The following is a 115,343-nucleotide window of genomic DNA, read 5'->3' as shown; positions in this document are numbered from 1 at the left end:
TATTCAAGAGTCATCATTTTATCTACAATAAGGATACTTAAAAGTTAGATACCATCGGTAAAAACGATATGTTCAACATCGATCAACTGCGTGCTTTTGTGAAAACCGTAGAAACAGGCTCGTTTTCCTCAGCAGCAAGAGAACTTGGCAAAGCACAATCAGTGATCAGTCAGCACATCATCAATATGGAATTAGATTGCGGGGTCGATCTCTTTGATCGTAGTGGACGCTATCCAAAACTAACCGCTAAAGGGGAAGAGTTAATGCCTTATGCACAAGCGACATTGATTCAGCTTGCTCGCATGAGTAGTAAAGCATCACAACTCTATACTCCTGATGCCAACCAATTAATTTTAGCGATGGATGAAGGGATTCCGCTGGCTAAACTGCCGATTGCTTTACGTCAATTAGAACAAACCTTTCCTCATCTTCAGGTCGAGTGCTTAATGGCCTCGAGCCGTGATATTATTGAGTTAGTCGAATCAGGGCGCGCGACAACTGGACTGATTTTAAGTGAACCAGATTTACCCACTTGCTTAGATTTTTTCAGTTTAGGTCATATCGCCTTTGATGTCTTTGTGGCTAAACATCATCCACTGGCTAACATACCGATCACACACATTGATGAGTTAAGACAATATCGACAGCTCACCGTGCGCTCTAAAAACAGTCAATTTAGTAGTTTAAATCAAGCATTTAGTCCAGACATTTGGTACACCGATAACTATTACACTGTTCTAGAATTGGCGGTGAATGGCTTTGGCTGGTCCTTTTTACCTAACCATCTCGCACAAAGCGTCCCTGACGCACTGACTCGAATTAATGGTACATTCACTAATTTCGCATGGGAGGTTAATATTGACCTGATTCAACACCAAAAATGGAATACCGATCCTTTGCACCAGCAAGCACGCAAAGCCTTATTAGCACTATTAAATGATATTATTGATAAAGATTAAATATAGTTAATAAAATCATCCACTATTAATTAAAAAACTGTCAATAATAAACATAATAAAAACCATTGGAATAAAATACCAATTTGTATCTAATAAAAATCACCGATAGAAACTTAAAAAGTATAATTATACCATGTAAAAACTAAGCTTACTTATACAGTAAGCTTAGTTCATGAGATTAATTTGGTATTATCTTTCTTCTAAACAGAGAGCTTTTACTGTACTTCCTTGTTTAACTGGCGTTGTCATATCATTAATCCAGTCATCAACAGTCACTTTATATTGTCTTGAGAAAGCCTCTCTAACCGAAGCCCAACTTGTTGGGGAGAGTGAATACATCGCTTGTGATAATTCATACTCTGAATGGAAAGTAATAATGCCTTTTTTCTCTGTTGCGGATATTTGGAAAGTACTACTATAAAGACTAAACTGAACATTACCTGCTGAATCTACTTGTAATAAGTTTTGAGCAAAATTAGACATTTTTTCCGTTTGGTTAGCATAGGATAACGCTGCTGAAACCAACCCTTGAACAGATTTTACTATTTGATTTTTATCACCTTTTTCTATACCCCAAAATCCATCCACAAATGAGTTAATCAACACATCCGCATTTTTGCTCTGCTGTTTTATTTGTGTCGTTGTCGCCCAATCTAAAGTTACAAAAGGCATCGAGCTAATATATTGAGTAAACTGAATAAAATGGGTTTTATCGCCCTTACCATCTGGGTCTAATGGGTTATATTCCGCTTTGGTTCGACACATATTAACAGCTGTCTGCATACCATCAAAAATACTTTGAGGTGCAGTACCTGGGGTTGATGCATTATTTGCTTGCTGTCTATAGTCACCGACAGCTTCTGCACGTGCAGGGTTCTCTATTTGAACACCTTCCATCCTTAGTAAGGATGGCCTTTCAAATATCGACTGAGGTAAAATAATTTTATCTGTACTAGTGATATGTTTAACCCATTCATTAGTTTTTACTAATAAATTACTCATTTTCATATTTCCTTTATATTGATTAATACCAGCACTACTTAGTCCATTTGTTAGAGAACTAATACGGCTAACAGCGTCCCTACCAAATCATACTAAACTAGTTTTACATCAGATTTGTGATAATTCAATGAACACATTTAGTTTAATTAAATATTTTGGTTTTAATGCCAGTTAAAGCTCAGTTTAATATGTAATGACTATGTAACCACCTCTCCATTTAGTGATCTTGTATATAGATTGGAGTTTTAATATTCCTAATATTAAAAAATGTTCTACGTCACTTGGAATTTGCTCATTAAAACGTTTTATTTAACGAGATAAAACTATCATTACAATTTCACTACTATTACCTACCCATAACAAATAAGTATTTATTTTTACTCACTAAGATAGATAAATGATGCTAATTTCATAAAATATTTTTCTTACTCTCTATAAATTTAGCGCTATACTTCTCGCCCAAATTTTAAGAGGAGCACTTTGTGAGTAAGCAAATATCGGTGATCATCGGTTTATGTAACCCCAAAAGCCCAACCAATGTCGGTGGTGTATTACGTGCTGCTGGATGCTATCAAGCGGATGCGATTCGTTATACGGGGACTCGTTACGACAGAGCCGCGAAACTACAAACCGACACTAAAAACCGCCAAAGTAGCATCCCCTTGATGGCAGTCACTGAGATCACCGACGATTTGCCATCCGCTACCAAGATTGTTTGTGTTGAACTGGCGGAAGGGGCAACGCCACTGCCTGAATTTGTTCATCCGCCACAGGCGCTGTATGTCTTCGGCCCCGAAGATGGATCTATCCCTCAAAGCATCATTAATCAAGCTGATGAGGTAGTGTATGTCCCGACCGTAGGCTGTATGAATTTAGCCGCCAGCGTTAATGTTTTGCTTTACGATCGCCTGGCTAAAGCTAACCCTGATATCGACCATCAACAGCAAATCATTACTAACCGCGATGTCAAAAACCGCTTGAAGTTTCAGCGCAACAAACTGAATAAAGAGAATGCTTAGCCGAAAACTCTTTATCTCTCATAACATTACTGTGTTTTGATTCAAACTGAAAAGCCAGTACGATTTAACCTCATACTGGCTTTGATATAGTCATAATGAAAAATCACGGATTAGACGATTTTCGGTTGCCCATCTGAAGCCGTCGCGCCACCATCAACAGGCAAATTCACACCATTGATAAATGAAGCATCATCACTGGCTAAAAATGCCACTACCGCTGCTATCTCTTTGGGTTCAGCGGCTCGCCCTAGTGGGATACGTTCATTAAATTTATCTTGCACTGAATCAGGCCAACCATTGGTCATATTGGTTTTCACTAAGCTTGGGCATACTGCATTAACACGAACACCGTATAAACCATGATCTAGTGCCATCGCACGCGTTAAATTGACGACTGCGCCTTTCGTCGCACAATAGAATGCAGCGCCCCAATCACCACCTAGACCAGAAACTGACGCGGTATTCACAATACAACCGCGGGTTTTCAGTAATTCTGGTAAGGCAAATTTGGCGCAGTAAACCACCCCATCAATATTGACTGCCGAAATTTTCTGCCAGTCTTCTACACTGCATTCCAGTACCGTTCCGGGAATATGAATCCCCGCATTGTTGACTAAAATATCCAGTTGACCAAAGTGCTCTACGCAAGTTTGTACCAAGGCCGCTACTTGCTGGGCATCGGAGACATCCACTTTTTGCGCGGCAACACGAGCCTTATCAAAATGCTCTAAAGCATTCAGCAATTGCTCTTGATCCCAGTCAGCTAGCATCAACTGAGCACCTTCATCATACAAACGCTGTGCAATCGCTAAACCAATACCATTAGCGGCACCAGTGATGATCGCAACTTTATTGATTAACCCTTTCATAGTAAAACTCCTTCATTATTGATTTGAAAAACAGGATCTTGATGCTGCTCACTACGAGCCTGCATTAATTTGTAGTTATCTGAATAGTCCACTGGAATCGCGACAACTGCTGGCCCTTCTACTGCCATGGCTTGGCGAAGGATAGGCATTAATTGATCGGCTTGGGTCACGGCAAATCCATGCGCACCAAACGATTGCGCATAAGCTTGAAAATCAATAGGGCCAAATTTTACCCCTGAGCTGCGTTGATATTTTTGTTGCTCCTGCATTTCTACCATGTTGTAAGCATGATCAACCCAGATAATATGGACAATGTTGCATTTTAAGCGCACCGCAGTTTCTAACTCCATGCTCGACTGCATAAAGCCACCATCACCAGAAACCGAGACGACCTTATGCCCCGGTTTTAATAGGCTCGCAGCAATCGCCCAAGGTAGCGCCACTCCCATGGTTTGCTGACCATTTGAAACCAACATCTGCCGAGCTCGAAAGCAGCTTAAATAGCGCGCAATCCAAATATGAAAGCTCCCCATATCAAGGCACAAGGTTGTGTCGGGTGTGATGATCGCCTGCATGGTTTTAATCAAGCTTAAAGGGTGAAAACCTGCGGCTTTCTGCTTAATCGGATAGCTTTTGATGATATGTCTTTGCTGCGTCACTTCTTCTAAAATCGATAGTGCTGTTGGTGATAAGCGGGCAAACTCCGTTATCTGTGCGCAAAGAGCCTGTAAGGCTCCACCGATATGACCAACGACCTCAATACAGGGTTGGTAATGTTGTTGATACTGTGCAGGTTCCATATCAATATGAATGATCGGACAACGACGTGCATTCCAGAGCTCTGGGTCGTATTCAATAGGATTAAAACCGATGGTGATGATTAAATCCGCATCTTGCAGTAACACATCACCCGGTTGATTATTGAATAATCCGACTCGGCCAGCAAAATGGTGATAATAGTTAATATCTACGGCACCTGCCGCTTGATAAGTACCAACCACAGGTAATTGCGTTTTTTGTAAAAACTGACTGATCATCGATGCGTTAACTTGATCACTGGCATGTAAACCAAGCAATACCACGCAACGCTTCGCTTTACCGATCCGCTTGGCCGCCTCTTCAACAGCCGCTAAATCGGCATAACCGCTTGGGCGATAACTCGGTGGGATAACTAAATCCGCATCCGTTTGATCACTTAATACATCTTGTGGGACACTGATAAAACATGCCCCTTGACGCCCAGATTCAGCAATTCGAAATGCATTAGCCATAACTTCACTAGCCGCATCAACATGTTGGATCTCTGCGCTGTATTTGGTTACCGAGCGAAAAATACTCACGGTATCCATACTCTGGTGAGTCTGTTTTTGTTGGTAAGTTCGTTTTACTGCACCACCAATAGCTAGCATCGGATCCCCTTCTGTATTAGCTGTGGCGACGCCAGTCACTAAGTTCCCACATCCCGGACCAGAAGTCGCTAACGTTACACCCGCTTTACCGGTTAAACGTCCCATGATACCGGCCATAAACGCCCCATTGGCTTCATGTCTGACTGGGATCATCTGGATATTCGTATCTTCAAGCGCGTCGAATAATCGATCAATTTTGGCACCAGGTATACCAAATACGTACCGAATGCCTAAGGTCTCTAGCTGCTGTGCAATTAACTGCGCGCCACTGCGCAAAGCGTGATGAGATGACATAACATTTCCTTTTGACTGACGATGTGTTGGGTTATTTTTCAGCCGCTTCGATAGCGGAATGAAGATTTTTGGGCATAAGATCGGCATCAAGAAAATCACTTGATATCGGGGTATCAATCACTAGACGCGAGACACAACCGATTTGTAAAAACCCCGATGAAACGAGGTAGTCCTGAACATGGCCTCCCCCTGTTCTCGCATGATCAATAAAATGCTCATGATAACCAGGAACATTAATTCCCGTGGTATATCGCGGACTACGAAACCCCGCCATCACGCCCGATTGGTGTTCAAAATGAAACGTAGGCTGCTGTTTGATCGCTTCGAGCATCAGTCGATAAGGACGCTGCTGTTTAGGAACAGTACGGGTTTGGACTAATGGAAAGTCCCCTTCAAGCCGAATCGCACAAAAAACATTGTCACTAGGTACCAAACGATCGATAAGCTGATGCACTTCCTGACGGGTTAATGTGTCATTAATGGGCAGTTCAATGTCTGGTTTAAAGAAAGTAAACACCGCAAAAGGCGTTTTTTGATCCAGTTGAGCAGGATGTGCGGAACCATTGGCGTGCAGTTGGAAAACCTGACTATCAAAAGCAATCAACTCGCCATCCAATTGATTAAAAGTCCCCAAACCAAAATCACCGTGTTTAAGCAGTTCAGCAATGGTTGTTGAACCTTCATAAACACCAGCAATTAAGGCGCTCATCAGCGAAGTTTGATAAATCTCCCCTTCTCCCGAGCCTTGCTGATAATGAGCAAACTGCTCTGCAATTTGCTGAGGACAAGAACAGACCGAAGAGATAAAACGTTGCATAACTCAACCCTAATATGAACTAAAGTGTATATTTAGATTGACTTGAGAAGCACAACAAATCCAATATAAAAAAGATTTATTTTGATATAAAAAAAATATGGATGAATGATGGAATTTCGCTACATGAAGTATTTCGTTGCCGTTGCTAACGCTAAGCATTTTACGCGCGCTGCTGAGCAGTTAGGTATCGCCCAACCACCATTAAGTCAACAAATCAAAAAGTTAGAAGATGAGTTAGGCGTTGCCTTATTTAAACGTTTATCTCGCGGAGTTGAACTTACTGCCGCTGGGGAAGAGTTTTATCATGATGCGCAACACATTTTACAAGAGGTTGAGTGCTGTCAGCGAAAGTTGGAGCAAATTGCGCGCGGTGAAAAACAGGAATTACGCATCGGATTTGCTTCCTCAACAGCGAGTAGCCGTGAAGTTTTAGACAATATCCGCCGTTTGCATGAGCAATATCCAAAGCTCAATTTAGTAGCCGTTGAGCATCCAATGCCCGATCTGGTCACATTGCTCAAACAGCGGCGTTTAGAATTTGCTTTTATGCGCCTGCCTTGTTATGCCAGTGAGTCACTTAACCAACAGATTTTATTTGATGATCCTTTCGTGGCCGTTACCCCCATTAGCTATCGTTTAGCCACTCATCCAACCCTCAATTTGGCCCAGTTACATAATGAAAATGTCTTAATGTTTCCTCGTGAGACTGGCCCAGCCTTGTACGATCGTATTGAGGCGGCTTTACATAATGCAGGGGTGCATATTGCTCGGCCTTACGCCGCGCCACAACTTCGCACTGCTATTACCATGGCGCAAGCCGGTTTTGGTATTGCCATTGTACCGCTATCGTTAACTGAGCATCTCGATCGATCGGTTGTTGTACAACAGATCAATGACATGCCTTTTGTCAGTCAGGTCGCATTGGTATGGGATAGTCGTCATCATCACCCGTTAATTAATACCAGTATCCAATGTATGCGCAGCCCTAAACAGTGATCGACACAGTCACGAAGACGTATAATCAGCATGATAATTTTAACCGGACCCAGCCATGACTCAATTAACTTTATTTTATGATGCCACTTGCCCATTGTGCGTTAAAGAAATGGACGCACTGAGGCGGTTAGATAAAAACCAGTCACTTAAGATGGTTGATATTTATAGTGAAGAGATTAGCGCTTACCCGCAAATTGATATCAAGCAAGCGGGCACTATTTTGCATGCGCTCGATGAGTCCCAACAGTTAATCCTTGGCTTAGACGCCGTACATCGCGCTTGGCAATTCGTCGGCAAAGGCTGGATCTATGCCCTACTACGTTGGCGATTAATTAAACCTTTGGCCGATAAAGCTTACCTGTACTTTGCCAAACATCGTTATCGTTTTTCATTTTGGTTAACTGGCACAGCGAAGTGCAGCAATAAGCAATGTTCCCGCTAACGGATTTTTTAAGCGCTTAGATTGGCATCAATTGCAAGCCTATTGATAGTGCAAAGCGCCATTGCTCTTGCATTGTCAGTGGATATGATCAGATACTTAGCCTATCAAGACTGCTCAATCATTTTCTAGTTACCGAATATTAATACTCCGCCGATCTCGCTCACTGATCGTGCTCTCTGTGACTGGTTATGGTTGTATTGTTATGTCCAAACCGACGTCATGAATGAGAGCCTAGCTCTCTCTTTTAATCACTCGACGGAAAGATAAGGCTTACTTTGAAAAACTCCACTCACTCCAGCGCTGATGCACAACCAACATTCTTCTTCCTAGATTATGAAACTTGGGGAACAAGCCCAGCCAAAGATCGTCCTAGCCAGTTTGCTGGTGTGCGTACCGATATGGATTTTAATATTATCGGTGAGCCTTTGGTGATTTACTGCCAACCACAGAGTGATTATTTACCCTCACCAGAAGCCGCCTTAATAACCGGTATTACGCCACAAAAAGCGCAGGTAGAGGGGCTGCCCGAGCCAGAATTTATTGCCCGCATTCATGCTGAACTCGCCACACCGAATACCATCAGTTTGGGCTATAACAGCATTCGATTTGATGATGAAGTAACCCGCTATACCTGCTACCGCAACTTTATTGATCCTTATGCTTGGAGCTGGCAAAAAGGTAACTCACGTTGGGATTTACTTGATGTGATGCGCGCTTGCCATGCATTACGTCCAGAAGGCATTGAGTGGCCAGAAAATCAAGACGGCTTTACCAGTTTTAAACTTGAGCATCTCTCCGAGGCAAATGGTATAGAACACACTAACGCTCACGATGCGATGGCTGATGTGATTGCCACCATTGAACTTGCGAAAAAAGTTAAAGCCGCTCAACCTAAGTTGTTCGATTACTTCTTATCCATGCGCCACAAACGTAAGTTAATTGAATTGGTTGATATTGTTAATATGACCCCATTGATGCATGTTTCAGGCATGCTTGGGCGTGAACGCAGTTATACCAGTTGGGTCGTGCCCATTGCGTGGCATCCCACCAACCAAAACGCCGTAATCGTGGTCGATTTAGCCAAAAACCCCGAGCCGCTATTTGAGTTAACCAGCGAGCAACTCTTACAGCGCCTGTATACTAAACATGATGATTTAGCAGAAGATGAATTGCCAGTACCGGTTAAGCTGATTCACTTAAATAAATGCCCCATTTTAGCTCCTGCGAAAACCCTCACGGCTGAAAATGCAGCCACCATTGGTATTGATCGCGAGCAATGCTTGGCCAACCTGGCTCAAATCCGCCAGCAGCCGACACTCCGTGAAAAATTAGTGAATGTCTTCAGTAGTGAGCGAGACTTTGCACCGAGCAATGATGTCGATTGCCAATTGTATGATGGCTTCTTTTCTCCCGCCGATCGCGCGGCAATGGACATTATTCGCTCTGCCGCGCCAGAGTCACTGGCTGATTTAGATATTCAATTCAGTGATCAACGCATTGCACCTTTACTGTTCCGTTATCGAGCGCGCCATTATCCTTGGACACTCAATGAAACGGAACAACGCCGTTGGGCAAGTCATTGCCAAGATTATTTTGCTACTCAGTTACCAAGTTATATGCTCAATTTAGAAAATTTGGTCGAGCAACATCAACACGATGCTAAAAAGATCGCCTTACTAAAAGCGGTGTATCGCTATGTTGAAGCGCTTACTTCTTAAATGGCTTATTACAAAAAGGGTTTATTCACACCATGATACCTAAGCTCGCCAAATTATTGAAAACGACTGCGCAGTATCTAGTCTCAATGGGGCTTATTTTTTTATGTCTATGGGCTGGCGTTAGCCTACAACATTGGCTCGGGATTGCTATCCCAGGTAGTATTTTTGGCTTGCTAATTTTATTTGCTTTACTGGCCAGTGGTATTGTTCCCGTCGATTGGGTACGACCTAGCGCTCATCTTTTTATCCGTTATATGATTTTGCTGTTCGTACCAATCAGCGTTGGCTTAATGGTCCATTTTGACATGTTAGCAACTAACCTTTGGCCGATTATCGCCAGCGCGATTGGCGGAACAACCCTTGTTTTGATTTCAGTAGGTTACGTGCTTGATCGCTTTTTAAAAAGAGGCAAAAAATAATGTGGTTACTCATAACACTGATGGTGTTTTTTTTCGCTCGTTGGGTAGCTCAAAAATACCGCTCACCTTTAGTTAATCCATTGTTGATCTGCATCGCCATCTTAATTCCGTTACTGATCTGGTTAGAAGTGCCTTACCAAGAATATTACGCGGATAATCATTGGATCAGTGATTTACTCCAGCCTGCTGTTGTTGCGCTCGCTTATCCCCTTTATGAGCAATTACCACAAATTCGCGCAAATTGGCGAATTATTCTCTTAGCTTGTGGCGTTGGCAGCATCATGTCTATGCTCACGGCCAGCATTATTGCCTTATCAATGCACGCAGACATTACCTTAGTCGCCGCCTTGATGGGCAAATCCGTCACTACACCTATTGCAATGGAAGTCAGTAGTAATTTGGGCGGAGAGCCTGCCATCGCCGCTATTCTTGTTCTACTTGTCGGGTTGTTTGGCGCTATTATGGCCTATCCCATTTATAACCTGCTGAATATTACCCACCCAATAGCTAGAGGCTTAACCACAGGGACTATTGCTCACGCTCTGGGTACTGCAACCTGTGCTGAAAAAGATCCACGAGATGCGGCATTTAGCTCGTTAGCACTGGTACTCTGTGGTGTGATCACCTCTATTTTAGCCCCTAGCCTGTTTGCTTTTAGTCTATGGCTTTTTTATTAAACGGGTCTTGTTGAGATTTTGGGAGATTCGCTGGGTATTATGTGTGACCTCACTCTAATTATGAAAAATGAAATCAATTTACATAAAGAATTGAGACTTTAATCACAGAATGACTATGGTAATTATCTAAAATGAAGTTCAATTGACCAATTAAGGATGAATTATGCATAGCCGAATCGAACAAGCGTTATCACAAATGCCAGCCATGCTTAGCGAGTTTCTAACGCCTATCGTCACGGCCGAGCGCTTTGATGCGACACTTTCTGCTGAACAATTCCATCAATTATTGACTTTATCAGGATTAAACGACGCCGATCTCAGAGTCGCTCTACTGCCACTCGCTGCGGCTTATGCGTACGTGCCAATTTCCAACTTTCATGTCGGAGCGATTGCTCGAGGAGTGAGTGGTCGGCTCTATTTTGGCGCTAATATGGAGTTTTCCGGAGCGCAGCTAGGACAAACCATCCATGCTGAGCAAGCCGCGATTAGTCACGCGTGGATGAAGGGTGAACAAGGCATAGCCAGTATGACGGTCAATTATAGTCCTTGTGGTCACTGCCGACAGTTTATGAATGAGCTTAGTACAGCGACCACCTTAATGATTCAATTACCACAAAGGGAAGAAAAATCGCTGCAAGATTATTTACCTGAATCTTTTGGGCCAAGGGATTTGGGTATTGAATCGGCGTTAATGACCCCGATTGATCATGGTTATAACAGTGACGATCAAGACTCACTGGTTCAAACGGCAATTCAAGCTCTCAATCGTAGCCACGCTCCTTATACTAATAACCTCAGTGGAGTTGCGCTGCGTACTCAATCAGGTCAAGAATACTTCGGATCATACGCAGAAAATGCCGCTTTTAATCCAAGCTTGCCTCCCCTACAAGTCGCACTGATCCAACTGCGTATGGCAGGGGAAGAATTCACCGACTTAGCGGGCGCTGCGTTAGTCGAGATGGCACAAGGTCAAATCAGCCATTTAGCTGATACTCAAGCGACCCTCGAAGTGATTAATCCAGACCTTCCTTTGTCTTATTTAGCACTCTAGTCTTAATCAATATTGATTACTCGTCGCGTTAGTATATTGATGAGTAATCAATAACAACCCGATTTTATTTGTCGCACTCATGCCCCTACTTGATTTCATCCAACCCAAATAGCAAACGTTTTCTTTTTCACACGATTCCAGTATCATTGCCGCTGTTTTTATCTCTCAAGAAGAAGTCAATGCCACTTAGGTATTGAGTATGAATAAGGATTTTTTATGTTGGGAACGGCTACTCTCAATAGTGCAACACGGGTGCTATTACTTGGTTCAGGCGAGCTTGGTAAGGAAGTCGCCATTGAATGTCAACGCCTTGGTTTAGAAGTGATTGCGTGTGATCGCTATGCGAACGCCCCTGCGATGCAAGTCGCTCATCGTTATCATGTTTTCGATATGCTTGATCCACAAGCACTACAACAAATCATCGAGCAAGAACAACCACACTATATCGTGCCCGAAGTCGAAGCTATCGCCACGGATAAACTGGTCGAATTAGAAACACAAGGTTTCACGGTTATCCCAACCGCCAAAGCCACTCAATTGACGATGAATCGAGAGGGCATTCGCCGCCTCGCTGCTGAACAGCTGTCACTACCAACCTCCAATTATCAATTTGCAGATAGTTATGAGCAATTCGTGCTCGCTGTCGAGCAAATCGGCTTACCTTGTGTCTGTAAACCGATCATGAGCTCTTCCGGTAAAGGTCAGAGTGTTTTAAGAAGCCCTGAGGATATTGAACAAGCCTGGCACTATGCTCAACAAGGTGGACGTTCAGGAGCAGGCCGAGTCATCGTCGAAGGTTTTGTTGATTTTGATTATGAAATCACCTTATTAACGGTTCGCGCTATCGATGGTGTCCATTTTTGCGCTCCTATTGGTCACCGACAAGAAGACGGTGATTATCGTGAGTCTTGGCAGCCACAAGCTATGTCCGAAAATGCCTTAAAAGCCGCTGAATATGTAGCAGAGGAAATTGTTAATGCGCTTGGTGGCTATGGATTATTTGGTGTTGAACTGTTTGTCAAAGGCGACCAAGTCATTTTCAATGAGGTATCCCCTCGCCCACACGATACTGGCATGGTGACGATGATTTCCCAGGATTTATCAGAATTTGCACTGCATGTTCGCGCATTTATCGGTTTACCTGTCGGAACGATAACTCAATATGGGCCTTCTGCTTCAGCCGCGATTCTTGGTCAAGGTTTTTCAAACAACATCCAATTTTCAGGATTGGATGACGCTCTAAGCATTCCAACCGCTCAGGTTCGTTTATTTGCGAAACCGGATATTGATGGGCGTCGTCGTTTAGGTGTTGCTTTAACGCGTAGTAAGACGACAACGGAAGCAACGGATAGAGCGATAGAATGTGCTAAAGCGATAAAGATTGAGTACTGAACCATCCTTGAAGCTGCAGGGGGCCAGACGGTCCCCCAATGATTATAAATAATTATGTAATTAGAGATAAAAATCGAGCCAATATCGCTAAAGCGTCAAGCGCTTCAAGCTGGAAAGACATACACGTTAAACAAAAAGAGCAACACCACTCTACTTGATTTTTTCTATCGTCTCCGCTACGTACACCGCACCCTTACGTATTTCTTCAATTAATGTTTTAGTAATATTTAACTGATTATTACATTCCGTCACCTTGGCACGTACGCTATCTAGACTCGCTTCTGAGGTTGTCGTTAATTCGGTATTTCTTTTGACAATAGCGCTAATTTCATCGGTCGCTTTAGAGGTATTGGCTGCAAGTGATCGAACCTCATCGGCAACGACTGCAAATCCACGGCCATACTCGCCAGCTCTTGCTGCTTCAATCGCCGCATTCAATGCCAATAGGTTAGTCTGATCAGCGATACTAGAAATGGTGGTAACGATTTGCACAATCTGTTTAGATTGTCCGGCCAGTTGCCCCATTAACTCATTAGCTTTATTGACCGTAGCTTCAATATCTTGTGCACTAGCGGCTGCATCTGCCACCATTTTGGAGCCATCGTGAGTTAAAGAAACGGTTTCTTGAGAACGCTGCTCGGCAATCAGAGTCGCCTCTTCTATCCGTTTTGACCTTTGTATTCTATCGGTTATATCACTAGCAAATTTAGTGACTCGAACCACCTTACCTTGATCATCAAAAATAGGATTGTAGGTCGCTTCGATCCAAATTTCTTCACCATACTTAGTCAAACGTTTAAACAATCCTGATTGAAACTTGCCTTTCGCTAATTCGCTCCAGAATTTAGGATGTTCTTGATGAAACGCATCATCGCAAAAAATACGGTGGTGTTTGCCAACAATTTCATTCAATTGATAACCAAGCGCCGCTAAAAAATTTTTATTGGCTTCAACAATTGTCCCATCCGGCGTAAAAGAGATCACCGCCATCGATTTATCTACCGCATTAAAAATGGCCGCCTGTGAATCTAATTTTTGTTTCGCTTTAGTCACATCACTGGCAATTTTAATCACCTTATAGACTTTACCTTGCTGATTTTTAATCGGTATATAGGTCGCTTCGATCCAAATTTCTTGCCCACCTTTGGTTAAACGACTAAACGTTCCCGATTGAGACTGACCTTGAGCGAGCTGCTGCCAAAAAGTTGCATAAGCCGGAGAATCACTCACTTTTTTAGCACAGAACATTCGATGATGATGCCCTTTAACCTCTTCTAAACCATACCCTGTCACTTGCAAGAAAAGCTTATTTGCAGATAACACTTCACCTTGGGGAGTAAACTCGATGTAGGCGGTATGATTACCGATTGCCGTAAGAATATCGCCTGCGGCGATTAACTGATCACGCTCTTGAGTAACTTGTTTTAATTGTTTGGACTGCTGATTAAAAAACATAAAACGATCCTTATTATCTACGGCTGGGGCTTTAAAAGGGCTTGATTAGCAAATCCTTGATTACAGTTTATATCATTCTATCCAAAACCTCAGGTTCTTTATCTTTTTATCAACCAAACCTCTTCAGCAAAATAACTGACTCCTTTTTTAACGCTTTCCGGATGATGTGCATCTGCTTCATCACGAGCTAAACGCTGGATATCAAAGCCATTAAATAACTGACGAATTTCTTGTTCATTGACGCTAAATGGTGGGCCACTACGCTCTTCTTGAGGGTAATCTAAACTGATCAGTAATAGTCTACCTCCGGGATTCAATAAGCTTTTTAAGCGCTCAGCATAATGTACTCGCATCTCTTCTGGGAGGGCAATTAAGGCCGCGCGATCATAAATAATATCAACCGGAACCAATGGCGCGGTGAAAATATCCCCAGTATAAAGAGTCAGTTCATCAAATTGATAACTCTCATGCTGTGCAGAAAGTTGAGTCACTAATGGCGTATAAAAATGCTCAGCAAAAAATGCCCTTACCGCTATCGGACTCAGTTCGACACCTTGTACATTATCATGCCTAGCAGCTAGCCAGACTAAGTCTTCACTTTTTCCACACAAAGGAACAAAAACGTTATCACTGCGTTGTGGTAACGTCGCTGACCAATATTCCATGAGTAATGGATTAACGTCATCAAGATGAAAACCAAGCTGATTTGCCGCCCATTTGTTATGCCAAAATTCTGGATCTCTCATTTTTCTCTACCATTGTATTATTCAAAGACGACTAGCTGACTGATACGCTAAGTACGCAAAAGGCTGCATTATGCTGTTGTCATCAATAAGGCTCAACATCAAATGTGAAGGATATACATTTCTTTACATTCGAATGTGGAACTGTGGATCTAATCAAGTGTCTCAACACTGTGACCAAAACCATATTATTGAAATAGAGAAGATCGTTTAGGTTGAATTCGTTTCAGTCACCCCAACTTAAACCTTAGTGGCTTCTGTTTGTTGTTGGATTAGCGTTCTTTTAAGTCCTTCTTTTGACCTAAACAACGCAAGCTAAGGAGAATGAATGAGTCTATTGCTAAGAACAACGGCCCTCATGCTATTCATGTTAAGCCGAGCCCCTGCCTTCGCCGCAACCATTCCGGTCAATGTATCGTCTCAAACGCCTCAAGGAGAATATCAAAATGAAATCAATGCCCAACGTTTTAAGCATAGTTTAAGTGGTTTATACGGTATTCAAACCACACATCACTCGGTTATCCAACCGTATAGCAACTTTGATGAACTCTATCAAAAAGCAAGTGATGCTCAACTAGAGCTCGAAACGTTATGCACTAGCGCCGCAATGTTGACATCTGCTAAAGCGTTATTTTCTGGAACCAAATCTCGTTCAAGAGCGCTCGAAAAAATTGCATTAGAACTCAATGGCCAACCAGAACGAATTACCGATTTAGCACGCGCAACCATCATTGCTGACGATGTACCAAGTTTGGTGGAAGCTTATGAAGTGTTAGGACGCGAAGCAACGATCGTAAAAGTAAAAAATCGCTTTAAAACACCAGCGGCCTCTGGTTATCGTGACCTGAATGTCTTAGTCGAACTACCGAAAAGTAAAATCATTGCCGAGGTTCAATTGCACTTAAAAGCCATTGCTGAGGTAAAAAGCGGCCCTGAGCATCGTTTGTATGAACAAATACAACGTATTGAACGTCAAGCCAGCCGGGAGCAAAGACCTCTTAACGATTGGGAATTAGCCAAAATTCATCAAATTCGCCATCAATCTCTCAACCTATATCAACAAGCTTGGCAACCTTACATTACGACAAATATCCAAGCAGCTTAATTTAAATTTATTACCTCAATAATAAAGAACGCAGAGTCTCGCTGGCTCTGCGTTCTTTTGTTGATGTTTTGTCTATCAACGCGTTAGTTTTTGAGCAAACTAAACTGAGTTCAATAATTCTTATTATGATTAATCAAAATAAACCACTAACTCAACATTCTCACCTCGTGCTTGCGCATCCAAAGTGAAATAGACATGACCTGTTTTTTCTACTGGTATCGATAGATATTCATAACTATCTACGCTCGTAGAAGCCCATTGATGAGAGGCTCGACTTGCCCATTGGCCAAAGCTGGCAAAAAGATCAACATTACTGTTTGTGGATTGTGTTGGCGTCATCCACACCTGAACCGTACTCACTCCCTCTGGAACATAAATGGCGGCATAACGACGCTGATTAACCAGCAAAGTTTGACTCTGGTTTTCTTCTAGTCGAATTGGACGTAAGTCATCCTGCTCTTTGGGGGGCAAGCTGACCTGCTCGGTTTGAATTTTTGCTGAAAGTATTACATCAGAAAACGCTGCTCTTCCAGTAACACTAATGTAATAGCGACCAGCTTGTACATAACCATCAGCTTGTGGTTCTAAGTTAATGGTTTCATTACTACTGCCACTAATAAAGTCACTGAATTGATAGTCATAATAATGAGCAACTTGGTTATAACTCATGTATAAATCGGCGTCGCCTTGCCCTGTTATCGACACCTGAAAACTCAAACTGCGTTCAGGAACATCGATATAAAAAAGATGCTCTGTTAGGTAATCCCCTTGTAATGTAATAGGCTGGCCTGAAAATAATGCTACCGGTTGTGCTTGTTGCGGCTCCTCTGGAGTTGGCTCAATACTCGGTTGCTCGTCAACCGTTAACGTTTCTAACCAACGCGAAAACTCATGATCATATTGATTGCCGAGGTGTTTAACCGTTTCAGCCCACTGTTTATATTGCCCTTGCCGAGCTAAAACCAGTAAACGGTCAATTTCTTGTGGATGTTCTTCCAACATAAAGCGAACCGCAAGGTAACCCCAGCGATAAATACGGTTAGTATCATGAGAGTACGTCGTTGCCATTACATCGGATAAGCTCATTTTCCCTTGTTGAATAACACGAATAGCAGCATCATAACCCTGCTTATAATGCATGTACTCGGCAAAACCTTCTAACCACCAGACAATGTAGCCATGGGCCAGATTATCCCCAAACCCACCATATAAATTGAATCGACCATCCAAATAATGCACATACTCATGCTCAAGGTTAAGAATCGATAGCGCATCTTCACCGTTAGCATAACGGTAAGCGATAAATCGTGCCCGATTGTTCGGATCGGCTGGATTGCCCTCTAGGTACTGACCACCATTATCCGTGGTGTTATTAAATAAAAATGCGGAATAATCGACGTAACTTTGGTTATTCGCAAACACCACAACTTCTACTTTATCATTCAAATCGTCGGCAACAGGTAGACCACCGCTGTTTACCACTTGATGAAAATCTTGCTCTTTTGCATTAAGAACCGCACAGACTTCACGCTCTTGCTTTATAGTCAAATCTTGTGAGCGAATAATCGCAGGGCCATCACATTGGTGCCAATTAGGTAATATACGCGCTGCCAGATTGTCTTTTTGAGCTTCTATATTTATGTCAGCAATCGCATCTGGAGCAAAATGCTGGAGCATTTCTACCGCAGCTAACCATAACGTTTCATGTTCACTACCCAACGGGTAACGTTGTAACGTATCTAGCATCACTTGTTTCGCTTGTTGGCGAGTGGCTAACTGAGGAGAAGCTAATAACCGTCCTGTTTCTCGAACGGCATTAAATACTAAAAATTTCGCATCCGTGGTTAATGCCCATTGGTTATTTTGCGCAAATCGTTCTAGATTATCGATATGCTGTGGATTACGAGCTAAGTATTGATAAAACTCATCTCGTCCAATATGACCAGCCATAGCTCTAAATAAATTATTCAGTCCATCAACCCATTGAGTATTTTGGGCCGTGTCAGGGGTAAAATGGGCCAATAGCGCCATCATACTGTCCATCGTCAATGGCAATTGTTTAATGCTATCTGCCATCAGGCTCATGTTTTTAAAAGCATCGACTTGTTCTCGGCCTTGATTAACCACATGAGGAGAGCGTAGGAACTGATTGATCGCTTGTGCAATACGCTCGCTTAGTGCTTGAGAAAACGGCTGATGTTCGCCTTGGGCATAAAAGCGTACATAATAAGCCGCACGAATAAATTCGCTTAAATTTTTAATGACCTTCGCTTGCTCCGCCAGACCTTGATACTCATGGACTTTATCCATGAGTTCATCCTGAACCCTCGCGATACTCGGCTCACTGTATAAATCGTTGAGGCTATCTACTCCAGCGCTATACCATGAACTGTAACATGCGTGATCGGCATCGATTATACTAACTAATCTATCCTCTGCTTGAACTAATTCAGAAAAATAACAGCGATGATCAGCCAAACTCGCTGAAGAAAAAGCCAACAAACAGGCCAATACTAATGGGCGTTGACGATGTAGAGGAAAAGTAACCATATAACTCACTCCAAAGCGCCAGTGAGCTTTCCTAACAATTTGAATAACAATTAATGAGATACGCCATTCATATAGGGAAAGACTGTCGTCCATTAAGATGGCGGGCACATTATTAGCATCCAGTTGCTTAGGCAAACTTAAACTTAGGCGCTTTATTATTGATTGAACAGAGGCGTGGTTATACGTATAGCGGCAGAGATATGAAACTAGGTTAATTTAAAAATAAGAGACTGCTTCCAAAACAAAAGTTAAGAAAGGCTTTTCTATCAACAGGTTAAGTAAAAACAACGAGGCCATACGGAGAGTATGGCCTGATACGATGTGTTGTTATTTTTCTACTGGGATATTTTCGACCCGAGCTTTTAACTTTTGTCCGGGACGAAATGTAACGACACGTCGAGCTGAAATAGGAATATCTTCCCCCGTTTTAGGGTTTCGACCTGGTCTCTCACTTTTATCTCGCAGATCGAAATTGCCGAAACCAGAGAGTTTTACTTGTTCGCCATTCTCAAGTGCTTTACGAATTTCTTCAAAAAATACTTCTACCGTGTCCTTGGCATCCCGTTTACTAAAGCCTAGTTTTTCGAACAGGTTTTCAGCCAAATCGGCTTTTGTGAGCGCCATAAACTTTCCTCAAAGCTAGGTTAAACTTTGCTGTATTAAGCAGCATCAAAATCATTTTTGTTCAGCCAATCAAAGACATATCGGCTCTGTTGAAAAGTGTATGCCAAGCTTATGATTTTCGCCAACTTTTTTATTATGAAGGATATCGACTGGGAAGCCTTTAGAATGGTACGTTTTGCATACAGCAACAAGATTAAACTCTAATATTTTTTTAAATAAAAAATTTAAAGCTAAAAAAGTAATTATATATAACTAAAATCAGAATGTATGACTAAAAAAACAAACGTCATCTTTATTGATCTTGATCTTGAATTTTTGTAAATAATCTTAAAAATCATACTGTTGTTTTTATAATTCTAAAATTAAACCTAAAAAAAGCAGATCACGTTGATCTGCTTTTTGGTATTACTGCATGTATTGAACCAGGTTAATCTCGCAGCGTTGCAGAGTATTGGTTTGCCACTGCTTGAACAATATTGTTCACTGCAGCAGAAATATCCGCATCTTCTAGCGTTCGCTCAGACGATTGTAAGATAAGCGCAATAGCTAAGCTCTTCTTACCATCTTCAACGCCTTTACCAATATAAACATCAAACAGCTTAGCATCACGTAATAGCGAACCTCCAGCCGCTTGACAGGTTGCAACGACATCCCCGGAAGCAACACTTTGATCGACAACCAGAGCAATATCACGACGATTTGCAGGGAACTTGGACAGAGCCACCGCTTCTGGGATCACTTTGGTATTAATCGCTGACCATTCGATTTCAAATACGATAGTACGACCATTTAAACCAAATTTACGCTCAAGTTCTGGATGAACGGTACCAATCACGCCTATCTCTTTACCATCTAGTACAATGGCAGCAGCCTGACCAGGATGCAATGCCGGATGCTGCGTTGCAGTAAACTGATAAGCTCGGCCATTCGCAGTTAAATCGAGGATTGCTTCTACATCGCCTTTTAGATCAAAGAAATCAACGCTAGTCGTTTCCATGTTCCAATGTTCATCACTACGAGTACCAGCGATCACACCAGCCAGCATAGGTTCTTGACGCATACCATTTTCAGCAGCTTGATCGGGAATAAAACGCAAACCTTGCTCAAACAAGCGTACGCGGGGCTGTTGACGTTTCTGGTTGTGCACCACTGTATTCAGCAAGCCTTGGATTAAGCTAAGGCGCATTGCTGACATATCGGCAGAAATTGGGTTTGGTAAAATGAGGGGTTCTATATTCGGAACCACTAGTTTTTGCTGTTCTGGTTCAACAAAGCTATAAGTGATAGCTTCGTGATAACCACGATCCACTAACAAATCACGCACACGCTTGAGCGGTAAACGCGCTTCTTTGTGGACATTCATATTTAATGCTGCTTGAGGTGCTTGATTAGGGATATTGTTATAGCCATAAATACGCCCGACTTCTTCGACTAAATCTTGCTCGATCGCGATATCAAAACGCCAAGTTGGTGCAGTCGCCAGCCAACCTTGTGACGTAGTTTCTACTTGCATACCAAGACGTTGTAGAATTTCTACCACATCAGCATCGGCGATAGTATGGCCAAGTAAATTATCCAATGTCGTACGACGTAAAGCGACTTTATTAGCACTTGGAAGATGCTGATCAGATTGAGCCGTGATGACTGGTGCCGCTTGACCTCCACAAATATCAATCAGGAGTTGGGTCGCTCGCTCAAGAGCCGCTTGCTGTAACTCGTAATCCACACCACGCTCAAAACGCATTGACGAATCCGTATGTAAACCATACCGACGTGCACGTCCGCGAATATGATCTGGCGCGAAGAAAGCCGACTCTAATAACACATCTTGCGTGCTTGAACTTACCCCAGAATGCTCACCACCAAATACACCGGCAATCGCCAATGGTTTATTATGGTCAGCAATCAATAAAGTATCTGGATTAAGCGTTGCTTCAATGCCATCAAGGAGAATTAACTTTTCATCTTGCTCAGCAAGACGTACCACAATACCACCCTCAATCTTTGCCAGATCAAACGCGTGCATTGGCTGACCTTGCTCTAGCATGACATAGTTAGTGATATCGACAATCGGATCGATCGAACGAATACCGCAACGACGTAACTTTTCCTGCATCCATAATGGTGTCGCAGCGTTCACATTGACATTTTTGACAATTCGCCCGAGATAACGCGGACAAGCGGCAGGTGCTTGGATATCAATTGTTAGGGTATCGTTAATTGACGCCAAAACTGTCTCAACCGATGGCTCAGTAATATCCATACGGTTAAGTACACCCACTTCACGCGCCAATCCACGTAGGCTGAAACAATCAGCACGGTTAGCCGTAAGGTCTACATCGATGGTGACATCATTAAGGCCTAAAAACTCACGAAAATCACAACCAATAGGCGCATCTGGCGCTAATTCCATGATTCCGTCAGATTGAATGTCAATCCCTAATTCCGAGAATGAGCACAACATGCCGTGAGAAGGCTGGCCACGTAATTTGGCTTTCTTAATTTTGAAGTCACCTGGCAGTACAGCGCCAACGGTAGCAACCGCAACTTTCAAGCCTTGACGACAGTTAGCAGCGCCACAAACGATATCAAGTAATTCATCTTCGCCGACATCAACTTTAGTGATACGCAGTTTATCAGCGTCAGGATGTTGACCACATTCAACCACTTGACCAACTTTAACACCGTTAAACACGCCAGCAACAGGGAGAACGTCATCGACTTCTAACCCTGCCATAGTAATTTGATGGGTCAATTCGTCAGTGCTAACCGCAGGGTTTACCCACTCACGAAGCCAAGATTCGCTAAATTTCATAGTGATAAGCCTCTGGATTACTTGAATTGTTTAAGGAAACGCAGGTCGTTTTCGAAAAACGAACGTAGATCGTTCACGCCATAACGCAACATCGTTAAACGCTCTACTCCCATACCAAAGGCAAAACCTGAGTACTGCTCAGGGTCAATACCGACACTGCGCAATACATTTGGATGAACCATACCGCAACCCAGTACTTCTAACCATTTACCGTTCTTACCTTTCACATCCACTTCAGCGGAAGGCTCGGTAAAAGGAAAATAAGAAGGACGGAAACGCACTTCAACTTCTTCTTCAAAGAAGTTGCATAGAAAATCGTGCAAAATGCCTTTAAGCTGAGCAAAGTTAACCTTTTCATCGACCAACATGCCTTCGACTTGATGGAACATTGGCGTATGAGTTTGATCATAATCATTACGATACACACGACCCGGAGCAATAAAACGAAATGGTGGTTTACCATTCTCCATAGTACGTATCTGTACGCCAGAGGTGTGAGTACGCAACATCAAATCAGGATTAAAAAAGAAGGTATCGTGATCGGTACGCGCCGGATGATCAGCAGCAATATTTAACGCATCAAAGTTATGGAAGGCATCTTCAACTTCAGGGCCAGACTCAACGCTAAAGCCTAATTCACCAAAAAAGTTTTCGATGCGTTCAATCGTGCGGGTGACTGGGTGTAAACCACCATTATCGATACGACGACCCGGTAAAGTCACGTCAATCGTTTCAGCCGCTAACTTCGCTTCTAATTCAGCGCGTTGTAAAGCATCTTTACGCAGTGAAATCGCTTTTTGCACGGTTTCTTTGGCAACGTTGATCTCTTGACCTGCGGTACGACGCTCTTCTGGTGGTAATTTACCTAGGCTTTGCAGTTGAGCAGTTAGCTCACCCTTTTTGCCCAGATAATGAACACGCACTTCATCCAGTGCAACTAACGACTCCGCAGCATCAATAGCTGCTGTCGCGTTAGCAATAATCTGTTGTAGATGTTGCATTGTTTCCTCGTCTGCTGATGCGCAGTTTCCTTAAGGCACCCGTGAGGGAATTAAGGGATTCTTGGGTTTTTTAGTAAGCTGTACATAGTAACGAAAGCCGCTGTCAAAGCCAAATTGAAATCACATTTCCTTCATTCTTTGCCTGTTTATTCATCGCTAACTCATCAAGTTAGGAACTTGCAAAATAACTTTTAGTTATAGTGATTTTGTCATAAATTGATTTTGTTCAAATGACGCTGCCCGTTATGGTTAGAACCACAAAGATTATGACCAGAGGTTGATGATGCCATTAACAGTTTTACCCATTGAAGCAGAACACGACGCTGCAATTTGCCAAATTATTAAACAAGTCGGTGCTGAATTTGGTGCAGTCGGCGAAGGTTTTGGACCTGCTGATGAAGAAGTTTTAACTATGAGTAAGTACTACACTCAGGATAGGCATAGCCTATATCTTGTTGCTCTATTAGATAATGATATTGTTGGAGGGGGTGGAATAGCACCTTTTCAAGATAGTGGGAGTGTTTGCGAATTAAAAAAGTTGTTCTTACTAGCCAAAAGCCGGGGTTACGGCGGCGGAAGAATCATCGCCGAACGCTGTCTCGAATTTGCTAAATCTCAAGGGTTTCAGTACTGTTATCTTGATACCCTTTCTAGTATGTCTTCAGCCATTGCATTGTATGAACGATTGGGGTTTGAGCATCTATCAAAACCTCTTGAAGGTACTGAACATGGTGGTTGTGATGTTTGGATGATGAAAAAGCTATAATCAGGATACTATGCCTAACTATAAATTGCTGCCGACCCTGTATGCCCTATTAGAGACCAAAAATCTCACGGATGCGGCTAAAAAACTGAACGTTACTCAACCCGCTATCAGCAAAACGCTTAAACAACTGCGCGAAGAGTTTCAGGATCCGTTACTTATCAGGCAAGGACAGCAATTTATATTAACCAAACGGGGAGAATCATTACTGGCACTTCTCCCCTCCGTATTTACACAACTGGAACAACTTTATCAACCTGCCGATTGTGAAGTGCATAAAATTCAGCGGCCATTTAATCTCGCGCTCAATCATTTTATTTCACCAGATATTCTGCCCCAACTTTGCCGAGAGTTTCATCAACAAGCCCCCAGTGCTCGACTCAATACAACACTATGGCAAGATCGTGCACTCAGCGAGTTAGCGGAAAGCCAAGTAGATTTACTCGCCACATTATCTGTTATTGTTCCTGAAAATTTACATGGTAAAAAATTAGCCAGTGATCAGTATGTCGTCTGTCGTTGGTCACAGCGTATCGAGCAGAATACAACACTCACACTTGATGACTACTTTCGAGCAAAGCATATTTTAGTCAGTGGACTTCATACGGAAAGCTTACAAGTTGATACGTTATTTCAGCGCTATCGAAAAAAACGTCAGATCTTTGCCACGTTACCTTCAATTCGTCTTGCCATTGAAACCATGATTGGTACCGACTGCTTGGTTACGTTACCATTACATATCGCCGCTCAATATGCCCAAGTGTACCCAGTGACCCTTTTTCCTACGCCTTATGAGCTGCCTCAGCACGATTATTACTTACTTTGGCATGCAAAACACCATCACTCACTTGAACATCGCTGGTTTCGTGAATTCTGCTATCAGTTTTTTCAACAAGATATCAAAGACAAACAAGATATTGGCTACTCACTACTGGTCTCTTAGTCACTGCTTGTTTACCCCAGTATTGAATAAATTTTCTAGGCTATAGTTCAATCAATCGGACGTCCGCAAATCTGAATATGATACTGTTTATTAAAACGTAAGTTTTTCAACAGAAAATAGTTAAAATAAAAAAGCCCAGCCATTTCTGGCTGGGCTTTTTTATTTTGGAGCGACACACGAGGTTCGAACTCGTGACCTCAACCTTGGCAAGGTTGCGCTCTACCAACTGAGCTAGTGTCGCATTAAGTAAGTGATCTCATCACTATTTAAAAATGGTGCCCCGGGCCGGACTTGAACCGGCACGACTCGAAAGTCGAGGGATTTTAAATCCCTTGTGTCTACCAATTTCACCACCAGGGCACACTAATCTTTTAATTTAGCACCGCTTTTGCCATGCTAATATAATCTGGAGCGACACACGAGGTTCGAACTCGTGACCTCAACCTTGGCAAGGTTGCGCTCTACCAACTGAGCTAGTGTCGCAATGGAGGCGCGTCCCGGAGTCGAACCGAGGTTCACGGATTTGCAATCCGCTGCATGGCCACTCTGCCAACACGCCTTCGAAACTCAAACCGCTTGCTTCTTTATCGCGTTGCTCTTGAGTACGGGATGCATTCTACGGATTCGATGCGATCAGTCAATAGAATTTTTTTGCTTTTTGAATCGTTTGATTACTTTGCATTCAAAAATGGTTTTTTTGTTTATTTTTTTAGCAAAAAGTCTCTATTTATCCAGAACATAACAAGCAAAAATCTACTTTTACTAGATTTTTGATTAGCTGCTATCAATCCGTAATCGACGATAATTAATCAACAAGAAACACGTGATAAAAAATAATCGCAACCAAGCTCAGTAGACATCCAACTCGTCGGTGTTCAAAAATAGAAAAACGGGCCAATGCCCGCTTTTCTAGTGATGTTCTTCATTTAGCAAATCATTTTTCGCCGCTGCTAAGTATTGTGCCATAGACCAATACGTTAAAATAGTCGCGACATACAGAGCTATAAATCCTAACCAAACCATCCATTGGTCGTAGCGCCAGATCAAAATCCACAATGCAAACATTTGGCTGACGGTCTTTACTTTACCAATCCAAGAAACAGCCACACTAGCGCGCTTACCGATTTCAGCCATCCATTCTCTTAAGGCAGAAATAATAATTTCTCGGCCAATCATGGTCACCGCGGGGATGGTTATCCATATTGAATGATAATACTCGGTGATCAAAATCAGCGCAGTAGCGACAAGAACCTTATCAGCAACCGGATCAATAAACGCACCGAAACGCGACGTTTGGCCAAGTTTTCTCGCCAGCATGCCATCTAGCCAATCGGTAAAACCTGCAACAAAAAAGATCATGGCAGCCGCAAAGGGAGACCAACTATAAGGCAAATAAAAAACAACGATGAAGACAGGGATGAGAAAAAGTCGCAACAACGACAAGATGTTAGGAATATTTAAACGCATAATAGTAGGCTCTGATCAATGGCGCGTTAATGGTGCTGCATTTTGACTATGGTTTCAATGCTTGATAAATAATTTCTGCTAAAGAGTGACTAATACCCGGCACCTTGGCGATTTCTTCAACAGTCGCACGCTTAATTTCTTGCAAGCCTCCCATGTATTTCAATAAAGCTTGCCGACGTTTAGGCCCCACGCCTTCAATTCCTTCTAACGTACTGGTACGTCGAGTTTTACCTCGTTTAGCACGATGTCCGGTAATAGCGTGATTATGGCTTTCGTCGCGAATGTGTTGGATAAGGTGTAATGCAGGCGCATCACTAGGTAAATGAAACTCATCGCCCTCAGTGGTGATTAATGTTTCAAGGCCAGGTTTACGAGTAATCCCTTTTGCTATACCAATCAATTGTGGCCGCTTCGGCCAATCTTGCCAACATTGAGTAATGATCTGTAACGCGCGATTGAGCTGACCTTTACCACCATCAATAAATATCACATCCGGAATTTTATCCACATCCAATTGCTTTGCGTAACGACGCTCTAAAGCTTGGGCCATGGCTGCGTAATCATCACCGCCAGTAATTCCAGTGATATTAAAACGGCGATATTCTGCTTTGATTGGCCCCTCTTGATTAAATACCACACAAGAAGCAACCGTACTTTCTCCCATAGTATGAGAGATATCAAAACATTCCATACGAGCTATATTCTCTATACCTAATACACGCTGCAGCTCATTAATACGCTGCTGAATGGTCATCTTATGATTCAGCTTACTGGTCATCGCGCTCAAGGCATTGGTGTTTGATAACTTCAAGTATCGGCCACGAGTACCGGTCGGATTCACATGAAAATAAACGTTATGCCCAGCTAATTCACTCAATGCCTGCTGTAATGATTTAGTCTCTTTTAGTAATCCCTGATTAAGGATGATCCGACTGGGAACGACTCTGCTATCAGTATGATTGAGATAATATTGGCTTAAAAAGCTCTCGAATACTTCTTGCGATTCAGTATTGGCTGGAATTTTTGGAAAAAAACTACGACTCCCCAACACCTTACCTTGACGGATCATTAAAATATGGATACAAGCCAGCCCTTTTTCTTGCGAAAAACCAAGCACATCCAGATCATCTTGTGAATCTTCAGCCACAAACTGCTGTTCTTGGACACGGCGAATCGCTTGAATTTGGTCACGAAACTTTGCCGCATCTTCAAAACGTAATGCTTGACTAGCCGTCTCCATTTTTCGAACCAACACTTCCAAAACTTGCTTATCTTTTCCTTGCAAGAACAGCCGTACACAGTTCACTAACTCGGCATAATCTGCATCAGAAATAAGGCTACTCACACAAGGAGCCGCACAGCGGCCTATTTGATACATTAAGCAAGGGCGAACACGATTGCTGTACACGGTATCTTCACATTGCCGCACTGGAAATATTTTTTGAATCAGGTGTAACGTTTCTCGCACCGCACCAGAATCTGGATAAGGGCCAAAATACTCACCTTTGCGTTTTTTTGCACCGCGATGAGAAGAGAGACGAGGATGCTTGTGCGCACTAATAAAGATATAAGGATAAGATTTATCATCCCGCAGCAACACATTATATTTGGGCAAATACTGCTTGATGTAGTTATGTTCGAGGATCAACGCTTCGGTTTCAGTATGCGTTACCGTGACGTCAATTTTATTGATATGGCTGACTAAAGCGCGAGTCTTTTCACTATCAACTTTACTACGAAAATAGCTAGACAGTCGCTTTTTAAGATCTTTGGCTTTACCAACATAAATCACCTCAGCCTCAGTGTTATACATACGGTACACACCGGGCTGATGGGTGACATTTTTTAAAAAGGAAGCAGAATCGAAATCAGCCACTACAACTTCTCTGTATCGAGCATCCCATGTCGAATGGCTAAATGAGTTAACTCAACATCGCCATTGATATCTAGTTTAGCAAATAAACGATAACGATAACTATTGACTGTCTTAGGGCTAAGACTAAGTTGCTCAGAAATATCGGTTACTTTTTGGCCTTTAGTGATCATCATCATGATTTGTAACTCACGTTCTGATAGACCAGCAAACGGATTTTCAGAGGCAGGTGAAAATTGGCTTAGTGCCATTTGCTGAGCGATTTCAGGAGAAATATATCGCTGGCCACTATTCACAATACGAATAGCGTTCACCATTTCATCGGGCGCGGCACCTTTGGTCAAATAACCAGCAGCACCAGCTTGCATCACTTTGGTTGGGAACGGATTCTCAGTATGAATAGTGAGCACAATGATTTTTACGTCTGGATTAAAACGCAAAATCTTCTTAGTGGCTTCCAATCCACCAATACCGGGCATATTCATATCCATTAATACAATATCAGTGTGATTACTACGACACCACTTTACTGCATCTTCACCGCTATCCGCTTCCCCTACTACGTTCATTCCACGGACGTCTTCAATAATACGTCGTATCCCTGTGCGAACCAGCTCGTGATCATCTACAAGGAAAACACTTATCAAACTTGTATCTCCACACTTATCTATTCGCTCTGCATCTTATCGTGTTTAAAGATGCAGCATGGCCGCTTAGTCTAACCTAAATGGCTAGCTCGCTGCCAATGAATATGTGCCGAAAGCACACGTTTGGCAAGTATTTCTTTTACAAACTGTGCAGTTTAATAGGCAATTAGGCTCTCATTAAAACGTTTCTACTCAACACCATAAATCGCTAACATTAAATTTAGCAAACAATCAGTAGCAAGCATAACCAAATCCAATTAAGCAGAGCAATCATGGTGATGATTGAAGAATATATTCCCTTATTCCCACACGATATGAAGATGATGAAAAAACACTCCTTTATTTTACAAATAAGGTTAATACTGAACAAAGATCATACCAAATAACCGTTTTTTGAGAGTGCGTCGTAACTTTAGATTGAAAATGCAGTCAATTTCATATATTTATAAGTCCCGTCAATTAATTTCGAATATACACCGTTTATTATTTGCTCACTGAGTCATTACTCTTTGTCCCGATTGAAACGGATACCGCTATTTGGAATAGGTTGATATTAAAACGATAATCTTAAGGATATAAAACATGAAAAAACTATTCGCAGTGGCCGCTCTTGTAGCACTCCCTTTTTCTAACGCAGTCATGGCAGACTCTGATATTGGTTGTGGTGTCGGCACCATGATCTTTGATGGTAAGGAAGGTAAAGTGTTTAAAGTACTGGGGGCAACCACTAACGGTACTTCTGGTAACCAAACCTTCGGTATCACTTTTGGTACATTAGGTTGTGATGGTACTGGCACAATCAATTCTGCCCAAAAGCTTGCGCTATTTATCGATGGTAACCTTGATAACCTTGCACGTGATATCGCACGTGGTGAAGGCGAAACACTGGCAACGCTTTCTGAAGTTTGGGGAATTCAAGCTTCTGATAAAGCAGCATTTAATCAACTAGCAAAAGAAAATTTTGCCAACGTTTTCCAATCTGAAAACGTGACTTCACAAGAAGTCTTTACTAATCTAAATGCTTTAGTTGCTCAAGATCAAACCCTTGCTGCTTATACTATCTAATCGCTTATTCCTGACCAAAGCGAAAACCTAATCTAATGGTAGAGTTTTCGGTTGATGAATAAGCTACCTCTAGAGTGCCCGATAAGGGCACTCTTTATTTATTTTCGCCCCCAACGAACACGATAAGTATGAGACTTTCTGCTAGACATTGTTGCCATTGGCGCTCCTTAGGGTTTTTCTTACTCAGTATGGCATTAACTCGCCCCGTACTAGCCAGTTCCGAACTGAATACGATGGAGCTCGCGATACACCCCTATTGGCTAAAATTAGGTCACTATCTGCCGCGATGGGGAGGATATCGCAGTACCATCGATTCAACACCGTTTTTCCTTGCACCTAATGGTAAAACCAATCCACAGGCCGAATTGCAAGCTACACTCGATAAACTTTATCATTCTGACCCTGCCATAGCAGAGCAAGCACGTTGCAGTTATCCCGCACGTTTTACATGGATAGAATCCCAATTAGGCCGCAAAGCTCAGCTTAATTGCCCCGAGTTAGATAATTGGCGCAGCGTACTCGATCCTGCAGGAATGACCTTGGTTTTTCCTACCGCGTTTATGAATAATCCCTCTTCGATGTTTGGTCATACCCTGCTACGAATTGATGCGAAAGATCAAACTCGTCATCAAGAGCTGGTCGCGTTTGCAATTAATTTTGCCGCCGAACCCGAAGGCAATGACAACCCTGCATTATATGCGATGAAAGGTTTGTTTGGTTTTTATCCGGGCAGATTCACTGTAATGCCTTATTATCGTAAAGTGCGTGAATACAATGACATTGAGTCACGAGATATTTGGGAATATCCTCTAAATTTAACGGCGCAAGAGGTCGAGCGAGTGCTACTGCATTTATGGGAAATGCAACTCGCCGAGTTTGATTACTATTTCTTGGATGAAAACTGCTCTTACCAACTGCTCGCTTTGTTGGAATTGGCTCGTGATGATCTTTTTCTGGTTGAGGACTTTCCCTTTCAAGCGATTCCATCGGATACTGTCAACGCCTTAGCTAAACGAGGCTTGATTGATACCCCTCGTTATCGAGAATCATTCGGTACACGTTTAATTCATCAATCACAACAAGTCTCTCCAGAGCTTTTTCAAGCAGCAAAACTGGCGACCCAAGGTCAATTCCCTGATCCTAACCAATTTAACGCGCAAGAATTAGCCACCATTTATGAATTTGCCTATGAGTGGCTTAATTTTCAATTGTATGATCAAGGCTTGGAACGCGATCCAACAGCTCAGCGACTAACCAAATTGTTACGACTGCGTAGCCAAATCAACGCCCCATCACCTTTTGAGCCTGTACCGATACCGGCTTTTTCTCCTGAACAAGGGCATGGTTCGGCGCGATTCGGGGTTGGTGGGCAATATTGGCACCATACTCCATCGGCATTAAACCTTGAATGGCGCGCCGCTTATCACGACTTATTAGATGCTCAACAAGGCTTTATTCCTGGCGCGCAAATTAGCTTTTTGGATCTGCAATTAAGCCAAGACCAAAATAGCACCACTCGTTTAGAAAAGTTGTATCTGCTTGATGCCATGACGGTAGCGCCAAATCACAATCTATTCTCTAGTGCATCATGGAATATGCGAATTGGCTTTGACCGTCAGCCGAGTCAACAACAACGTCAAGGACGATGGTTTTTGCAAGGTGGTTATGGACAAGCGTGGGGCGATCCTAACCGTCTGCATGGCTATGGATTAGCATCATTGGCATTCAATCATGGTTCACTGACCGATTATCGTTTCACTACTGGTGCGGGGATTGAGGCTGGCCTACTCTGGCAAGCGGCAGATAAGCACCGTTTAGGGCTACAAGGACAATACTTAGCTTTATTTAACAGTAATGCTGATCATCATAGCCAGCTTAATGTGACTTGGAACTGGAGTCTTGCTCGCCATTGGGCACTGCGCAGTGAAGTTCGCTATCAGCATTGGCAACAAGAAGAAATCAGCGCAAAAATCACCGGTTATTTTTATTACTAAGAGCGAAATGTAACTTGCAATATACCCAAACCAATTGGAGTTGCAGGTAGGCGGTAAGTGAGTGACCAATGTGTCTGGAACCAATTTGAACAGCCGTAGGCTGGCCTTTGATGAGAGCCACGGATGACTCTCATCATCCCCATGAACATAGGCCAACATCAACGCCTCCTGACGCTGATAGCAGAAGATGATATTATCTTCTGCTATTTTTTTGTGATAACCCAAAACTACGTGACGTTGACAATACACCTGCAACTTCACGTTGGAAGAGGGTATCTCAATGCTTCAATTAATAAGGTTGACCGTGACTCTCGAATCAGGTTTTGTTCTCACTCGTCAAGCAAGAGATATCAATGGCAAAAGTCATATTGAGCTGTGGCTGGCAACCCATCAGGGCCCGACACAATTGATTATCGAAGGTGAACAAGCAGTCTTCTTTATCGAGCTATCACAGATCCAAGCCTGTCAAGCCATCGCGACTCAGCAACAGATAACGGTAGATATTCGCCCTCTGCAACTTAAAGACTTTAACCAGCAGCCACTGGCAGGCTGTTATTTTGCTAGCCATCATCAGGCATCTCAACTGGCCCAAGCGCTCCAGCATGCTGATATCATGACGTTAGAAGCCGATATTAAATTGGCTGATCGCTATTTGATGGAGCGATTTATTCAAGGTAGCCTTGAGTTTACGGGCGCGATAACTCATTACGACAACTATCGCCAAGTTCGGCAAGCGAAATGCCGACAAACCGACTACTTACCACAACTGCACGTGGTTTCATTAGATATTGAATGCTCCGAAAAAGGCCTGCTCTACTCCATCGGTTTGCATAGCCCCATCGACAGCCGCGTGATCATGGTCGGCCAACCACAACCTGCTGAAACCACCATTCAATGGGTTGCCGATGAATATCACTTACTGAGTGCTTTAGTCGATTGGTTTCAACGTTACGACCCAGATGTGATCATTGGCTGGAATGTTTATCTGAACCTGCATATTTAACGATCTTTTATTGACCAATTCTTAACCACCTGCTTAAGTCAACATAACACTACATCGTATAAATGAATGCAGAGATTATGTGGAAAAAGATCAAAGTCACGGGGATTCGAAGTGCAATTGGTATTATCGATACCTATTTTGTAGTTCGTGATGACATACCATTTGGAACTGAAGAACACTTCCACGTTCCTGCCTCCCTATATCTTCTTCTAGGATCAGCAAATGGTGTGAAGTTAAGCACACAAAAAGATCGCGCGAGTGACTTAGTTCTCTTTTTTAATACCCTTGAATTCCCCAATGATCCACGGCAATTTCCTTTAGATTGGAAGCTGTTAACTGGTAATGACCAAGCAGGCTATTTAGGTTACCTAAGAACTGAACGAGAGAATAGCGAATCAACTATTCTAAGGGCAATTTCGTCAATACGTCCATTTTATCTATTCGCTCGTGACACGTTACCGATCCTAGATTCACACACAGCATACTCTTTCCCATATCTTAAATACCGATCCCGTAAAAGTATAATTTCAAACACTCTCACCCCAAGAAGGATCAAGTCACAATATATAGATCGGCTACTTTTCGAGGTCATTGAGGCAAATATAACTGGAAAAAGTAAATTCACTCGAATTCGGAATCTCATTGGAATACGCCTAGGGAGAAACAGTGGTTTAAGAGCGCATGAAGTCACGCTAGCAGGAAATTTTAGCACTGGTGAGTTGCGTACTAATATTGCTGAGATGCGTGCTCGTGGTGAATCTTCAATAGAGATCGATATTATCTCTGAAAAAGGAAATAAAGAGCGACCAATCGTTATCAAGAAAAACGACGTAGCATTAATTGAGCGCTTTCTAAATGGTCCTCGTCGAAAGCTGCCTGAGGGAGAGCTCTTATGCCGTTCGGATGGACTCCCTTTTTCTAGCGACAGCACTCCTGCGACAAAATGGTTCAAAGACACACTAAAAAAAGCAATGCCAACATTACTATCCAAATATTACGATTTCTGCTCAAATTCTGACCGAAAGTTCATAATTGCTAAGAAATCGCTCAGGGAGTTGAGCTTCCATTCTGGAAGACATAGCTATGCAACTGATCTTGTAAGTGAAGCCTATGAGGCAGGAACCGACCCGAATGAACTTCTTTTGATTCGCCTTGGGCATGTTAACAAATCAACTTTATCGGTCTATATAACCGTCGAAGCCATTCTGGTAGGTAGAGAGACTAACAAATCAGAGCTCGATATATCAACACAGGATAAGTAATGAAAGATAAAAACAAAAATTGGTTGTCTGACTATGCTCCTGCTGAAATAGCCCCATTAAATAGCGATCCAACGACGGCACGGATCTCTATTCTTAGTTCGCATAGCCGCATAGAAGATAAAGTAACAAGAGTTGAAAATCTGACAATTCCTCCGAAGCTTATTAACGATCCTTTATGTTTAGCGTTAATTTCCTATTGTAAATCTGAAGACTTTTTAAGCCAATCACCAAATACACGTAAAAATAAATATGATCATTTCAGTAATTTATTTCTTTTTCTTGATAAGCACTATGGTGAGCAGCGTATGTCTGATGTGACAGGCATTCATCCAGACTATATCAGCTACAGAAAAAAAAAGGGACAAAATATAAGTTCTTGTATTTCTACAATTAACGTAGCACTTAAGTGGTACATAGAACAAAAAAATAATGATCCAGAGCATATAGCAAGAGTTAAAGCTACACAAACTAGAATACCCAAAATTTCACGCAACCCTAGTAAGCCAAGACCTGCACTGTCTGACCTCATTGAGTCAATAGAATATGATGATGTAATATTAATTAAATCACTCAGAGATTTTTCTGTTGTCATGCTAAAAGTAATGAGCGAACAGAGGGATTATTTACTATCATTCCCAGAAATAATTGAAGCTAAATCATCACTGCCTAAATTAAGTAAAGACGTACGAGAATTAATTGAACGAGGAGTTAATAGCTCATATAAAGTATCATTTGACTTAACACAAAAGTATATTAAGCCAATATGGGATGCAATATCATCATCAAATGACGGTTTACTGATAGAACGTATGCTATTAAATTGTAGTTACACTCGCTCATACATACAAAACCGTGAAGACCCCATAACTCAGGAAGAGCAGAAAGAATTTCTAGAGCAACATTTAAATAGTGATGGTTCACTGAGGTCTAATAGTAGTGACTATTTTTACAAAGTAGCGAAAAAGAGGAACATTGTAAGCGCCGCGAAGCTTTCTAACCTTTCTTATGAATCATTATCCCAACCTACGAAAGTAGAAGAAGTATTAATATCCTTACTCCTAGCAAGTGAACGAATACAACCGTCGGGGCAGTTTGAACTATCCATAGACAATTATTACATCACAGGTGACAGTGGTTCGTGGGATTTTAGCAAAAAACGCTCTATTGCAAAGGAGCATCCTTCAAGGCTCTATACTATAAATTCTTTAGTCCATCATACCTACTTAAAATACATTCAGTTTTGTAGCTCAATAGATTCTCAGAAATTTTCGGTTGGGAGGTCGTTGCAATCAACTCAGGCAAGGTTAACTTTTCGTTGTGGTACTGAGTATGACCCTTATCTTTCTGTAGCTCTCAAAGGTTCTTATTTAAGAAATTGGCTATTTAGAACACATCCCACAACTAAACCATTCATTGATCTTTTAACCAAAATCTGCGAACACAACGATCCTTTATACAATAGCTACGGCAAACATAAAAGAGGAATGAAAAGTATCTCTCTTTCATATGTAGCGCAATCTGTAGCAATTAATTCTAGAAAACGAAATATACGCACAAAACAAAGCGCATATGAGAGATATGGGCAAAGTACTGTAGAGGCGGCACTTGATGCACACACACCAGAGATCAAAAAAAATATCTATATCAACAGAAGTGAAACCATAACAAGAATTAACGAGCGAAAATGGTTTTCTGAGATTGTCAGTGAGGAAATGGTTGCGGATGCGCTTAATATAAAGGCAGTTCTTTCAAACTCAGATACAAATGTAATGTCATTGTCAGAAGCTCGAAAAGTTTTAGGTTTTAAGGGGATCAAGCCTGATTCTGATGAAATCTCTAAGCTAGGCGACTTTATTGATGAATGTGCAGAGGCGAACTACAAGACAGGATATTTTGCTGATGTAACCTTAGAATCAAAAAAAATAGTAGTGGAAATTCCTATTACAGCTGCTCTCATGCTTTCTTATCAATCCGAGTTAGAGAAAGAGTTCAAAAAGGATACATACGTTTCGAATCGTAGAAAAGCCTACATGCTATCTCGTTACCTGTATGTCGATGAAATACTCAACGAATTTGAGCCATTGGTTATTGAACAAGGTAAGAAATTGTTGGAACAATTTGCAATTCCCTCACCACCTATATTTGTGGAGAATTTATGATTTTTGATCAACATAGTAAAACAAATCAATTTGATCTCAACGCCTCTACAAATCAATATCGAAACAGTTTTGGAGATCCTCTCTGGTGCCTAGAGGATGAAGATGGAAAAATAAAGGTAGTTGATTTTCTGGAGTGGAAATGTAGCGATGATAAAATTGTTTGGGCACAGTCATTTATCCTCAAACGTGCTGATGGTTACGTTAATGCACAACAAAAAATAGTAATTAGTGATTTGGGAACTTGGAATCCTATAATTAACAAATTACGGGGGTTTTGTGAGTATTGGGAATCTAATAACCCCACCATACCCTTATCTAGATGGACCCAAAAAGATATTATTAAATTTATTAAGGAGGTGATGACATATAGAGATGAGGACGGTAATCAGTGCGTCAAACATCATGGTCAGGAAGAGGGTTATAGGCATATCTTGTACCGTTCATATCAATATTTCACTAGTTCAGCAATCATAGACGGCCTAAGGGTAGTTGTTACTCGACAATTTACGGGTGCTATTCTTGAACCATACCTAAAGCAATCTGGTACGACTTTAGCTACGTGGCTGAAAGGCGGAACTTTTGGAACTATCCCTATCGAAAATGGAATGGTCGTATTGGCTCATGCGTTAAACTTACTAAAGTCGAAACGAGCTAATGCCGCAAGAGCATTCTACAACTTCATGAGGGAAAACCAACCTACAAATCCAACTACGATATTATCTTTAAGGGAAAATCTATTCCCAGAAAACAGAAATTGTCCTCGATCTGGAACATCAAGAGGGCCACGCAAGAAAAATATAAGAAAGCTTAAAGATCTCTTAGAAGAAAAACTCGATGGAGAATCGCCAGACCTATTTACAGAGGGGAATCTGGGTGATTTTGTGGTTCAACTCTACAATGCAGCAAGTTACATATTATTAGTCTTGAGCGGCTTCCGTCTAAGTGAGTGGGTTACCTTTAAGGCGAATGATTTTCAAAAACTGCCTGATGGTACTTGGGAATTTTGCAATGAAATACACAAGACGAACCATTCGATAAAATCACCAAGATATCTTCATAGCATGGCAGTGCTTGCCGTTGACACCCTCATCGAGTGCTCCTATGTTGATAAAGTCTCAGAGAACGCACCTGTATTTATCAGAACTTTCAGGACCCACAGCTTTGTTAGTAAGAACAAAAGAATGCCAAAACTTTCCGAGATATTAGACAAGAAAATTTGGGGAGAACATCCAGATATTACCATTCGATCCGGATTTGATAAGTTTTATAGTGAAACTATCAAGCAACACCCCGAACTGGCCAAAATCCACAATACAACCACGCCCCACCAAGCAAGACACCTTTGGGCAGAATATACCATTCGTCGATTTGATGGTGCAGTCATAGATTTAATTACTGAGCACTTCAGACATCGATATTCCGACAATTTCATTAGATCTTATTACGAAGACGCACTTCGTGAACGTGAACGTGATGATATAGAACTCGCTTATATCGAAGATATTTTACGTCGAATTGGTAGCCGTGATGAATCCTTATCAGGCTTTTATGGTCCTGCGGCAAAACGTGCTCGAAATGAATTAAGAAAAGCTCTTCTTATTTCAACCGACGATTTTGACTTTGTGCTAGCAAGCTTAACTGAGAGTATCATAATTACCGTTGATGAGTGGGGATACTGCTTACTTAGGAAAGGTGAAGAGAGTCTGGCAAAATGTTGGAATAAAGACCTAGGCATAATAATGGTTGAAGAATCTCGTTCTTTTGAAATATGCGGTAGCTGCCCACATAGCTGTAACACCAAATTACAGAGAAATGGGATAGAACGCTCTCTAATCGCCCACGAGGAATTTATCAAGGCTTTGCCTGCAGAGCTATCTCGTCTAGCAGACTCAAGCAGAAAACATATTAGAACAGGCGAGATTCGATTAAAGGCGATGGATGATGAGTAGACTTTTAAGGTATGAAAAAAAGAGCAGTTCCTCCCTACATGAACCTGATTGGCTTGCCTCTGCAACTCCACTTCAAAAAATGCTTTATTTAGAAGCAAAAAAACAATTCGATGCCAAAAAAGCCGCAATCGAATCAGGACAAACTTCTGAAGGAAAAGATCGCAAGATAGTTGCTTCGGAAGTTGCATCTGCAGCTAAGTGCGACAAAAGTAATATCAGCAAGCGGAAGAATCCAGATCTTCATAAGTGGATCACAGACCACACCGAGCAATTAATCGCTTTAGCTCAGGTAAAGCGTCAATCTACCGTATCCCGCCGGAAAACAGCAGAGGAGGTTCGGAAGGAAAACCAGTTGATTAAGAACCAAATTAAGACTGATAGAAATCACGATTACGTTGCGATTGCTGAAGCCTTACTTGGTTGCACTCTAATTGAATCTCACAAAAATCTATCTGATGAACTGGCTGAGTTACGACACGAAAACCAAACTCTACAAAATCAAGTTGCTGAATTGCGCGAAACAAATAGACAGTTAATAAAATCCATTAACATCTCAAGTAAGAAACATGGCATATAATATATGTTACGCAAAAAGCATCAGAAAATAGAACTAAAAGAATTGTTTTACTTGTACTAATTCAGACCTGATCTGACAGTTACCCATTTTTCGACTTGGTGCCTGTCAGATTATATCTGGGCTAGATTCTTTTCAGCCCAGATTGATTTCCCATCCTCTAATGTCTCTATTGGCGTTCTGCCACAGCACATTTTTCCTTGATGGGTACGATGATTGTTGTAGTAGTCCATCCATTCGTCCAGATCTTTCTGTAACTCTTCTATTGAACCATACAGTTTCTTTCTGAATGTCACTTGGTAGAACTCATTTAATATGGTCTTGTGGAAGCGCTCGAAGATACCATTTGTCTGTGGCGACATCGCTTTCGTTTTCGTGTGGTCGATATCATTGATGGCAAGATAGAGTTGGTAATCGTGCTGTTCAACACGGCCACAGTATTCAGTACCTCGGTCAGTCACGATCCTGAGCATAGGCAGCTCATGTGCTTCGAAGAACGGGAGCACCTTTGTCATTCAACATATCAGCAGCCGTGATGGGTGTTTTTGTCGTGTAGAGCTTAGCGAAGGCGATTTTGCTGTAGGTATCAACGAACGTCTTCTAATAGATGCGTCCAACACCTTTAAGGTTGCCAATATAAAACGTGTCTTGAGACCCGAGATAGCCTGGGTGCGCTGTTTCAATCTCACCACAAGCCTCGTCATCATGTTTCTTGCGCTCAAAGGCTGCAACTTGCTCGTCCGTTAGAATGATACCGTTCTCAGCGACCTGTTTTTCTAAGGCAATAAGGCGCTTTTTGAAGTTTTCTAAGTCATTACGAAGCCAGATTGAGCGAACGCCACTTGGAGAGATAAAGACACCGAGTTTACGTAGCTCGTTGCTTGTTCTCACTTGCCCGTGAGCAGGGAAATCGATGGCGTATTTGATAACGGCCTGTTCAGTTTCACTATCGACTCGGTTCTTCATGTTTGGTGTTCTGCGGCTCCGATTAATCAGAGCATCGATACCACCAGTTTCAACCAACTCCTGATAACGATAGAAGGTGTCTCTTGAAACGCCCATAACCTTACAAGCTCTAGAGACATTGCCAAGTTCTTCTGCAAGATTGAGAAGGCCAGCTTTGTGTTTAATGATTGGATTGCTAGTATGAAGCATGAGAGTTACCTCTTATTGTTTTTGATTACGGTTTAAGCACCTTTAATCAAAGTGGGTAACTCTCTTCTTTTCAAATTGAAGTGTCAGATCTAGTCTGAACTAATACATTTGACTTAAAACAGCCCTAATTGGGGTCCGCTTAGTTGCTTAAAGTCGTACCCTACGAAAGGTAAGATTGCTTCTGCAACCGGCTTTATCTGTTTTTCGATGTAGTGCTGATAGTCAATCGCACTTTCCAAATACTCTTTAGGCTCTGGGCCACTGACTGTTATTAAATACTCAATATACCCACGGTTTTGGTACTGCAACGGTCGTCCTAGGCGGGCGTTTTTCTCATCAGCTATACGCGCAGCTCGAACCTGTGGGGGAATATTCTTCTCGTATTCGTGGAGTCGTCGGTGCAATCGCTTTCGATAAATCAACATATTATCAAACTCACCAGCTTCGATTTGTTCAACCGTATTTTTCACGTAATCAGATGGGTCTTGGTCATGAAATACCATCATATAAAGTCTTTGCTGAAATTCTTGAGCCAGTTGTGTCCAGTCAGACCGTGCACTCTCAAGACCTTTGAATACAATTTTCTCATCGTTGTCTTTACTCACCAGACCTGCATAGCGTTTCTTCGAACCAGTTTCTGATCCACGAATGGTTGGCATCAAAAACTTGCGGTAGTGGGTTTCATATTCTAGATCCAAGAAAGAGTCGATCCCGAAACGTTGTTTTAGCTCTTGTTTCCACCAAGCATTTATGTACTTCACAAGTTTCTTGCCAATCTCATCAGCTTGTTGCTCTGAATAAGCACTATTAAGCGCAACAAAAGTCGAGTCTGTATCACCATAGATAACTTGATAACCTTGCTCCTCTACCAATTGTTTGGTGGTTTTCATGATTTCATGTCCACGCATTGTGATACTAGAAGCCAGACGTGTATCGAAGAAACGACACCCGGAAGAACCCAGCACACCATAAAACGAGTTCATAATGATTTTTAAGGCTTGAGAAAAGGCAAGATCATTGTTTTTTTTTGCTAGATCGCGCGCTTGCCAAATATCTTGAACCATCTTGGGTAGGACGTGTTTTTCTCGATGGAATTGTCCACCACGGAACCCTTCAATTGCTCTATCCAGCGTATTACCCGTTGGCAATCGTAGTCCTTCTATAAGCCCAAGAGGATCTATAAGATATGAGCGAATGATCGCCGGATAAAGGCTCTTGTAGTCAAGAACAAGGACCGAATCATAGAGGCCTGGGAGTGAGTCCATCACATAGCCACCAGGGGAAGCTATCCAGTCTTCAGAGTGCATGTTGGGTGCGACATAACCAGCACGATGCAGTTGGGGCAGGTAAAGGTTAGTGAAGGCCGCAACCGAACCACCTACGCGATCTAGCTCAAGCCCGGTTAGGCATGAGCGTTCAATGGCAAAATCTAATAGATGGGTTTTATCGAAGATTCGATTAACCAAAACGCAGTCTTGCAAGTTATATCTAGCCAAAGAGGGCTTATCCGATCGGAACATCTGATTGATCTCTTCCATTCGGTCATGGACGCTGTGAATGATTTTACCTTCACCTAACAACTCTTGTGATACGGACTCAAGCGACCAAGAGCGGAAATGGTAAGTCGCTGTCTTGAGCATATCAATGCCATCAATCACTACTCGCCCTGGAATCGAAATAAAACCTTGCTGGTTATTACCTGAGCGAAAGAATGCACTGCGACTATTACGACCGATGGCGAGTGGGACTTTATTCAACTGAGCGCGCTTATTCAATAAGCGAAAATCGAAATCGATAATATTCCATCCTACGATGACATCAGGATCGAATTGTTGAAACCACTGATTGAGAGTTAGTAGGAGGGCTTTTTCATCGGAGACCCATTGGATCGGTGTTTCCGCTGGCTCTGGTTGGCCAATCAGAATCACTCGGCTATCTCGCTCGCAATCAAGACCAATAGAATATAGCGCTCCTTTTTCCGAGCATTCAATATCGAGTGATACCACACACAAACTTGGCTTGAACTGGCTAGGACGACACTTGGCCTTCGTTATATAGAAATGATTACGACGTGCGAGTTGATGACCAGTAAACTCGATACTGCCTTTAATGAATCGCTCCATCAAATAACGGTCAGCGAGACGAATATCGCTTTCATAAGCGACAACGTCATTTTGTTTTAGTAGAGTTATTGCCGTATTAGCATCTTCAATAGTAACAAAGTAGCAAGCTACTACATTGTAATTCCGGAACGTCTTGAGTGGTAGAGATTTGAGTTCAAATTTAAGCCCTCGGCTAATGAGCAATGCTCTAGCATTCTTGGCATTGCTGACATCAATGAAAAAAGTTGGTCGCTCACCCTCAATATCCAGCAGTACAGGCCCTTGAGGGGTTGATACCCAAAGTTCGATAACGGTTTTGTTACCTCTGTCTCTTGCTTGTCGGGTTAAAACAAACCCCTGATTGATGTTCAATCGACTTCCTAAATTTTTGTGCTACAAACCACTATCTTAATGATGGTATCAAAAATCGTTGATAGAAAGATATATTGTTTAGAGACAAAGAGGATATGCTGACGCTGCAAATATACAAACTAATTTCAGCCTCATTAAATGACTTAGAACGAAAACTCATTCACACTTTGTTCGTTCGGGTAAATATTTCCATTGTATGTCAGGAGTTAATATGTTCTATGTCGGTGTTTGTCACTATTACGCAACTGGTGAAGGAGTCAAAATTTATGTCGCTAGCGGTAGTGAAGAATCAATCCGTAAAGCTATTCCAGAATACTTTCACCAAAGGCTCACTCTTTTAACCCCATCTGAATGGCTAAAAGCTTCAATTGGAGAGAGTAAATACCACCAATCGGATGTAAAAGTTCTTAAGACCTATTTACCAGTATTATGGAAACAAATTGAGGAAAGAGCCTTAGGAAGAGGATGCCAACTTAATTTTTTTATGGAGTACCATTTTAACTATGCCTAACTATCTATGCTTTTTTTATATCCGAAAACTATCGCTAATACAGGGGTCGATTAAGGCTCCTTTTGTCAGTGTGACTCCACCTGACACGAATCGCTCCCTAAACGTGTTTAGATAATCGTGAAGCCTATCAATTAACTACCGAGGAATTCATCTTTCTAGTAAAAAGCATATAAAATATGAATGAGTTAGTAAATAAACCTTTATTAAGAATGGATTGTAGGTATTGTAAGTTTTTATACATATAAAAAATCAACATATAAAAGACGACATTTATATTGGCTTCCTCTTTAGATATGAACCGTATCGTTGGTACTGATAGTTTGGGTAAATCGTATAACCAGCAACATACTTATGAGCTGATAGCTTTAATTGAACAGATGAGTTAACCAAGAAGTTAACTCAGTTTGGACAAAAATCCGTTTCAGAAAATATAACATTAGCGATTCTTGAATAACGAAATGTATGGAAAATCGCTTCCTGAGTCATTATTGTGATTGATAAAGCACAGCAAGCCCCCGATTATATTAATAATCGAACCACAACATTATCTTGGCTATGCAAATCAAACGAGACTTTGACTACTACCACAACCTACACAATGTCATTACTCACGCCTTACTTCACTTGTTATGTAAAGTGTCAGCATCTCCCCGCTTTGTGCCAGTCGCAACGCGCAATGAAATCTTGATAAAATACCTCAAGCCTAAGCTCAACGATAAGTCTTTAACAAATATTAAAAAAGACATCAAACTGATGCTCAGCGTTGCGAGAAAAAAAGGCGGGAACCTAGAAATGAAACTGCATAAACTCAGCACTGAATCGAATCAAACGAAACTCGTCGGGGCTGAAAAGCTCTATAACCTACTCGTCCACCTTCATGATGAAGAAGGTATTGAGTCTCGGCTGTTTGAAGAAGGTAGCGAAGCGGAGCCTGGCATTCTTTACATGTTAGAAGAGCAAGTCGAACACAGTTTTGACCAAGAACATAACCAAGTGACACCGTTATCGATGCTTATCCAGCTAGAGCGTGCACCAGAGCTCATAAATTCGATTAACGCTCACGGTCTGTTCCTTGCCGAAATGAAAGAGTGGAACGCAGAGTTACATCAAGCCCATATTTTAGTGCACCCTACTTAAAACATGACGGCGACGATAACTGTCATATGACACTTCACCAGAAGGTGATACGAGAGTTAATAGAGCGCATCAAAATACGATGGCCGTGGTTTTCTTGCTGGTTTTGGATAAAAACGCGTCAGTGGTTTTTCTAATTTAGTAAATTATCGGTAACTGTAGTTATCACAAGCGTGCTGTATCAAGTTCTTCCCTTAAACTTAGGTCACCAGTTGTATCCAATCTTTGAGTCATTAAAACGAAATTCTATCTTCAAAAATACACGCCACTACTCCTTGAGATAAATTGAATTATCTAAGGTCAAATAGAAGTACCAGAGGGGGAGTTTGACAAACCCAAGGGAGCAAGTCGCAGCATGCGCTTACCATTTTTCTTGCCATGCACATACATTGTGACCTTATGTCAAAATCTAATGTGCATATCTTATCTTTTCAGGTAATTAAAGATACAATATGAGCACTGCACCATAGACAATAAAAGGCATAACATGGCTCACACGGCATATCTCTCTGTTATCGGTAAAAAACAAGGTTGTATATCCCTTGGTTGCAACACGAAAGACTCTATAGGAAATAAGGCTCAAGTATCGCATTCAAATGAAATCACCGTTCTGGCGTGTAACTTCACCTTAAACAAACACGGCGGACCTGCCGAAGTCGTCATTACCAAACCCATTGATAAAGCCTCTCCACTTCTTGGTAATGCCTTTTCTAAACAAGAGCATTTACAGTGCACAATCAATTTCTTTCGTACTAATGAGCAAGGCTATAACGAAAACTTCTATACTATTGAGTTGGTTGACGCCTTAATTACCACCCTGTCTTTTGACCAACCTAACGTACTTAACTCTGGCGATGAAGATATGTCAGAAACCCTTCACCTCTCTTACCGAGACATCACTTGGAAACATAAAATAGCTGGCACTGAAGGTTATGAAACGTGGGAAAGAGACTTAGAATGAGAAACCAGACTGCGCCGGACACATGGGACATTCGAGAAGTCGAAAAGGCAGGAAAAGGACTCACTATGCAAGCCGTCACGCTGTCACACCGCTATATTTCGAATGGTGGGCTAAAGATGCAGTTTGTTCGTGACGTTGATCGTTTTGAACAATGCCTTGTTAACGACTTTAAGAACGGTAAAAAAAACAAAGAAACGGTATTCAAAGAACTTCGAAAAGAAAGACAAAACCTGATGGCCCAAGGTGCCATAATCACCCAAAAAGGGATAGGTGTTATATCTGGGGTGATGCAGGTCGCAGCTGGCGCGGGGATCTGTTACTACTCTGCGGCTTATCTTTGTTCAATTGGTGCTTCACTGATGGCTCATGGCACAAATAACATGTATGAAAATGGCAAATACTTTTGGGATGGCGATGAGAATGCCACGGGGCTAGTTCGAGAAAGTTATCAGAATATTGCGGAATTTTTCGGCTACTCAAAATCTTATGGGGACATCGCTTACTATGGCGCCGATTTAGCCATGTCAGCTTATGGATTAGTGGCCAAAACCACCACAGCTAAAAATGCCGCAGAGGCGTATCAAATTACCTCCAAACCTAACCTAAAGCCAATGCTATGGACAAGAACCCCAAAAGCCAAGCAGTTTAAGTTATTTAGGTACAGCTCAGAGGACTACTTAAGGGGATATCAAGCAATGAGTAAATCCGCATTAGGTGTCGAAATGGGAGCAGACTATTACAACATCGATGCCATAAAGGATTCGAGCAATTGAAAGAAGTTCTATTTTTTTTGTTTACACTGATACTGCTAATTATCTTAAAGCGGATTTCTTATTGCTCATTTAGAAATTCTTTATACATTTTCACTTACGTCGTTCTTGTAATTGGATTCGTTGCCGGTAATTATTATTCTATTTTCATGAATGGAACACTATTAATGGGCACACTACCAAGCATATCATTCAAACAAAATGAATTAATCCGGTGGTTTAGCATTGTCGTGTGTTTATATTTAGGGCTATTAATCCCCAAAAGAGGGTGATATGCATAATTTCGGCCATTCAAAATCTTATAAGGGTATAGCTTACTATGGCACAGATTTAGCCATGTAGCTTATGAATTAGTGACCAAAATTTCTGTATGAAACCGTTTGTCTTTAAACATTAATCGTCATTTTCGTGTTTCATGCGCCGTTCAACAAACCTTTGGACAAAAACAAGTTAGGATGTCGGTTGTATCAGGTGAATTTTGGATAAAAATTTCTATGGGTAACGCCCAATCGAGGTGTGAAGCATAAGCCACTAAAAATTAGAGTAAATACCATAAAGCTAGATTTGATGTTGATCACTTAAAATATATGTATAATGTCGTTGAAAGAATTTAGGGCAGTACGCATTGCGGAGCAGAGTCCTTGCGACACCAGCCAAACAAGCGAGGTGCCGCCTATGGAAAAACAATTGCAATCTACAAAACTTGGAATCAAATCCACCCTATTAGTCATCTTTGGATGGCTAGCTTTTTTTAGTTCCTTCATGCTGCAACCAGACTTAACCATCGCAGCTATAATACTTCAAACAGTCGCTAGGGTTCTGCCCTAAGTTCTTTTGCCAACATCCATCTTTAGCTAAACCGACTCCTATTACATCTCAATAACTATACTTTCCGGTCGACCTAATTGAGAGTAATACATTGTTTCGGTCAACCCTATATCCTGAATTGTCATGTCAACCGTTTCTATCGGCTTATTAGCAACTTCGCTAATTAACTTTAAAGATTCATCATACCAATTTGGATGATTCGTATTTATTAAGTAATTGCACTGAATATGCAGTTCCGTATACTCTTTAGCTGTAAGCCATTTCAGCTCGTCTCTAAAAAACATTAAAAAATCGGTGCAAAAGGACATGCGTAGAAAGCCAGTAATAAATGTACGCCATGTTAATACCTCTACTCTCATTTTCTGAATAGCCTTTAGAAAAGCACTTATTCTGTATACTAATCGACCAACGAAAATGGCAGATTTTATCGCATTCACAGGTAATAATGTACCCAATACAGATATACTACCTCTAGCAAGGAATGAATTTGCAACTGATGCATGTGATCCTGCTAATGCTGAAGTTAAGCATGCACTCAAAATAACAATTGGTGGTGATATTATCGGCAGGTGCCAAATGTCAACTTGATCACTGCCAATTTGTAGCCAACCATATGAATCAGTACCTCCATGATTTCCATGGCAATCCATTATTAAAATACTCCCTTTAATTTCGTTGAGGGCAATTACAAACTCATCTTCAGACCCCACATCTACAATCGTTATTTCGATGTCATCAACTAATTTTGAGTAATGAGTTAGTGCCTCTTCGAGTTTATATTTCAGAGGATCGTTTTCTCTAAATGAACGGATTACAGTGATGTTTAGCAACTCATTTTTTTTAACTGTAACATTGGAAAAATTAGTACAACTTTGAAGAAACATGTTACCCGGTGTAGTAGGGATTTTAGATGTTTCATGTGTGAACATGAGTGGGATTCGATCAAGAGAAACCCAATCTAGATGTATGTTTGAACAAAGTGTTATTGAACTTGAATGTTGAACGATAAAATCAATAAGTGGCTCATCAATCTCCCCTCTCATTTTTTCAACTAAATCTTTGAATTTTCGATCAAGCTTTCTTTTTGATTTATCTGTACCAGAAGAAACTAAGCTTTCGATATCTTTAAAATTACCATGGAAAAAATTTAATGAGTTAGCTAGACGAACCGCTGGCACACAATAAGAAGTACATAACATATTGATCGCTGCCGATGACAAACGTAATTCACTTTGTCTGGTTGAAAGTATCATTTGAAAAACTTTGTTTTCAAAAACTTGCGTAACATCTTCTTTGTTGAAATCTCGCATATTAAATCCGGAGTAAGATTTATTTCTAAATACTCCGTCAATTAGAAGCTCTTGGGATTTCTTATTTTTTAAATCTCTTCTAATTTTGTTCCAGAATTGATCTTTGAAGTTATACAGGTGAGTAAAAATGCTAGGACAGTATAGGACTAAGTCTGATTTTAGTGATGTGGTTTTATACTCATTTGTTAAGGAAAGAACTTTTTGTGAGGTATCCAGAATAGCTTCAATGTATGGTTGACGTTCATTACTTCCTTGTAAGGCATTTGTACCTGAGAGACTGTAACCAAGTGAATATAAGACTGCTTCATTCGCATTTGAAACAGAGTGGCTATACGATTTTTGATCCAGTTCTATCTGCTGAGCAGTTCTTGCTACTCTTGATGATAAGAAGTCTTTTGGCTTTTCATTTAAGTCGCCATTTTCTTTTAGTGAATTTAATCTTTCCGCAATTTTTTCATCCAAAAGAAAAGGAGTAAATTCATCCCTCAACACAATGTCGCAGATATCTGACCAGCCCACAACTAACAGCGGATATTTTGAAGCTTTACTAATATCCTTAACATACGTAGCACTCTCTTCATCTACGCAGTAACAAAATATAAATGGATGTGCTTGAAAGACTTCAAACCATTTTTTAAAGGCGATTTTATCAAGCAAAAAGTTATTGCTTACAGATAAGTTTATGCGATGTCGTATAAGCTCTTCATGTGAAATGAAAAGTTCATTTGCTGAAGTTGGAAGTATGCTCATGTATTCAAGCAATCTAGAGTGCTGACTAGAAATCAAATCGATCAAATAACCTTGAAAAGGCGATTGATCCTTAATGTCTTCTGATCGCGGCATTATCAGCACATGCAAAATCGAAGTTTCAACAAGGTTAGGATACATATAGCTCACTCAAACTATTAAAAAGTTCTATCTTACAGGTTACGACAACTGCTTGATTATTAAATTTGGTATTATTCTACATGTATCATAAAAAAGTACTGAATTTCATTGTATTTCAGTATTCTGATGAACTTTAGCCGAGTTAAATACGTAGTTTATTGATACTTAAAATTATTTCAGTAATTGCAGCCTTAAGTACTTGTAAACAAATCTTAGCTGTATGCTCTCTTGGTGTGAAGCCTGATGACATTTGTTGATAGGGGTGAATGTAATTACGAAAGTCCCTTAGAGTATGTGAAAACTTATGGGTATCAAGCTGAATTAGTTCTAAGTCTTTTGCCACATCAATAAAGGCGGCAAGAGTCCAGTCATGAAACGGTTGAACTTTACCTTCACGATTTTTGGGGGAAGACTTCACCGTGTTAAATGCTCTCGGATAACTAGAAGCTAATCCAAGAAAAACCCCTTCTAAAGTGCTACCAGCTATTAGAATCGTAGAAAGATAAGCTGCCGAACTATAAGTTTTTTCAATTTCATCTACTCGTTTGTTCAGTACGTCAGTTACGGTAGGGTCCAAGCCTAAATCAGAGATAGTGAAACCACTAAACTCACGACTTAAAAAGTCAGACTCAGACAAACTATTTGATTTCACGCTATCCTCGTTTAACTCCACTTTATGAAGTTTCTTGAAGGATATTTCAGCTTCATTTCTAACAACTTGCCATTTGTCAAAAGCTAAATACTGATTAAGTTCGGCAATCAAGCGATCCAACTCGTCAATACGGCTAATAAAATTGACGGGGTTGAATACTGCTTTAATGCATTTATCAAGTTGAGGTGTTCCATTGATTGCTTCTAAACAATCGTCTGTATACTTCCAACGGGAGGGGAAGCCTTGTCCATATGAGTGATCAAAACCTAGAGCATTAAAAAATTTAACCAAATTTGGCCCAGAACGATACTCAGTATCTTCATTTATTAAGTTTCGAAGTTTTTCACTCGTTTTGCTGCTGATGATCATTCAAATTCCTCCAGTACATAACGCGTCTTAGATAGCGAACCTGCTTCTTTGTATCCTTATAATGCCTCCTTTACTCTGCTATATCAAAAAGTCAGTGTGTTAATGACGGCTAGAGTAAACTAGTTCGCAAGATGTTGCTTAAGTAGGATGCAGGGTGCTTTTTTACGACCTTTAGATAAATTTTACTAGGGGAAATCTGTTGTATCGCAATATGAATAAACTTTTGCTCTAACTTGAAAAGGGGCATTTTCGTGTTTGAAAGGTGGTAATCACAAAGGCGGTCACGAGAGTTGTTGGCCGCCAGTTTGGTATGATCCTTTATTACTAAGGATGAGACTTATTACTCTCCTACACAAATGAGAGGGGACTCTTATTGCGCTAACGCCCCACTTTTGAATTTATGTTCTGGATACCAAGTTCCATTTTCATTCTTGCTGATGAGTTTGCAGAATGCACTTTCATGATTGGAGGTACAAATCCACGCGTAATAACGGCCTCTTCAATCCATAAAACCACGTCATATCCAGTGCCATGATCATCATCTCCAAGGTCGTGATCTAAGCTAATCTCAGTTACATTACCGCTTTTAAGCAACTCGATCACTTCTTCAGGCCAATAAGATCTAACCCAACCTTCCGGTGTATCTCTTTCATCATCTAAATATACCTTCATGTAATACCCGTAATTTATAATTGCGACAACACTTTTTGTATCGCTAGGACAAAACCATTTTTAAATAGTGGGCGACCATGTACATCTTTAACAGCACCGTACTTTGATACTGTCCAACCTCTTTGCGCCATCTTATCTTCATTAATGGCATCCTCAAGAGCCTCGATATCAGCATTGAGCAATACATCATTCAATGACGGCAACACTTCAACGTCCTGCTTTACTTGTTCCGCATGAATAACCTGATTAGGTCGCATATCAACAACCACCTCAGCATTTTGTTTAAGGATACGGTTCTCTGCTTTTAAGTACAGGGCGCAGATCTCAGTGATGTTACCATTCTTGTGGTTATTCATTAATTGCTAATGTTTAATTTCCTAAAATATGGTTTTGTCCAATAATGAGTTAACTTCTTGGTTAACTCATTTGGTCAGACTATAACCCTCTTCAACAAAATGCTCTGTAGTGCAAGCCAAACTCAGGTCAACAAATTTTTAAGCCTTATTTCCTTGTACTTAACTGAAGTAGCAATTAGCATACTCTAATTTAGTCAACGTTGACTCCTTTTTATCAGGGATATTATTTCCCGATTATCGCAGCTAACACAATGTAAATTAAAGTGATTAACTCGATAAGACACTCAAAAGTCAACAAATTTTTCTACTGATAAAAATGTGATTGATTTTGACTTTCGCTTACTGCATAAGCGTGCCGAGTGGCACAAATTAAAGCTGAAACTTGGCCGAGCTAAACAAGCCAGTTACTTTCGATCGGCTGCGCAAACGAACCAAGGCTTTATTACCATTCCCGGACGCGTGGTACTGGATGGAATCGATACCTTAAAAACCGCGACCTATCAGTTTCGCTCTTGGTCTTTAGAGGCGGTATCCCGTCAACTGTTAGGAGAAGGTAAAGCCATTACTCAACCACACGATAGAATGGAAGAAATCAATCGCCTTTATCGACAAGATAAACCTCAGCTCGCCCATTACAATCTGCAAGATTGCATTTTAGTCGAGAAGATTTTCCAACATACCCATTTACTAGACTTTGTCATTCAGCGCTCTCGATTAACCGGATTAGAGCTAGATAGAATTGGCGGTTCAGTCGCCGCGTTTACAAACCTCTATCTGCCTCAACTGCATCGTGCAGGTTACATCGCGCCCAACCTACACTCGGAAAACTGGATGGCTAGCCCAGGTGGTTATGTCATGGACTCTCGCCCTGGCTTGTATGACTCCGTATTAGTGTTAGATTTTAAGAGTCTTTACCCGTCGATCATTCGCTCATTTTTGATTGATCCTCTGGGGTTAATTGAAGGGTTAACGCTCGACGTTGGCCGGGCATCCCATCAAGCGGTAGAGGGATTTCGCGGCGGGCAGTTTCATCGTCAGCGCCATTTTCTGCCCGCCATGATTGAAGCGCTATGGGCCGCACGGGATATCGCTAAGAAAAACAATGAACCTGCCTTTTCGCAAGCGATTAAAATCATCATGAACTCCTTTTATGGCGTACTTGGATCCTCTGGCTGTCGGTTTTTTGATACTCGTCTGGCTTCAAGTATTACCATGCGTGGCCACGAAATCATGAAACAAACCAAAATGTTAATTGAGGCGCAAGGTTATCAGGTCATTTATGGTGATACCGATTCAACCTTTGTTTCATTAGGTGGTCCATTTAACCAAACACAAGCTGACCAAATCGGACGCGACTTGGTCTTGCACATTAACCAATGGTGGACAACCCACCTTGAGCAAACCTACGCTCTGAGCTCTTTTTTAGAATTAGAGTACGAAACTCACTACCGCAAATTTTTAATGCCGACCATTCGCGGCTCAGAAACTGGATCGAAAAAGCGCTACGCTGGCCTAACTAGTGAACACGGCACGGAAAAAATGGTGTTTAAAGGCTTAGAGAGCGCCCGCAGCGATTGGACACCTCTTGCCCAACGTTTTCAGTCTGAACTGTATTGGATGATATTTCACAATGAGCAGCCCGATGAGTATATTCGCACCACCGTAGAGCAAACGTTGGCTGGAGAGTTTGATCACCAATTGACCTACCAAAAGCGGCTACGACGCAAGCTGCACGAGTACCAAAAAAACGTGCCGCCTCAAGTGCGCGCCGCTCGTCTAGCCGACGAAATTAATGCGCGTTTGGGCCGATCTTTACAATATCAAAACAAAGGCACGATTGAATACTGCATGACACTTAATGGCCCTGAGCCTAAACAGTACTTATCGAGCCCTATCGATTATCAGCATTACATTGATAAGCAGTTAAAACCCGTTGCTGATGCCATTCTGCCTTTTATTAACCGTCAGTTTGAGCAAATTATCGCGCCGCAACTCGGGTTATTTTAATTCCAAGAGCATTAACCTATCTTAAATTCAGTTTTCTTATACTGTTTTACTAACCATGGGCCAAAGCTATCTAATAAACCAATTACCGAACGCTTGGGGATCACTCGCCCTTTCAATAAAATCTTTAAACGGTCAATCTCGGTTTGTTTCTCTGGGTAATAACGTAAAAACTGCTCGCCGCACTGCTGTGGGTCATCAAACCAATTTTTGTCCTGATACATGACTAATGAATAACTCGCGCGCAGCAATTTTTTAGCAATCGTCTGCTGAGCATTAACTTGTTGTGCAGTATCATTGGTTTTCGCGATTTTATCACGATAGAACAATAACCAATCTTCAACATCCATATTCCAATGTTTAGCAATTTCCCAACTCGGTTCATAATCACCAAAGCATTCTGCAAGGTTATCGCCATAAACACAAACACTGCAATGACGTAACAAGAAGCCCCAAGAAAATAAACTGTCTAAACTTGCCACCTCTTTTACTTGCGCAGTTTTAAAACTGATATCAGTAATGAATGCAAAACGCTTTTGAAAACGCCAACGGATGGTATTGATTAATGTCGTGCGAGTATTCTCGATTGAGCCATAAGTCACCACAATCACATCTAGATTAGAGTGATGAGGACGCGCAGTTTTACGAGCCACGCTACCATACAGATAGACACTATGTAGCTGATCTCCTAATCCAGCGCGCAAAAAAGAGACCAACTCATTAATGGCTGGTTGATAATCAGCTTGGAAAGGCGGCTTTGCATCAATAGGCGACAAGGTCATGCCGTAAAGTAACTCAACAAGTGAAACATAAAGTTATGTTCTCCTATGCACGCGTTTGAATCAATAGCCAAATCATGACTAAGCGTATCTTGCGAAACAACGTCTGTTCCAGCAATTTTTTCTTTTCCGTGGTGCATGAAGCATTTCTTTTCTGAGAAAGCATTCGTTATAATGCGCCGAAATCAAGCACAAAGGGTATTTTCCATGCCAAAGGCAAGTGAACTAAAAAAAGGTTTTGCTATCGTTTCTAACGGCAAAACATTGTTAATCAAAGATATCGAAGTGACCACTCCGGGTGGCCGTGGTGGCTCTAAAATTTACAAGCTACGTTGTACTGACCTAACCACAGGTGCTCGCGTCGACGAACGTTATAAATCTGACGATTTTCTTGATACGGTAGAGATGAACAAACGCAATGTTTCTTTCTCTTATGTCGATGGTGATGACTATATCTTCATGGATAATGCAGATTACTCACAATTCACCTTCAAAAAAGCCGATATCGAAGATGAACTGCTGTTTATCACCGAAGAAATTCAAGGTCTACAAGTGGTACTGGTTGATGGTAAACCCGTTGCCATCGAATTACCGTCTTCTGTAGAGATGGTCATTGAAGAAACCGATCCATCAATCAAAGGAGCGTCTGCTTCTTCACGCACTAAACCAGCGCGCTTTGCCACAGGTCTAGTGGTACAAGTGCCTGAATACATCGCTAACGGTGATCGCATTGTGATCAATACCGCTGAGCGTAAATACATGAACCGAGCGTAAACATGACAGACTTACTCTCTTACGATGAAGCCATCGATACCGCATACGACATTTTTTTAGAAATGGCGGAAGATAATCTTGAACCGGCAGATGTGCTACTGTTCGTCGCTCAGTTTGATGAGCGCGGCGCAGCTGAGGTGGTTGATATTAGTGATGATTGGGATGCGGAAGTGGGCTTTAGCGTCGACAAAGAGCGCTATGCGGAAATTTGCATAGGTTTGGTCAATGAGAGTAATGACGTACTGGATGACGTTTTTGCACGTTTATTGCTGAGCCGAGATCCTGAACAAAAGTTTTGTCATATTCGCTGGAAACGTGACTAATATTCGTTTTGTTAGCCGACTAATCTAGGTTAAGCCACTAAGCGACAATGCCAACTCAGTACGAGTTGGCATTATTTTTACCCTAACCGAAAAATCGACTGAGCATTGGCCGCTAAGTAGCCAAAGATCGTTATTCGACTAGTTGGTAATGAATCACATACAACTCTTCTATCCCTGGATAGATATCGCTGATCACCTGTTTTAATTCAGTTAAAGTCATATTTTCTTGCTGAGCATGAAACTCATTTAAGTCATCAAACTGGATAGGTTCAACATTGATGATCTTTAAACGGCAAAACCAACGCCCTTCTTCTAAGGTACTCACTTCAACAATAGAACCCGGCTGATAATCTTTCTCGCTGTGATCACGAATAGTGATGACTTTTTTCTCCGTTAAAATATCGTTTTCAAACCGCGAAAAGAAAGTCATTTCGGTGGGTATGCTGGTCGAGGATGCGAGCATATTTTTCTCTCTTATTAGCACATAAAGAGCTAACACTATAACGGATAAGCCTACGGCTGTTCAAATGGGTTCCAGACAAATGGCTGACTCATTTACACGTCTATCTACAACCCAGAGTAATTTGCGCATGACCATATCTCCTGCCTAAATACGAACAAATAGACTTGCTTTTTTTAGCTCGCTCATCAATCATTTGTATAGATAAATAAATGTAATGGATTTGTATGCCAACCTCACCTCTGTACCAACAAATTAAACAGCACATTATTCACCAGATCGAATCCGGCCAATGGCCAGTTGGTGAACGGATCAGCACCGAATTGGAATTAACTGAGCAATTTTCTGTCAGTCGCATGACGGTCAATAAAGCGATTCGAGATTTAGTATCCGAAGGCCGCTTGCAACGTCGTCCACGGTTAGGCACCTTTGTCTGCGCCGTACCAGAAAAAGCCGAATCTCCACTGTTAGATATACGTAACATTGCCGAGGAAATTGCCAGTCGAGGTCAGCGTTATCATAATAAAGTTCGCGCTCATCAATCCTTAATTGCCGATGAGACTCTTGCCACTCAATTGGGCGTAATGCTGGCTACTCCATTGTTTTATAGTGAAATATTGCATTACGCGAACGATCAACCATTACAACTTGAAATTCGTTGGGTTAACCCTAGGTATGCCCCTGACTACTTAAAACAAGACTTTACTCATATTACGCCTAACCAATATCTTTCCGAAGCCTGCCCACTTAGCGCCATTGAGCATACGGTCGAAGCTTTGATCGCCGACAAGCCAATCAGCGAAGCGCTGCTACTCAAAGCTAACGAACCTTGCTTGCTGCTTAATCGCCGAACTTGGAGTGGTGAGCATTTAGTTAGCTTCGCTCAGCTCTATCATCCGGCCAGTAAGTACAAATTGAGCTCGAAAATTGTCTATCCACAACCACAGACCTGATCACATTTTCGTAACATAACTATTGCATTCATCATCTGTTAACTCTATTAATTGTATATACATTATAATCATCCTTAACGACCTAATGTTACCTGTTTGGAAAAATCGTCCTCAAACAGTCGAAAGCTCAGCGATTGAATTGAGATAAACAAACGTAGCCAATGTCGCTGCAGCTTCAAGTAGCAAGGAAGTCGGTATCATCGCGAACCTCTGGCTCGCTAAGTAGGGGAAATGGAACACGTCTTAACCAATGCGCGTATCGTGAGTATGCAAGCTGGTGATATCGGCTATCAACCCAGTGAGCCGCTTTCAATTGTCATCCGTGACGGAAAAATTGCCGACATCACCACAAACACCTTCGCAGGCCATCCACAGCGAACCAATTGCCAAGGCCAGTTAGTCACTCCGGGACTGATTGATTGCCATACGCACCTTATCTATGCAGGTCAACGAGCCAACGAGTTCGAACAACGCTTAAATGGCATCTCTTATCAGACGATTGCCGCCCAAGGAGGCGGAATCATGGCAACGGTGCAAGCGACGCGCCAAGCCTCACAAGAGCAATTAACCGAGTTAGCACTGCCTCGCTTAGATGGTTTATTACGCAGCGGGATCACCAGTGTAGAGATCAAATCTGGCTATGGGCTGACGCTTGATGATGAAATTAAAATGCTCAAAGCCGCGAAAGCGTTGGAAGCCCACCGCCGAGTGAAAATCACCACCACCCTACTTGCTGCCCATGCCGTACCACCTGAGTTTGCCGGTAAAGCCGATAGTTATGTTGATTTCATTTGTCAAACTATCATTCCACAAGTGGCAGAGCAGCAATTGGCAAGCAGTGTCGATGTGTTTTGTGAGTCGGTAGGCTTTAATCTTAAGCAAGCTGAGCAAGTATTTCAGTGTGCCATTGAGCATGGTTTAGCGATTAAAGGCCATACAGAACAGTTGTCCAACCTCGGTGGTAGCGCTTTAACGGCGCGCTATAACGGGCTATCGGTCGATCACATTGAGTATCTCGATGAAGCTGGAGTACAAGCATTAGCACAATCAACGACCGTCGCGACTTTGCTGCCCGGCGCGTTTTATTTTTTACGCGAAACCCGTAAGCCCCCCATCGAATGGTTGCGCCGCTATCAAGTACCCATGGCGATTGCTACCGATATCAATCCTGGCACTTCACCCTTTGCCGACCTGACCTTAATGATGAACATGGCTTGCACTTTGTTTGGCTTAACCCCGCAAGAAGCGCTGCGTGGCGTTACCACGCATGCAGCACAAGCTCTTGGTGTCGCGGCAAGCCGTGGCCAAATTGCAGTCGGCTATGATGCCGATTTGGCCTTCTGGTCACTTAATCATCCTGCCGAATTGAGTTATCAAGTTGGTATCCCTTATTTACAAGCCCGTATGGTTGATGGAGAGCCCTGTCATGACTAATTCCGTTTCCCCTTCCCATCTTTATCAGTGGCAGGGTCGTGATGATGTTGAAGATGGTGAACTTGGTAAGCGAGTCCACCATGTCATGCAAATAAAACACCTTGATGAATTAACCGAGGCCTCTCATAGCGTTGCATTGGTTGGTTTTGAATGTGATGCCGGTGTTGAGCGTAATAAAGGGCGGATCGGCGCAAAACATGCACCGAATTTAATTAAACAAGCATTAGCCAATTTAGCCTGGCACCATACCAGCTCGTTATGCGATTTGGGCAATATTCACTGCCATGATGATGACTTAGAGCAATCCCAACTCCGTTGTGCGCAGTTAATTGCTGACGGTTTAGAACACTCACCAGTGATTGTGCTTGGCGGTGGTCACGAAGTGGCGTGGGCGAGTTTTCAAGGGTTGGGCAAACATTTACTCAAACAAGGCATGAAAACGCCAAAGATCGCGATCATCAATTTTGATGCTCACTTTGATCTCAGATCCTTTAGCAGTGAGAAGATATCTATCAAGCCCAGCTCTGGCACCCCGTTTATGCAAATCGCTGATCACTGCCAACAAATCGGCTGGGATTTTCATTACGCCTGCTTAGGTGTCAGCCGCGCGAACAATACGACCGCTCTATTCCAGCGTGCCGATCAGCTTGGTGTTTGGTATGTCGATGATAAAACCCTGAACGAGCGCAATCATGCTGCGTTAATCGAGAAAATGGATGCATTTATCGCCGATTGTGATTATCTCTACTTAACCATTGATCTCGATGTCTTTCCAGCGGCGACCGCCCCCGGTGTCAGCGCTCCTGCCGCCCAAGGTGTTAGCTTAGATAATTTCCATCTCTACTTCGATCATCTATTGCAACACCATATCAGTAAACTGCTGATTGCCGATCTGGCTGAATATAACCCGAGCCATGATATCGATAATCAAACGGCGCGACTTGCTGCTCGTCTGTGTTGGGAAATCGCCAGTGCTATGACTGAGTACCAAGATCAGCAACACGCTACCACATCATCGGTTGAAGTTCAGAGTGCTGACTCTCCTTCTGATAATATTTAAAGTTCAATCAAACGACTCACTCATTATCGGCCCCAACACAGGCTGAGTGGGTCATTCATCTATCCTCGATGATAAAAAGGGTTTGACCCGTAAACGGAACCATGAATAAGGAGCAACACCATGTCACAACCACCCAATAACGATACTCGTTTAGATACCACTCGTACTATTCGTGCTCCGCACGGCACGACTCTGCGCGCGAAATCTTGGTTGACCGAAGCACCACTACGCATGTTAATGAATAACTTAGATCCTGAGGTTGCCGAACATCCTCATGCATTAGTGGTATACGGTGGTATTGGCCGCGCGGCGCGCAACTGGCAATGTTTCGATAAAATCGTCGAGGTATTAGAGCGTCTTGAAGAAGATCAAACGCTGTTAATTCAATCGGGCAAACCAGTGGCGGTGTTCCCAACCCATAAAAACGCACCACGAGTGTTGATTGCTAATTCAAACTTAGTCCCTCATTGGGCGAATTGGGAGCATTTTAATCAGCTCGATAAACAAGGACTGATGATGTATGGGCAAATGACCGCTGGCTCATGGATTTATATTGGTTCACAAGGCATTGTCCAAGGCACTTACGAAACCTTTGTCTCGGTTGCCAAACAACATTTTGATGGTCAAGCCAAAGGGCGTTGGATCTTAACCGGTGGACTCGGTGGTATGGGCGGTGCTCAGCCACTCGCAGCTACCATGGCAGGATTTTCAATGATCGCCGTTGAATGCGATGAATCACGCATTGATTATCGTCTACGTACTGGCTATGTCGATAAAAAAGCCACTAGCTTAGATGAAGCGTTAGCCATTATTTATGAATCAGAGACGCCCGTCTCGGTCGGTTTATTAGGTAATGCCGCGGATATTTTCCCGCAGTTAGTTGAGCGTAATATCACGCCCGATGTGGTGACCGATCAAACTTCAGCTCATGACCCACTCAATGGTTATTTACCGCAAGGCTGGACGATGGAGCAAGCCGCGCAGCGTCGTTTAGAAGATGAAGCTAAAGTCACGGCAGCCGCTAAAGCTTCGATGGCCACTCAAGTACGAGCCATGCTCACCTTGCAGCAACGTGGTGCGGCGACCTTAGATTATGGAAATAACATTCGGCAGATGGCTTTAGAAGAAGGCGTAGCTAATGCGTTCGACTTCCCCGGTTTCGTTCCTGCTTATATTCGTCCCTTATTTTGTGAAGGCATCGGACCATTTCGCTGGGCGGCTTTATCGGGCGATCCGGAAGATATTTATAAAACCGATCAAAAAGTTAAAGAACTCATTCCTGACAATCCTCACTTACATAATTGGCTCGATATGGCTCGTGAGCGCATCCAATTTCAAGGGCTACCCGCGCGTATCTGCTGGGTGGGTTTAAAAGACCGTCAACGGCTTGGACTCGCATTTAATGAAATGGTCAAAAATGGCGAGCTAAAAGCGCCCATCGTTATTGGTCGTGATCATTTAGATTCTGGTTCAGTGGCAAGCCCTAACCGAGAGACCGAAGCGATGCTTGATGGCTCTGATGCCGTCTCTGATTGGCCATTATTGAATGCACTACTCAATACGGCCAGCGGTGCGACTTGGGTTTCTCTTCATCATGGTGGCGGCGTGGGTATGGGCTTTTCACAGCACTCAGGAATGGTGATCTGTTGTGATGGCAGTGACGATGCGGCCGAGCGCATTGCCCGGGTGCTGCATAACGATCCTGCTACCGGCGTAATGCGTCATGCTGATGCTGGCTACGACATCGCCAAGCGCTGCGCGGCGGAACAAAAACTCGATTTACCTATGCTTAACGCAGAGTTGGCTCAATTAAAATAATAAGGATAACCCATGCATCACTTAACCATTACTCCCGGCGAGATGACGTTGAGCCAGCTACGCCAAATTAACTCATCCCCTGTCTGCTTGAGTTTAGATCCCAGTGCTGTCCCGGCGATTGAACAAAGTACCAAAGTGGTCGAGCAAGTGATCACAGAAGGCCGAACCGTGTACGGGATCAATACCGGTTTTGGCCTATTGGCTAACACCAAAATCGCCCCTGAAGATCTAGAAACGCTGCAAAAAAGTATTGTCCTTTCCCACGCTGCTGGCATTGGCGCATGGATGGATGATGACACCGTGCGTTTAATGATGGTGTTAAAAATTAACAGTTTAGCACGCGGCTTCTCAGGCATACGTTTGTCGGTTATTGAAGCTTTAATCACTTTAGTTAACCATCAAGTCTACCCCTGCGTACCGCAAAAAGGCTCGGTGGGAGCTTCAGGTGACCTAGCTCCTCTCGCCCACATGAGCACCGTATTGCTCGGTGAGGGACAGGCACGTTATCAAGGGGAGATCATTGACGGTGCTCAGGCACTGCGCATTGCTGGTCTATCACCGATTACTTTGGCACCTAAAGAAGGACTGGCGCTGCTCAATGGCACTCAGGCCTCAACAGCTTTCGCGCTGCAGGGTTTATTTATGGCCGAAGATCTGTTCGCCTCGGCAACCGTCTGCGGCGCCATGTCCGTCGAGGCGGCGTTAGGCAGCCGTAAGCAATTCGACCCACGCATACATCGCGTGCGTGGTCATCGTACCCAAATGGATGCTGCCGCCGCCTATCGTCATCTACTTGATAGCCGCAGTGAAATTGGCGATTCACATTCAGGCTGCGAAAAGGTGCAAGACCCCTACTCGCTACGCTGCCAACCACAAGTAATGGGAGCATGTTTACAGCAAATTCGCCAAACTGCGGAAGTGCTGTGCGTTGAAGCGAATGCGGTGTCTGATAATCCTCTGGTGTTTGCTGATGATGGCGATATTATCTCTGGCGGTAACTTTCATGCCGAGCCAGTGGCAATGGCGGCCGATAACCTCGCTTTAGCCATCGCCGAAATCGGTAGCTTGTCAGAAAGGCGCATGGCGCTGTTGATTGATAGTGCGCTGAGTAAATTACCGCCCTTTTTGGTCGATAATGGCGGCGTTAACTCAGGGTTTATGATTGCCCAAGTGACCGCAGCCGCACTAGCGAGTGAAAATAAAACCTATGCGCATCCTGCCTCGATTGACAGTTTACCCACTTCAGCGAATCAAGAAGATCACGTCTCCATGGCAACCTTTGCCGCCAGAAGACTGCGTGATATGGCAGAAAATACCCGTGGTATTTTGGCGGTCGAATATCTCTCAGCTGCGCAAGGATTAGATTTTCGCGCGCCGCATCGTTCTTCTGAACGTATTGAATTGGCCAAGCAGATATTACGCGCCAAGGTGCCGTTTTATGATAAAGACCGCTACTTTGCACCAGATATACAACAAGCGAACGAGTTACTTAAACAAGCGGTGCATAATAGTTTAATGCCTGAAGGACTGCTGCCAAGTGTTACTCATCATGTAACCATGTGATAATCATAGGTAACCCACTTACACAGGGATTGATCGGCAGATCAATCCCTGTGTTATATCAGCGCAGCTTGCATTCGATTAGCTTATAAAATGTCCGCCATTATAAACAACCTACTTCGCCCAATTACCTATTATCGGTTTTCCAAGCAGCGCTAAGACGGCAATAAGGCTCACCTCAATCGAAACAGACCAGCAAACATGGCCGATCATTTCGCTCCAAAACTCATAACCATTAAGATTCCATAACCATCCTACTTGCCCGTCAAGATACGCAGGATGTCGAAAACCTAATGCTGGGATCAATAGGCCATGCATAACTAAGGTAATTATAATTCCGTACGCCATCCCGTACCAAAGTCTTATCTTGGGTACTATGGCTGAGATAAAAATATAAACAAAGGCAAAAGCAAAACTAAATAGCCAGTGATAAAGCATAACCGCACCAGGGATAGTAATGCCTTGATAAACATAATCCAGCGAATGAGAGTTTACTCCTAGCCATCCTAACCAAGCATCAATATTCGCGGCAGGCGGCGATATTTCACCCGCTATACGTGGCGGCATATTAGCCTCAGTACCTGATTTTACGAGAGAACTAATAAAGCCCCCAATAAAGGTAGCAAGCACCAAAACCATGGCATTTTTTTTGTCGAAAATAAAATCAAATCTATTCATATTTTGAGAGGACATTCTCGAGATCCTTTTTGGCTCGCGCAATTTCTTGCACTGTCAGTAAAAACACGACCATCCACTGTTGGTTTCGAAGATAGCTGTGCAGTAAACATCATATGCTCATGTGATTTCAGTGTAGCTGTAGTTATGTGCATACTGCAAAATAACTATAACTTTCTACATACCTGAATAAATCATTAACAAGGCATAAAGTGCCCAACTCACTCCAAGCTAATGACTGCAAATTCTAGAAATTCAAGGGATAATATTTGTGGGTATGCATCGAATAACTCTGTTATTCATCAAATCGACCCATGCGCGACGAAAAAAGGAACGATTAATGCATATAATAACTTAGTGTCCTATCATTAATTTTGCCAAGTAACGATATAAAAAGCGTTCTCTAGTCAACACTTTTTACTGGATCAGATAATTAGGGTTATCTTGAAACCATTGAAAAATAGTCTCCTGCAAATCTCGTAACTTTTTGGGGTATAACCTTTGCTTAGCATATACCATGTAAAGTTCATAAGGTGCGATTTGCCACTGTGGTAAAAGGACGATTAAATTGCGCTTTTCCACCTCTTCTTCTACTAGGTAGAACGGCAGCATTGCGATACCAAGCCCACTTAAAGTTAATAAATGAGTGGTGGCATAGTTTGAACTTCTCACTATGGGAGCAACGGCGACTTCACATAGTTGATCCTGTTGTTGAGTTAAAAGCCATTCACTTTCACCAGAAGAGAGCAGTTGATGCGCTTGCAGTTCATTGGGATGCAAGATCGACTGTGATTGTAAATACTCAGGGGATGCAACTAACACATAGCGAATGCGACCTAGAAAACGGGCAATAAGATTGTCGCTGTGCGCGAGTGTAGTACGCAAGCCAAGATCAAAACTACCAAACTCAATATCTTGTAAAGACCTTTCAAAACACAATTCCAATCTCACTTGAGGATAAGCCGCGAGAAATTTACCTAGCATGGGGTGAAGTAATTTGTTGCCCAACTCGTTGGGTGCGGTCAGTTTTAGCTTTCCACAATTATCTTGAGTGAGATCTTTTATGATCTGTTCGGCTTCATGAGCTAGGCTATCAATCTCACAAGCTTTCTCATATAAAGCTTGGCCTGCTTCAGTTAATGATAGTCGTCGAGTTGTTCTATGCATTAACTGACATCCCATCACTTGCTCTAGCGATTTTACATGCCTTGATAGCTGTCCTTTGGAAATATCTAATTGTTCTGCGGCAGCACTAAAGCTACTCAGTTTCGTGACAGCCATGAACGATTGTAGATGGGTGAGATTCATATATTGGATTCATTTTTACAACAATGTAGTTATTTTAAGCGCTTTTTTAGCCTTTTTACTAATACTAGTATTGTTTCTGTATTAATTAAGAGGTGTACGATGAAAGTTGTTATTGTTGGATCTGCAGGTAAAGTTGGGCAAGGGGTTGTTAAACTATTCAGAAATAACGGGCATGAAGTTATTGAGGTCAATCGTTCACAAGGTGATGTTTTTATGGATCTTCGAGATGTCGGATCACTGCAGAAAGGTTTTGCGCAAATAGGCAATGTGGATGCCATTATTGCTACCATGGGGGAAGTCGCGTTTAAGCCGTTTGACATGCTGACACATGATGACTGGATCCAAGGTTTCAAGAGCAAACTGCTTGGGCAAATTCAGTTAACACAAATTGGCAGTCGTTATCTTAACGCTGAAGGGAGTATCACTCTGACTAGTGGAATTATTGCCGATGTTCCAATTAAGGATGGCGTCAGTGCGGCGACCATTAATGGCGCGCTTGAACATTTTGTCTCTGCTGTTGTTGCTGAATTACCCTCAAAGCAAAGGATTAACATTGTCAGCCCAACGGTATTAACGGAATCTTTGGGAACCTATCAGGAGTATTTCCCTAGTTTCGTATCGATTGATGCTGAGAGTTTAGCTCAAGTCTACATGCGGTCTGCGCTGGGGCGAGAAAATGGCCGAATTTTAAAAGCCTTCTCTAATTATGGAGTGATGAGTGTCTAAGCATCTTTGCTAAGCAATACTCAAATAGCAGAGACTCAGTTGCTCACTGTCAATGCAGATCAAGCAATGTATTTGCTTGGTCTGCGACCAAATGTTCGGGTCAGTTTCGATACCAGATTATCCAAAAAATAATACACCTAGTAACTGGAATACCGTCAAAATTTGGCCAAAGATCAGAAAACTGAACAAATACGTACTATACATTTAGCTAACCCAGCCCCCGTCTTTGTACAAAAATCCCCATTACCTCATATTCACCCGCGCGTGAATGGCAAGAATACGCTGAGCTTCACGATTAACATCTTCTCGTTTGCGCCAAGTCCATAACCTATCTCGCGCTTGCTTAGCGCAAGTTGCCACATCAATCACAGGGTTTAAATAGCGACTATCGGCGGGCAATTGATACATCATGGCTTCCATCGGACTCATTTGCCATGGTTCAAACAGCAAAGATAGTGGTACTTCTGCCAGTTCAGATACCCACTGCCGAATAAAAACACCTTGCGCGTCATGCTCTTGAGCTTGTTTGATCGGATTATAAATTCGAATGGTATTGATCCCAGTCACCCCTGCCTGCATTTGAAATTGAGCATAATGAATACCAGGTTCAAAATCTAAAAAGAGTTGTGCTAAATGCTCAACTCCCGCACGCCAATCTTGATTCATATGATGAGTCAACACACTCACCAACATGGCGCGCATACGAAAGTTTAAATAACCGGTATGATACAAACAACGCATACAAGCATCGACTAACGGAATACCGGTTTGGCAGCTTTTCCAAGCTTCAATAACTTCTATATCTGGCTGACACGCTTGCGCCAGAAGCGGCTCATAAGCACGGTTTACGCAGCGAAACTCCATCTCACATTCCGACTCAAACTTCTGTATAAAATGGCAATGCCAGTGTAATCGTGAAGCCAGTGCAATTAAGCTACGTCTTAGGCCAGCAGCATTCCAATAACTGAGTAGCGTTTGATACATCTCGCGCAATGAGATATTCCCCCATGCAAGATAAGGGGACATACGTGAACATGACACGCGAGCCAGTGATGGACTCGATAGCTGGAAATAATAATTTTTTGCTCGGCGCTGAAAGAAATCGTCTAAGGTCTGTTTAGCCAGTGTCTCACCGCCCGTTTGAAACCCTTTCTCTTTGCGCTGCCAAGCTGCAGGTATACCGTCATCCAAACCTAAATCGGTAGCACAAACAGAAATTAACCTCTGTGCGGTTAAATTCGGCATTGCCAATGGTGCTCGCATAATCGCTTGCCAGTGCTTATCCCAACCTTGACGGTGAGTTGCCGCGCGGCGTACGGCGCCATAAGCACTTTGATGCCAAGTTATCCCCTGCTCTGTACACCAATGCTGAATGGCGATATCACGTTCGAAAGTATTAGCAAGGCCAACCTCCTGATGAGAATAAAGACCTTGAATGGAAAAGTGTGCCGCTAGTGTCGCCAAACCTTGCTCAGCTGAGACATTGGCAATCAGTAGCTGATGACCAAATGGAGCGAGCTTTTGATTGATATCTTGCAGTGATTGCCAGAAAAAACGCCAATGTCGCTCAGAATAATGACGATCATTGAGCAGTATGGGTTCAAAGAAATACACCAAGAGCGTCGGTATTCCACTCTCTAATGCAGCGCACAAGGGGGGGTGATCACTTAAACGTAAATCACGCTTGAACCAAACAATGTTGATGGCTGGAGGGCTGATCATGCTTTACCCCGCTGACGACGACAACGCTCTGAACAATAGTTCACTTCGTCCCAACAACGTTGCCATTTCTTCCGCCAACGAAAGGGGCGCTTACACACTACACAGAGTTTTTCAGGTAAAAAGGCCTTTTGATGACTTGTCATTATTATCATTCAATGAGTTATCGTGACATTAACTACGTGAAGCTTTTCAATCACGATCACGGTTTTAGCTAAAAACATGCTGTTTTATAAGCTAAAAAACCTTTCTTTTAGTTAAAAGGCACAAATTGTGAACAATTTAACACTGATTGGACCATTAAAACTTTTCTTGGGGCTATAATCGGCAACAGTTTTTATGAACAAGTGTTGATTATGCTGCTTAAACCTTATTTTTCATCTGCTGAACATCAATTTCAATTTACTCGCCAACAAGCGAGCCATTTTGCTAAAAAAGTGGCTGGTGATTTCAATCCGATCCACGACGAAGACAGTAAGCGTTTTTGTGTCCCCGGCGATCTGCTGTTTGCAGTACTTTTGAAAAAGAACGGTATTAGCCAAAAAATGCGCTTTACTTTCTCCGGCATGGTCAGTGATGGCATTGCGCTGCATGTTGAAAATCAATGCAGCCAAATGAGTGCGTTGGTGGATGAATCTGGTAAAGAATATTTATTAATGCAACGCGAGGGAGAAGTTTCCCACGATGCCGTGTTTATTGAGCATGTGATAAAAAGTTATGTCCAGTTTTCCGGTATGAACTTTCCTCACATTATGGTGCCACTGATGGAGCAGCAACAAGTGATGATCAACTGCCAGCGTCCATTGGTGATTTATGAAAGTATGGAAGTGGAATTTGAGCGATTAGATCTTAGTCATCCAGAAGTTGAATTTAGTGGCGCAACCTTCGACGTGGATGGTAAACGAGGCGTCGTGACCTTGAATTTTACCTTTAAAGATCAAGGCCAATTAGTCGGTAAAGGCATCAAACGTATGGTTGCCAGTGGATTAAAGCCTTATAACCAAGCCGATATTGATGATTTAGTGCAGCGCTTTAACGACCGCAAAGTGCGTTTTCTGGCAGAGTTATCACAAGCTGCCTAATCATTTCAGCTCCGCCACTATCGGTGGAGCTATATCATATCCAACGCCTAACTCGCGCTTTATAATGAGTATAACGCTCACCAAACACCCGCTCTAATACTCGCTCCTCAGGCTGGATCTGAAACCGATTCATATAACCAATAAACCCAAAAACAACCAATAAACTCACTATGTTGTGATGCCAATAAGCGATGCCAATCAGTAGCAATAGTAATGCTAAATACATAGGATTACGGCTGTAGTTAAAGATCCCTGAATCGACAACAGTAGAAGCTTGATCCGGTTTGGTTGGATTGACCGTAGTATTTGCCCGACGAAATTGTACAACGGCAGAAATACCGACTACTCCCGATAACATAACGCACAAGGCAAAGATGAGCTTAGTATATGGAAGCGCAAGATCGGCAAAACTAAATAGATACGCTAACCGATTACAAAGTACCACTGCCACGATAAACAATGCCACCGGTGGAATTTTCAGTTCCAAATAACGCATAACTCCCCTCCTCATCAGTTAAACGGCCATCCGAAGATGACCGTTAACGTTAGTTACAAGATCTCTAATAAAGCTTGGATAGGATGCCTTGGCTGGATTTCCTCAAAGCGTTTCACTTGGCTGCGACAAGAATAACCCGTCATCAAACAGCGTTCTTTAGGCAGTTTATCCAAACTTGGCTGCCAGCTTAAGCCATAAATGTCTTTCGACATCTGTAGCTTATCGACTTCATGACCAAAGGTACCCGCCATACCACAGCAACCTACAGGTACGGTCTGCAACTTGGCACCAAAATGACTGAAGATCTGTCCCCACTCCTTTTCAGCATTAGGTAACTTGGTTTTTTCGGTACAATGCGCCAATAAATACCAAGGCGCTTGTGGTGCCTGTCCTTGATCAATATTCGCTTGAGTAACGTTGGCTGGTGATGGTATCTCAACCAAACGTGGCAATAACCATTCATGTGCAGTAAGCACTTCGAACTCACCCCGTTGTTGGCCCAAAATTTCCACGTATTCATCGCGATAACAAAGCACTAGAGCTGGATCAACCCCAACCATAGCAATATTAAGATCCGCAACTTGCGATAAAAAACCAGCCGTACTGGTTGCTGTACTCTTAAAGCGTTGTAAAAAACCCTTAATATGTTGCGCTTTACCGTTGGGCTTAAATGGCAGCAAGACGGGCTTTTTACCCAGCTTAATGACCAGAGCGATAAAATCTTCCACCACCTGCGCATCATAATAACTGGTGAACGGGTCTTGTACGATAATCACATGTTCAGAGCGCTGTTGCTGAGAAAGCGCCATCAATTGTTGGCGATCAAACGGCACAATATTATGGCGACGAGCGCGTGCCGCTAAGGTCGGAATAGATAATCGGGGGGTATCGACATAACCGACTGTCGCCGCCGTTAAGCGCTCAACCCATGGTTGACCAATAACCGCATTAACCATTTGTGGCGCTTTCGCCATCAGCGGTAACATGGTTTCAATGTTCGCGACTAAGTAATCTTTAACCGGACGTGGGTAGCGAGTGTGATAAATATTTAAGAAACGGGAACGAAAACTCGGCACATCCACTTTAATTGGGCATTGACTAGCGCAAGCCTTACAAGCTAAACAACCATTCATCGCTTCATACACTTCATGAGAGAAATCATACTCATGGGAGGGACGAATACGCTGCCGAACGCGATCCAGTAGCGTTTTAACACTGGCTGTTTTCTGCAAAGCTTGTTGTTCTAAATCGAGGATATCAATCCCTTGCTCAGTCAGTTGGCGCAACCACTCACGCACTAAACCCGCTCGACCTTTCGGTGAATGACGACGGTCGGCAGTGACCTTCATCGATGGACACATCGGAGAGCTGGTATCGTAGTTAAAACATAGCCCATTGCCGTTACATTCCATCGCTTGCTTAAAGCTATCACGGACTTTAACGGCAATCTGCCGATCAAAATAGCCACGCTTGGTATCCGATACTTTAACCAACTCGAAACTGCTATTAAGCGGCGTACAAATCTTACCGGGATTCATCTTATTGTGCGGGTCAAACGCCGCTTTTACTCGGCGTAATTCGGTAAAGAGTTCGGCTCCGAAAAACTCAGGTCCATATTCAGATCGATAGCCTTTACCGTGTTCCCCCCACATTAAACCGCCGTATTTGGCCACCAACTTAACGACTTGATCGGAGATCTCATGCATCATCAATTCTTGCTTGGGATCGCATAAATCAAGGGCGGGACGCACATGCAATACCCCCGCATCCACATGACCAAACATACCGTAACTGAGACCTTTTTCATCAAGCAGCGCGCGAAATTCACTAATAAAATCCGCCAGGTGCTCCGGTGGTACACAAGTATCTTCAGTAAACGGAACCGGTTTAGCTCGTCCTTTGGCCGCGCCCAATAAACCCACCGCTTTTTTACGCATGGTATAAATACGGTTAATGCTGGCTAAATCATCACACACTTGATAACCAATAATCCCCGCTTGCTGCTGACTGATCATCACATCTAAACGCTGGGTCAATTGCGTGACTAATTGTTTTACCTGCTCTGGGTCTTGGTCTGCATATTCAACCATATTGATGCCGAGTAATTCCTTGCCCGGAACATCGGTCAATAAGTCACTGACGCTGTGCCAAACAATATCTTGCTTAGCTAAATTAAGCACGTTTGAATCTAGCGTCTCAACCGATAGTGCATTGGCTTCAATCATTAGCGGCGCATTACGTAATGCCGAGTCAAAACTGTCATATTTGATATTGACTAACGTGCGCGCTTTAGGAATTGGCGTGAGATTGAGTTTCGCTTCAGTAATGAAAGCCAATGAACCTTCTGCGCCGCACAGTACACGGGTGATATTAAATTCCCCCGTTTGTTCATCAAGGGCATTTTTTAAATCATAACCGGTCAAGAAACGGTTTAAAGGCGGAAACTTGGCGACTATCTGCTCTCGCTGGTTACGGCAGACGGCTTCGGTAACTTGCATGGCTTTTTCAGCATAGCTATTGGCTTGCGGGTTGCCCCGTGAGCCGTCAGTTTCTAATATTGAACCATCGGCAAATACCGCTTGCAGCGAAAGCACGTGATCGGACGTTTTACCGTATTTCAGTGAACCTTGGCCTGAAGCATCGGTATTAATCATGCCACCCAATGTAGCTCGGTTACTGGTCGAGAGATCCGGTGAGAAAAAATAGCCATAAGGGCGCACCGCATCATTCAGTTGATCTTTAATCACACCAGCCTGAACCCTAACCCAACCTTGCTCTGAATTAATTTCAAGGATTTGATTCATATGGCGAGATAAGTCAACCACAATCCCTTTGGTTAAGGCTTGACCATTGGTGCCAGTGCCGCCTCCACGCGGAGAAAACGTGACTCGTTCGAATTCTGGTCTAATACTTAATTGACCGATAAGCGAAACATCATGGCTGGTTTTGGGGTGGACAACCGCTTGTGGAAGTTGCTGATAAACGCTGTTATCAGTAGACACGGCTAAACGACTGGCATACTGTGTTTCGATATCGCCCGTAAACCCAGCTGTTTTTAACTCATGTAAAAAGGTTAAAACAACCGGATCAACATCAGATTGGAGGTGAAGTCTTGGTAACATTTGCTTCCTGCCCGAACTACGCTGATCCAATCAGCAGTGTGTAATGGGTGAGTTTTTAATTTATTTTTTGAATTCGGTCACTTTACAACATTTAAATCAGTGATCAAATCAGAATCTTAACAACAATAGAGTTAAGCCATTTTTAAGATAACGAAAGAGTTGAAGGCCAGCCAAATCCAGCTATCGTTAAGTAAATAAAGAGACATTTTCGTCGCCTATTTTCCTAAGCGGTCACTGATTAACCACTTAGCCCTGACACATTCATGGACATAGATATGAAAAAAAATAAAGTCGTTACCACAGAAGATATTCTCTTGAAACTTTGCCAATCAGTTTCAAACGTACTCTCCTCAGCCACAGGATCGAACATTACCTACTCAGCCATGGTGCAAAAAATCACCAAAACGTCCCTCAAACCCGATTTCGGTTGTTTTGTGTTATTTGATGGCGGATTTTCTGGTTTGGTCGTAATTAACTTTACCGCAAAAGCCGCTTTAGAAGTGTATACCCAATACATGCGCAACATGGGCATGCCAGAAGATGAGCTCGCGGTATTACATACCTCCGACGAAGTCGGTGATGTACTCGGTGAACTGATGAACCAACTGGTGGGTGATTTCACCAATAAAGTGCGCAAAGAGTTACAAACCAACATCACCCAAAACCAACCAAAGATGTTATCGCTGAACAAGCAAGTCAACTTATCGGTAGATACTAACTTAGATCGCCCACAAGCACGCCGCGTTACCTTCTCGACCGAAAATAATAATATTTTCTATTTAGAGCTCGCGATGGATCGCACTGAGTTTATCCAATTGGAAGATTTTGAAATTCAAGAAGATGAAAGTCCTGATTCTATTCTCGAAGATACACAACAAAAAATGGCCCATAAAGCGGCAACGAAAACGGCTAACCAATCGAATGGCGATCTCTCTGCGGATCTGCTAGATGAGCTCGGTATCTAATTCTTACACTTATCATCAATCATGCTTGAAGCTGTCGCTCACACACCGAGCGATAGCTTCAAGTTAGCATCAAGATAATCTCTAATGACTGGTTAATTCGCCCCATCTGTCAACGAATGCCTAGCATCCCTTTCACTCCTTAGATAAAAACGGTAAAATAGCTGACTTTTCTTAGCGCTGCGGAACCGATTTTATAATTCGATGGATAAACAAAAAGCCTTAAAAAAAATAGCTAAATGCCTAGAGTTAGGTAACTCCGCTAATGTCAATGAAGCGGCCAACGCGATCAAAATGGCCCATCGGCTGATGCTCAAATATGGGTTGGATAAAGACGATATTGAGTTTATTAAAATGGGCAAAACCCAATCAACTCATCTTCTGCCCGCTTCGATCAGTTCTGGCATTTTACGCATTATTCGTGGCATCAATACCAAATTTGGTGTTGAAGCGGTTCTGATTAATCATAAAGGGTTAAAACGCGTCGAATTTATTGGTGAAGCAGACAGAGCCATTTTTGCTGCTTTTGCTTTTGATATTGTTTATCGTGAAATGAATGAACAGACTGGGCAGTTTCGCAACAGTTTTGCAGGCAGTGGAACACCTGCGACTGAAGTTTCGCGGCGCGTCAATTCATTCCTATCAGGTTGGGTAGAAGGCGCACTAGAAAAATTACCAACCATTACCCCCGATGAAAACTCGATGAATAAAATCAACAGTTACATTGATAAAGAGTTCGAAAATATTGATCGAGAAACCTTTAAGCAACAGCTACGTGATGCGATGAAAAACATCACTGCAGATTATGAAGTCGGACTCAAGAAAGGCCGTAAAGTTTCCGTTAATCGGCCGATTGATGGAGCACAAGCGCCAAAACGACTGAAATAGCCTTGCACGTATTAGCGGCAATCAAGTGATACAAATGTAAAATTTAGCTCGATGGATTGACTTTATTCGATAAGTTTTGTTTATTTCAAACTCCAGTGGACAGAAACGTCTTCCCTATCGTCCTAACTATTGATTGACCCAGAGTAAAGCTTGAATATTTTAAGGTTATAAAGCTTAATTACTTAGTGCAGCATATCAGCGGAAATAAACTCATACTGCCAACACGGAGAGAAAACATTGAAAAAAATTACTTTGGCGATGGCATTGGTCATCACATTATCTGGCTGTGCGGCTACACAAAGGCAAAATGCTACAACGGGCGAAACAGAAACGAATGCAGCCACTCGTGGAGCATTAATTGGTGCCGTAGCGGGTGCGGCAGCAGGTTTGGCTACCGGAGATAACGCGAAGCAGCGTCGTCAACGCGCTTTAATTGGTGCGACGGGTGGAGCTGCTGTCGGGGGTGGCGTCGGTTACTATTTTGATCAACAAGAAGCCGCTTTACGAGAAGAGTTACTTCATTCAGGCGTACAAGTTCAACGTGTCGGCGACAACCAACTTTTATTGCGTATGGAAAACGGCATCGGTTTCCAAACCAACTCTTATCAGCTCGACTCAAGTATTCATCGTACACTACGCGGTGTAGCCAAAATTCTTGTTGAATATCCAGACACAAGTTTAGTGATTGATGGACATACCGATAGTACTGGTGGGGATACCACTAACCAAGTGCTATCAGAACGTCGTGCTGAGTCAGTACGCAGCTTCTTATTGTCGCAAGGTGTCGCTCCGGGACGCGCTATTGCGCGAGGCAATGGTTCTCGCTTCCCAATTTGTACTAACAGTACCGTGGAAGGTCGTGCTTGTAACCGCAGGGTAGACATTCAAATTTTGCCGCTAAAATAAACCTTCAACAAGGCAAGTTGAGTGAACAAGAGTATACTTAAAAGGCCTATCATTGGGCCTTTTTCTTATTACTGGCGATGCTGTTACTCCAACTTCAACTCATTAGGACACGCTAAGCATGCACCTTTTATCACCCTGGTTACTGCTGTTCTTCACCTTGGTGTGTTCATCACCTCTTGTCGCACAAACCAACGAAGTTCGCCAACAAGCTCGTTTAGGTAATCCTGAAGCACAATTTCAATTAGCATTAAGTTATCAACAAACGCAGCAGCCAGATCAAGCCTACTACTGGTTTCTACAAGCAGCGGAGCGCGGCTATCAACCCGCTATGACATCGCTAGCCGACGCTTATTTACAAGGGCTAGGCCACCCTGTTGATTCAACTCAGGCCCTACTTTGGTATACAAAATCAGCCACCTTAGGTGATGCTGAAGCCGCTTTAGCGATTGGGCGTTTATATCAGCAAGGAGAATATATTCCGCAATCCTTGATCATGGCGGAAATTTGGTATCACAGTATTGCCGATCGTCATCCGTTAGGTGAACAGCGCTACAATGAGCTATTACAACAACGATTCAATCAACGCCGAGCCAATCAATTAATTGCCTTACAAAATCTCGAAATACAAGCGCAACAGGACGATTTAAGGAACGAGGACGAAGATAAGGCGTTACAAGAACGCCAGACTCAAGATCATACGATGTCGTTGATGAGCGATTTTTTATTCGTTTTAATTGGCCTATTGTTAATTATGGGCATCTTGTCTCTCTACCGTTCAATCAAAACCAAACAACAGCATCAAGCTGAACAATTGAATCTGGAGCAAAAAGAGCAACTTCAACAACAAGCCGCCGTCATTAAACAACAAAAACGTCAACTTGATAAACTCTATCAAGAGTTTAAAAAACAACAACAGCAGCAAACCCATCATCAACACGATCAGACTTTTTCTTTGGCCTGTGCGTTACTCGGTTTCCACCCTCATCGATTACCCGATGAAAAAACCATCAAACAGCGCTATAAGCAGTTGAGTAAGATCTATCATCCCGATCTGCAAGGCAGCGAAGAAGAGATGAAACGCCTGAACGGCGCAATAAAAATCATTACTCAAAAGTTAAACAAAGGTTAGTATTTATAACAACCATATCGCAACCCCTTCTAAATAAATCACTAAGCAAACGATTAGCATCGCAAACTCAGTAACAGATACTTAACTTAATTACTAAGCATGTGCGATAATCTGCACAGATTAAACACCAAACAGAATAAGGTGGCAAAAGTGATGTTTACTGTGAGCGGTGTGTGCGATTGGTGCAAACTGTCAAACCAATTAACCAAGCATGAATATATTGATGGTAAAGCGCATTATTCTTGTCCAAATTGTCATGATCTGGCAAAAATGGACGTCAGATTATTCAACCTTGATGAACTTGCCTTCCGTGAACGACAAATACACCAAGCGTCCTAATCCTAAAGCGCCATCAGGGCGCTTTTTTGTTCCATAACATTTTGCTTGTTCTCTCTCCTCCTTTCATAAACTGCCAATTTGATCACAAATTCACATCTTTGGCTTACTCTCTCGTTCAAAAAACAACCGCTTATTTATCAATCATCTAGGATAAAAGTCCTAGCTAAATACCAATAATGGACAAAAAACAAACACAATTATTGCTTGATCAATATCCATACCCAGATTACTGTGTATTCATACAGCATGTATATGAGGACAGTATTATGCTTAACACGACCTTCCATTATTCAGATACTATTTATGACTCTTGCTCGGTCAATCGCCACTGCGTGCCACAACTCAATCATCCTATATTATCTCGTTTGGCGCAGTTATCCGAACAACGCCAATGGATTCTCTATACAGCACAATGTCCACGTCCTCGCTATCAACAATTAAGTATGCACCGGATTCAGTGTCATAAAATTATTCATATGAAGGCTTCACACTCCGACTCTGAAATAGACACAGTGATCAAAGCCATTAAATCGGGTAATGCCAGTGCCATTGTTGCCTCGGCAAATATCGATAAAGTTAATCAGCGTCGTTTACAACAGATGGCAAAGCTGCACCAGTGTGAAGTTTTTTTCCTGAATGAAACCTCACCGATCTTCCATTAGTCACCATACTTAAAACAGACACAGAGTTTATCGATACCCTATCAAAGCAAACGTTTGCTTTTTATCTGGCGACAGAAAATAGTTCTGGTATGATGCGTGCAATAAACAAGACCCAATGTTCGGTTTGCAGACCAAAGGGTCTTTCTTGTCAACGCTGTTTAATCCAGATAGGAATGTTTCATGAGCCTTGCTGATCAAGTTCTTGCCGTCAATGACGACCTCCCCATTCGTACTCACCAGCCTGTACACAGCGGTAAAGTCCGCTCGGTTTACTGGCTCACTGAACAAGACAGCCAGCGATTGATCCAAGAAAAAGGTTATCCGATTGCCAAAGATGCGCCACTGGCGATTATGGTGATCAGTGACCGTATCTCTGCTTTCGATTGTATTTGGCATGCCGAAGGAGGATTAAAAGGCGTTCCAGGTAAAGGCGCTGCGCTCAATGCTATTTCTAACCATTGGTTTAGCCTTTTCAAACAACAAGGGTTAGCCGATAGTCACATCGTCGATATTCCCCATCCTTTAGTATGGATTGTACAAAAAGCCAAACCGATTAAAATCGAAGCGATCTGCCGCCAATACATCACTGGTTCGATGTGGCGTGCTTACGCTAAAGGTGAACGCGAATTTTGTGGCATTACCCTTCCTGATGGATTGAAAAAAGATAGCCGACTCCCTGAACTTTTGATCACGCCATCAACCAAAGGCATTTTAACTGGGATCCCTGGTGTTCCTGAAGCCGATGACGTTAACATCACTCGACACGACATCGAACAGAATTTTACTGCATTTAACTTCACCACCCCTGCTGATATCGACCTTTACGAAACACTGCTTAAGCAAGGTTTTAACGTTATTAATGAAGCACTAAAAAATATCGGACAACTGTTTGTCGATACCAAGTTTGAGTTTGGTTATGTGAAAGATGCCAACGGACAAGAAAAACTGATTTATATGGATGAAGTCGGCACGCCTGATTCTTCACGTATTTGGGATGCTAAATATTATCAGCAAGGACAAATTGTCGAAAATTCAAAAGAAGATTTCCGTCAATTCTTACTTAGTTACTTCCCCGACCCAGATATTTTACTCAACAAAGAACGCATGGTAGAACGCGAAGCGTTGGCAAAAAATAACGCACTTCCAGTAGAAGCGTTGATGGATATTTCACGCACGTATTTAAGTATTGCAGAAAAAATTGTTGGGCACCCCATCAAACTGAGCAGCAACCCAAAACAAGAGATCATTGCTATATTACGTGAACACTATGATTTAATTGTTTAATCTCATTTTATCTGCACTCATCATCGAATTGATGAGTGCAGATAATGATAGAAAGGTTAAATCGTAGGTGAAGATGGGGTAATGGTCACCAAAAATTCATCCCCTTGAACAGGCTGCAGTACAACCTCAGCACTTTTCTCGATCAACGATACCTGAGCTGGTTCCAATGCATAAGGCATGATCAGTTTGAGCTCTTCTATCCCTTCTGATTTTGCTAACTTGAGCAATGCGATGAGATTGGCTTCATCACTTCTACGGCTAGATAAGGTACTGAACGCCAAATCCCATAACCGCTCTTCGTGGGTTTTACTCTGTTTAACCGTATCTTGCCAGACGGTACCAAAGATGGGAGCAAAAGAGGCTAATATTTCAGAAAAATTCCATCGTTTCGTACACGATGCGCCTAAAAAGCTCGCATAATCAAACACGACAGAAACTCGTTGTGATTGTTGCATGTTTACCTCAATGTAAAAATCTATCCTAGCGCGCTTACTATTATGCAGGAATACTTATATAGCAATACGATATATAAAAACAATCTTTTATGCGAAGCATTCCCACCTAACTGGAATATAAACCACCAATCTTTTAACAAGATACAAACAACCTTAACCCACTATGTTTCTTCTTCGTATTTATCACGTCAACAGAAGGTTACTAATCAAAAGTGGTCGAAGGTGACCGATTTAAACTTCAATTGAGTCTATAATGAAAATAATCACTTAAAGGTAAAGGCTTATCTATTTACAACTTAGCTGATAAGCCGCTATCATTTTTAACCATCTGTTCCCACCTACCCTACATAGGCACCAAATGAATAACGATAAACGTCCGCTTTATATTCCTTACGCTGGTCCAGCGCTACTTAGCACCCCTTTATTGAACAAAGGCAGTGCCTTTAGTGCCGAAGAGCGTGCATCTTTTAACTTGGAAGGCTTACTTCCAGAATCAACAGAAACGATTCAAGAACAAGTCGTTCGCGCCTACCAACAATATTGCAGCTTTGAAAGTGATATGGATAAGCATATTTATCTGCGCAATATTCAAGACACAAACGAAACCCTCTTCTACCGTTTAGTGCAAAATCATATCTCTGAGATGATGCCAATCATTTACACTCCAACGGTTGGCGCCGCCTGCGAAAACTTCTCCAATATTTATCGCCGTGGCCGTGGGCTATTTATCTCTTACGCTAACCGAGATCGTATCGACGATCTGCTTAATAACGCGGCAAACCATAACGTTAAAGTGATCGTGGTGACCGATGGTGAGCGTATTCTTGGCCTTGGCGACCAAGGGATTGGGGGTATGGGCATTCCAATCGGTAAATTATCACTTTACACGGCTTGTGGCGGAATCAGCCCAGCCTATACCTTACCTATCGTATTGGATGTCGGTACCAATAATCCACAACGCTTAGCAGACCCGATGTACATGGGCTGGCGTCATCCTCGGATCACCGGAGCCGAATACGATAACTTTGTCGAAGATTTTATCCAAGCGGTACAACATCGTTGGCCAGATGCTTTGATTCAATTTGAAGATTTTGCGCAAAAAAATGCCATGCCACTGCTGGAACGCTACAAAAATCGCATTTGCTGCTTTAATGATGATATTCAAGGCACCGCGGCGGTCACCGTAGGTTCGCTACTGGCGGCGTGTAAAGCGGCTGGTAGCCAATTATCACAACAACGGATTACCTTCTTAGGTGCAGGCTCCGCTGGCTGTGGTATTGCCGAAGCGATTATTGCCCAGATGGTCTCAGAAGGGATCTCTGATGCTCAAGCTCGTTCACAAGTTTACATGGTCGATCGTTGGGGTCTATTAGAAGAAGGGATGCCGAATCTGCTTGATTTCCAACAGCGTCTGGTACAGAAAAAAGACAATACTCAAGATTGGACTTCTGAAGGCAATGGTTACTCATTGGTCGATGTAGTACGTCATGCCAAACCAACAGTATTGGTGGGTGTTTCCGGTGCTCCGGGTCTGTTCAGTGAGGAAGTGATCAAAGAAATGCATGCGCATTGCCCTCGACCGATTATTTTTCCTCTCTCTAATCCGACGAGTCGAGTTGAAGCGACGCCTGCCGATATTATTCACTGGACCAATGGTGAAGCATTAGTCGCCACTGGTAGCCCGTTTGCTCCCGTCATCCATGATGATAAGACGTACGCGATTGCCCAGTGTAATAACAGCTATATCTTCCCCGGGATTGGCTTAGGCGTACTCGCCGTAGGAGCGAAACGAGTGACCGATGAGATGTTAATGGAATCGAGCCGAGCCTTATCACTCTGTTCACCATTGGCGATTAATGGTCACGGGCCGCTTCTTCCTCCGCTAGAATCGATTCATTCTGTCTCGAAGAAAATTGCCTTTGCTGTTGCTAAAAAAGCGATAGAACAAGGTGTTGCGTTAGAAATTACGGATGAAGCTTTGGACGTTGCCATTGAACAGCATTTCTGGCAACCTGCTTATCGTCGTTACAAACGTACCGCTTTTTAATCCGTCCCGTTGAACAAAGCGTTAATAGGAGCTGTTAATGTTTGCGCTGTTTTGTCGTGCAACGTTAGCAGCTTCGAGGCTTTAATCACTAGAGTACCGATATGATGAGTTTTTTGGCCCCAGCCGGTCAGTATCTAGCCCCCTATCTCGCTGAAATCTCGATGGCGCTGATCGCCTGCTGGTTGGTGATGCTGGGTGGAGAAGTTAATGCCTTACTACGCCGCCTGATGCGTAACCAGCATTTTATTATCCGCACTTTAGTCTTTATTATCGTCAATGCGTTTGGCTATGGTTTACTGATTGTCAAAGCCAGCCCTTACTTAACTCGCACACTGGCCAACTTAGAGCGAGGCATGATGTTTAGTATCATCATGATCAGTTTTATTGTGATAGGTTTATGGGCACAAAAAAACCGACAAATTTAATGATTCGCCGACTGAAAACGCTTTTACGTTGGTTTCTTCGCGGCGTGGCTTTGCTGATACTGCTTGTCTTAATTGCAGTGACCGTCATTTTTTCCATTGACCGCTGGGTAAGCTGGCAGACACAACAATATATTATTAGTGATATCAATAAATTACCCAAGTTTGATGTCGCTGTTGTCTTAGGAACCAGCAAATACCTTGGCAGAACCTTAAACGATTATTATCTACACCGTATTGAGGCGGCAGTTGAGCTCTATCAACTCGACAAGACTGACTATTTTCTACTGAGTGGCGATAACGCTCATCGATCTTATAACGAACCTTGGACGATGAAGCGTGATTTACTCAAAGCGGGTGTGCCCGATGAGCAGATCTATCTCGATTATGCTGGCTTTCGTACTTTAGATTCGATTGTCCGAGCGAAACGCATCTTTGATACCGACGATTTCTTGATTGTCACTCAACGTTTCCATTGTGAACGCGCGCTCTTTATCGCTCAACATCACGACATTAATGCCACCTGTTTAGCGGTGCCGGGTCCTAAAAATCATCTGGGGTATAAAGTACGTTTACGTGAAGTCTTCGCGAGAAGTAAAGCCGTTTTAGATCTCTATTTACTCGATACGCAACCGAGATTCCTCGGCCCAAAAGAACCTATCCTGTCTGAATCTCGTGATAGTGGTACACTAAGCGAGAACACTGTAGATGAGTCTGATTGGACTCAATAATAAACCTATAATTCCAAACCCAAACGACCGAAAACACATCGTTAATAACCTAAGCTCTGGCTTACGGATCTCAATAATCCGTTGATTAACTTGGTCATAAATAACGTAAGTGTCGGTCAGTAAGGGATAACAACACACAAAAGAGCGATGTCATGTCTTTAACTATACGCGGCGTATTACAAAAAATGCGTGCTCAACATCATCAAACGGTTCATTACCAACTTCCCGTTGGCGAGCATTTGGTCAACCTTAATCCGCTGATCGGCAAAACGCTGACACTTCATCATACGGGTAATATTTTTTGCCATTCATGCGGCAAAAAGACCAAAAAAAGTTACTCTCAAGGTCATTGCTTTGTATGCATGAAGAAGCTTGCTAGTTGCGATATGTGCATCATGAAACCAGAGACCTGCCATTTTGAACAAGGCACCTGCCGTGAACCTGAATGGGCACAAACTCACTGTATGGTCGATCACTATGTCTATCTGTCCAACACCTCAAGCTTAAAAGTCGGCATCACTCGCCATAATCAAATTCCGACACGCTGGATAGATCAAGGCGCTACTCAAGGATTACCACTCTATAAAGTCAAAACTCGACACATTTCAGGCTTACTCGAAGTCGAACTGGCTAAGCATATCGCGGATAAAACCAACTGGCGAACACTACTTAAAGGAGATGGAGAACCTTTGCCTTTAGCCGAACATGCCGCAAAATTAACACCATTATTAACCTCAAAAATTGCAGAGTTAAGGCAGCAATTTGGAGCCGATGCAGTGATTGAGTTGGACGAGAACGGCACCGAAATTCGTTATCCAGTTGAACAACATCCAGTCAAAATCACCTCTCATAATTTTGATAAGCAGCCGTTAGTTAGTGGTGTGTTACAAGGTATTAAAGGTCAATATCTGATTTTTGATAGCGGGGTCATCAACATTCGCAAATACACCGCTTACGAAGTAGAAGTAAGTTACAACGAATAATATCGGAAATAATCCAACGAGCCATCGAGCAAACAAGTTTGCCCGATGGCGACTGACGGCGTTACTCGACGAGCGATACTGGCTCAACCAATGGCGCCAATACGTTAAAAAGCTGATCGATTTCTTCAACGGTGTTGTAATGCATTAAACCAATTCGCACTACCCCACCTTTCGCTTCTAACCCCAGTTGACGAATCAATCCCAGCGCATAAAAATGCCCATTCCAGACACAAATATTTTGTTCGCCTAACGTCTTGGCTATCCATTCTGGTGAATGATCAGCGATACGAATCGCAAACGTCGGGGTACGCTTATCGCTGTCTGCTTCCCATCGACCATAGAGTTGAACTTGCGATAATTGTTGTAACTTACTAAGAAAATAACCACTCAACTTCTGCTCATGTTGATTAAATTGAGCAAAACTCTGCGCCAAACGCTGACGTAAAGGTGCACCGCTTTCTCCCCATTGAGCCAAATAATCAATCGCAGCCACTAAGCCTGCTAAGCTTTCAAAACTCTGCGTTCCCGTTTCAAATCGGCCGGGACCAATATTCGTTGCTGGCTCCACTTTATAAGGTTGCAAACTGTGTAACCATTGAGAGTGGATATAGGCAATACCGATGTGGGGCCCGAAAAATTTATACGCCGAACACGCTAAGAAATCACACTCCAAATCTTGGACATCAATCAAATGATGCGGCGCATAATGGACAGCATCCACGTACACTTGAGCCCCTACCGCATGAGCGGCCTTGACAACCCTTTTGACATCGACGATTGAACCTGTCGTATTCGAAGCATACGTCAGGGCGACTAAAGTAGTTTTGCTATTAATCAGGCTTAAAAGATGATCAACATCCAGCGTACCGTTTTCAGGGTTGATCCGCGCTTGATGAATCAGTGCGCCTTTATCTTGTGCGGCCTGCTCCCAGCTCGATACGTTAGAATAATGATCCAAGGCCGTAACAACCACTTCATCACCCGTTTGCCACTCTCTACTGATCGCTCGACTGAGTTGAAACGTCAAGGAGGTCATATTAGCACCGAAGATAATGTTGCCCGACGATTCAGCATTGAGTAGCGCTTGGACAGACTCTCTTGCTTGTAACGTGAGATCCGTTGTCCGCTGACTCGAAAAAAAGTGACCACCAAGATTAGAATTAAAGTGCCCCAGATAATCCGTCATCGCTTGCAGCACCGAGCGAGGCACCTGAGAACCACCAGGGCCATCAAAGAAATAAACCGGCCTACCGTGATGGGTCTGACTTAAAGCAGAAAACTGCACCCGTGCTTGTTCAGGAGTGAAGCTCATGACGACCATCCTTAGCGGTTAGAACAAAAACATCCATATGCCCTTCTTGAGTGTGATCCACCGAGCGAATGGGACTCGCGTTGTGCCATAACTTACTGTCTGCCAGTATCGCCACCTCGCCATTATCAAGCACTTTACGGAAAAATGGCGCTTCATGGCAGTCGTTATAAAGCATAATATCGCCACCCACGATGTTGTGGCGGTCAATACTGACTAAAGCGATATGATCAAAACCATCTTGATGAACCCCTTCTGGAGCCACTTGAGTTTCATCATAAATCGCCGTGACTCGAATTTGGTGAATCTCTATCTCTTGCCCATTCGGTAACTCATTTGCCTGCATAAATAACTCGCATACCTCTCGCATTCCCTCACTATTTAGAGTCTCGGCAAGAATAGGCTCAAACTGACGAACAATATCCCCTTGAAAATGGTTAATATCCTCACTTTGCACAAACTCATTTTTTCCAAGAGAAACCACTTGACCATCTCGATACTGAATCACCGAATAACGACGCAAGCGATATTTACCGTCTGCATGCTCAGTATGAGGCAGCGTGGCAAACGATGGCGCTAATTGGCGTGTAGCCTCTGGACTTAAATGAGTAATTTGTAAGGTTGTTTCATGTGCAGATAACATTATTGACTCCTTAATGAAAACACATGCGAAATACTTTTTATTAACACTTCATTTACATAAAGAATACGGAGAAATATGCTTTATTCAAGCTAGGCAGCCCACAAATTCCAATCAAGGCCAGTAATAAGATATAAAAAACCAAAATTTAAACTTATATTAGATATAAAATCTAAATCCATTCCTCTCAAGGGCTAAATTTTAGACCGACTGTCTAAAAAAATAAAAAGTTCAATAAATACATTACCTTAAAGAATAATAGCGAGCTTTAATCGATCCATTCTGCATACTGATGTACTCCCCATGCCATACCCAGAATTTGTACATACACAACTGAGCTTTAATTCTCTTGCATTCCCCATTTAGTTAGTTAGACTAACTAAATTAAAGTGAGGAGTAACATCGTGGATTTAAGACATTGTTTACAACATTTAGAATGGCATTTATGGCACCACTGGCGTGAATACGCGAAACAAAATGGTAATCTAGATTTAACAAGCAGCGAGTTACAATATTTATATACCCTGCTCACTCACGCCGAACAGGGTATACGTTTGACCGAATTGGCCGAGCAGATGAAAGTGAGTAAAGCTTCCGCCAGTACCATGGTTAACAAGTTAAAAAAGCAAGGTTACATTATTCGCGAACCTTGTCCTGAAGATGCCCGAGCGCAACGACTTTTCCCTAGCGCCAAAATGTTAGCCATGCGAGATTATGAACAAGATGTTTATCAACCTGCGCTATCACACTTTAAACAAACCTTAACCAGCGATGAACTAAAACTACTGGAACAGTTATTAGTCAAAGCTTGTCGTGATTTAGACCTTGGGGACATGGATCCACCTCAACTGGCCTCTCGTCCTTATTAATTGAGAAACAACATGATAAATTTACAGCGCACTTCTGTCGGCAAAGCGTTTTGGCACTACACTTTGCCATCCATTGCCGCTCTGATGGTCAGTGGCACCTACCAAATTGTCGACGGTATCTTTGTTGGCCACTTTATTGGTGCCGATGGCTTAGCCGCAATTAGCTTAGCGTGGCCATTTGTGGGCGTATTACTCGCCTTTGGTATGATGATTGGTATGGGTGCTGGCGCTCATACGTCGCTAAAAATGGGCGCAGGCGATATCTCGCAAGCGACTAATTATTTGATTCACGGCCTATTACTGCTGATCGGCGTCGGTTTACCGCTCGGGATCACACTGCACTTTCTAAGTCCCACATTTTTGCATTTTCAAGGCGCAACGGGTGGCGCTTACTCTCAAGGAGCCGACTATTTATATTGGATGATGGCAGGCGCTCCAATTGTATTAGCCAGCATTGCTTTACCTCTATTAGTACGCAACGCCGGAGCCCCACGTTTAGCCACACTCGCAATGGGAATTGGTGCGATCAGTAATATTGCCTTAGATGCGCTCTTTATTGGTTATCTCCGTTTTGGATTGCAAGGGGCCGCGATTGCCACTTTGTTGGGTGAGCTGATCTCAGTCATGATCTGTTTAAACTATCTACTAAGCCGTCGCAGCCAACTGCCGATCTCAAAGCAAGCTTTTCACTGGCAAGGTAAAGCGATGTTCGACATTCTAAAAACTGGCTTGTCGAGCATGTTGATGTATATGTACATCAGTTTTTCTATTGTGCTACACAACATGCTGCTGCTCAAACATGGTCAAGCCATCCATGTTGCTGCTTATAGTATTGCTGGTTATCTACTGACTTTTTATTATCTGATGGCTGAAGGTACAGCAGGAGGCATGCAGCCTCTGACCAGCTTTTACTACGGTGCCAATCTTAAACAACGCGTCAAAGCAACGTTTAAAATTGCTAGCGCATTTACCCTAGGCAGCGGTATTTTTCTGGTTCTAGCAATTCAATGGTCACCCAGTTTCTTTGCGCAATTTTTTATTGCTCAGGGAGATGAAGCGCTGCTCACCACCACCACATGGGCAATGCGGTTGTTTTTATGTGCCATGTTTTTAGACGGATTTCTGATTCTCACCGCAACGTGGTTCCAGTCCTTAGGACTAGGCAATAAAGCGACGTTTATCACTATGAGTAATATGATGATTCAGATTCCTTTTTTGTTAGTTTTACCCCATTTCTTTGGTTTAAATGGCGTATGGCTTGCGGTTCCAATATCCAACGTCTGTTTATCTTTATTGGTTGGTTTTATGTTATACCGCCAATGGAAAAAACTCGGTCATCAAGCAGATTCCGTTGTCATACCATAACCGGCTTGAATGGCTTGCAGTAGCAGAGAAGGTAAATCATCTACACTGCTGCTGCAAATTCGGACAGGATATATGCCTTTCCATCCCGAACATTATTCCTTACAATCGATTAACTTTTTAGAACTCACAGCGGAGTCATCATGAGCGATGTAAAGCATTGTAAACTACTTATTTTAGGCTCAGGCCCAGCTGGCTACACCGCTGCCGTTTATGCAGCGCGGGCAAACCTAAACCCTGTGTTAGTCACAGGAATGCAACAAGGTGGTCAACTTACCACCACTACCGACGTTGAAAACTGGCCAGGCGATCCAGAAGGGTTAACGGGACCCAATTTAATGGAGCGGATGAAGCAACACGCAGAGCGCTTTGAAACTGAAATTGTATTTGACCATATTAATCAGGTTGATTTTTCTCAGCGTCCTTTCCGCTTAAAAGGCGATAGCCAAGAATACACCTGTGACGCGCTAATTATTTCAACGGGGGCTTCAGCAAAATACTTAGGCCTACCTTCTGAAGAAGCGTTTAAAGGCCGAGGGGTTTCTGCTTGTGCAACTTGCGATGGTTTCTTTTATCGTAATCAAAAAGTAGCGGTAGTCGGTGGTGGTAACACCGCTGTCGAAGAAGCCTTGTATCTTGCCAATATCGCTTCTGAAGTTCACCTTATTCATCGTCGAGACACTTTCCGCTCAGAGAAGATTCTCATTGACCGTTTAATGGATAAAGTCAACAACGGTAATATTGTCCTACATACTAATCGCACGTTAGATGAAGTGCTTGGCGATGAGATGGGCGTGACCGGGGTTCGTTTAAAAGATACTCAGTCTGATCAAACCGAACAACTCGATGTCATGGGAGTTTTCATTGCTATCGGTCATCAACCCAATACCGACATCTTCCAAGGTCAACTTGATATGAAAGATGGCTATATTTGGGTTCAATCTGGCTTAGAAGGTAATGCAACCCAAACGAGCGTACCTGGAGTTTTCGCTGCAGGAGATGTGATGGATCATAACTATCGTCAAGCCATCACTTCGGCTGGTACAGGTTGTATGGCCGCACTCGATGCTGAGCGCTACCTTGATAGCCTCAATAGCAAATAAAAAACCATCGATTGTGCCTCTTGTGTGACAACTGACTAACCCAACGGTATATCCGTTGGGTTTTCTTTTGTATACTAGCCGACTTACCTTTCATAATAATGATCAATAAGCCTTTAAAATGGATAAGAAAAAGCAACGCAGCCTCAATCTTTGGCTCAAGCAGCAAAGCAAACTGGCCAAACGCTGGTTAATGCTTGCTATAGGGTTAGGCGTGATTTCTAGCTTGCTCTTGCTTGGGCAAGCCGCCTTGATCGCCAGCATTCTTCATCAGCTAATCATCGAGCAAGTAGATAAACAAACGTTAATCACACATTTCGGCTTACTGGCCATGACCATTGCACTGCGCGCAGGCTGCTCATGGGCGAGAGAAATGGCTGGATTTCGTGCAGGCCAAGAGATCAGAACCTACATTCGGCAACTGATCTTTAATAAACTTCGTGATTTAGGTCCCGCCTACATTAAAGGTAAACCTGCCGGTGCATGGGCAACCTTAACGCTCGAACAAGTCGAAGAAATGCATGATTTTTTTGCTCGTTACTTACCACAAATGGCTTTGGCTGTATTGATCCCTTTTATCATTTTAGTGGTGGTATTCCCAGTCAACTGGGCAGCAGGGTTAATTTTCTTGATCACCGCTCCGCTTATTCCGCTATTTATGGCTTTAGTGGGCATGAAAGCCGCTGATGCAGGCAAGAAAAATTTTAAAGCGCTGCAACGATTGTCCGGTCATTTTTATGATCGTTTACAGGCCATGACGACGATCCGTTTATTTGATCGTACTCAAGCAGAAACTGAGCAAATGCTTGGCGCTTCGGAAGTGTTTCGTAAACGAACCATGGATATCTTACGTATTGCCTTCTTATCCTCTGCAGTATTAGAATTTTTTGCATCGGTCTCGATTGCTATCACCGCGGTTTATTTTGGCTTTAGCTTTATTGGCGAGCTCAATTTTGGATATTACGGTACTGGCGTGACTCTATTTGCTGGATTATTTATTTTGATCCTTGCACCAGAGTTTTACCAGCCTCTACGTGATTTAGGTACCTTTTATCATGCGAAACAACAGGCGATTGCGGCTGCTGAAAGTATGGTGGATTTCTTAAGCATTGATATCAAACAAGTCCAATCGGGTCATCAGGTTATGGACAATCCCTCTTCTATCGAGATTATTGCCAAAGATTTATTGGTATTAAGTCTAGAAGGCAAAACCCTCGTTGGCCCGATCTCTTTTCAATTAGCCCATGGTCAAACCACGGCGTTAGTGGGGCCCAGTGGCGCGGGTAAAACCAGCCTAGTCAATGCCCTGCTCGGCTTTATGCCCTATCAAGGTAGTTTAACCATCAATGGTACAGAATTAAGTCAAATCGACCATGCCTCTTGGCGAGCCTTGATCAGTTGGATTGGACAAAACCCGCTTTTAGTTCACGGAACCATTCGTGACAATGTCACTTTGGGTAAAGAAAGCGTTGACGATAAACAGTTAAATCAAGTGCTGGATGATGCCTTTGCTCGTGAGTTTGTCACCTCACATGGACTGGATTACCCCATTAGTGATCGATCTGGTGGCTTATCGGTTGGTCAAGCTCAACGCTTAGCACTGGCTAGAGCAATGTTACAAAACGGTAAATTCTGGCTCTTAGATGAGCCGACCGCTAGCTTAGATGCACAAAGTGAGCAGCTAGTGATGCGTAGCTTAACGCAACAAATTAGTGACAAAACAGCGCTGTTTGTGACTCATCAACTCGAACCTCTACGCTCTGTCGATCAGATCTTAGTGATGCAAGAAGGGCAGATCGTTCAACGGGGTGATTTTCATCAACTCAGTCAACAACCGGGACTCTTTTCTCGCCTGCTTAGTGCAAACCAAACCAGAAAAGATGCCGATAAGGGGAATTTAGATGCGTGAATTATTACCTTATCTCAAACTGTATAAAAAACATTGGTTTGGCTTATCACTGGGTATGTTATTGGCCTTTTTTACAGTGTGTGCGTCTATTGGCTTACTGACTCTATCTGGATGGTTTTTATCGGCGGCAGCGGTAGCAGGATTAACCATTGCCAGAGAAACGTTCAACTATATGCTACCTGGGGCTTTTGTCCGCGGATTTGCCATGCAGCGTACTGCTGGACGTTGGGGTGAGCGAGTGGTTAGCCATAATGCCACCTTTAAGCTATTGACCGATCTTCGCGTATTCTTTTTTACTAAATTAGCCCCCTTAATTCCGGGACGAATCAATAATCTGCGTGATGCGGATTTGCTCAATCGCTTAGTCGCTGATATTAACGCGATGGATCATGTCTACCTAAGACTGATTAACCCTGTAACCGTTGGTGTTTTTGGTATTGGTGCATTAACCGCCCTACTTTGCTGGTTTGATATGAGCTTAGGGTTAACGTTAGGCGCTATCTTACTGACGTTACTGCTCGTTTGGCCGCCGCTGTTTTACCTGCTCGGTAAACGAAATGGTCAAGCACTAACAGAACATAAAGCACAGATGCGTATTGCGACTCTAGACTGGCTGCAAGGCTATAGTGAACTGGTTATTTTTAATGCTGAACAGCGCTACCGTAGCGCGATTTTCACAGCCCAAGACAAGCTGTTATATAACCAAAAGATCAATACCCATTACACCGGACTTGCGCAAGCCCTCTTGCTTCTCGCTAACGGCTGGGCATTGCTACTCATGCTTTGGTTAGCGGCAGATGGCGTCAATGGTCAGGCTCCCGATCCGATGATTGCCTTAATGGCCTTTGCAACCATGGCCAGCTTTGAATTACTGATGCCGATTGCTGGTGCATTTCAATATTTAGGTCAAACCCTAACCTCCGCCCGTCGCTTGAACGAAGTCATCCTGAGTGAGCCCGAGGTTGTTTTTCCATTGTCATCGACTCAGCATTCTGAGCAATTGGATATCCAATTTAATTGCGTCAGCTTCGCTTATCCTGACACCACGAAAACTGTGGTTAATCAAATTAATCTAGCCATCCCAGCTGGAAAAAAAGTGGCGATTGTCGGTCAAACTGGATCGGGGAAATCAACACTCATTCAGTTGCTGTGTCGTTATTGGGATCCATCGCAAGGAGAAATCTCTATTGGTGGCACTCGCTTGCAAAATTGGCAAGAGAGCGATTTACGCCGGGCCATAAGTGTCGTTAGTCAACGAGTGGATATTCTAAACGGAAGTTTGCGCGATAATCTTCTGATGGCTAAACCTGATGTTACTGACGAAGAATTACAACAGCGACTTCATCAAGTCGGACTGGAAAAATTATTGGATGGTCCAGGGCTAGATACTTGGCTTGGTGATGGTGGACGTCAGCTCTCCGGTGGTGAAAAGCGCCGGATTGGTATCGCGAGAGCACTGCTTCATAATGGAAAAATTTTGCTGCTTGATGAGCCGACTGAAGGTTTAGATAAACAAACTGAACAACAAATTATGGCGCTACTGCAATCTCATTTCGCGGATAAAACGGTTATTTTTATCACTCATCGCTTGGTTGATCTTGAATCGATGGACACGATTTGCCTGATTGATCAAGGAGAAATTGTAGAGCAAGGCCATCATAACCAACTACTCGCTCAACAAGGTCGATACTTCCAACTGCAACAAACTTTATAACTAATCAATAAACAACGTATTGAATAGCATAGTTATTACTATATTATATGGTTTTTATTCTCGCCCTACATAACGTAGGGCGACTTATTTCAATCATAACTAAGCCCTCTTTAATCTCGGTTTATTGACGATTCATCGTAGGGACACAACGGAGTTGACAGTGAAAAAACTGATTCTTGCCGCGGCAATTACTGCCACGGCAGCGGCGGGTGGCTATTTTTACCATCTTGATTCTAAAGCCAATACTGATCTCGATCCTTTATTAACACTTATTCCAGCCGAATCGGCTTTTGTCTCTTTCACTACCGAAGAGTACGATCATTATCAATACTTACATGCTTTCGGTTATGCCCAAGAGAGTTTATACGACTATTTTGATGATAGAGAGTTCACTGCAGAACAAGCGTTTATTATTGATTATCTTGATGGTTATTTACAAAGTGCGGTCGATAAACAAACACTGAAAAACTACCTCGGCACACCAGATAGCATTCAGCCTATCATGTATACCTTAGGCTTAATTCCTGTATACAAAATTCAGCTCGAAAACAGTGACACGTTTTGGCGAACCATCTCACAAGTTGAACAAGAAACTGGAGCCACCTACCAAACAGGTCAGTTAGGTGAGGTCAATTATCGTCGTTATCGACTCACTGAAGAAGGGGATGAAGATATTGGTCTGATCATTGCGGTCGACAATAAAATCGCTACCTTTACGCTTGATATTCCCATGTTAGGTGAAGAAAATCCGCTTAAATTAGCGTTGGGCATTGAAAAACCTCAGCTCTCTTTTGCGCAAAGCGATCGTTTTAGTAAGCTAAAAACTAAGTATGGAAAACAATACAGCAACTATGCCGACTTAGATCATCAAGCGATTATCCAAGGCCTCACTCAACCAGGAAGTAACCGTATTGCTCGTCAACTAGAGGCATTGCAACAACAAACCTCTGAACCATTTCTTGATGAGCTTCGCCACCCCAATTGTCAAACAGAGCTAGCAGCCATTGGCCGTAACTGGCCACGCACTGTCGGGCTTGCTGAATATAGCATGCATAATGGGCAAGCGGCGATCAAGGGTAAATTGGTCATTGAAAGCCATAACCAAGTGATCATTAATGCACTCAAAGCAATACGTGGCTTTTTACCTGAAGTGACCGATCCTCAAGAGCGTATTTTTTCTATCGGCCTTGGTTTAGATATTTCAAAATTAGCCACTTCTGTTGGTAGTATTTGGAATGACCTACGCCAACCAAGCTACTCTTGTGAGTTTTTGGCTGATTTTCAACAGAGTTTAGGCGATGAAAATCCAGCAGCAATGCTAAGTCTAGGAGCAAGTATGCTTGGCAGTGTAAAAGGTATGCATTTTGCGCTGAATGATCTGTCCTTAGATACAGAACATCCTTTTGGCCCACAATTGGATAAACTCGATTTTCTCTTCACTCTTTCAGCAAATCAACCTGAAAACCTCTTACTCAGTGCTCAAATGTTCGTACCCGAATTAGCACACTTGGCGCTTGAAGCCAATGGTGAACCAATGGATCTGTCGACACTGGTGAGTGCTGAAACGGGTATACAAACACCGTTATTTGCTCGTCTTAATGATAAACACCTTGCTCTGTATTCTGGCGCCCAATCAGCAACCTCCGCAGAAGCTATCTTAAAACAACCATTAACGTCTAAAGGACTGTTTCAGTTTGATGTTAATATGCCACGTTTTATGGAAGCAATGCGATTAGCCGCAGAATTCAGTGACGAAGAGCTTCCTGAAGAGTTAATGCATGGTGCAACGAGTAACACGGTTACTCAGTTTATCATCGACATTAACGATAACGGCATTGTACTTGACTATCATCAATACTCAGCCAAACCTGTACAATAATCATCTTCATTACTATAAAAATCCCGAGCATTGCTCGGGATTTTTATATTTAACTGTATCTGGATTGGCGACTTTTATTATCAAGCCAGCGACCGAATAACAATAAGTAGACTTAACCTTGGCGACGTGGCGCTTTCGCTTTACCGTTCGGCGCCCGAGTACCTTGACGGCTACTCTGCTCTTGTACGCTATTACGGGTACTTGAACCCGGCTTGCGACGACCACGTGTAGGTGCATTACCTGTCGAACCACCTGTCGTTGTCCCGTTAGTTACTCGGCTTTTCGGTTTAGCGGTAGTGGTCGTGATTCGCTCTTCATGACGTTTCACCGCTCGACGGATCTTCTGGCTACGTGAACGCTCACGTTTGCGTGATGTATTATCTTTCGATTCATCCAGCATGGTTTCTTTTTCTGGACGCAGTTCTACTAAATCACGTAAGTAGTTAACTTGCTTAAGATCCAACTCCGCCCAACCGCCACGTGGTAATTTCTTATCTAAGAAAATATCGCCATAACGAACGCGTTTCAAACGACTGACGGTGGTTCCTTGCGATTCCCACAAACGACGCACTTCACGGTTACGTCCCTCGTTAATCACCACATAGAAGGTATGGTTCATCCCTTCACCACCAGCATACATCACATCTTCAAAACGAGCCATGCCGTCTTCAAGCTGCACACCGCGCACTAAGTTACGAATTTTTTCTTCATTGATTTCACCAAAAACCCGCACTAAGTATTCACGTTCAACCTGACGACTTGGGTGCATCAAACGGTTAGCCAGTTCACCATCAGTAGTGAACAGCAATAAACCAGAGGTATTGGCATCAAGACGCCCAACTGAAATCCAGCGTGAGCCACGAATTTTTGGCAAACGATCAAACACGGTACGACGGCCTTCCGGATCGTGACGAGTACACAACTCACCTTCCGGTTTATAGTAAGCCAGCACACGACAGATCACTTCTTCTGGTGCTTTAGCAGAAACGGCATGCCCATCAATACGTACTACGGCGGTTTCATCTTCTAGACGTTCACCGAGTATAGCTACCTTGCCATTAACACTTACACGTCCAGCTCGGATCAGAGCTTCAAGCTCTCGACGAGAACCATGACCAGCACGTGCTAAAACTTTTTGTAACTTTTCGCTCATTTATCTACCTATGATGTCGTCTTCTCAGACGTCGAATGACAATATGCGATCTTAAAATCGCGGTCGAATATTATTGCAAATAATCCAATAAAAAGCACTCGTTTTGTGACTGATACGATCATTGAAATGGGGTTGGGTCACCCGCACCTAAGCGTGCAACAACCATTTCGTCCTCACTGAAATCAATCACCGTCGTAGGTTGCTCTCCTAAGTAACCACCATTGAGAATCACATCCACGACGTGCTCTAAACGATCGCGAATCTCTTCTGGGTCAGACTCGGTTGTTTCTTTACCAGGCAAAATCAATGAAGTGGACATCAAAGGCTCACCTAAAGCTTCTAATAAATCGAGAGCAATTTTATTATCGGGTACACGAATGCCAATCGTTTTGCGTTTAACATTCATTAAACGACGCGGCACTTCTTTAGTCCCTTTAAAAATAAAGGTGTAAGGCCCTGGCGTATTATTTTTGAGCAAACGAAACGCTGTGTTATCTACCCGTGCGTATAACGACAGCTCCGATAAATCACGACACAAAAGCGTGAAGTTATGCTTATCATCTAAACGGCGAATTTGACAAATCCGCTCTAAGGCCTGTTTGTTTTCTAATTGACAACCCAACGCATAACCAGAATCGGTGGGATAGACAATAACACCACCGCTACGAATAATGGCGACCGCTTGATTAATCAAACGCGCTTGTGGATTTTCAGGGTGAACATAAAAAAATTGACTCATGATTATTCCTCTTCGCTGAGTCTCACGACTCTCTGGTTTGGCAGGTGTTGCCACGACTCCCAAACCGCTGCTACGCCCGCTGGCAACCAAAGATTCCGACCAAGCTCCATCCACGGAGAGGGGTAATGAAAATCACTGCCTTGCGATGCGAGTAAATTAAAATGGATGGCGTAATCACCAAGAGTGCGCTTTTCTTGCGGCGCTTGCTGAGGCTGAGCGACTTCCATAGCATCTCCTCCCGCTTCAACAAATGCGCTAATTAAGCGCTTAAGCCATTTCGCCGTCAAGTCATATCGCCCAGGATGAGCTAAAACCGCTTGCCCCCCAGCGGCGTGAATCGCGGCAATAGCCTCACTCATGCTGCACCAAGTCGGTGGTACATAACCGGGATTATTACGGGTTAAGTATTTCTTAAACACCTGCTGCATGGATTTAACATAGCCTTGATCGACAAGCCATTTAGCAAAATGAGCACGTGTAATCGGCGCATCACCAGCAATTTGCTTAACTTCATCGAGCACACCATCTCGAGTCGCTTTGGCGAGTCGCTCAGCGATTAATTCAGCCCGTCCAACGCGATGCTGTTTTTGCTCAGCAATTAATTGAGTCAGAACCATATTCTCAGGATCAATATTTAAACCAACAATGTGAATATCTTTATTTTGCCATACGGTAGAAAACTCAATACCGTTGATTAAGGTAATTGGATGTTGCCCAGCGTCAATATAAGCTCGGGCTGGAGCTAAACCGTCGATCGTATCGTGATCGGTGATTGCCAATACATCAACATTAAATTCTAACGCGCGGTCAATCAATTGCTCAGGGCTAAATCGACCATCTGAAGCCGTGGTATGACTGTGGAGATCTATTTTCATATCTATTGCCTGTTATTTAGGCTTGACTTTTCGCTCTCGAACTAGTTAACTAGTACGCAAATACAAAAGCACCGTATTAAGGCTTCCTATGTTACAAGAATTTAACCAAAACTATAATCACAATTTTAGTGCAGCTTCTGCTGAACTCACTTGGTGGCGCACTTGGACACGTTCTTGGTGGGCAACGGTGTACTTTTAAATCGAATACACAATCAAAGCCCGCCGATACTGAGCGGGCTTTTTTATTGACTCCGGTCGCTGACTTTCACTATACCCTAGCAATACAACAGACGACGATTGGGTCAAATACAGGATTATGCGAGTATGCAAAGCAGGAAGAAACCTATTCATCAAGGAGGCTTTATGAACAAAGCCATTGAGGTTAAACAGCAAGGAAAACTTGAGGTTATTGAAACCACCTTGCCTTACACACAAGATCCAACGCGTTTATTCCATGCCTTGTGTGCCAATAAAACCGACTGCTTATTACTTGAATCCGCGGATATTGAGTCAAAACAAGACGTCAAAAGCTTGTTGCTGATTGATGCCGCGGTACGCATTACTTGCGTAGGTCATAGCGTCACCTTTCTCGCCTTAACCGATAACGGCAAACAACTGATCGAGTTACTCAGCAATAACCTTGCTGCTAACGTTTGCCATCAGTTAGACCATAATAATAGCTTAACTCTGAACTTTGCTCCGCTCAGTGATCAATTAGATGAAGATTCACGCTTGCAAGAAGCCAGTGTATTTGATGCCTTGCGCTTGGTGCAACACAGCTTTGATCTGAGTGAACAAGATAAATATGCAATTTTCCTCGGCGGCTTATTTGCTTATGACTTAGTGGCCAACTTCGAGCCTTTAGGCAGCGCAGAAGCTCTCGATCAATGCCCAGATTATGTGTTTTATGTCGCTGAAACCTTAATGGTGATTGATCATAAAACTGAGCACTGCCGCTTACAAGCGACGCTGTTTAGCGCCCATCAAGAGCAGCGCCAACGCTTAACAACTCGCTTACAAACCATTGCTAGGCTTAGCGCAGAATCAACACCGCTGCCGCCAGCGCAAACCGTTGCTGAGATCAATGTCACCAGCACACTTTCAGATGCGGAGTTCTGCAACACAGTGGATTACTTGAAAACCTTGGTTGTGCAAGGTGATATCTTCCAAGTGGTTCCCTCTCGCCGCTTTCGATTGCCTTGCCCATCACCACTGGCCGCGTATAAAAAGCTCAAAGAAAGCAACCCGAGTCCGTACATGTTTTATATGCAGGATGCGGACTTTACTCTGTTTGGTGCTTCACCAGAAAGTGCCTTGAAATACGCCACAGAGACTAACCAAGTAGAAATTTATCCGATCGCTGGCACCCGCCGCCGCGGTAAACGCGCCGATGGATCCCTTGATCATGATTTAGATAGCCGTATCGAACTTGAACTGCGCGCTGATAACAAAGAGAACGCTGAACACATGATGCTGGTTGATCTGGCAAGAAATGATGTGGCGCGCATTGCCGAAGCTGGTAGCCGTCACGTGGCTGATTTATTAAAAGTTGACCGTTATAGCCATGTGATGCATTTGGTCTCTCGCGTTGTCGGTCAGTTGCGTCGTGATCTCGATGCCCTACACGCTTACCAAGCTTGTATGAATATGGGCACGCTAACGGGAGCACCGAAAATCCGTGCCATGCAAATTATCCGTGAAGTAGAAAAAACCAGACGTGGCAGCTATGGCGGCGCGGTGGGTTATTTAACCGGAGAGGGTGATTTAGACACCTGCATCGTCATCCGTTCAGCGTATGTGGAAAATGGCATCGCACAAGTACAAGCTGGAGCCGGCGTTGTTTATGACTCTGATCCGCAATCTGAAGCCGATGAAACACGTAGTAAAGCTCAAGCCGTGATAGCGGCGATTCAATCCGCGCATCAGGAGTAACCCTATGGCGAATATTTTGTTTGTCGATAACTTTGACTCATTTACCTACAATTTGGTTGATCAGTTTCGTACCTTAGGTCATCAAGTGACCATTTATCGTAACCACATTGCGGCGCAAACCATTGAACACGCCATCACGCAACTGGATACCCCTTTGCTGGTATTATCACCAGGACCTGGTGCGCCATCTGCCGCAGGTTGTATGCCAGAACTATTACAACGCTTAAAAGGTAAAGTGCCGATCATTGGCATTTGCCTTGGCCATCAAGCGATTATTGAAGCCTATGGCGGCACCGTTGCGGGTGCCGGTGAAATCGTACATGGCAAAGTGTCCATGATGGAACATCAGCATCACGCGATTTATGGCCAGTTACCCTCACCGATGGCTATCGCCCGTTATCACTCACTGGTCGCAACTCAAGTCCCTGACTGTTTAACTATTACGGCAAAAGTAGATGGTTTGGTGATGTCTGTTGTCCATGAACAAGACAAAATTTGTGGTTTTCAGTTTCATCCTGAGTCCATCATGACCACCTATGGCGCTACATTGCTTGCCAATGCCATTGATTGGGCGCTGAGCAAATAAGTTCAACCACGATGCTCCGCCTAATTTTATACACAGATTGATAGGGATATTTTATGCAACACATCATCGATAAACTGTATGCCCAGCAGTCACTTTCACAATTGGAAAGTCAGCAGTTATTTGACCTCATCATTCGTGGTGAACTTGACCCCATTTTAATGGCAGCAGTCTTAACCGCTTTAAAAATGAAAGGCGAAACACCGGATGAAATCGCTGGCGCGGCGCAAGCTTTGCTTGCTAACGCTGAACCGTTCCCACGTCCAGACTATGACTTTGCCGATATCGTCGGTACTGGTGGTGATGGTGCGAATACTTTTAATATTTCCACCACTGCCGCTTTTATCGCCGCTGCCTGCGGCGTGAAAGTCGCCAAGCACGGTAATCGAGGCGTTTCCAGTAAATCGGGCTCTTCTGATCTGTTAGACTCGTTTGGTATCAACCTTGCGATGAGCGCTGAGCAAACTCGTCAAGCCATGGATGAGTTAGGCGTGGCTTTTTTATTTGCACCTCAATATCACAAAGGGGTTCGCCATGCGATGCCCGTGCGTCAAACTCTGAAAACACGCACCATTTTCAATATCTTAGGGCCTTTGATTAATCCGGCTCGGCCATCGATCCAACTGATGGGCGTTTACAGCCCTGAGCTCGTGCTACCCATCGCGCAAACCATGTTACAAATGGGGCTGCAACGTGCTGCCGTAGTACATGGCAGCGGTCTGGATGAGGTCGCTATTCATGGTGAAACTTTAGTTGCAGAAATTCGCCATGGTGAGATTATTCAATATACCTTGACCCCTGAAGATTTTGGCCTCGATTCATACCCTCTCTCAGCTATTCAAGGGGGTGAGCCGGCAGAAAATCGCGCCATTATTACTCATCTTTTAACAGGGAAAGGTAGCGATGCTCAACTGGCGGCGGTTGCGGTGAATGTCGCACTGCTACTACGCCTGTTTGATCGTGACGATCTCAAAGCGAACGCCCAGTTAGCCATCGACGTGATGAACTCGGGTAAAGCGTTTCAACTGGTTCAACAATTAGCACAAAGAGGTTAAATTCTATGTCTGAGCAACTCTCTGAACATATTTCAATCCAAGATACTCAGATGGCCGAAGTATTAGCTAAAATCGTGCAAGATAAGTACCTCTGGGTGGAACAGCGCAAAATCAAACAACCGCTGGCGAGTTTTCAAGCCTTGCTGACACCAGCCGATCGCTCATTTTATGACGCCCTCAGCCCAGATAAGACGCGCTTTATTTTAGAATGTAAAAAAGCCTCGCCTTCGAAAGGGTTGATTCGCGAAGATTTTGATTTGGATTATATTGCCTCGGTTTATCATCAATACGCGGATGTGATTTCCGTCTTAACCGATGAAAAATATTTCCAAGGCAATGTCGAGTTTATCCCGCGCATCCGGGGGCAAGTGAGTCAGCCAATCCTGTGTAAAGATTTTATGGTTGACCCTTATCAAGTGTATTTGGCTCGTCATTATGGCGCTGATGCGATTTTATTGATGTTATCGGTACTTGATGATCAGCAGTATCAGCAGTTAGCTAGGATTGCTCACCAACTGGGCATGGGCGTATTAACCGAAGTCAGTGATCACGCTGAACTAACGCGTGCCATCAACCTAGAAGCTAAAGTGATCGGCATTAATAATCGTAACTTGCGCGATCTCTCCACCGATCTCAATCGCACTAAACAGTTAGCGCCTTTATTACCCAAAGGGGCCATCATCATTTCAGAATCGGGGATCTATCACCATCAACAAGTGCGTGATCTCGCCCATTATGCCAGTGGCTTTTTAATCGGCAGCTCACTGATGGCCGAACAAAATCTTGAACTGGCGACGCGCAAAATCATCCTCGGTGAAAATAAAGTCTGTGGCTTAACCCATGCCGATGATGCCGCCAAAGCCTATCAAGCTGGCGCGGTCTTTGGCGGGTTAATTTTTGTCGCTAAGTCGCCACGTTATATCACTATCGAACAGGCTCGGCTCGTCATGAGCGGCGCACCTCTGCATTACGTAGGGGTATTTCAAAATCACCCGCTGCAAGAGGTGGTCGATATTGCGCAGCAATTATCACTCAAAGCGGTACAGTTGCATGGCGATGAAGATCAAGCTTACGTTGACCAATTAAGAATGCAATTAGCCAATGAGATTGAGATCTGGAAAGCCTATGGCGTCAGTGATAGCAAACCAACAACTCTGCAACAGCATATTGATCGTCATCTGTTTGATAGCCAAGTCGGTGCTCAATCAGGTGGAACAGGACAGGCTTTTAACTGGCAACTGCTCGATGAGGTCAATAACGTAATGCTCGCGGGAGGAATTGGCCCAGACAACGCGCAACAAGCGGCAAGCCTTGGCTGTTTAGGGTTAGATCTGAATTCAGGGGTAGAAAGCCAACCGGGTAAAAAAGATCAACATAAACTGAATGTAGCATTTTCTGCCATTAGGCATTATTAATCAACAGCTTGAGCATGACTAATAGCCCAAACCACCCGCCATTATAGCCGTGGTAAAGTGCTACCGGTAAGAGAATCATGCGCAACCAATAACAAGATAAAGGATATCACTCATGGCAAAACTTAATGCCTATTTTGGCGAATACGGTGGTCAATATGTACCACAGATTTTAGTCCCAGCCCTAGATCAGTTAGAACAAGCCTTTATTGATGCGCAGGAAGACCCTGACTTTCGCGCTGAATTTATGTCCTTGTTGCAAGAATATGCCGGTCGCCCAACGGCGCTGACCCTCACTCGTAATCTCACTAAAGGTACCAAAACCAAGCTATACCTAAAACGAGAAGATTTATTGCACGGCGGCGCGCACAAGACCAACCAAGTTCTTGGTCAAGCCTTGCTGGCAAAACGGATGGGCAAACATGAAATTATCGCCGAAACCGGCGCCGGCCAACACGGAGTAGCCACCGCGCTCGCTTGCGCGCTGCTTGGACTGAAGTGTCGGGTTTACATGGGAGCCAAAGACGTTGAGCGGCAAAGCCCCAATGTCTTTCGCATGAAACTCATGGGCGCCGAGGTGATCCCCGTTCATTCTGGTTCAGCAACCTTAAAAGATGCCTGTAATGAGGCGCTACGTGACTGGTCTGCCACTTATGAAACCACCCACTACTTACTCGGTACTGCGGCAGGCCCGCACCCTTTCCCGACCATAGTCCGTGAATTTCAACGCATCATTGGTGAAGAAACTAAGCTGCAAATTTTGGCTCGTGAAGGACGCTTACCTGATGCAGTATTAGCCTGTATCGGCGGCGGCTCAAACGCCATTGGTATGTTTGCCGATTTTATTGATGAAGCTAACGTGCGTTTGATTGGTATCGAGCCAGCAGGGAAAGGCATTGATACCCATCAACACGGCGCGCCACTCAAACACGGTAAAACGGGGATCTTTTTTGGGATGAAAGCGCCATTAATGCAAGACTCTTATGGCCAAGTCGAAGAATCCTATTCGATTTCTGCTGGATTAGACTTTCCATCCGTTGGCCCGCAGCATGCGCACCTGAATGCCATTGGCCGCGCCGAATATGAAAGCATTACCGATGATGAGGCGTTAGAAGCGTTTCAATCCATTGCGCGTAACGAAGGCATCATCGCGGCTTTGGAATCCTCACACGCGCTCGCTTATGCGATCAAAATGGCGTATGCCGATCCATATAAAGAGCAGTTACTGGTGGTCAATTTATCTGGTCGTGGTGATAAAGATATTTTCACCGTCCATCAATTATTAGAAGAGCGAGGCGCACTATAATGGATCGTTATCAACATTTATTCCAACGTTTGGCTGCGCACAATCAAGGCGCTTTTGTTCCGTTTGTCACCATTGGCGACCCTGAGCCACAGCAGTCTCTGCGCATTATGCAAACCCTAATCGAAGCAGGAGCCGATGCATTAGAGCTGGGTATGCCATTTTCAGATCCCTTGGCTGATGGGCCCACTATTCAAGGTGCGAATATTCGCGCGTTAGCATCCGGCACCACCCCCGATCAATGCTTTGAGCTGATTAGCACCATTCGAGCACAGTATCCTGATTTACCTATTGGTTTATTGATGTATGCGAACCTCGTTTACGCTCGTGGTATTGACAATTTCTATCAACGCTGCCAACAGGCCGGTGTTGATTCAGTCCTGATTGCTGATGTCCCCACCAATGAAAGTGCTGAGTTTGTCGCCGCGGCGAAAAAATACGCCATTCATCCGATTTTTATTGCGCCACCCACCGCCAGTGATGAGACCTTGCAGTCCGTTGCAGAGCTCGGTAGCGGCTATACCTACCTGTTATCTCGCTCTGGAGTAACCGGCACGGAAACCAAAGCCAATATGCCGGTCCACGCGTTATTAGAGCGCCTTAACCAATTTTCAGCGCCTCCAGCGCTACTTGGTTTTGGTATTTCTGAGCCAGATCAAGTGAAACAGGCCATTGAGGCTGGCGCTGCTGGGGCGATTTCTGGCTCGGCGGTAGTAAAAATTATCGAGCAACATCTTGCCGAGCCCGAAGTGATGCTGGACGAACTGAAAACTTTTATTTCGGCAATGAAAAACGCCACTCTACGCGATAACTAATTATCCGCTAAGCACTTAGCGTTTCACTGAGGCGGCCTTATGGTCGCCTATTTTTTCGCTTCCTTTTATCTACAAACCCAGTCTATTTTTCTCTCATTTCCTCTTCTGGCGACAAATGTGAACTGACTCCAAGTATTCACTTTTCATCCTTCAATTTACGTTCCAATTCGGAAATCCCGATTGTTAAACAAGATTTAATCGATATAAACGAGACGAATATTTTCACAGTCAACTATCATAGGCTCAGATGTTGAGTTTTTACTCTGACAATGCCCAAGACCAATGTTGATAGAAGACTTAACGTTTCATTAAACGACTAGATTGAAACTATCGGCTATAGCAATACTAAAAAAATAACAATGGAAGAATGACAATGTATAAAAGGATTAAATATTTTCTCACCAGTGATCCTGCCAGTGGTATCTTACTCCTGCTTGCCGCTATCACCGCACTTGCCATCGCTAACTCACCACTACAACACTCTTATCAACAATTTTTAAACTTTTATGTTTTTGGGATCAGCGTCAGTCATTGGATCAATGATGGCTTAATGGCTTTATTCTTTTTAATGATTGGCTTAGAAGTAAAACGTGAGTTGATTGAGGGATCATTAAATAGTCGCTCAAAAGCCATGTTACCAGCAATGGCCGCTTTAGGTGGCATGCTATTCCCTATCGCTATCTTCTTGTTTTTTAATTATCAAGATCCGATTGCCATCAATGGTTGGGCAGCTCCAGCTGCGACAGATATTGCTTTTGCTTTGGCAATTCTAAGCTTACTCGGTAAACGAGTGCCAGTTGAATTGAAAGTCTTCCTGTTGGCTTTGGCCATTATTGATGACTTAGGGGTGATTTTTATTATTGCTTTATTCTATAACAGTGAGCCTTCAGGCATGATGCTGCTGTTCGTCCTCACTATCAGTTTGTTTTTATTCTTTTGTGGCAAGAAGCAATTTTCCTCTCTCGCGCTGTATTTTGTTTTATTCCTTGTGCTTTGGTTTACCGTTTACCACTCAGGCATTCACGCCACACTCGCTGGTGTTATCGCTGGTTTCTTGATTCCCCTGACTTGTCGAGCAGGAAAGAGCCCGGCGAAACGGGTTGAGCATTTATTGAACCCTTATGTCGCATTTTTAATCTTACCGCTGTTTGCCTTTGCCAACTCTGGTGTCACGTTTTCATCGATTAATATCGTCAGTAGTAACGCACACTTACCGCTCGGCATTGCGCTAGGATTATTTGTCGGAAAACCTATCGGTGTCTTCTTGTTCAGTTGGTTAGCGATTAAGCTTGGAGTCGCTCAACTGCCCCCTACTGTCAACCTACGCATGATTCTATCGGTAGCGGTACTGTGTGGGATTGGTTTTACTATGTCTATTTTCATTTCCACTCTCGCGTTTACCGCAGAACAAAGTGCGATGGTCGATTACGCCAAAATCGGTATTTTGATGGGCTCAACCGCTTCAGCCATCTTGGGGTTTTCTATGTTAATCAAGGCGCTTCCAGTATCAACGCCACACATTGTCACTAGCCAAGCCAGAGTAAGTGAGTTGCAACAAAGCCGAATTAAATAATCATGGTTACTTCTATACTCAAACCACTTGGAATGATAATTAGGCGCTAACTGAGTGAACCCCCAATCATATAAATAAACGATGTGATTGGGGTAAGCCAACACCACGGCGAGAGATTATCTGTTTTGCTTTAGTGATTATTTCGCTAGACTGTCGCCATCGTCTCCTTTTGGGCCTCATCTGATAATGAAACAACTGCTCGACTTTATTCCGCTGATTATTTTCTTCGTACTATTTAAGCTTTACGATATCTATATCGCCACTGGCGCGCTGATCGCCGCAACCGCACTGCAAGTGCTGCTCACTTATTTTTTAGTCAAAAAAGTCGAAAAAATTCAGCTGATCACTTTTGCTCTTGTGGCTATTTTTGGCGGCATGACCATCTTCTTACATAATGATAACTTTATAAAATGGAAGGTGACTATTGTCTATCTGGTGTTTGCTATCGGACTTGCTATCAGCCATAAACTGGGTAAATCAGCGATTAAAGGTATGCTTGGCAAAGAAATTTCACTACCGAATGATATTTGGGCCAAAATCACTTGGGCATGGGTAATGTTCTTCATTGTTTGCGCCCTCCTCAACACTTACATCGCCTTTCAACTTTCGTTAGAAGTCTGGGTTAACTTCAAGGTATTTGGCTTACTTGTCGCAACGTTTGCCTATACTTTACTCACTGGTTTTTATATCTATAAGCACCTGCCTAAAGAACACAATGATGCTGAGTAGTATCACGGTCGAACGTCATAGGTTAACGCTTTTGAGCTTGATCCTTTTTTAAGGGTATAATCTGATCTCTTTTTTCAGCGACCGTTTTGGTCGCTGTTTTGTTTATTGTGGATGTCGAAAATGAATCAGGATGCACACTCTCCTAAAGGCCAGCTATTATTAAGAACCCTAGCCATGCCCGCCGATACTAATGCTAATGGTGATATCTTTGGTGGCTGGATTATGTCACAGCTCGATCTTGCGGGTGGTATTCTCGCTAAAGAAATTTCCAGCGGACGTATTGTCACCGTCTCTGTATCGAGTATTACTTTTAAAAAACCGGTTAAAGTTGGTGATGTGGTGTGCTGTTATGGTGAATGTACTAAAATTGGCCGAACCTCGATGTCAATTAATCTTGAAGTGTGGGTAAAACCTATCAAAGAAGATGGGGTACTTGATCGCTTTCAAGTTTGTGAAGCCACGTTTAATTATGTCGCGATTGATGCAGATGGTCGGCCTCGAGTAATAAAACATAGAGGCGCGTGATCACATAACTAAGGATTAATGATATTAATCCTTAACGGGCATTTTCAAATTGGTTTACTTTCAGTACATTAACATCAATCTATACTGACCCAAACGAAAGTGATGAGTAGATGGATAATCTACTTTTACACACGAACAAGGATATTAATATGTGGTACGTGATTTTTGCTCAAGATGTGCCTAATTCTCTTGCATTGCGTCTCAGTGCTCGCCCTGCTCATTTAGCCCGTTTACAGGAATTACGCGATGAAGGTCGGCTACTTACTGCAGGCCCGATGCCTGCCATCGATGCAGAAAACCCCGGAGAAGCGGGATTCACTGGCTCAACAGTGATTGCTGAATTTGAATCTCTACAAGCCGCCCAGCAATGGGCCGAAAGCGACCCTTACGTTGCGGCGGGCGTTTATGCTCAGGTGATCGTCAAACCCTTCAAAAAAGTGTTTTAATTATGAATAAATCCATATTGTCCTGTGTAGGACTAACAATGCTACTGTTGGCTGGTTGTAGTTCAACCGCTGATCAACAAAAACACCTAGAATTGCTTGCTGCTAATCGCGCCAGCGTATTAAACGCCGAACTCCCGATTGAACAAGGCCCTCTCACTATCATGCGTGCCAGTGCTAAAGGCACCATGATTGAAATGATGATGATTTATAACAACGATCAACAAGGAGCGACTCCGATTAATCAAGTGATGCAATCCAGTTTACAACGGTTTTGTTCAACACCTGATATTCGTGCCAATCTTGATGTGGGGATCAGTTATCGCTTTCTGGTTCGTAATCCGCGAGGACAAACCATGGTTGACCAATCGATGACAAAAAGTGGCTGCCAATAAAAGCCAAATTCGAATTTCCTATCGATAGGTATCCATTCGTAGGTAAACTCAAATAAACAAGGTCTCACTATTCAGGTAGACCTTGTTTCCCTTAACACGTCAGCGCTTCTTGCTGCTCAATAAATAACGGGGATAAATCAATATATTTACCCAAATCTCGGCATTTAATGCTTGGCATGTAGGGGATTTCGCCTAATTTCGGGGCATCAATCCGATGCTCTAGTAATTGAATAATATCTGCATAGTGCTCGGTTCCAGGATTGACTCGATTCGCCACCCAGCCAACTATCTTTAATCCATCTGCGCGAATACTTTCAGCAGTTAATAAAGCGTGACTTAAACAACCCAGTTTGATACCAACGACTAAAATCACCGCTAATTGCTCTGTCTGCACCCAGCTAGACAAACTGTCCTTATCCGATATAGGAACCCGCCAGCCGCCAGCCCCCTCCACGAGTACGACATCAGCATGAGATTGTAACTTGACTAACTTTTCGCTCAATAGAGTAGTATCTATGGTTACTTGCTCATGCTTGGCGGCAATATGAGGCGAGGCAGGTAAAGCTAACGGATAGGGATTAATATCTTCATACGGCATTTTTACTGTTGCTGCTTGCAACAAATGTAAGGCATCGCCGTTACGCATTCCTTCTTCTGTCTGTTCGCATCCAGCCGCCACTGGTTTATAGCCTATGGTAGACAAACCACGAGCGGCCAATGCTTGCAAAATTGCTTTTGAGGCCACGGTCTTACCCACATCGGTATCCGTACCGGCAATAAATATTGCGTTAATCATCGCTGTAATACCCCTAAACAAACTTGATACGTTGCAGGTAAAAGCCCTTGCTTACCAGCAAACTGCTGATAGGCTTGTTCTACCTGAGCAAGCGTGTGGCGACTCGTTAGCCCTTGAGATCGGCCATGGATATGGGTTGCCCCAATGCCTTTTAGATCGCGCATTAATTGATAAGCGCTCTCATACCACACGGTTATTGTCGGTAAGTCTAAGTGATATCGCGTAAAGTCAGATTGCGCTAACGCAAGGTTTATCTTATTCACATCCGCAAAGCGTTTAACGTGTTGATGTACATCAACCTTCTGCCACGCTTGTTCTAACTCGGTTAATGATCCAAACAATAAAGTGGAAAATCTTGCTTGTCCTTGAGGTTTGAGAATGCGATGAATTTCTTGCAGCGGAACGACTAAATCCTCACACCACTGCAAGGCTAAACTCGAAAACACCAGATCAAAGTGAGCAGCTTTAAAGGGGAGCGCCTCTGCATCAAGCTGTACATAGTGCATTCGATAATGCCCACAACGCTGTTTAGCCTGATACAACATTGCTGATGAAAGATCCGCACAGACGACAGTCGCCCCCCGTGATCGCAGTTGCTGAGCGAAATAACCCGTACCACATCCCAAATCCAGCACCTGCCAATCAACCAGTTGTTTGGGCAAAGTGTCCAATAACCGTTGCCCAACATCACGTTGAAAAGCCGCATATTGATCGTAACGAGATGCCGCTTTGCTGAAGGCTTGAGCAATGGCTTTTTTCGTTGCCCCTTGCTCAGTGTGCTCTACCCCAACCGCGAGGTTCATAATTGCCCCTCCATCGCCATCATTAAAGCGTCAGCCAGCTTTGTGACTTGTTGGGCACTATGATTCGCCGTTAAAGTAATGCGCAATCGCGCCTTATTCGCAGGGACAGTAGGAGAGCGAATCGCACTGAGCCAAATTCCATGTTCACGCAGACGATCGGCGACCGTGATAGCAAGTTGGTTAGTTCCGAGTATCAATGGTTTGATTGGCGTTGCCGTGGCAACAAACCCAGCGACATCAGCAAGCTTCTGATCATAAATAGCAGAAAGCTCTTGTAGCTTCTCTCGTCGCCACTTTTGTTGCTGCACCATCTGAATCGAGTGACAAAGCGCATAAGCTTGTGCTGGCGGCATCGCCGTAGAGTAAACATGATGACGAGCAAACTGGGTTAGATAATCGCCCAACGCCTCACTGCATAAGATTGCCGCTCCCGATAAGCCAAGCGCTTTACCAAAGGTGACGACCAAAATGTCGGGTTGAATTCCGGCTTGTGCGCAGCTTCCTCGGCCTTGCTCGCCCAAAACGCCAATCCCATGTGCATCATCCACCATAAGCCATGCTCGTTGATCAATATGCTGCTGGATTGCTGATAAGGGAGCCATATCACCATCCATACTAAATACACCTTCAGTGACCACCAAACTGCGGTTTGATGAATAGGTGCTCAACAGTTGACTAAGATGTGCAATATCGTTATGCCGAAAACGGCGTAATTGAGCAGCAGAAAGTAAGCCAGCTTCAATTAACGAGGCATGATTAAGCTTATCTTGTAATAGCAGATCGCCCTCCTCTAGTAAGGTGAACAGCAGGGCTTGATTGGCACTAAAACCAGAGCTAAACAAAACCGCCCTCGCATAGCCTAGCCACTCACAAAGCATGGCTTCAAGACGCTGATGAGCAGGTGAAAAACCTGTCACTAATGGCGACGCACCACTGCCAGCACCATAACGAGCTAAGCCTTGTTGCCACGCTGCGACTAATGATGGGTCACTCGCTAATCCTAAATAATCATTACTTGCAAAATGATCATACTTTCGCCCAGCGTGAACTAATTGCGCTGAATCTGTGGTTTGTACTGCAGACAATTGGCGGGTTAAGCCTTGTTGGTTTCGCTCATTGAGCGCACGATCAATCCGTTGCTCAAAGGCTAGCATCGTAAAATAGATCCGTATGACTTGGTCTTGATGCAACACGTTCAATCACTTGATCGAGCAGAGCGTTTTCTGTCACTTGATCCGGTTTTTGAATCGCTTGTTGACGGTTAATACCTAACTTATTAAACAGTTGCAGATCACTGTCTTCAGCAGGGTTTGGTGTAGTTAATAATTTGCAACCATAGAAGATTGAGTTGGCACCAGCCATAAAACAGAGTGCCTGCATCTGTTCATTCATCTTCTCTCTCCCTGCGGATAAACGCACCGCAGATTTCGGCATCATGATCCGTGCAACGGCAATCAAACGAATGAAATCAAATGGTTCCACTTCTTCAGCACTGGCGAGTGGCGTTCCTTGCACTTTAACCAGCATATTGATCGGCACACTTTCAGGCTGAGTCGGTAGATTAGCCAGCTCAACTAATAGACCAGCACGGTCATGAACACTTTCTCCCATACCGATAATGCCACCAGAACAAATCTTCATACCAGAGTCACGAACATGCGATAAGGTGTCTAGTCGGTCTTGATAAGTACGGGTGGTGATAATGTTGCCGTAAAATTCAGGAGAGGTATCCAGGTTATGGTTGTAATAATCTAATCCTGCTTGCGCTAACTCTTGCGCTTGTTCAGCGCTGAGCATGCCTAACGTCATGCAGGTTTCCAGCCCTTTTTCTTTGACACCAGCAATCATCGCCTTGAGTAATGGCATATCACGCGCTTTGGGGTTTTTCCAGGCTGCTCCCATACAAAAACGAGTTGATCCTGATTGCTTGGCTTTTTCCGCCGCGTCTAAAACACGCTCTACTTCCATAAGTCGCTCTTTATCAACATCAGTCCGATAATGAGCACTTTGTGGACAATATTTGCAATCTTCCGGACAAGCCCCAGTTTTGATCGACAATAAGGTACTGACCTGAACATGGTTATGCGGATGAAACTGACGATGAACTTGCTGCGCAGTAAATAACAAATCCATAAATGGTTGATCAAGCAGCGCAGTAACTTCCGCCCTTGTCCAATTGTGACGAACTTCCACGTGTAATCCTTAGCAATGTGCCTTGCTTGGTGACATTTATGCGCTGTAGTCTACTGAAGCGACACTGACTGTCAACATACAAATCGACCACAGGTTTACAATAGAGTGCAAATAGACCATTATTGATGGCCTATTTTCTTATTCTTATCCTATTCCGTACCATTTATGTTTGGTCCAATGTTTAACCAAGGTTAAACTGTAAACCAAAGATTAATAATAATATTTACAACAGATGACTTTAAGCTCTCACTTAAATATGGACTTTTCATGGATTTAGCCTTTGATCGCCAACATATTTGGCATCCCTATACATCAACCATTAACCCGCTAACTTGTTATCCTGTCACTCATGCCCAAGGCGTTACACTCTACTTAGAAGATGGTAAAGGATTGATTGATGGCATGTCGTCTTGGTGGGCAGCCATTCATGGTTATAATCATCCGGCTTTAAATCAAGCGGTGCATCAGCAAGTGGATAAAATTGCCCATGTCATGTTTGGTGGCCTCACTCATCAACCAGCGATTGATCTCTGTAAACAGCTATTAGCATTAACACCTGATAATTTGCAGCACGTGTTTCTCGCCGATTCCGGCTCAGTGGCCGTGGAAGTCAGCCTAAAAATGGCGCTACAGTACTGGCACGCCAAAGGTGAACGACGCTCGAAGTTTCTTACCCTACGTCATGGCTATCATGGTGATACCTTCGCCGCGATGTCAGTGACTGATCCTGATAACTCAATGCATAACCTATATAAAGGCTTTTTACCTGAGCACATTTTCGCTGATTCACCAAAGACTGGTTTTTATGATCGTTGGCAAGAGTCTGATATCGACGATTTTCGCAGCAAGATTGCGCTCCATCATCAACAGATTGCCGCAGTGATCCTAGAGCCTATCGTTCAAGGGGCTGGCGGAATGCGTATCTATCATCCGCAATTTCTGCGTGAAGTACGCCGACTTTGTGATCAGTATAATGTGCTGTTAATCGTTGATGAAATTGCTACCGGTTTCGGAAGAACAGGGAAATTGTTTGCCTGTCAGCATGCAAACATACAGCCAGATATACTGTGCCTTGGTAAAGCCTTAACTGGTGGCTATATGACGCTTGCGGCAACATTAACCAGCAAAGCAGTCGCCGACACCGTTTGTAGTAGTGAAGCAGGATGCTTTATGCATGGGCCAACGTTTATGGGTAACCCTTTAGCTTGTGCCGTCGCTTCCGCGAGTCTCGCACTGATTGCCAAAGGAGATTGGCAAACGCAAGTGGCGAATATTGAAAACCAATTTGCCGAGCGTTTACCCAGTTTTACCGCCTATCGGCACGTCAAAGACTTACGCTGGCTTGGTGCTATTGGCGTTATAGAAACCCACCACCCTGTTAACATGAGCGTAATTCAAGCGTTGTTTGTCGAGCTTGGCGTATGGATCCGCCCTTTTGGCCGCTTAATATATTTAATGCCACCTTATATTAGTAACGCTAAAGATATTAATAGCTTATTAGATGCTATCGAGATGGCTGTGCAAAATGACGCCTGTTTTCAACTAAGTTAGCACTGATCGAACACTCGTTTTAAGCGATAGCGTATTACTTCGCGTCCAACAAAAAACCGACGCGTTGGGCGTCGGTTTCAGGTAACAATACAGCAGGAATTAACCGATGTGGGTTAAACCGCCCATGTATTTTTGTAATACCGCTGGGATTTCAATACGGCCATCCGCTTGCTGGTAGTTTTCCAAAATCGCCACCATAGTACGGCCAACCGCTAGACCAGAGCCATTCAGAGTGTGTACCAGTTCAGGACGCTTTTCTGCTTTACGACGAAAGCGTGCTTGCATACGACGAGCTTGGAAATCCCACATGTTTGAGCATGATGAAATCTCACGATAGGTTTTTTGTGCTGGAACCCAAACTTCTAAATCGTAAGTTTTACAAGCACCAAAGCCCATATCACCTGTGCACAGTACCACTTTGCGGTAAGGCAGCTCTAATAATTGCAGCACTTTCTCAGCATGGCCGGTCAACTCTTCCAACGCCGCCATTGAATCTTCTGGTTTAGTGATTTGTACTAACTCAACTTTGTCGAATTGGTGCATACGGATCAAACCACGGGTATCGCGCCCGTAAGATCCCGCTTCAGAACGGAAACACGGTGTGTGAGCGGTCATTTTCATTGGCAGCTCAGCTTCATCCAAAATCACATCGCGAACTAAGTTAGTCACCGGTACTTCTGCCGTTGGGATCAAAGAAAAACGACGTGGCTCCTCATCACTGGCTTTCTCTGTCAATGGCTCGGTGTGGAACAAATCTTTACCAAATTTAGGCAGTTGTCCTGTACCAAACAACGTCTCTTGGTTGACTAAGTAAGGAACGTATAGCTCAGTATAGCCATGTTGTTCTGTATGCAAATCAAGCATAAATTGGGCAATCGCACGATGCAAACGAGCAAACTGACCTTTCATGATCACAAAACGAGCGCCGGTAATTTTGGTAGCACTGGCAAAATCAAGACCACCGCCCATTTCGCCCAGATCCACATGATCTTTGACTTCAAAATCATACTCTCTCGGTGTTCCCCAACGAGACACTTCCACGTTGTCGTCTTCATCTTTACCATCTGGTACAGAACTATCAGGAATATTCGGTACAATTTGCGTAATCGCTTCTAATTCAGCTTGGATTTTATCTAACTCAACTTTCTTATTGTCGAGATCCTCACCGAGAGTACCAATTTGCTGTTTGATGGCTTCCGCGCCTGCTTTATCGCCTTGCGACATTAGCTGGCCAATTTGCTTGGAGATGGAGTTACGCGTGGATTGTAAATTTTCAACTTCGACTTGAATCGACTTACGTTGCTCTTCAAGGGTGCGAATGGTTTCAACGTCAAGCGTAAAGCCTCGACGTGCTAATTTTGCAGCTGTTTCATCCAGCTCTGTGCGAAGTAATTTAGAATCCAGCATTGCTAATCCTATGCTTTAATGTTGTGAAGAAACGTAGGCGTTGTTTTTTTGAACAACATCACACGTATTGAATTTACTCAGCCAAAGATAACCAAAAGCCACTACTTTTCATAGCGCTTTTGTGGGCTTTTTGCATCTAAATCGGCTAGATACTGGAGTTTTTCCGCAATCTTAGTTTCTAAGCCACGATTGGTTGGTTGATAATAACGCTTACCTATCATTTCTGGTGGTAAGTAATGCTCACCTGCCGCAAATGCTCCCGGTTCATCATGGGCATATCGATACTCAGCGCCATACCCGAGATCTTTCATTAAATGCGTCGGTGCATTACGCAAATGTGCTGGCACCTCGTATTCCGGTAAATTACGGGCATCATTAAGTGCTTGTTTCCAAGCAGTGTAGACCGCATTGCTTTTCGGAGCGCAAGCTAAATAAATCGCCGCTTGAGCAATCGCCCTTTCCCCTTCAGCGGGGCCTACACGATTAAAACAATCCCACGCAGCCAAAGCCACTTGCATCGCTCTTGGATCGGCATTACCTACATCTTCAGAAGCAATCGCCAGTAAACGGCGGGCAATATAGAGCGGATCACAACCAGCAGTGATCATTCGTGCAATCCAATAGAGAGCTGCATCAGGGTTTGAACCACGGATCGATTTATGTACTGCAGAGATGAAGTCATACCAAGCATAGCCCTTGTTATCAAAACGAGCAACTTTTTCTCCCGCCACTTCAGCCAATAAACTGAGCGTGATCTGTTTACGACCTTGCGCATCTTGACTTGCCATGTCATACAACAGTTCTAAATAATTGAGCGACATTCGAGCATCGCCATTAACCAGCTCGGCTAGCCGTTGTAAAACGTTATCATGAAAATCTGCCTGATGAAGGCCAAGGCCTCTTTGCGGGTCATCAATGGCTTGCTGTAGCGTTTGTAAAATCTCATCAACACTTAATGAGGTAAGTTTGTAAACCCGTGCACGAGATAACAAGGCATTATTTAACTCAAACGACGGGTTTTCCGTTGTCGCGCCAATAAAGGTCACGGTTCCATCTTCAATATGCGGTAAAAAAGCATCTTGCTGCGATTTGTTAAAACGATGGACTTCATCAACAAAAAGAATCGTTCTTCGACCAGCGCGCTGATTTTCTCTCGCCCTATCGATAGCCACGCGAATCTCTTTAACACCGGAGGTGACAGCGGAGACACGCTCGACCTCGGCATGCGCATAATTGGCAGCAACTTCAGCTAGAGTCGTTTTTCCAGTTCCCGGCGGGCCCCAAAGAATCATCGAGTGAAGATGCCCGCTCTGCAGCGCACGGCGCAGTGGTTTGTCTTGACCAAGAATATGTTGTTGACCAATATATTGCTCAATGGTTTGCGGCCTCATACGTGCCGCTAGAGGACGAAAATCTTCATCCCCTGAAAAATCTAAACGGTAATTACTCACGATTACTCATTCATTCCCTGATTAGCGCTGGTCATCAACATCAACCCCATCAGGGATAACAAATTGAAAACGGCTGACCGGTGGCTTTTTCAAAGTGACGTCATGAAACGTGAAGCGACTTTGCTGACCATCTTGCTCGATGACGGTAAATCCGGTCACCTTACCTTGTGCATCAATCGTGATCTGAAAGCGTCCTTGATTAGACTCAAAGGTAATCGGTGTTAAGGTAAAAACATCACCTTCCGCTTCCACTTGGTACGCATTCCAATCACTGGCTTGATTACGAGTGAGTAGTATAAATGGTGTCTGCTCGGTGGCTTGTTGCTGATTGTAAATTGAAACCTGCTCGATAAATGGGCTGTAATACCACAGTGTTTGTCCATCGGAGACCAAGATATTTTCATCCGGTTCAACGGTTTCCCAGCGAAACGATCCTGGACGAGCCACGTCAACGGTGCCTTTACCTTCCATAACCGTTTCCCCATCTGGACTCAGCACTTGTTGATCAAACTGGGCAGAAAAACCTTCGGTTAAAGCTAGGCGCTGACTCAGCGTCTCTTTGGGACTTGCCAACACCGAAAAACTACAAAA

100 protein-coding genes, 4 tRNA genes, 3 pseudogenes and 1 other annotated feature (1 of these 108 only partly in view) are annotated in these 115,343 nt (G+C 43.2%); of the genes and pseudogenes, 63 read left to right on the top strand and 44 right to left on the bottom strand.

Annotation, left to right across the window (positions count from 1 at the left end; genetic code table 11):
- Positions 1-68: 68 nt before the first annotated feature.
- Positions 69-959, top strand: a complete 891-nt coding sequence (locus AACS00_RS06675) for a LysR family transcriptional regulator (protein WP_072669213.1) — start codon at positions 69-71, stop codon at positions 957-959.
- Positions 960-1,148: 189 nt separating this feature from the next.
- Here the strand turns inward: AACS00_RS06675 and AACS00_RS06670 are convergent, their stop codons facing one another.
- Positions 1,149-1,961, bottom strand: a complete 813-nt coding sequence (locus tag AACS00_RS06670) for a hypothetical protein (RefSeq protein ID WP_072669214.1) — start codon at positions 1,959-1,961, stop codon at positions 1,149-1,151.
- A gap of 482 nt (positions 1,962-2,443) precedes the next feature.
- On the opposite strand from AACS00_RS06670, the gene AACS00_RS06665 reads away from it, so the two are divergent.
- Positions 2,444-2,980: an RNA methyltransferase gene (locus tag AACS00_RS06665; RefSeq protein ID WP_110166886.1), complete on the top strand. Its 537-nt coding sequence runs from the start codon at positions 2,444-2,446 to the stop codon at positions 2,978-2,980.
- Positions 2,981-3,090: 110 nt separating this feature from the next.
- On the opposite strand, the gene AACS00_RS06660 is transcribed toward AACS00_RS06665, so the two are convergent.
- The 3 genes from AACS00_RS06660 to budA are packed head-to-tail and all read right to left on the bottom strand — an operon-like array spanning position 3,091 to position 6,369.
- The gene (locus AACS00_RS06660) at positions 3,091-3,849 is read right to left on the bottom strand and encodes an SDR family NAD(P)-dependent oxidoreductase (RefSeq protein WP_110166885.1); all 759 of its coding nucleotides are present in this window, start codon (positions 3,847-3,849) and stop codon (positions 3,091-3,093) included.
- Complete coding sequence (alsS, locus tag AACS00_RS06655) at positions 3,846-5,552, bottom strand: acetolactate synthase AlsS (RefSeq protein ID WP_110166884.1); 1,707 nt, start codon at positions 5,550-5,552, stop codon at positions 3,846-3,848. Before alsS ends, AACS00_RS06660 begins: the two co-directional genes overlap by 4 nt.
- A 31-nt stretch (positions 5,553-5,583) precedes the next feature.
- The gene (gene budA, locus AACS00_RS06650) at positions 5,584-6,369 is read right to left on the bottom strand and encodes an acetolactate decarboxylase (protein ID WP_110166883.1); all 786 of its coding nucleotides are present in this window, start codon (positions 6,367-6,369) and stop codon (positions 5,584-5,586) included.
- A gap of 108 nt (positions 6,370-6,477) precedes the next feature.
- On the opposite strand from budA, the gene AACS00_RS06645 reads away from it, so the two are divergent.
- From AACS00_RS06645 to purT, 7 genes are all read left to right on the top strand, one after another.
- On the top strand, positions 6,478-7,365 hold the full coding sequence (locus AACS00_RS06645; RefSeq protein WP_110166882.1) for a LysR family transcriptional regulator: 888 nt from the start codon (positions 6,478-6,480) through the stop codon (positions 7,363-7,365).
- A gap of 55 nt (positions 7,366-7,420) precedes the next feature.
- Positions 7,421-7,807 carry a thiol-disulfide oxidoreductase DCC family protein gene (locus tag AACS00_RS06640; protein ID WP_110166881.1) on the top strand — a complete coding sequence of 129 codons (387 nt, stop codon included), beginning with the start codon at positions 7,421-7,423 and terminating at the stop codon, positions 7,805-7,807.
- 275 nt (positions 7,808-8,082) lie between these two features.
- Positions 8,083-9,525, top strand: a complete 1,443-nt coding sequence (gene sbcB / locus AACS00_RS06635) for an exodeoxyribonuclease I (RefSeq protein WP_110166880.1) — start codon at positions 8,083-8,085, stop codon at positions 9,523-9,525.
- Positions 9,526-9,557: 32 nt separating this feature from the next.
- On the top strand, positions 9,558-9,944 hold the full coding sequence (locus tag AACS00_RS06630) for a CidA/LrgA family protein (RefSeq protein ID WP_072669222.1): 387 nt from the start codon (positions 9,558-9,560) through the stop codon (positions 9,942-9,944).
- Positions 9,944-10,621, top strand: coding sequence for a CidB/LrgB family autolysis modulator (locus tag AACS00_RS06625; RefSeq protein WP_110166879.1), 678 nt, complete (start codon positions 9,944-9,946; stop codon positions 10,619-10,621). Before AACS00_RS06630 ends, AACS00_RS06625 begins: the two co-directional genes overlap by 1 nt.
- Positions 10,622-10,784: 163 nt before the next feature.
- On the top strand, positions 10,785-11,672 hold the full coding sequence (gene cdd, locus AACS00_RS06620) for a cytidine deaminase (protein ID WP_110166878.1): 888 nt from the start codon (positions 10,785-10,787) through the stop codon (positions 11,670-11,672).
- Between the two features lie 216 nt (positions 11,673-11,888).
- On the top strand, positions 11,889-13,064 hold the full coding sequence (purT, locus tag AACS00_RS06615) for a phosphoribosylglycinamide formyltransferase 2 (RefSeq protein ID WP_110166877.1): 1,176 nt from the start codon (positions 11,889-11,891) through the stop codon (positions 13,062-13,064).
- Positions 13,065-13,214: 150 nt separating this feature from the next.
- Here the strand turns inward: purT and AACS00_RS06610 are convergent, their stop codons facing one another.
- Both AACS00_RS06610 and AACS00_RS06605 read right to left on the bottom strand, forming a co-directional pair.
- Positions 13,215-14,519: a methyl-accepting chemotaxis protein gene (locus AACS00_RS06610; RefSeq protein WP_110166876.1), complete on the bottom strand. Its 1,305-nt coding sequence runs from the start codon at positions 14,517-14,519 to the stop codon at positions 13,215-13,217.
- A gap of 98 nt (positions 14,520-14,617) precedes the next feature.
- Positions 14,618-15,265, bottom strand: coding sequence for a thiopurine S-methyltransferase (locus AACS00_RS06605; RefSeq protein WP_110166875.1), 648 nt, complete (start codon positions 15,263-15,265; stop codon positions 14,618-14,620).
- Positions 15,266-15,590: 325 nt separating this feature from the next.
- Between AACS00_RS06605 and AACS00_RS06600 the strand changes: the two genes are divergently transcribed.
- A complete protein-coding gene (locus AACS00_RS06600) occupies positions 15,591-16,367 on the top strand; it encodes a RelA/SpoT domain-containing protein (RefSeq protein ID WP_072669228.1) in 777 nt (258 codons plus the stop codon).
- Positions 16,368-16,496: 129 nt separating this feature from the next.
- On the opposite strand, the gene AACS00_RS06595 is transcribed toward AACS00_RS06600, so the two are convergent.
- The 4 genes from AACS00_RS06595 to pheS all read right to left on the bottom strand — a co-directional run bounded on the left by AACS00_RS06595 (position 16,497) and on the right by pheS (position 23,357).
- Positions 16,497-18,917, bottom strand: a complete 2,421-nt coding sequence (locus AACS00_RS06595; protein ID WP_110166874.1) for a M9 family metallopeptidase — start codon at positions 18,915-18,917, stop codon at positions 16,497-16,499.
- 327 nt (positions 18,918-19,244) lie between these two features.
- Positions 19,245-19,541, bottom strand: coding sequence for an integration host factor subunit alpha (gene ihfA, locus AACS00_RS06590; RefSeq protein ID WP_072669229.1), 297 nt, complete (start codon positions 19,539-19,541; stop codon positions 19,245-19,247).
- Between the two features lie 427 nt (positions 19,542-19,968).
- Positions 19,969-22,356 carry a phenylalanine--tRNA ligase subunit beta gene (gene pheT, locus AACS00_RS06585; RefSeq protein WP_110166873.1) on the bottom strand — a complete coding sequence of 796 codons (2,388 nt, stop codon included), beginning with the start codon at positions 22,354-22,356 and terminating at the stop codon, positions 19,969-19,971.
- A 17-nt stretch (positions 22,357-22,373) separates the two neighbouring features.
- On the bottom strand, positions 22,374-23,357 hold the full coding sequence (gene pheS / locus AACS00_RS06580; protein ID WP_004395419.1) for a phenylalanine--tRNA ligase subunit alpha: 984 nt from the start codon (positions 23,355-23,357) through the stop codon (positions 22,374-22,376).
- Positions 23,358-23,640: 283 nt separating this feature from the next.
- Here pheS and AACS00_RS06575 point away from each other — a divergent pair, with 283 nt between their 5' ends.
- Together AACS00_RS06575 and AACS00_RS06570 are read left to right on the top strand one after the other, a co-directional pair.
- Complete coding sequence (locus tag AACS00_RS06575) at positions 23,641-24,123, top strand: GNAT family N-acetyltransferase (protein ID WP_072669367.1); 483 nt, start codon at positions 23,641-23,643, stop codon at positions 24,121-24,123.
- Positions 24,124-24,133: 10 nt separating this feature from the next.
- Positions 24,134-25,063 (top strand): LysR family transcriptional regulator, encoded by a 930-nt coding sequence (locus AACS00_RS06570; protein WP_110166872.1) that lies wholly within the window; start codon positions 24,134-24,136, stop codon positions 25,061-25,063.
- Between the two features lie 165 nt (positions 25,064-25,228).
- On the opposite strand, the gene AACS00_RS06565 is transcribed toward AACS00_RS06570, so the two are convergent.
- From AACS00_RS06565 to uvrY, 7 genes are all read right to left on the bottom strand, one after another.
- Positions 25,229-25,304: transfer RNA gene (locus AACS00_RS06565), tRNA-Gly, on the bottom strand.
- 32 nt (positions 25,305-25,336) lie between these two features.
- Positions 25,337-25,423, bottom strand: a tRNA-Leu gene (locus tag AACS00_RS06560).
- Between the two features lie 47 nt (positions 25,424-25,470).
- Positions 25,471-25,546 (bottom strand) — tRNA-Gly (locus AACS00_RS06555).
- Positions 25,547-25,548: 2 nt separating this feature from the next.
- Positions 25,549-25,622, bottom strand: a tRNA-Cys gene (locus AACS00_RS06550).
- A 350-nt stretch (positions 25,623-25,972) separates the two neighbouring features.
- Positions 25,973-26,530 (bottom strand): CDP-diacylglycerol--glycerol-3-phosphate 3-phosphatidyltransferase, encoded by a 558-nt coding sequence (pgsA, locus tag AACS00_RS06545; protein WP_072669232.1) that lies wholly within the window; start codon positions 26,528-26,530, stop codon positions 25,973-25,975.
- A 46-nt stretch (positions 26,531-26,576) separates the two neighbouring features.
- Positions 26,577-28,406, bottom strand: coding sequence for an excinuclease ABC subunit UvrC (gene uvrC / locus AACS00_RS06540; RefSeq protein WP_110166871.1), 1,830 nt, complete (start codon positions 28,404-28,406; stop codon positions 26,577-26,579).
- On the bottom strand, positions 28,406-29,050 hold the full coding sequence (uvrY, locus tag AACS00_RS06535) for a UvrY/SirA/GacA family response regulator transcription factor (RefSeq protein WP_072669234.1): 645 nt from the start codon (positions 29,048-29,050) through the stop codon (positions 28,406-28,408). The genes uvrC and uvrY overlap by 1 nt, the downstream gene beginning before the upstream one ends.
- A 582-nt stretch (positions 29,051-29,632) precedes the next feature.
- Here uvrY and AACS00_RS06530 point away from each other — a divergent pair.
- The 7 genes and pseudogenes from AACS00_RS06530 to AACS00_RS06500 all read left to right on the top strand — a co-directional run bounded on the left by AACS00_RS06530 (position 29,633) and on the right by AACS00_RS06500 (position 39,059).
- On the top strand, positions 29,633-30,115 hold the full coding sequence (locus tag AACS00_RS06530; protein WP_072669235.1) for a DUF3015 family protein: 483 nt from the start codon (positions 29,633-29,635) through the stop codon (positions 30,113-30,115).
- A 128-nt stretch (positions 30,116-30,243) separates the two neighbouring features.
- Positions 30,244-32,109, top strand: a complete 1,866-nt coding sequence (locus AACS00_RS06525) for an Lnb N-terminal periplasmic domain-containing protein (protein ID WP_072669236.1) — start codon at positions 30,244-30,246, stop codon at positions 32,107-32,109.
- Positions 32,110-32,413: 304 nt separating this feature from the next.
- Positions 32,414-33,091, top strand: a pseudogene (locus AACS00_RS06520) (3'-5' exonuclease); the annotation flags it as partial.
- Positions 33,092-33,189: 98 nt separating this feature from the next.
- A complete protein-coding gene (locus AACS00_RS06515; RefSeq protein ID WP_088732578.1) occupies positions 33,190-34,374 on the top strand; it encodes a site-specific integrase in 1,185 nt (394 codons plus the stop codon).
- Positions 34,374-36,533 carry a hypothetical protein gene (locus tag AACS00_RS06510; protein WP_110166870.1) on the top strand — a complete coding sequence of 720 codons (2,160 nt, stop codon included), beginning with the start codon at positions 34,374-34,376 and terminating at the stop codon, positions 36,531-36,533. Before AACS00_RS06515 ends, AACS00_RS06510 begins: the two co-directional genes overlap by 1 nt.
- The gene (locus AACS00_RS06505; protein ID WP_110166869.1) at positions 36,530-38,482 is read left to right on the top strand and encodes a hypothetical protein; all 1,953 of its coding nucleotides are present in this window, start codon (positions 36,530-36,532) and stop codon (positions 38,480-38,482) included. Before AACS00_RS06510 ends, AACS00_RS06505 begins: the two co-directional genes overlap by 4 nt.
- Positions 38,472-39,059, top strand: coding sequence for a hypothetical protein (locus tag AACS00_RS06500; protein WP_198300426.1), 588 nt, complete (start codon positions 38,472-38,474; stop codon positions 39,057-39,059). Before AACS00_RS06505 ends, AACS00_RS06500 begins: the two co-directional genes overlap by 11 nt.
- Positions 39,060-39,169: 110 nt before the next feature.
- Here AACS00_RS06500 and AACS00_RS06495 read toward each other — a convergent pair.
- Positions 39,170-40,211: pseudogene (locus tag AACS00_RS06495) on the bottom strand (IS481 family transposase).
- Between the two features lie 113 nt (positions 40,212-40,324).
- Positions 40,325-42,685: a DNA polymerase II gene (locus tag AACS00_RS06490; protein WP_088732583.1), complete on the bottom strand. Its 2,361-nt coding sequence runs from the start codon at positions 42,683-42,685 to the stop codon at positions 40,325-40,327.
- A gap of 211 nt (positions 42,686-42,896) precedes the next feature.
- Between AACS00_RS06490 and AACS00_RS06485 the strand changes: the two genes are divergently transcribed.
- The 4 genes from AACS00_RS06485 (at position 42,897) to AACS00_RS06470 (ending at position 46,064) form a co-directional block, all read left to right on the top strand.
- On the top strand, positions 42,897-43,196 hold the full coding sequence (locus AACS00_RS06485; protein WP_110166868.1) for a hypothetical protein: 300 nt from the start codon (positions 42,897-42,899) through the stop codon (positions 43,194-43,196).
- A gap of 555 nt (positions 43,197-43,751) precedes the next feature.
- Complete coding sequence (locus AACS00_RS06480) at positions 43,752-44,333, top strand: DUF2913 family protein (RefSeq protein ID WP_088732585.1); 582 nt, start codon at positions 43,752-43,754, stop codon at positions 44,331-44,333.
- Between the two features lie 484 nt (positions 44,334-44,817).
- On the top strand, positions 44,818-45,291 hold the full coding sequence (locus AACS00_RS06475; protein WP_088732586.1) for an Hcp family type VI secretion system effector: 474 nt from the start codon (positions 44,818-44,820) through the stop codon (positions 45,289-45,291).
- Positions 45,288-46,064 carry a DUF4225 domain-containing protein gene (locus AACS00_RS06470; RefSeq protein WP_110166867.1) on the top strand — a complete coding sequence of 259 codons (777 nt, stop codon included), beginning with the start codon at positions 45,288-45,290 and terminating at the stop codon, positions 46,062-46,064. The genes AACS00_RS06475 and AACS00_RS06470 overlap by 4 nt, the downstream gene beginning before the upstream one ends.
- A gap of 866 nt (positions 46,065-46,930) precedes the next feature.
- Here the strand turns inward: AACS00_RS06470 and AACS00_RS06465 are convergent.
- The 4 genes from AACS00_RS06465 to gmtX all read right to left on the bottom strand — a co-directional run bounded on the left by AACS00_RS06465 (position 46,931) and on the right by gmtX (position 51,136).
- Positions 46,931-49,087, bottom strand: coding sequence for a hypothetical protein (locus AACS00_RS06465; protein ID WP_110166866.1), 2,157 nt, complete (start codon positions 49,085-49,087; stop codon positions 46,931-46,933).
- Between the two features lie 142 nt (positions 49,088-49,229).
- Positions 49,230-50,108, bottom strand: a complete 879-nt coding sequence (locus AACS00_RS06460; protein ID WP_110166865.1) for a hypothetical protein — start codon at positions 50,106-50,108, stop codon at positions 49,230-49,232.
- A 378-nt stretch (positions 50,109-50,486) separates the two neighbouring features.
- Entirely contained in the window at positions 50,487-50,780 is a 294-nt protein-coding gene (locus AACS00_RS06455; protein ID WP_088732592.1) for a cyclic-phosphate processing receiver domain-containing protein, read from the bottom strand.
- Between the two features lie 14 nt (positions 50,781-50,794).
- Positions 50,795-51,136, bottom strand: a complete 342-nt coding sequence (gmtX, locus tag AACS00_RS06450; RefSeq protein WP_198300427.1) for a gamma-mobile-trio protein GmtX — start codon at positions 51,134-51,136, stop codon at positions 50,795-50,797.
- 315 nt (positions 51,137-51,451) lie between these two features.
- On the opposite strand from gmtX, the pseudogene AACS00_RS06445 reads away from it, so the two are divergent.
- Positions 51,452-53,143, top strand: a pseudogene (locus AACS00_RS06445) (DNA polymerase II); the annotation flags it as partial.
- An 11-nt stretch (positions 53,144-53,154) separates the two neighbouring features.
- Here AACS00_RS06445 and AACS00_RS06440 read toward each other — a convergent pair.
- On the bottom strand, positions 53,155-53,922 hold the full coding sequence (locus tag AACS00_RS06440; RefSeq protein ID WP_110166864.1) for a nucleotidyltransferase domain-containing protein: 768 nt from the start codon (positions 53,920-53,922) through the stop codon (positions 53,155-53,157).
- A gap of 204 nt (positions 53,923-54,126) precedes the next feature.
- Between AACS00_RS06440 and yeiP the strand changes: the two genes are divergently transcribed.
- The gene (gene yeiP, locus AACS00_RS06435) at positions 54,127-54,693 is read left to right on the top strand and encodes an elongation factor P-like protein YeiP (RefSeq protein WP_072669239.1); all 567 of its coding nucleotides are present in this window, start codon (positions 54,127-54,129) and stop codon (positions 54,691-54,693) included.
- Between the two features lie 2 nt (positions 54,694-54,695).
- On the top strand, positions 54,696-55,016 hold the full coding sequence (locus AACS00_RS06430; RefSeq protein ID WP_004395430.1) for an HI1450 family dsDNA-mimic protein: 321 nt from the start codon (positions 54,696-54,698) through the stop codon (positions 55,014-55,016).
- A gap of 130 nt (positions 55,017-55,146) precedes the next feature.
- Here AACS00_RS06430 and yqfB read toward each other — a convergent pair whose 3' ends face one another.
- Positions 55,147-55,446 carry a N(4)-acetylcytidine aminohydrolase gene (gene yqfB / locus AACS00_RS06425; RefSeq protein ID WP_219968404.1) on the bottom strand — a complete coding sequence of 100 codons (300 nt, stop codon included), beginning with the start codon at positions 55,444-55,446 and terminating at the stop codon, positions 55,147-55,149.
- A gap of 257 nt (positions 55,447-55,703) precedes the next feature.
- Between yqfB and hutC the strand changes: the two genes are divergently transcribed.
- The 5 genes from hutC (at position 55,704) to hutH (ending at position 62,304) form a co-directional block, all read left to right on the top strand.
- Positions 55,704-56,429, top strand: coding sequence for a histidine utilization repressor (gene hutC / locus AACS00_RS06420; RefSeq protein WP_110166862.1), 726 nt, complete (start codon positions 55,704-55,706; stop codon positions 56,427-56,429).
- A 231-nt stretch (positions 56,430-56,660) separates the two neighbouring features.
- Complete coding sequence (hutI, locus tag AACS00_RS06415) at positions 56,661-57,863, top strand: imidazolonepropionase (protein WP_110166861.1); 1,203 nt, start codon at positions 56,661-56,663, stop codon at positions 57,861-57,863.
- The gene (hutG, locus tag AACS00_RS06410) at positions 57,856-58,923 is read left to right on the top strand and encodes a formimidoylglutamase (protein WP_110166860.1); all 1,068 of its coding nucleotides are present in this window, start codon (positions 57,856-57,858) and stop codon (positions 58,921-58,923) included. Before hutI ends, hutG begins: the two co-directional genes overlap by 8 nt.
- Positions 58,924-59,043: 120 nt before the next feature.
- Positions 59,044-60,741: a urocanate hydratase gene (gene hutU, locus AACS00_RS06405; RefSeq protein WP_110166859.1), complete on the top strand. Its 1,698-nt coding sequence runs from the start codon at positions 59,044-59,046 to the stop codon at positions 60,739-60,741.
- A gap of 12 nt (positions 60,742-60,753) precedes the next feature.
- A complete protein-coding gene (hutH, locus tag AACS00_RS06400) occupies positions 60,754-62,304 on the top strand; it encodes a histidine ammonia-lyase (protein WP_110166858.1) in 1,551 nt (516 codons plus the stop codon).
- Positions 62,305-62,415: 111 nt separating this feature from the next.
- Here the strand turns inward: hutH and AACS00_RS06395 are convergent, their stop codons facing one another.
- Positions 62,416-62,994 (bottom strand): YagU family protein, encoded by a 579-nt coding sequence (locus tag AACS00_RS06395; protein WP_240004040.1) that lies wholly within the window; start codon positions 62,992-62,994, stop codon positions 62,416-62,418.
- 399 nt (positions 62,995-63,393) lie between these two features.
- A complete protein-coding gene (locus AACS00_RS06390; protein WP_110166857.1) occupies positions 63,394-64,284 on the bottom strand; it encodes a LysR family transcriptional regulator in 891 nt (296 codons plus the stop codon).
- A gap of 99 nt (positions 64,285-64,383) precedes the next feature.
- Here AACS00_RS06390 and AACS00_RS06385 point away from each other — a divergent pair, with 99 nt between their 5' ends.
- Positions 64,384-65,010: a short chain dehydrogenase gene (locus tag AACS00_RS06385; RefSeq protein ID WP_072669246.1), complete on the top strand. Its 627-nt coding sequence runs from the start codon at positions 64,384-64,386 to the stop codon at positions 65,008-65,010.
- Between the two features lie 243 nt (positions 65,011-65,253).
- On the opposite strand, the gene AACS00_RS06380 is transcribed toward AACS00_RS06385, so the two are convergent.
- Complete coding sequence (locus AACS00_RS06380) at positions 65,254-66,732, bottom strand: FAD-binding domain-containing protein (RefSeq protein WP_110166856.1); 1,479 nt, start codon at positions 66,730-66,732, stop codon at positions 65,254-65,256.
- Entirely contained in the window at positions 66,729-66,875 is a 147-nt protein-coding gene (locus tag AACS00_RS06375) for a DUF2256 domain-containing protein (RefSeq protein WP_110166855.1), read from the bottom strand. Before AACS00_RS06375 ends, AACS00_RS06380 begins: the two co-directional genes overlap by 4 nt.
- Positions 66,876-67,085: 210 nt before the next feature.
- On the opposite strand from AACS00_RS06375, the gene AACS00_RS06370 reads away from it, so the two are divergent.
- Positions 67,086-67,811, top strand: a complete 726-nt coding sequence (locus AACS00_RS06370; protein ID WP_110166854.1) for a DUF3581 domain-containing protein — start codon at positions 67,086-67,088, stop codon at positions 67,809-67,811.
- 34 nt (positions 67,812-67,845) lie between these two features.
- Here AACS00_RS06370 and AACS00_RS06365 read toward each other — a convergent pair whose 3' ends face one another.
- Together AACS00_RS06365 and ydiJ are read right to left on the bottom strand one after the other, a co-directional pair.
- Positions 67,846-68,307: a methyltransferase family protein gene (locus AACS00_RS06365; protein WP_110166853.1), complete on the bottom strand. Its 462-nt coding sequence runs from the start codon at positions 68,305-68,307 to the stop codon at positions 67,846-67,848.
- Between the two features lie 53 nt (positions 68,308-68,360).
- Positions 68,361-71,429 (bottom strand): D-2-hydroxyglutarate dehydrogenase YdiJ, encoded by a 3,069-nt coding sequence (ydiJ, locus tag AACS00_RS06360; RefSeq protein ID WP_181397489.1) that lies wholly within the window; start codon positions 71,427-71,429, stop codon positions 68,361-68,363.
- A 275-nt stretch (positions 71,430-71,704) separates the two neighbouring features.
- Between ydiJ and AACS00_RS06355 the strand changes: the two genes are divergently transcribed.
- From AACS00_RS06355 to AACS00_RS06325, 7 genes are all read left to right on the top strand, one after another.
- The gene (locus AACS00_RS06355) at positions 71,705-72,394 is read left to right on the top strand and encodes a DUF3334 family protein (RefSeq protein WP_181397487.1); all 690 of its coding nucleotides are present in this window, start codon (positions 71,705-71,707) and stop codon (positions 72,392-72,394) included.
- Positions 72,395-72,595: 201 nt separating this feature from the next.
- Complete coding sequence (locus AACS00_RS06350; protein ID WP_110166850.1) at positions 72,596-73,279, top strand: DUF2786 domain-containing protein; 684 nt, start codon at positions 72,596-72,598, stop codon at positions 73,277-73,279.
- A gap of 237 nt (positions 73,280-73,516) precedes the next feature.
- Complete coding sequence (locus AACS00_RS06345; protein ID WP_072669254.1) at positions 73,517-74,185, top strand: OmpA family protein; 669 nt, start codon at positions 73,517-73,519, stop codon at positions 74,183-74,185.
- A gap of 118 nt (positions 74,186-74,303) precedes the next feature.
- Positions 74,304-75,314: a J domain-containing protein gene (locus tag AACS00_RS06340; protein WP_110166849.1), complete on the top strand. Its 1,011-nt coding sequence runs from the start codon at positions 74,304-74,306 to the stop codon at positions 75,312-75,314.
- 153 nt (positions 75,315-75,467) lie between these two features.
- On the top strand, positions 75,468-75,653 hold the full coding sequence (locus AACS00_RS06335) for a hypothetical protein (protein ID WP_072669256.1): 186 nt from the start codon (positions 75,468-75,470) through the stop codon (positions 75,651-75,653).
- A gap of 266 nt (positions 75,654-75,919) precedes the next feature.
- A complete protein-coding gene (locus AACS00_RS06330; RefSeq protein WP_110167041.1) occupies positions 75,920-76,315 on the top strand; it encodes a SulA-like leucine-rich domain-containing protein in 396 nt (131 codons plus the stop codon).
- 180 nt (positions 76,316-76,495) lie between these two features.
- Complete coding sequence (locus AACS00_RS06325; RefSeq protein ID WP_110166848.1) at positions 76,496-77,599, top strand: phosphoribosylaminoimidazolesuccinocarboxamide synthase; 1,104 nt, start codon at positions 76,496-76,498, stop codon at positions 77,597-77,599.
- A 56-nt stretch (positions 77,600-77,655) separates the two neighbouring features.
- On the opposite strand, the gene AACS00_RS06320 is transcribed toward AACS00_RS06325, so the two are convergent.
- Positions 77,656-78,054, bottom strand: a complete 399-nt coding sequence (locus tag AACS00_RS06320; protein ID WP_110166847.1) for a transporter — start codon at positions 78,052-78,054, stop codon at positions 77,656-77,658.
- Positions 78,055-78,412: 358 nt separating this feature from the next.
- Between AACS00_RS06320 and AACS00_RS06315 the strand changes: the two genes are divergently transcribed.
- From AACS00_RS06315 to AACS00_RS06300, 4 genes are all read left to right on the top strand, one after another.
- Entirely contained in the window at positions 78,413-80,101 is a 1,689-nt protein-coding gene (locus tag AACS00_RS06315; RefSeq protein WP_110166846.1) for an NAD-dependent malic enzyme, read from the top strand.
- A gap of 101 nt (positions 80,102-80,202) precedes the next feature.
- Positions 80,203-80,526 carry a DUF3392 domain-containing protein gene (locus AACS00_RS06310; RefSeq protein ID WP_072669260.1) on the top strand — a complete coding sequence of 108 codons (324 nt, stop codon included), beginning with the start codon at positions 80,203-80,205 and terminating at the stop codon, positions 80,524-80,526.
- On the top strand, positions 80,499-81,254 hold the full coding sequence (locus tag AACS00_RS06305; protein WP_072669261.1) for a SanA/YdcF family protein: 756 nt from the start codon (positions 80,499-80,501) through the stop codon (positions 81,252-81,254). Before AACS00_RS06310 ends, AACS00_RS06305 begins: the two co-directional genes overlap by 28 nt.
- A gap of 152 nt (positions 81,255-81,406) precedes the next feature.
- Positions 81,407-82,237 (top strand): DUF2797 domain-containing protein, encoded by an 831-nt coding sequence (locus AACS00_RS06300; protein ID WP_110166845.1) that lies wholly within the window; start codon positions 81,407-81,409, stop codon positions 82,235-82,237.
- Positions 82,238-82,298: 61 nt separating this feature from the next.
- Here the strand turns inward: AACS00_RS06300 and AACS00_RS06295 are convergent, their stop codons facing one another.
- The gene (locus AACS00_RS06295; RefSeq protein ID WP_110166844.1) at positions 82,299-83,549 is read right to left on the bottom strand and encodes a cysteine desulfurase-like protein; all 1,251 of its coding nucleotides are present in this window, start codon (positions 83,547-83,549) and stop codon (positions 82,299-82,301) included.
- The gene (locus AACS00_RS06290; protein WP_072669264.1) at positions 83,533-84,189 is read right to left on the bottom strand and encodes a 2OG-Fe dioxygenase family protein; all 657 of its coding nucleotides are present in this window, start codon (positions 84,187-84,189) and stop codon (positions 83,533-83,535) included. Before AACS00_RS06290 ends, AACS00_RS06295 begins: the two co-directional genes overlap by 17 nt.
- 401 nt (positions 84,190-84,590) lie before the next feature.
- On the opposite strand from AACS00_RS06290, the gene AACS00_RS06285 reads away from it, so the two are divergent.
- The 6 genes from AACS00_RS06285 to AACS00_RS06260 all read left to right on the top strand — a co-directional run bounded on the left by AACS00_RS06285 (position 84,591) and on the right by AACS00_RS06260 (position 93,019).
- Positions 84,591-85,055, top strand: a complete 465-nt coding sequence (locus AACS00_RS06285) for a MarR family winged helix-turn-helix transcriptional regulator (RefSeq protein WP_072669265.1) — start codon at positions 84,591-84,593, stop codon at positions 85,053-85,055.
- Between the two features lie 12 nt (positions 85,056-85,067).
- Positions 85,068-86,420 carry an MATE family efflux transporter gene (locus tag AACS00_RS06280; RefSeq protein WP_072669266.1) on the top strand — a complete coding sequence of 451 codons (1,353 nt, stop codon included), beginning with the start codon at positions 85,068-85,070 and terminating at the stop codon, positions 86,418-86,420.
- A gap of 140 nt (positions 86,421-86,560) precedes the next feature.
- Complete coding sequence (gene trxB / locus AACS00_RS06275) at positions 86,561-87,520, top strand: thioredoxin-disulfide reductase (protein WP_110166843.1); 960 nt, start codon at positions 86,561-86,563, stop codon at positions 87,518-87,520.
- A 118-nt stretch (positions 87,521-87,638) separates the two neighbouring features.
- On the top strand, positions 87,639-89,426 hold the full coding sequence (cydD, locus tag AACS00_RS06270; RefSeq protein ID WP_110166842.1) for a heme ABC transporter permease/ATP-binding protein CydD: 1,788 nt from the start codon (positions 87,639-87,641) through the stop codon (positions 89,424-89,426).
- The gene (cydC, locus tag AACS00_RS06265) at positions 89,419-91,140 is read left to right on the top strand and encodes a heme ABC transporter ATP-binding protein/permease CydC (protein ID WP_110166841.1); all 1,722 of its coding nucleotides are present in this window, start codon (positions 89,419-89,421) and stop codon (positions 91,138-91,140) included. Before cydD ends, cydC begins: the two co-directional genes overlap by 8 nt.
- A gap of 160 nt (positions 91,141-91,300) precedes the next feature.
- Positions 91,301-93,019 (top strand): hypothetical protein, encoded by a 1,719-nt coding sequence (locus AACS00_RS06260; protein WP_110166840.1) that lies wholly within the window; start codon positions 91,301-91,303, stop codon positions 93,017-93,019.
- A gap of 112 nt (positions 93,020-93,131) precedes the next feature.
- Here the strand turns inward: AACS00_RS06260 and rluB are convergent, their stop codons facing one another.
- The 3 genes from rluB to rnm all read right to left on the bottom strand — a co-directional run bounded on the left by rluB (position 93,132) and on the right by rnm (position 95,786).
- Entirely contained in the window at positions 93,132-94,172 is a 1,041-nt protein-coding gene (rluB, locus tag AACS00_RS06255; RefSeq protein ID WP_110166839.1) for a 23S rRNA pseudouridine(2605) synthase RluB, read from the bottom strand.
- 118 nt (positions 94,173-94,290) lie between these two features.
- The gene (locus tag AACS00_RS06250) at positions 94,291-94,911 is read right to left on the bottom strand and encodes an L-threonylcarbamoyladenylate synthase (RefSeq protein ID WP_072669272.1); all 621 of its coding nucleotides are present in this window, start codon (positions 94,909-94,911) and stop codon (positions 94,291-94,293) included.
- Positions 94,912-94,913: 2 nt separating this feature from the next.
- Positions 94,914-95,786 carry an RNase RNM gene (gene rnm, locus AACS00_RS06245; protein ID WP_110166838.1) on the bottom strand — a complete coding sequence of 291 codons (873 nt, stop codon included), beginning with the start codon at positions 95,784-95,786 and terminating at the stop codon, positions 94,914-94,916.
- Between the two features lie 88 nt (positions 95,787-95,874).
- On the opposite strand from rnm, the gene AACS00_RS06240 reads away from it, so the two are divergent.
- The 12 genes from AACS00_RS06240 to AACS00_RS06185 all read left to right on the top strand — a co-directional run bounded on the left by AACS00_RS06240 (position 95,875) and on the right by AACS00_RS06185 (position 106,551).
- Positions 95,875-95,985 carry a Trp operon leader peptide gene (locus tag AACS00_RS06240; RefSeq protein WP_110166837.1) on the top strand — a complete coding sequence of 37 codons (111 nt, stop codon included), beginning with the start codon at positions 95,875-95,877 and terminating at the stop codon, positions 95,983-95,985.
- Positions 95,932-96,032 (top strand) — a sequence feature (Trp leader region). It overlaps the preceding gene by 54 nt.
- Positions 96,033-96,149: 117 nt before the next feature.
- On the top strand, positions 96,150-97,718 hold the full coding sequence (locus tag AACS00_RS06235) for an anthranilate synthase component 1 (protein ID WP_110166836.1): 1,569 nt from the start codon (positions 96,150-96,152) through the stop codon (positions 97,716-97,718).
- Positions 97,719-97,722: 4 nt separating this feature from the next.
- On the top strand, positions 97,723-98,304 hold the full coding sequence (locus tag AACS00_RS06230; RefSeq protein ID WP_110166835.1) for an aminodeoxychorismate/anthranilate synthase component II: 582 nt from the start codon (positions 97,723-97,725) through the stop codon (positions 98,302-98,304).
- 53 nt (positions 98,305-98,357) lie between these two features.
- The gene (trpD, locus tag AACS00_RS06225; RefSeq protein WP_110166834.1) at positions 98,358-99,356 is read left to right on the top strand and encodes an anthranilate phosphoribosyltransferase; all 999 of its coding nucleotides are present in this window, start codon (positions 98,358-98,360) and stop codon (positions 99,354-99,356) included.
- Between the two features lie 5 nt (positions 99,357-99,361).
- A complete protein-coding gene (gene trpCF, locus AACS00_RS06220; protein WP_110166833.1) occupies positions 99,362-100,771 on the top strand; it encodes a bifunctional indole-3-glycerol-phosphate synthase TrpC/phosphoribosylanthranilate isomerase TrpF in 1,410 nt (469 codons plus the stop codon).
- Positions 100,772-100,883: 112 nt separating this feature from the next.
- Positions 100,884-102,074, top strand: a complete 1,191-nt coding sequence (trpB, locus tag AACS00_RS06215) for a tryptophan synthase subunit beta (protein WP_110166832.1) — start codon at positions 100,884-100,886, stop codon at positions 102,072-102,074.
- Entirely contained in the window at positions 102,074-102,886 is an 813-nt protein-coding gene (gene trpA / locus AACS00_RS06210; protein WP_110166831.1) for a tryptophan synthase subunit alpha, read from the top strand. Before trpB ends, trpA begins: the two co-directional genes overlap by 1 nt.
- Before the next feature lie 373 nt (positions 102,887-103,259).
- Entirely contained in the window at positions 103,260-104,459 is a 1,200-nt protein-coding gene (nhaA, locus tag AACS00_RS06205; RefSeq protein ID WP_072669280.1) for a Na+/H+ antiporter NhaA, read from the top strand.
- 186 nt (positions 104,460-104,645) lie between these two features.
- A complete protein-coding gene (locus AACS00_RS06200) occupies positions 104,646-105,188 on the top strand; it encodes a septation protein A (RefSeq protein WP_110166830.1) in 543 nt (180 codons plus the stop codon).
- Positions 105,189-105,308: 120 nt separating this feature from the next.
- Positions 105,309-105,713: an acyl-CoA thioester hydrolase YciA gene (yciA, locus tag AACS00_RS06195; RefSeq protein ID WP_072669282.1), complete on the top strand. Its 405-nt coding sequence runs from the start codon at positions 105,309-105,311 to the stop codon at positions 105,711-105,713.
- Positions 105,714-105,862: 149 nt separating this feature from the next.
- Entirely contained in the window at positions 105,863-106,159 is a 297-nt protein-coding gene (locus tag AACS00_RS06190) for a YciI family protein (protein WP_110166829.1), read from the top strand.
- Positions 106,160-106,161: 2 nt separating this feature from the next.
- Positions 106,162-106,551, top strand: a complete 390-nt coding sequence (locus AACS00_RS06185) for a GspS/AspS pilotin family protein (protein WP_110166828.1) — start codon at positions 106,162-106,164, stop codon at positions 106,549-106,551.
- 91 nt (positions 106,552-106,642) lie between these two features.
- Here the strand turns inward: AACS00_RS06185 and bioD are convergent, their stop codons facing one another.
- The 4 genes from bioD to bioB are packed head-to-tail and all read right to left on the bottom strand — an operon-like array spanning position 106,643 to position 110,343.
- On the bottom strand, positions 106,643-107,347 hold the full coding sequence (gene bioD, locus AACS00_RS06180) for a dethiobiotin synthase (RefSeq protein WP_110166827.1): 705 nt from the start codon (positions 107,345-107,347) through the stop codon (positions 106,643-106,645).
- Entirely contained in the window at positions 107,344-108,150 is an 807-nt protein-coding gene (bioC, locus tag AACS00_RS06175; protein ID WP_072669286.1) for a malonyl-ACP O-methyltransferase BioC, read from the bottom strand. Before bioC ends, bioD begins: the two co-directional genes overlap by 4 nt.
- Positions 108,147-109,304, bottom strand: a complete 1,158-nt coding sequence (bioF, locus tag AACS00_RS06170) for an 8-amino-7-oxononanoate synthase (protein WP_072669287.1) — start codon at positions 109,302-109,304, stop codon at positions 108,147-108,149. Before bioF ends, bioC begins: the two co-directional genes overlap by 4 nt.
- Positions 109,291-110,343 carry a biotin synthase BioB gene (gene bioB, locus AACS00_RS06165; RefSeq protein WP_072669288.1) on the bottom strand — a complete coding sequence of 351 codons (1,053 nt, stop codon included), beginning with the start codon at positions 110,341-110,343 and terminating at the stop codon, positions 109,291-109,293. The genes bioF and bioB overlap by 14 nt, the downstream gene beginning before the upstream one ends.
- 267 nt (positions 110,344-110,610) lie before the next feature.
- On the opposite strand from bioB, the gene bioA reads away from it, so the two are divergent.
- Positions 110,611-111,894, top strand: coding sequence for an adenosylmethionine--8-amino-7-oxononanoate transaminase (gene bioA, locus AACS00_RS06160; protein ID WP_110166826.1), 1,284 nt, complete (start codon positions 110,611-110,613; stop codon positions 111,892-111,894).
- A 99-nt stretch (positions 111,895-111,993) separates the two neighbouring features.
- Here bioA and serS read toward each other — a convergent pair whose 3' ends face one another.
- From serS to lolA, 3 genes are all read right to left on the bottom strand, one after another.
- Entirely contained in the window at positions 111,994-113,301 is a 1,308-nt protein-coding gene (gene serS / locus AACS00_RS06155) for a serine--tRNA ligase (protein ID WP_110166825.1), read from the bottom strand.
- A gap of 101 nt (positions 113,302-113,402) precedes the next feature.
- Positions 113,403-114,752 carry a replication-associated recombination protein A gene (locus AACS00_RS06150; RefSeq protein ID WP_110166824.1) on the bottom strand — a complete coding sequence of 450 codons (1,350 nt, stop codon included), beginning with the start codon at positions 114,750-114,752 and terminating at the stop codon, positions 113,403-113,405.
- Positions 114,753-114,773: 21 nt separating this feature from the next.
- On the bottom strand, positions 114,774-115,343 hold the 3' portion of the coding sequence (lolA, locus tag AACS00_RS06145) for an outer membrane lipoprotein chaperone LolA (RefSeq protein WP_110166823.1). 24 nt of this gene lie beyond the right edge of the window; 570 of the gene's 594 nt are visible here — the last part of the coding sequence; its start codon lies off the right edge, out of view; its stop codon occupies positions 114,774-114,776.

The sequence above is a fragment of the Vibrio sp. 11986-1-5 genome (genome assembly GCF_963878025.1).
GTDB classification, from domain to species: domain Bacteria; phylum Pseudomonadota; class Gammaproteobacteria; order Enterobacterales; family Vibrionaceae; genus Vibrio; species Vibrio injensis.
This window is presented reverse-complemented; position numbering and strand designations above follow the sequence as displayed.

Excerpts from the sequence above, each read along its gene's own strand:
- AACS00_RS06675 (WP_072669213.1), top strand. The coding sequence starts at position 69 with ATGTTCAACATCGATCAACTGCGTGCTTTTGTGAAAACCGTAGAAACA.
- AACS00_RS06670 (WP_072669214.1), bottom strand. The coding sequence starts at position 1,961 with ATGAGTAATTTATTAGTAAAAACTAATGAATGGGTTAAACATATCACT.
- AACS00_RS06660 (WP_110166885.1), bottom strand. The coding sequence starts at position 3,849 with ATGAAAGGGTTAATCAATAAAGTTGCGATCATCACTGGTGCCGCTAAT.
- alsS (WP_110166884.1), bottom strand. The coding sequence starts at position 5,552 with ATGTCATCTCATCACGCTTTGCGCAGTGGCGCGCAGTTAATTGCACAG.
- budA (WP_110166883.1), bottom strand. The coding sequence starts at position 6,369 with ATGCAACGTTTTATCTCTTCGGTCTGTTCTTGTCCTCAGCAAATTGCA.
- AACS00_RS06645 (WP_110166882.1), top strand. The coding sequence starts at position 6,478 with ATGGAATTTCGCTACATGAAGTATTTCGTTGCCGTTGCTAACGCTAAG.
- AACS00_RS06640 (WP_110166881.1), top strand. The coding sequence starts at position 7,421 with ATGACTCAATTAACTTTATTTTATGATGCCACTTGCCCATTGTGCGTT.
- AACS00_RS06630 (WP_072669222.1), top strand. The coding sequence starts at position 9,558 with ATGATACCTAAGCTCGCCAAATTATTGAAAACGACTGCGCAGTATCTA.
- AACS00_RS06625 (WP_110166879.1), top strand. The coding sequence starts at position 9,944 with ATGTGGTTACTCATAACACTGATGGTGTTTTTTTTCGCTCGTTGGGTA.
- cdd (WP_110166878.1), top strand. The coding sequence starts at position 10,785 with ATGCATAGCCGAATCGAACAAGCGTTATCACAAATGCCAGCCATGCTT.
- purT (WP_110166877.1), top strand. The coding sequence starts at position 11,889 with ATGTTGGGAACGGCTACTCTCAATAGTGCAACACGGGTGCTATTACTT.
- AACS00_RS06610 (WP_110166876.1), bottom strand. The coding sequence starts at position 14,519 with ATGTTTTTTAATCAGCAGTCCAAACAATTAAAACAAGTTACTCAAGAG.
- AACS00_RS06605 (WP_110166875.1), bottom strand. The coding sequence starts at position 15,265 with ATGAGAGATCCAGAATTTTGGCATAACAAATGGGCGGCAAATCAGCTT.
- AACS00_RS06600 (WP_072669228.1), top strand. The coding sequence starts at position 15,591 with ATGAGTCTATTGCTAAGAACAACGGCCCTCATGCTATTCATGTTAAGC.
- AACS00_RS06595 (WP_110166874.1), bottom strand. The coding sequence starts at position 18,917 with ATGGTTACTTTTCCTCTACATCGTCAACGCCCATTAGTATTGGCCTGT.
- ihfA (WP_072669229.1), bottom strand. The coding sequence starts at position 19,541 with ATGGCGCTCACAAAAGCCGATTTGGCTGAAAACCTGTTCGAAAAACTA.
- pheT (WP_110166873.1), bottom strand. The coding sequence starts at position 22,356 with ATGAAATTTAGCGAATCTTGGCTTCGTGAGTGGGTAAACCCTGCGGTT.
- pheS (WP_004395419.1), bottom strand. The coding sequence starts at position 23,357 with ATGCAACATCTACAACAGATTATTGCTAACGCGACAGCAGCTATTGAT.
- AACS00_RS06575 (WP_072669367.1), top strand. The coding sequence starts at position 23,641 with ATGCCATTAACAGTTTTACCCATTGAAGCAGAACACGACGCTGCAATT.
- AACS00_RS06570 (WP_110166872.1), top strand. The coding sequence starts at position 24,134 with ATGCCTAACTATAAATTGCTGCCGACCCTGTATGCCCTATTAGAGACC.
- pgsA (WP_072669232.1), bottom strand. The coding sequence starts at position 26,530 with ATGCGTTTAAATATTCCTAACATCTTGTCGTTGTTGCGACTTTTTCTC.
- AACS00_RS06530 (WP_072669235.1), top strand. The coding sequence starts at position 29,633 with ATGAAAAAACTATTCGCAGTGGCCGCTCTTGTAGCACTCCCTTTTTCT.
- AACS00_RS06525 (WP_072669236.1), top strand. The coding sequence starts at position 30,244 with ATGAGACTTTCTGCTAGACATTGTTGCCATTGGCGCTCCTTAGGGTTT.
- AACS00_RS06515 (WP_088732578.1), top strand. The coding sequence starts at position 33,190 with ATGTGGAAAAAGATCAAAGTCACGGGGATTCGAAGTGCAATTGGTATT.
- AACS00_RS06510 (WP_110166870.1), top strand. The coding sequence starts at position 34,374 with ATGAAAGATAAAAACAAAAATTGGTTGTCTGACTATGCTCCTGCTGAA.
- AACS00_RS06505 (WP_110166869.1), top strand. The coding sequence starts at position 36,530 with ATGATTTTTGATCAACATAGTAAAACAAATCAATTTGATCTCAACGCC.
- AACS00_RS06500 (WP_198300426.1), top strand. The coding sequence starts at position 38,472 with ATGATGAGTAGACTTTTAAGGTATGAAAAAAAGAGCAGTTCCTCCCTA.
- AACS00_RS06485 (WP_110166868.1), top strand. The coding sequence starts at position 42,897 with ATGTTCTATGTCGGTGTTTGTCACTATTACGCAACTGGTGAAGGAGTC.
- AACS00_RS06480 (WP_088732585.1), top strand. The coding sequence starts at position 43,752 with ATGCAAATCAAACGAGACTTTGACTACTACCACAACCTACACAATGTC.
- AACS00_RS06475 (WP_088732586.1), top strand. The coding sequence starts at position 44,818 with ATGGCTCACACGGCATATCTCTCTGTTATCGGTAAAAAACAAGGTTGT.
- AACS00_RS06470 (WP_110166867.1), top strand. The coding sequence starts at position 45,288 with ATGAGAAACCAGACTGCGCCGGACACATGGGACATTCGAGAAGTCGAA.
- AACS00_RS06465 (WP_110166866.1), bottom strand. The coding sequence starts at position 49,087 with ATGTATCCTAACCTTGTTGAAACTTCGATTTTGCATGTGCTGATAATG.
- AACS00_RS06460 (WP_110166865.1), bottom strand. The coding sequence starts at position 50,108 with ATGATCATCAGCAGCAAAACGAGTGAAAAACTTCGAAACTTAATAAAT.
- AACS00_RS06455 (WP_088732592.1), bottom strand. The coding sequence starts at position 50,780 with ATGAAGGTATATTTAGATGATGAAAGAGATACACCGGAAGGTTGGGTT.
- gmtX (WP_198300427.1), bottom strand. The coding sequence starts at position 51,136 with ATGAATAACCACAAGAATGGTAACATCACTGAGATCTGCGCCCTGTAC.
- AACS00_RS06440 (WP_110166864.1), bottom strand. The coding sequence starts at position 53,922 with ATGACCTTGTCGCCTATTGATGCAAAGCCGCCTTTCCAAGCTGATTAT.
- yeiP (WP_072669239.1), top strand. The coding sequence starts at position 54,127 with ATGCCAAAGGCAAGTGAACTAAAAAAAGGTTTTGCTATCGTTTCTAAC.
- AACS00_RS06430 (WP_004395430.1), top strand. The coding sequence starts at position 54,696 with ATGACAGACTTACTCTCTTACGATGAAGCCATCGATACCGCATACGAC.
- yqfB (WP_219968404.1), bottom strand. The coding sequence starts at position 55,446 with ATGACTTTCTTTTCGCGGTTTGAAAACGATATTTTAACGGAGAAAAAA.
- hutC (WP_110166862.1), top strand. The coding sequence starts at position 55,704 with ATGCCAACCTCACCTCTGTACCAACAAATTAAACAGCACATTATTCAC.
- hutI (WP_110166861.1), top strand. The coding sequence starts at position 56,661 with ATGGAACACGTCTTAACCAATGCGCGTATCGTGAGTATGCAAGCTGGT.
- hutG (WP_110166860.1), top strand. The coding sequence starts at position 57,856 with ATGACTAATTCCGTTTCCCCTTCCCATCTTTATCAGTGGCAGGGTCGT.
- hutU (WP_110166859.1), top strand. The coding sequence starts at position 59,044 with ATGTCACAACCACCCAATAACGATACTCGTTTAGATACCACTCGTACT.
- hutH (WP_110166858.1), top strand. The coding sequence starts at position 60,754 with ATGCATCACTTAACCATTACTCCCGGCGAGATGACGTTGAGCCAGCTA.
- AACS00_RS06395 (WP_240004040.1), bottom strand. The coding sequence starts at position 62,994 with ATGTCCTCTCAAAATATGAATAGATTTGATTTTATTTTCGACAAAAAA.
- AACS00_RS06390 (WP_110166857.1), bottom strand. The coding sequence starts at position 64,284 with ATGAATCTCACCCATCTACAATCGTTCATGGCTGTCACGAAACTGAGT.
- AACS00_RS06385 (WP_072669246.1), top strand. The coding sequence starts at position 64,384 with ATGAAAGTTGTTATTGTTGGATCTGCAGGTAAAGTTGGGCAAGGGGTT.
- AACS00_RS06380 (WP_110166856.1), bottom strand. The coding sequence starts at position 66,732 with ATGATCAGCCCTCCAGCCATCAACATTGTTTGGTTCAAGCGTGATTTA.
- AACS00_RS06375 (WP_110166855.1), bottom strand. The coding sequence starts at position 66,875 with ATGACAAGTCATCAAAAGGCCTTTTTACCTGAAAAACTCTGTGTAGTG.
- AACS00_RS06370 (WP_110166854.1), top strand. The coding sequence starts at position 67,086 with ATGCTGCTTAAACCTTATTTTTCATCTGCTGAACATCAATTTCAATTT.
- AACS00_RS06365 (WP_110166853.1), bottom strand. The coding sequence starts at position 68,307 with ATGCGTTATTTGGAACTGAAAATTCCACCGGTGGCATTGTTTATCGTG.
- ydiJ (WP_181397489.1), bottom strand. The coding sequence starts at position 71,429 with ATGTTACCAAGACTTCACCTCCAATCTGATGTTGATCCGGTTGTTTTA.
- AACS00_RS06355 (WP_181397487.1), top strand. The coding sequence starts at position 71,705 with ATGAAAAAAAATAAAGTCGTTACCACAGAAGATATTCTCTTGAAACTT.
- AACS00_RS06350 (WP_110166850.1), top strand. The coding sequence starts at position 72,596 with ATGGATAAACAAAAAGCCTTAAAAAAAATAGCTAAATGCCTAGAGTTA.
- AACS00_RS06340 (WP_110166849.1), top strand. The coding sequence starts at position 74,304 with ATGCACCTTTTATCACCCTGGTTACTGCTGTTCTTCACCTTGGTGTGT.
- AACS00_RS06335 (WP_072669256.1), top strand. The coding sequence starts at position 75,468 with ATGTTTACTGTGAGCGGTGTGTGCGATTGGTGCAAACTGTCAAACCAA.
- AACS00_RS06330 (WP_110167041.1), top strand. The coding sequence starts at position 75,920 with ATGCTTAACACGACCTTCCATTATTCAGATACTATTTATGACTCTTGC.
- AACS00_RS06325 (WP_110166848.1), top strand. The coding sequence starts at position 76,496 with ATGAGCCTTGCTGATCAAGTTCTTGCCGTCAATGACGACCTCCCCATT.
- AACS00_RS06320 (WP_110166847.1), bottom strand. The coding sequence starts at position 78,054 with ATGCAACAATCACAACGAGTTTCTGTCGTGTTTGATTATGCGAGCTTT.
- AACS00_RS06315 (WP_110166846.1), top strand. The coding sequence starts at position 78,413 with ATGAATAACGATAAACGTCCGCTTTATATTCCTTACGCTGGTCCAGCG.
- AACS00_RS06310 (WP_072669260.1), top strand. The coding sequence starts at position 80,203 with ATGATGAGTTTTTTGGCCCCAGCCGGTCAGTATCTAGCCCCCTATCTC.
- AACS00_RS06305 (WP_072669261.1), top strand. The coding sequence starts at position 80,499 with ATGGGCACAAAAAAACCGACAAATTTAATGATTCGCCGACTGAAAACG.
- AACS00_RS06300 (WP_110166845.1), top strand. The coding sequence starts at position 81,407 with ATGTCTTTAACTATACGCGGCGTATTACAAAAAATGCGTGCTCAACAT.
- AACS00_RS06295 (WP_110166844.1), bottom strand. The coding sequence starts at position 83,549 with ATGAGCTTCACTCCTGAACAAGCACGGGTGCAGTTTTCTGCTTTAAGT.
- AACS00_RS06290 (WP_072669264.1), bottom strand. The coding sequence starts at position 84,189 with ATGTTATCTGCACATGAAACAACCTTACAAATTACTCATTTAAGTCCA.
- AACS00_RS06280 (WP_072669266.1), top strand. The coding sequence starts at position 85,068 with ATGATAAATTTACAGCGCACTTCTGTCGGCAAAGCGTTTTGGCACTAC.
- trxB (WP_110166843.1), top strand. The coding sequence starts at position 86,561 with ATGAGCGATGTAAAGCATTGTAAACTACTTATTTTAGGCTCAGGCCCA.
- cydD (WP_110166842.1), top strand. The coding sequence starts at position 87,639 with ATGGATAAGAAAAAGCAACGCAGCCTCAATCTTTGGCTCAAGCAGCAA.
- cydC (WP_110166841.1), top strand. The coding sequence starts at position 89,419 with ATGCGTGAATTATTACCTTATCTCAAACTGTATAAAAAACATTGGTTT.
- rluB (WP_110166839.1), bottom strand. The coding sequence starts at position 94,172 with ATGAGCGAAAAGTTACAAAAAGTTTTAGCACGTGCTGGTCATGGTTCT.
- AACS00_RS06250 (WP_072669272.1), bottom strand. The coding sequence starts at position 94,911 with ATGAGTCAATTTTTTTATGTTCACCCTGAAAATCCACAAGCGCGTTTG.
- rnm (WP_110166838.1), bottom strand. The coding sequence starts at position 95,786 with ATGAAAATAGATCTCCACAGTCATACCACGGCTTCAGATGGTCGATTT.
- AACS00_RS06240 (WP_110166837.1), top strand. The coding sequence starts at position 95,875 with ATGTTACAAGAATTTAACCAAAACTATAATCACAATTTTAGTGCAGCT.
- AACS00_RS06235 (WP_110166836.1), top strand. The coding sequence starts at position 96,150 with ATGAACAAAGCCATTGAGGTTAAACAGCAAGGAAAACTTGAGGTTATT.
- AACS00_RS06230 (WP_110166835.1), top strand. The coding sequence starts at position 97,723 with ATGGCGAATATTTTGTTTGTCGATAACTTTGACTCATTTACCTACAAT.
- trpD (WP_110166834.1), top strand. The coding sequence starts at position 98,358 with ATGCAACACATCATCGATAAACTGTATGCCCAGCAGTCACTTTCACAA.
- trpCF (WP_110166833.1), top strand. The coding sequence starts at position 99,362 with ATGTCTGAGCAACTCTCTGAACATATTTCAATCCAAGATACTCAGATG.
- trpB (WP_110166832.1), top strand. The coding sequence starts at position 100,884 with ATGGCAAAACTTAATGCCTATTTTGGCGAATACGGTGGTCAATATGTA.
- trpA (WP_110166831.1), top strand. The coding sequence starts at position 102,074 with ATGGATCGTTATCAACATTTATTCCAACGTTTGGCTGCGCACAATCAA.
- nhaA (WP_072669280.1), top strand. The coding sequence starts at position 103,260 with ATGTATAAAAGGATTAAATATTTTCTCACCAGTGATCCTGCCAGTGGT.
- AACS00_RS06200 (WP_110166830.1), top strand. The coding sequence starts at position 104,646 with ATGAAACAACTGCTCGACTTTATTCCGCTGATTATTTTCTTCGTACTA.
- yciA (WP_072669282.1), top strand. The coding sequence starts at position 105,309 with ATGAATCAGGATGCACACTCTCCTAAAGGCCAGCTATTATTAAGAACC.
- AACS00_RS06190 (WP_110166829.1), top strand. The coding sequence starts at position 105,863 with ATGTGGTACGTGATTTTTGCTCAAGATGTGCCTAATTCTCTTGCATTG.
- AACS00_RS06185 (WP_110166828.1), top strand. The coding sequence starts at position 106,162 with ATGAATAAATCCATATTGTCCTGTGTAGGACTAACAATGCTACTGTTG.
- bioD (WP_110166827.1), bottom strand. The coding sequence starts at position 107,347 with ATGATTAACGCAATATTTATTGCCGGTACGGATACCGATGTGGGTAAG.
- bioC (WP_072669286.1), bottom strand. The coding sequence starts at position 108,150 with ATGAACCTCGCGGTTGGGGTAGAGCACACTGAGCAAGGGGCAACGAAA.
- bioF (WP_072669287.1), bottom strand. The coding sequence starts at position 109,304 with ATGCTAGCCTTTGAGCAACGGATTGATCGTGCGCTCAATGAGCGAAAC.
- bioA (WP_110166826.1), top strand. The coding sequence starts at position 110,611 with ATGGATTTAGCCTTTGATCGCCAACATATTTGGCATCCCTATACATCA.
- serS (WP_110166825.1), bottom strand. The coding sequence starts at position 113,301 with ATGCTGGATTCTAAATTACTTCGCACAGAGCTGGATGAAACAGCTGCA.